The sequence below is a fragment of the Gammaproteobacteria bacterium genome, assembly GCA_015709615.1.
Lineage (GTDB): Bacteria > Pseudomonadota > Gammaproteobacteria > Burkholderiales > Nitrosomonadaceae > Nitrosomonas.
This window is the reverse complement of the sequence record CP054179.1, coordinates 2180742-2296084: the sequence shown is the minus strand read 5'-3', so window position 1 is coordinate 2296084 and position 115343 is coordinate 2180742. Positions and strand designations below refer to the sequence as shown.

The following is a 115343-nucleotide window of genomic DNA, read 5'->3' as shown; positions in this document are numbered from 1 at the left end:
TTTTTGACTGGTGGATGCCCAATCCAGCTTACTAATTGGCAATTGATTTAAACGTTAAACTGTAAGAATCCCTAGCGTTGTTTACAGTATTCAGGAGAATACTGTAAATGAATATACACAAACGTACTCGCTTAACATTATTGGATCGCCAGGAAATTTGGCAGCTATATCAAACCCGGTTGTGGAAGGTAGTTCAGCTGGCAGAACACTTCCACGTCAGCCGTCCAACGATTTATGACGTACTGAAACGAGCCAGGCTACAGGAATTTACTTCGCGTAACAGTACCAACCAACGGTTCAAGACGTTGCAGTACGGCCTTAAACGTCTGGCCAAGGTCGAGCAAACCATCCAGGAACGCCTCAAGCGTGAAGCGAAGCGCTATAACAAATCTTACCCGGGCGAGCTCGTTCATTTCGATACCAAGCGGCTTCCCTTCTTGAAAGGGCAATCCGCCAATGAACCTCGCGAGTATCTATTTGTGGCTATCGATGATTTCTCCAGGGAACTGTATGCCGATATTCTTCCCGATAAAACCCAGCATAGTGCAGCTTGCTTTCTCACAAGCACTGTTGCTCAATGTCCTTACCAGATCGACTATGCTTATTCTGACAACGGCAAAGAATTTAAAGGAACTGACGGCCATGCTTTCATCAAGGCTTGTAGGCAGCACGGTATCGGTCAGAAGTTTACCCGTGTCAATCGTCCGCAAACCAACGGTAAAGCTGAGCGGGTTATCCGCACCCTGATGGACATGTGGCACAGCAAGATTCACTTTAAAGACTGCTCCGATCGACGCATTCAGCCTCTCCGTTTCATTAATTTCTACAATACCGTTAAGCCTCATAAGAGTTTGAATAATGCCACCCCTTATGAAATACTCAACGCTTATTTCAATCAACCTCTCTGTAAACAACACTGAGATTTCTTACAATTAATAGATTTAAAAGGAAAAAATATGAAAGCAAATGCAATAGGTATAAATCATGTGGCATTAGAAGTTGGGGATATAGAGGAAGCCATAAAATTCTATAGCGATTTCTTGAATTTCGAAGTTCATGAAAAAAATGAGATGCAAGCATCTATTTATTTTGGAGATCAATTTATCAATTTCATAAAAAATGATAATAGACAAGCCGATCAAAAGCGTCATGTTGGCATAGCAGTGGACAATAAGGAATTGGTAAAACAAACACTTGAACATATGCGCGTTAAACTTCTAAGTGGCTCTTTTCTAGATTTTCTTGATCCTTGGGGAAATCGTATTGAAATAACGACGTATAGCAAGATTCAATACACTAAAGCTGATCATGTATTACGGGGAATGGGTCTGGGTCATCTTAAAAAAACTGAAGAAGCGCTTGCAGAATTGAATGCAAAAGGTTTAGGGCCTACTCAATGCGATAATAGTTAACTTAGAAACAAACCAATGTTGATAATGACTTCAGAAGGGCTTTATTGTCCACTTAGCGATTTTCACATAGACCCAAAAAGGAAAAGTGAATGATGCGGTCATAACCAAGTACATAGCAACCACGCACGAAAAAAAACAGCTACATATTATTGCAGTGACCCGATTGAGATCGCTGCCCTATAATATACTGCTATTCGAATCTGCAATCGTGGACGTAGCAATGGATAAATCTATTTCTATAATCAGTAGGTCGTATCGTTCCGCAGCAAATTCATGCTATCTCAGAATGGGAGAACAGCTTTAAGCCAGAATGCGGTTCCATCAGCGCGATTCCTGACTGCCCCATCTATTTGGTATTTACCGGTAATGAACCATCCCCGTCCACTATCGTAACGCATTGACGGACCTATCGCATAAGCACGTCCCTTATTGTTTGTAACCGATTCACTATTTTGGGAATCACTGGTTACCTGCCAGTAAGCATAACCACCGATACCTAATACCCAACCTCTTCCCACCCCCCAACCTAGGGTATAGTCAATAATAAGCTCTTGTCCGGATAGGTAGTTTGTATCTTTATTTTGGAGATTATATGTCCACATCGCCTTGATACCCATATTCAAGCCGATTGGATCAATACGAGTAATGCCAAGCACAGGTTGAATTGCCCAGTAATTTCGGCCAATATTTGCAATGTTATCCTTATGATAATTTCCAGTTGGAGCAAACAAATCAAGCGCAGCCACGCTATGTAATTTATTACTAAGCTGCCAGCCTAATACTCCTCCTATCGTCATATCCCCGATACCTGCTTTATTTTGAGAAACTTCCGGAGCAACCTTAACATTGAGGTTCACAATAGGCATAATCGTGTGAAAACCTAATGAGGCTCCCATAATTTTTACTGGTGTGATCCATACAATTCGAGGAACAATAGCGCTGGCAGTCACCTTAAAAGACGGGTGTGATACAACATCTCCCTCATTACCACGAATTTTATCAGCACTGTAATGCCGTCCCCACAGCATCCCGTAAACCCCGGGTTTAGGTAACGCACAACAGATATATTCCTCAGCCCCAAGCGGATAAATACTGCCTCCGCCCTCAGTAGCAAGTGCTGCACCAGTCTTACTTACTATTACCAGTACAAAAAGTGTGTGCCTATAGATCGTCATTAAGATAGATCAAGGTGACATTTCTGCCACTTCCAGATATGAGTCACCATTGAATAATTATTGCTACACAATTTATTACTAGGCGGTTAAGAAAAGTGAGCACAAAAGATCAAATAATAGTGGCTCTTAGTTCAGCTTAAAAAAAACCTATTCCCAGATTGTTAAAGTATTTGCGCTCAAATATAGCTAAAAAAAGATCCTGGTTTTTTGTTACAGAAATGGTAGGAGCCATAATTACCAGATGCCATCATCACCTTCTTCTAGGCATGATCCATTAGCATCCAGGCCGAATGGACACTCTATTTTTTTACCAGCAAGTTTTTTTTCATAATTTTCCCTTTCTCTTTCATTAATCGTCACCGTAGGACGACCACACGCAGCTATCAGCATAACTAACAGAGCAATAGTAACTGCGTTGATAATATGCTTCATAAAATACCTCCATATAAACTTTATAGAAACCTTTCTTTTTACCAGTCAGAGATAAATTTATACCATGGGATTAATAGGTTATAGATTCAAGCATCGAACCTTCTGCTGGATAGGACCGATTTAGCGAAGGATGTGCATTATTTAGTCCGACTTGGTACTGGTGTAATAGAGCAAACTCCAACAAGGTCAACATAAAGCCGATCGGCTCAATGTTCTCTCATTTTTTTAATATTTTCATGCAATTATTCATGATGATTTCACTAAATTTTTCGATGTTGAATTGTCTACTGCTTCTTATATAGAATAAAGACTGATTTTTGGATAATATTGCTCCAATAATGGAGCAATCAATATGGAATTTCTGAATGACATGGCCTTGTTCGTGGAAGTTGTCAAGGCCAGGAGTTTTCGGGGGGCTGCCGATATTATCGGAATGCCGAACTCAACCCTATCGCGTCGGATCAGTGCGCTGGAGAAGACGATCGGATTGCGTCTTTTGCATCGTACAACGCGCAGGATCACATTAACGGAGGCTGGTCAGATTTATTTTGAGCGCTGTAAACGTATCGTTGATGAAGCCAAACTCGCGCACGAGCAACTCGGCGAAATGCTCGAACAGCCCAGTGGCGTGCTACGCGCTTCGTTACCTGTAGATTTTGCCGTGACCTATATGGCACCATTGATCGCCGAATTTGCGAGGCTCTATCCGGGCATCGTCTTCGATTTCGATCTAACATCACGACGGGCCGATCTGGTGAGTGAACCTTTCGATGTAGCAATCCGCATCGGAGAACCGGAGAACTCGCAATTGATCGCACGTCCATTGGGCGTTCTCCCTGTGTACCTATACGCCTCGCCTCGTTATCTTGACCGCTCGGGAGAGCCTGCCGAGCCTGCCGATCTGGCGCACCATGAGTGTCTGGGCATCAAGAAGAGTAATACGTGGACACTACACAATGAGGCACGCACCACCGAAGTTTCTATTGGTAGCCGATTCAAGCTCAACAGTGTCGGGATGATTTGCCGCTTGGCAGCGCTCGATATGGGCATCATCATGATGTGGGAAAAAATTGTCGCTGATGATCTTGCCAGTGGACGATTGTGTCGCGTACTACCTCAATGGCATGGGACTCCGGTATCTGTCTACGCCGTTACGGAAACTCGGTTACTACCCGCAAAAACACAGCACTTCATTAAGTTCCTGCAGAAACATTTAAGTAAGGTTTAACAGGAAGCCAAAATGAAAGCTCCGCTGGCTGCAGATTGCAATGTAAAACATTAGCTTGCGCCCTAGTCAGCGCCGACTGGACAAAATCGTGTGATTATGTAAGAGAGTATTTAATATTAGAAGGGAATTTCTACTGAAGCTCGCCACTAATATAATATCATTGTCGCATATTAGTATAGTTACTACTTTCTTACTTTCGCGTACAGCTTTAAGAAAACTCTAAGAATAAAACGTGACATATCTGACGATTATTGGCGAGTGTTGGCGAGCACTAGCGGGTATATTATTAATAAAAACAGTTAATTAAAATACCCGTTAATCCGCAGGTCCCAGGTTCTAGCCCTGGTCTGGGAGCCGTCCATCGCTTGGATTTTTATCACCGCTGGCAATGTCCGCTTTCAAGCCGGGCCGGGGTGACCACAACAGCGCAGTAAAGATAAAACCTGTATCAGAAGCAACTATCCAGGCACTGATAGTTTGACTGCCGACATGGCCAATCTGAAACACCGCTTCCAGGTTCCAACCCCAATTCTTTGCAGAACCGAAAAGCCGTGTGCCGAAAGAATGCCTGTGTTCCCGTCCCTGCGCCGCTGCAAACCGACCTTGATCTCTTTCATAACCTAGCCAGTAGAGATGCCCCGTGTTGAAAACGGCACTCGGCTTGTCGCACATCGTGCCGCAGGAGATGCGGGAAATCGTGCTGCGCTTGATGGGCAAGCTGGACATGGCACTGGGACTATTCCGAAACACGACGGCTGTTGGTTGAGTTTCTCGCTGAACTGATCAAGCGATTGAATGGTCCATTCGTGATGGCACATTTACAATTAAAACAATTACTGGAAGCATCACAATGGGTCGATGTATATTTTGCCAAAAAACATTTGACTTTAATACTAATGGCTTAACGCATATCGGGATAGTACCGGACATGTTGGACGATTTTCAGTCCATGGATATGACTCCATCAGATTTCGATCCAATTCTTGATTCCGCAACTGCATATGTTCGGCTTTGGAAGTATGCAAAGAAAACTTCAAATAATCAAATCAATAGAGACTCAATGGCTGTCACAGATGGGCGATTAGATGTTGTATCCGGGTGCAATCAGTTGTTGATGGGCACGGGATCGCAGTTAAGGGCTCAAGATGATATCACTGCAGGACGGCAAATTCGACTTTCCCCAAGATTTAAGCATCTTTCTTTGTTAGCCTACCTTTTGTGGTATAGGGCTGAATGGTAAACTATGCCTAAAGTGTTAGCATTCCGTGATTGGCTATTGCTGAGTACCAAACAATCAAAATATAAGCTCATAAAAATTGTCTAAAACTAATTATTTTCTATTGAACTAATAGCTTTTTGGCATTGAAAATATTGTAGGACTTGATGAAGCAAAAGTAACTTCTGAAGTTAAAATGAAATCAATAATATAATTATATTATCTATCTAGTAAGCCATGTATTGTCTTGAACTTAAAATTCCACCGGCTGTGTTGGTTCTCTTGTTTACTGTAGTCATGTGGTCTGTTTCATTGATGAGTCCATGGACGGTGATTCAAATTCCGGACAAGGAATTGGTAGCAGGAGCATTATGGCTAATGGGTTTTGTATTAATCATTGTCGCTGCGGTGGAATTTATTTCAGCAAAAACAACAGTAAACCCATTAACTCCTGGATTAGCCACTTCGATAGTCACCACAGGTGTTTATAGATTGAGCCGAAATCCCATGTATGTCGGATTTTTGTTGATGCTTGCGGCATGGGGTGTATTTTTAGCAAATGTCCTGTCTGTTTTGTTGTTACCGCTGTTTGTTGTGTATTTAAATCGATTTCAGATTATTCCAGAAGAAAATGCCCTGTTGGCTAAATTTGGCGATGGCTATGCCAGATATTTGAAATCGGTTTGTCGATGGGTATAATTTTTCATATGCAACTTATAAAAGGGGTCGACGAGAATCTGGCGGTTTTGATTTATACGCTATTTGGATGAATAGTGTTGATCTGGAAATGAGTCCTACTCCTTGAAGGTAATTTAATATATCAAGACTGTTAACCGAAGTCGTTATATTCACATTGTGCTGAGTCTCAAAATTGCCTCACTATCTCAAATATGTGCCCATTTCTCGGTCGTAATGGAAAAGATCATCCGTGAGATTAATGGCACACCTTGCATTTATGTTTTGTAATAGATTAAATAAAGTTGATAGGTATTTTTAAATACGCAACCCCATTTTCTTCGGCTACCGGTAATTTTCCGGCCCTAATGTTTACCTGTAATGAAGGTAGTAGCAAAGTAGGCATCTCTAGCGTAGCATCGCGTTTGTTGCGCATCATGACAAATTCATTTTCGCTGACGCCGTCACGGATATGAATATTATGCGTGCGTTGTTGTGCAACTGTGCTTTCCCACGCGGGGGAGCGGCTGGCAGGCGGGTAATCATGGCACATCAATAACTTTTTTTCCGGTGAAAAAGCCAGCAATTTTTGGATAGATCTGAATAACTGATGTGCATCTCCTCCCGGAAAGTCGGCACGAGCAGTACCAATATCCGGCATGAAAAGTGTATCACCTACAAAGATGATATTGTCGAATTGATAAGCCATGTCAGCGGGCGCTGTGACCTGATACGGAGATAGCTTTAGCTGTCAATTTGCCAATCTGAAATAATTCGCCATCAGTAAACAAGTGATCAAAATCATGACCATCTGGAATAAATTCTTCATCTAAGTTAAAGATTTCTTTGAAAGTTTTTTGAATGATAGAAATATTATTGCCAATAGCAGTTTTGCCGCCCAGTTTTTTCTTAAGATAATCTGCAGATGATAAGTGATCTGCATGCGCATGTGTTTCAAGCATCCAAGCCACAGACAATTGTTGTTGGTTAACAAATTCAATCAGTTTATCGGCTGAGCGGGTGCTTGTTCTACTTGATTTGGGTTCGTAGTCCAGAACTGGATCGATAATAGCGCAACTTCCTTTTCGCTCATCAAAAACAATGTAGCTTATCGTCCATGTTGCTGAATCAAAGAATGCTTTAATATGGGGTATCATTTTTGATTACCTGCTAGAAAGTGGAGGATGAATGAGATTACTAACTAAAAAATGCATTCCAAACCACTTTTACGATCAAGCCAATTGCAACACTAATTGCCAAAATGGCAAAACTTTGCTGCAATCTATGTTCTGCAAAACGATCAGCGAATAATCTGCCAACCAACATTCCTGCGATAGTTCCACCACAAAAAGGAAAAGCAATCGACCATTTCAGGGTGCCAATGAATATTGCTGAAACAACACCAGCCAGGGAAACCAATGCAATAATGGCGAGTGATGTGGCCAATATGAATGACGTATTAAGATTGGTAACTTTCTTGAGTGTCGGTACGATCACGAATCCACCACCTACACCCAGTAAGCCTGACAGAAAACCTGCCATCGTGCCTGAGAATGCTAATGCTCTAAAGCAAGGGATGTTCCAAACCAAACGTTCGCCGATTTCATCCAACCAGCAAGGTGGATCAGCCATTATTCTTACGTCATTTTCATGCAGGCTTTGGTGAAACATGCGAATAGCAACATAAATTAACACACAAGCAAACAACAAGGTCAGCGGTGCGTTTGGCAATTGCTGTGCAGCCCATATGCCTATTGGAGCGGTCAATGCACCCATCGCCGCGATCAGACTGGCTGCCCGATATCTGACAATTTTTTGTTTGAATGCTAACAATGCCCCGATTGCTGCTGACAAGCCGACCGCAAGCAAACCAACGGGAGCAGCTTCTGCAACTGTAAGATGCAAGCTGAACATGAGCAGCGGCACCGCGATGATGGCTCCACCTGCTCCTGTCAGCGCAAGCACGATACCTATGAATGAGCCCAGCAAGATGCTGATTAGACTTGGCCATGTTACTTAGCTTACACTTGTTGAACGAGTGAACCATTCACGGCCTTTCAACATGCCATTCCAGTATAACCAGGGGAATAATTTCGTTTTGAGAAACCACGCAAATCGGCTTGGCACGGTCGGACTGAGCGAGAAAGTGGGCAACAATTTACCGCCAAAACCAAATTCGGCCAATACCACCTTGCCATTTTCTACCGTGAGAGGACAAGCGCCATAACCATCATAACTATTGCAAAGCTCCCTGCCTTCTTTGGCTGCCAGGAGATTCTCCGCTACTATAACGATTTGCTTTCTGGCCGCGGCGGCCGTTTTGGCATTAGGCGAAGAACAAACATCTCCCAAGGAAAAGATGTTAGCGTAACGCGGGTGCTGCAATGTTTTGGGATTAACCTCACAAAATCCCGAAGCATCGGCCAATGGGCTTTTACTGATGAAGTCTGGTGCAACCTGAGGCGGTACCACGTGCAGCATATCGAACGGTTTTTCTATACGCGTAACATTTCCCTCGCTATCCTCAATGTCGAAGCTGGCTATTTTTTTGGCGCCCTCGACCTTTACCAGATTGGAATTGAACACCACTTTTGCGTGATAACGTTTCACATATTCCATCAATGGTGGAACAAAGTCAGCTACACCAAACAATACTGCACCAGCCGTATTAAATTCGACTTCGATATCCTCCAACATATGATGGCGCAACCAATAATCAGATGAAAGATACATGGCCTTTTGAGGAGCACCAGCACATTTTATCGGCATGGGTGGTTGCGTAAACAAGGCCCTGCCGCTTTTGAGATTTTTCGTGAGATGCCAAGTATAAGGCGCCAAATCAGAATGATAGTTAGATGTGACGCCATTTTTGCCGAGTGTTTCCTCCAACCCCTCGATTTTCTCCCAGGCCAAACGTATACCTGGACAAACAATCAATTGCCTATAGCCAATTGATCGGCCATCTGCCAGATTAACTAGATTGTTGTCCGGTTCAAATCCAATCGCTGCTGCTCGTATCCATTCAACCTTCGGCGGAATGACATCCGCCATGTTTCGCACTGTTCGTGCCATGTCATAAGCGCCACCACCGACTAGTGTCCAGGCAGGTTGATAATAATGTTTATCGCAAAGCTCGACGATCGCGATGCGAAGAGCAGGTCTGCGGCGCAAGAGACTAGCCGTCACTCCGATTCCTGCTGCGCCACCACCTATCACGACGATATCAAACGAATTACCCCAATTACAAGCTGCTGTCACTGAAATTGATTTATCTCGGGATGTGTGTGGAATGCGAATTGTTTCAAGCGCATCACCTGTCCAACTACAGGCTGCTGTGACAGATTCTTCCCCATCTTCGGATATTTTCTTTTGCTTATTCAGTTCATATAGTGCTCTAGCTCGATTGCCGGTATTACAAAATGCAAGGATTGGTCCGGGAAATTCAATCAGTAATTTGTTGAATGATTCAATCTTTCTGGTGGAGATTGGACCAATTTCAATAGGCAAATAAATAAAATTGATTCCAAGTATGCGTGCCGCTTTTTCCAATTCCAAACTTGTGGGTTGAGTTTCCCCTTCTTCATGATCGGGGCGATTGCAGATAATAGATTTATACCCCGCTGATGCTATTTCTGCCAAATCATCAACGCTGATCTGACTGGTAACAAACAGCTTCTCATCCAGTTTTGTCGTAACGATGCTCATTTCTTCCTCCTTCCGTAAGGATCGGTTTTAAGTCGTGTCAGCACCAAACATTGTTCACTAATATTTTAGGAAACGGTATCAAGGGCTTAAAACAATAATTATCTATATATCAAATACTTATTAATTTTATATACTAGATTAAAAGGAATTTGTGAAATCAATCAATCCTTGGTCTGCGATATATCGATAATTGGATTAGTGTTAGATCACCCCAGGCGAATTTAAACAGCAAGTAGAGATATATCCGGACTCATACTAATGATGCTTACATCCACACCCGGCTGCGTGTACGTGATTTACCTGATCAGCTTTTGGTTGCAGCGAGCGCACTGCCAGATCACGGCCACGCGCCATGTTGCCATGCATCGCAGGTGCAGAAAGAATCAATTTCTCTGTCGTACTCCCGCATGCCGAACAATCCGGGTTGGGTGCATTGATTGAATGGTGTACTTCAAATTGTAGTTTGCACTGTGTGCACAAGTAATCATAGACTGGCATTTGGAATCCTTATTCATTACATTAATGGCACTTCTCAAAAACTCTAGAATGTGACCACTTGGCATAACAAGTGGTCACGCTTTTAGGTTTGTTCTCTTGAATTTAGCTCCAACGAGGCGGTTGTTTTTCTTTAACGCCGAATTGAACTGAGGTGACATCAGTCCTGGTCCGTTTTTCGGCATCTCGTGTCGGGGCTCTCAACCGGCGTGTTTCAACTTCCCAAACCCAACCGCTGATAACCACATCCTTGGGAATGAGAGGGTGATTTTTAAATGCTTCTATTGTTCTCATGCAAGTTTTGTCAATGGCGGAGTAAAAGGGTACCAAATAGCGCGCGAAGAGTGTACCAGTTAGGTTAATAAAAAGAGGGATTTAACCTCTGGTTTTGCGCCTCTGATTTTTTATTTCTTGGGTTTCAGTAAAGGCGCAGTGTTTCCCCTAAAATCTTTTATATTGGTCTGGCATCCTCCTTTTCTATAGGCTTGGTTTGTACTGTCTGCTTTTGCCGTTTCTTGCTTGCGGCCAGGCGATACGATTCTCCATTCATTTCCAGAATATGAACATGATGGGTTAAGCGATCCAACAGCGCACCGGTCAATCGTTCTGATCCCAACACACTGGTCCACTCATCAAATGGTAAATTCGATGTGACTAAAGTGGATCCATGTTCATATCGACGGCTGAATACTTCGAATAAGAGCTCTGAACCAATTGCAGTAAATGGCACATAACCCAGTTCGTCGATGATCAGCAATTTGACGTTGGTCAATTGCTTTTGCAAGGTACGTAATCGCTTTTCATCGCGCGCCTCCATTAACTCATGCACCAGCGCTGCAGCTGTCGTGAATAAAACGCTCATGCCTTTTTGGCAGGCAGCCAGCCCTAAAGCCAATGCGATATGAGTCTTGCCAACGCCTGATGGGCCCAACGCAATGATGTTCTCGCGCTTATCGATCCATTCACAGCGCATCAACTCCAGTATCAATGATTTATTCAGTCCAGGTATTGCAGCAAAGTCGAACGTATCCAGGCTTTTAATTACTGGGAATTTCGCCTGACGTATGCGCCGCTCGGTATTCCGCCGTTCACGATCAATGCATTCCAGTTCGCATAGTCGCAATAAATAGCGTGCATAATCAACATCCTCACGTGCGCATTCGAGTCCCACCTTTTCATATTCACGTGCAAAGGTTGGTAACTTTAGGGTCTTGAAGTGATTGATCAGCAAGACTTGCGGCGCGACCGTGGTGGGAATAGAGGTATCAGTCATAACGCACCTCCGTAGATTGGCTTGACTTGAATCCTTGCAGCAAGCTTAAATACGATCGTGGTTCAGTGGATTTCACGCTGGCACGGGGTAAATAGGGATAGAGCATCAAATCGAGCTTGGCAGGTCGTTGCTCTATCGCGCACAGAATCAAATGCTTGATGGCATCAAAACCAATTGTACCGAACCCCATCGCTTGTTTGATTGCCTGCTCAACTTGCGCTAGGCTAAAATTCTCCAGCAACCGCAAAATCTGGATATATTCCTTGCGGCCACGGCGTTCCATGCGGACTTCCAACACGCGACGCAGCCGATCGAATACTTCAGGTAGTACCCAATCTTGCAAGGGTGCCGCTTGATCGAGCGCACGCGGTTTCTGCTCTAACAATGCCAGGTAGTGCAAGGGGTTGTATATGAATTCTTCCCGACCGTAGCTGCGCGCATGACGTGCAATCGTATCTGTGCCCAGGCAAATCTCTACGCGATCCACATAGCCCTTCACCAGTACCTCCCAGTGACCGTATTGAGTAGGCACCGAGTAATCGTTGCTTCGATAACGCACGAGCGATAATGAAGATACACGCGTGGAAATCTTATGGCAGGCATCAAAAGCAACTGCAGGTAAAGCCATCAATGCAGCCGTATCGCGTTTCATGCGCTCAGCGATGGTTTCAGTTTGACCCCGCAACTTGGCCTGTTGGCGCTTGATGCACCCATCCAACAATTTTGCATTCAGGGCATTAAAATCAGCAGCAATGGGTAGCGGCACCATGAAGTGGCGGCGACTGTAACCAACCATGCCCTCAACTTTCCCCTTGTCGTTGCCTTTGGCCGGTCGCCCAAACTTGTCTTCAAACAGATAGTGGCTCTGCAGCTCGCTGAATGCCTTGGTACGCTGGCGTTTGCCATCGCCCAGTATCTTGGCCACCGCAATCTTGGTGTTGTCGTACAGGATCGATTGCGGTATCCCACCCAAAAATGCAAAGGCAGCAACATGCCCATCCAGAAAGGATTCGGTATCTTCAGTTGGATAGGCTTTGACAAAGCAACCATCCGAATGCGGCATATCAAGGCAGAAATAATGGAATCGAACCAGTTTGCCACCAATATAGCCATCGGCTTCACCAAAGTCTACCTGGGCATGGCCAGGCAAGTGCACTAACGGCATGAACATTTCCTTCTGCCGAATTGCAGCCTTGTTAACATAGTTACGTACGATGGTATAACCACCAGTAAAGCCGTGTTCTTCACGCAACCGCTCCAATATCCGTATCGCAGTATGGCGCTGCTTAACATGCACTTGTTTGTCAGCTTCCAAAATAGCATCAATGATGCCAGTGAAAGGAGCAAGCTTGGGAGATACGGGTTCGCGCTTGCGCCGATAACCCGGCGGTGCAGCGTATTGACACATCTTCTTCACAGTCTTGCGGTGAATTCCAAAATAACGCGCAACTTCGCGCTCGCTTCTGCCTTCTACCATCACCGCACGTCGAATCTTTACATATAGTTCCACTGTATACATCCTCATCGCCTTTCACTTGATGCTAATCGCATCAGCTTACAGGCTTCAGACTGGTACACTTTTATTCCGAGATTCCCGCGAAATTCAGTGCGCCTCAGTGGTACATTTTTACTCCGCTATTTACAAACAAAGAAACAACAGCCCCCTGCAATCATAGCAAAATCACCCATGATGCAGAAAATACTGCAATCAATCGAGGTTATTGCACCTACTATGGCAACGGTTCTGATTCAGGGTCAAACAGGTGTAGGTAAGGAGCTGATAGCACGTGCCATCCATGCAATGAGCGATCGCTACCATAAGCCATTCATCGCCATTAACTGTGGCGCGATTCCAGAAAGCTTGATTGAAAGCAGTTTATTCGGGCATGAAAAAGGTGCTTTTACAGGAGCCATCGAAGTACACCATGGTTTTTTTGAGCGAGCCGAAGGTGGCACTTTATTTCTGGATGAAGTCGATTCATTGTCGCCAGCAGCACAAACCAGATTACTTCGCGTGATCCAGGAAGGCGAATTGGAGAGAGTTGGTGGTAAACAAACATTGGCGGTTGATGTAAGAATCATTTCAGCAACAAATCAGAATCTGGAAAGTCTTGTTAAGCAGGATCTGTTCCGTAATGATCTATACTACCGCATCAATGTAGTGCGTTTAAGTATTCCTCCCTTAGTTGAACGACCAGAAGACTTACCTTATCTTGTGCAATTGATCATTCAGCGATTGAACAAGCGATATAACAAGCAGGTTAAATCAGTAAGTCGTGAAGTTATGCAGAAAATCCGCGCTTATCATTGGCCAGGCAATGTTCGTGAATTAGAAAACATTCTTGAACGCAGCATCTTATTTGTTAGTGGCAAAGAAATGACTGAACTGGATCTAGAGCTTTCTACTAAAACAAAAAGCATTGGTGAATGGAAAGACGAGAAAGAATACGCCCTTACCAAAATTGAAAAATCATTTCTAGAAACAGCTCTGAAACAACATCACGGAAATATAAAGAGAGTCTCTGAAAACATGGGAATTACATCACGCGCAGTTTACACCAAACTAAAAAAACATAATATTAACTTGGCAGATTTCCGTGCTCTAGATTAAATGCGATGTATGCAACGCCCGATGGCGTGCATAAATTGATAAAGAAATATTCTATAAAACGCGTTTTACGTACGTAGGACGCGACGTCAGCGCCGAACTAAAAGCACCGCCTCTTCGTTTTTAGCACGTACCGGGATTTTGACAGTGATCGGTCCAATACCGATCTGAATCTCGCGTTCCGGTTGGTAGCCATTACCAACAATGGTCGCTCGCTCATTGTCCAGAACTTGATCAACGCACTGTTTCACAAACTCTGCCAATTCCGCTTCAACGGCTTGCTCGATCAGTTGACGAGCCCCAGTTCTTAATAATTCGGTCAATGAATCTGTAAACGTGTCTGGATCTGATAAATCAATAACGTTACTCTTACTCATAGCGGTGTATTCCTCATCGATTGATTATATTTTGCTTGCCAGCACAACTAATCAATCAGATACGCCGCTATTTTTCAATCCCGAGACACTAAATTCAGTTTAACTCGTCCCTTTGCAGAGTAGTTTTAATGCATGTGCTCTTTAAGCAATACTCAGAGAATTTTGTATTCATCTGGTATGATCGAAGGTACATAACGAATGTAGACCAACTCGCCAACCAGCTCAACTAAAGTTTGAGTAACTATTACTACAGAAGTTAACATCCATTCATTAGGCAGTGCTAAAGCGAGGGGAAGAACAACTAATGAATTACGAGTACCTGCGCTGAATATAAGTGCTCTACTAGCCTGTGCGTCCAAACGAAAGCTGTTTGCCACTAGTTTGGCAATAAAGGGCATTAACGCCATAAAGATGATGAAAATAGGTACTACTAGAATTACAACTGACAAAAATTCATCGATTCTGCCAATTTGGGAGGCCACAACTAAAAATAATGCTAAGGCCATAAATGGCACTGGAAACCATGATGTCATTTGAAGCCATACTGTGCCGCTTTGATGCCGCTTAGCCCAGAATTCCGTTAAGAAAGCCATAAGTAGCGGTAGAGCTATAAGGAATAGAAATGCATCAATGAATGGCTCAGCTTTCATTACCTCAGTTGCTTGTTCTCCCATAAATAACCATAAGTACAGTGGCAAAAAAAGCATTTGCACGAGTAATAGCAGAGGAGTTGAGGTCAATATTAATTTTGCATCACCATGACCTAAATGAGTAAATACCACCACATAGTCAATGCACGGAGTTAGCAAAACCAGATAGAGCCCTAATAATAAGGGAGGGTGTTCAGGTAAAAATAGCGAAAGCAACCAAACAACAGAAGGTACTATTAAGAAATTAACTGTCAATAATGCAATTGAGAAAAATTGCTTATTAGCAAAAGTTTCATATAACTGATGATAAGGAATTTGGGCAAACATACTATAAAGCAATATTCCTAGCACCGGCGATATCAGATACTCAAGATTTATATTAAAAAAACTAATATTCGGACTCCAGAAACCAAAACTGATCCCTAAAATTAACACTACTGCGTAAATCAAAATTTGATTTTCTTCTAATTGTTCTTTTCGCATTTTTACTCCTTAAAACATCCAGCGTAAATTAATATCGTTATTGTGTATGAATTTATAATTTTTTGAGCCTAGATTTTAATTTAGCCTCCCAAAATTACTTTAATTTTTGGACTAAGGAGGAGATTTCAGAATGCGGTTTGATGAATTCTCTGAACACCACATTTGACAATAACTCCCCTAAAGTCAGTAACCGCTTTAGGGGAGTATTCTTATAAATTCTGATTCATCCTTTGCTATTGACAAGCAAATTGGGAGGAGGGCCGATGGGTTCGAAATTTTTCAGTAATGGAATATCATCCTTGTTTATCCATCGTATATCGGTATCGAAAGTATTCTGTGGCCCCCAGCTACCAGTAAATTTCTTGCCATCAGGCGTGAAAGTCCAGCACATTTCTTCATCCGAGGTATTAATGACGTCACCAAGATTGATCGGCTTCTGCCATTCTCCATTTGAATCCTGATGTGAGATCCACATATCGTGCCCACCTCGCGAATCCGGATCAATCCGTGTGCTGGTGATGACCATACTTTTGCCATCTTTTGACACCCCGGTCCAGTGCATGTGGTCGCGTTGAGGAGAATTGATTTTTGCTCCCAGACTCACGGGTTTCTGCCACACTCCATCTTTTTTCTCGACTTTCCAGATATCACTCTCCTGAGTGACACCCGGCTGGCTGTAGTTGAAATAAATCAGGCTGTCAGAAACGATGATCGGACAATGCTCTTCACCGGTCGGGGTATTGATACTGGGAAGTTCCGGAACATCATTCCAATTTTTGGCCGACTGCCATACACCATCCACTTTCTGTACGACATAAAGATCACCCGACAGCAGGTTACCCGGTTCATATCTTGTGAAATAAATGACATTGCCATCATCGGAAAAACTCGGCTCCAAGTCCCAAGCTGATGTATTAATATTCGGCCCAACGGTAGGATCAATATCGGGCCCTAAATGAATAGGCGACTGCCAGATACCATTTACATTGTGAGACATCCATATATCGAAATTGTAAGAGGTGCCGGATGATTCGATACTACCCTTGCGGGTTGACACAAAAATGGCTGTTTTGCCGTCCGCACTGTAGGTGATTTCTATCTCCGAACCAGGTGAGTTGATGGGTGCTCCCATGTCTTTCGATGCAGCTGGCGACTCAGTAACTCCACCGCTTACGGCTCCGTGCATACCCGGCATGGCGTAAGAAACACCATATGCTAATGTACATACCAGCAATATAGAGCAAAGCACCTGAGTAAAAAGCTTGTTTTTCATACTGATCTTCCTCCTTGGATTAAAAACATACAGTTCACTTACCATTATCTTGAAAAGGATAATCTTATTGCTTGATTTATAACTGAGGTTTGTTTTCCTCTGATTTTTCCACTTCAAACAGTATGGCCTGCATTGGAAAACAGGTGGGATTCGATCCATACTCTCTGACAAATGTCTTCGCTAAGACTTCGACGATATTCTCAGGATCAACTTCGCCACGTTCTCTGATCTCATTGATGATCGGGCTGAATATCAACCCACGCGCAAAAGATCTGACATCTGGAATATCGTAAACTCGTCGCTGAACAGAAATGTTTATTCGCTCGAACCCAGCTCGAATCAGCATTTCCTTGATCGGGTCAATTTCGAAGGATGAAACTGTACCCTCAAGAAACCGTGGAGGATCCGATGGAAAAAACTGCTTCATGACTTCGAAAGTCAAACTAGCATATGGATTGTAATGACGAGAATCCCAAACACTGAATAGATACCGTCCTCCTCGCCTCAATACCCTGGACACCTCCCTAAATGCCATATCCTTATCAAAGAACATTATCCCGAACTGACAGATGACTGCATCGAATACTTGATTATCAAAAGGCAATATCGTGGCATTTGCAATCTGAAATGTGACTTGCTCATGGGGAAGAAATTTTGCACGGGCAACATCCATCATGGAATCGCTGATGTCAATTGCTGTAAGTTGTGCATCCTTGGGAAGTACGTTGCGCAATTTCCTAGTGACGATTCCCGTACCTGATGCAACTTCAAGCACGTCGCGAACAGACCTTTCTGCTACGCGTCTTGCAATATCGGATGCATATTGCTCAAACAACACATGCCCCAAATCACGATCGTAAGCGATCGCCACATCACCAACATACCCTGCCATTGAATTCTCCAATAAACGTTAACTTATGAAGATAAAAACTAAGTTTAATTCTCATCTACGTACAATCATCAATATTCAAGTAGTACAGTAAAATTAATCGACTATTCGTCTTAAGTTATAGAAGAAGACTGCAGTTACACCCAGTAAGAGCAAAGGCCAGAACTGGATGAAAGGCTCGTACCATCCAGTACCTACAATAATTGGTATCTCCAGTTCAAAATCAGACGAATTCTCATCTACGCCCGCGAGGCGAAGTACATATTCTCCCGTTTCATCAATGCGAATTTCCTGGGAAATAATGCCTGACTGATAAATCTCAGCAGGAACCGCCAAGAGTGGCTGCCCTGATTTTCCATCGACTACCCTGAATAGAGTGAGTGTTACTGGTTGTTCTCGTACAGATAGGGGATATAACAAATCGATGGTAATACTGAGCAGGCCCGGATTGGGCACCTGACCACACAGAATGGGAGTGGACATTGCACTTAATGCATCTTCCGGCACCTCGTAATTATGGGGAATAAAATAAGCGGAATAGCCGATCATCAATGTATCGGACTCGATCGTACAGGTACCACCACGAAAGCCTTTGGGATAAGTTTCTGACATATCTCCCTGGGAACTTACATGAAACTGCATACCGATCACGCCGATGCTCATCAATATTGCTATAAAAATTAAAAGGCGTCGGGTATGAATCGGTAAATTCTGCCAGATTGCGGTCATTTTTCCTCCTTGGAATTATTCCAGATAATCATAGAATCGATATACCTTATCGATCCTGTCCGTCTTCACTTCTTCTTTGTTATGTAAGTACAAATTCATGTTGTATTACGCAGTAAAATATCCTCGGCAGCCATTCGTCCTAAATGTGCAATTTCACCATTGCCGGTAATCATTGCGGTCACGATAGCCCCGTCAATCAGCAGATTCAATTTCTCAGTTACCGTCTCCGGATCCTTTACACCACTTTCCGCCACCAATGCCAGAAACCTGGCACTGATTTTCTCCCTGTAACTATTGGCAACTTCCTGTATCCAGCCATTACTCTTCTCATGTTCAGCCACGGCATTGATAAAGACGCAGCCATAAAAATCTTCACTCTCGAACCAGGCTCGCATCAAGTCGAACAATGCCAGGACACGATCGACCGGGGAACATTCCATTGCCGGAAGATCGGAATCGAACCAACGAAACCATATATCTGCTTCTGCCTCAAATACGGCCTTGAGTAAGTTTTCCTTCGAACCATAGTGGGTATAGAGGCTGCGCCGGGATACACCAGATTCTTCGATAATCCTAGCAATCCCTGTTGCATGAATACCTACCTGGCAAAATAAGCGGCGGGCTGTTTGCAGTATTTTTCTCTCTACTGATATTTTCCTAGGCATTATTGTTAAGCTAATCCGGCATATCGATATCGATTTTCACACTGGTAGATCCATAATTTCTCAGCTATTGAAGTAAGAGAGTCTTCAAATAATAATCACCTTATTTCATCCTGAGTTGTTCTCTGATTTTTCTGGCGATTTTTCCAGCTTCGACACGAATTTCCCGTAACTGGCCGCTAAGCGGATTGATTTGTCCAATAAAATAAAGGCGAGGCGCTTCTTCCAATTCCTGGTCACCCGAAATTTTCGACCTACCCTTTTCGTCAGTAATATTCGGTATTTGAACAAGCTCAGAAATCCCAGTTGTAAATAGCGGAGTAAAAATGTACCACTGAGGCGCACTGAATTTCGCGGGAATCTCGGAATAAAAGTGTACCAGTCTGAAGCCTGTAAGCTGATGCGATTAGCATCAAGTGAAAGGCGATGAGGATGTATACAGTGGAACTATATGTAAAGATTCGACGTGCGGTGATGGTAGAAGGCAGAAGCGAGCGCGAAGTTGCGCGTTATTTTGGAATTCACCGCAAGACTGTGAAGAAGATGTGTCAATACGCTGCACCGCCGGGTTATCGGCGCAAGCGCGAACCCGTATCTCCCAAGCTTGCTCCTTTCACTGGCATCATTGATGCTATTTTGGAAGCTGACAAACAAGTGCATGTTAAGCAGCGCCATACTGCGATACGGATATTGGAGCGGTTGCGTGAAGAACACGGCTTTACTGGTGGTTATACCATCGTACGTAACTATGTTAACAAGGCTGCAATTCGGCAGAAGGAAATGTTCATGCCGTTAGTGCACTTGCCTGGCCATGCCCAGGTAGACTTTGGTGAAGCCGATGGCTATATTGGTGGCAAACTGGTTCGATTCCATTATTTCTGCCTTGATATGCCGCATTCGGATGGTTGCTTTGTCAAAGCCTATCCAACTGAAGATACCGAATCCTTTCTGGATGGGCATGTTGCTGCCTTTGCATTTTTGGGTGGGATACCGCAATCGATCCTGTACGACAACACCAAGATTGCGGTGGCCAAGATACTGGGCGATGGCAAACGCCAGCGTACCAAGGCATTCAGCGAGCTGCAGAGCCACTATCTGTTTGAAGACAAGTTTGGGCGACCGGCCAAAGGCAACGACAAGGGGAAAGTTGAGGGCATGGTTGGTTACAGTCGCCGCCACTTCATGGTGCCGCTACCCATTGCTGCTGATTTTAATGCCCTGAATGCAAAATTGTTGGATGGGTGCATCAAGCGCCAACAGGCCAAGTTGCGGGGTCAAACTGAAACCATCGCTGAGCGCATGAAACGCGATACGGCTGCATTGATGGCTTTACCTGCAGTTGCTTTTGATGCCTGCCATAAGATTTCCACGCGTGTATCTTCATTATCGCTCGTGCGTTATCGAAGCAACGATTACTCGGTGCCTACTCAATACGGTCACTGGGAGGTACTGGTGAAGGGCTATGTGGATCGCGTAGAGATTTGCCTGGGCACAGATACGATTGCACGTCATGCGCGCAGCTACGGTCGGGAAGAATTCATATACAACCCCTTGCACTACCTGGCATTGTTAGAGCAGAAACCGCGTGCGCTCGATCAAGCGGCACCCTTGCAAGATTGGGTACTACCTGAAGTATTCGATCGGCTGCGTCGCGTGTTGGAAGTCCGCATGGAACGCCGTGGCCGCAAGGAATATATCCAGATTTTGCGGTTGCTGGAGAATTTTAGCCTAGCGCAAGTTGAGCAGGCAATCAAACAAGCGATGGGGTTCGGTACAATTGGTTTTGATGCCATCAAGCATTTGATTCTGTGCGCGATAGAGCAACGACCTGCCAAGCTCGATTTGATGCTCTATCCCTATTTACCCCGTGCCAGCGTGAAATCCACTGAACCACGATCGTATTTAAGCTTGCTGCAAGGATTCAAGTCAAGCCAATCTACGGAGGTGCGTTATGACTGATACCTCTATTCCCACCACGGTCGCGCCGCAAGTCTTGCTGATCAATCACTTCAAGACCCTAAAGTTACCAACCTTTGCACGTGAATATGAAAAGGTGGGACTCGAATGCGCACGTGAGGATGTTGATTATGCACGCTATTTATTGCGACTATGCGAACTGGAATGCATTGATCGTGAACGGCGGAATACCGAGCGGCGCATACGTCAGGCGAAATTCCCAGTAATTAAAAGCCTGGATACGTTCGACTTTGCTGCAATACCTGGACTGAATAAATCATTGATACTGGAGTTGATGCGCTGTGAATGGATCGATAAGCGCGAGAACATCATTGCGTTGGGCCCATCAGGCGTTGGCAAGACTCATATCGCATTGGCTTTAGGGCTGGCTGCCTGCCAAAAAGGCATGAGCGTTTTATTCACGACAGCTGCAGCGCTGGTGCATGAGTTAATGGAGGCGCGCGATGAAAAGCGATTACGTACCTTGCAAAAGCAATTGACCAACGTCAAATTGCTGATCATCGACGAACTGGGTTATGTGCCATTTACTGCAATTGGTTCAGAGCTCTTATTCGAAGTATTCAGCCGTCGATATGAACATGGATCCACTTTAGTCACATCGAATTTACCATTTGATGAGTGGACCAGTGTGTTGGGATCAGAACGATTGACCGGTGCGCTGTTGGATCGCTTAACCCATCATGTTCATATTCTGGAAATGAATGGAGAATCGTATCGCCTGGCCGCAAGCAAGAAACGGCAAAAGCAGACAGTACAAACCAAGCCTATAGAAAAGGAGGATGCCAGACCAATATAAAAGATTTTAGGGGAAACACTGCGCCTTTACTGAAACCCAAGAAATAAAAAATCAGAGGCGCAAAACCAGAGGTTAAATCCCTCTTTTTATTAACCTAACTGGTACACTCTTCGCGCGCTATTTGGTACCCTTTTACTCCGCCATTGACAAACGCGACCTCCAGACATTTCTCCGCACGCATGGTTGCGTCTTCATCATGACCCGCGTTATCTGCCATTACCTGTGCCAAAGTTCGATATCCCGCCGCATCGATGACCTCGTCCTTGGCGCGCGATATCGCCTGGAGCATGTCACTGAGATCGAGTGCCGGATCCCACAGGTTGCGATAGTGACGAAGCGGAAGCCGTGGCATCTCATCTTCGAGCAACCCGATTGCTTCCGACCGATCGACCAGACGTGGATCAGAGGGCAGTCCCAACTTATCATGAAAGCGGCGAACAATATCCAAACCGAACGCATGGAACGTGCCGATCCACATCGCTGCGGCAGCAGTGGGGTTGCTCGCGGCCAGTCGCTCGCTCAGTTCATTGGCTGCTTTGTTGGAGAATGTGAGGACGAGAATAGATACGGGGTCCACACCTTCGGCAAGCAAGCTCTCGATACGACGCACAAGCGTTCGCGTTTTACCAGTGCCAGGTCCGGCTTGCAACTGAAACGCACCATTGCGATGTTCTGCTGCCGCAATCTGAGTTGAGTCGGGGACCAACGCTTCGGCAGGAACGGCGAATGACTCGGTCGAAGAATCCTCTGGCAGCAACAGCGCATCCAGAAGTTGTTGCTGAACCACCTGCAGCGGCACACCGAGGCGTGTGGCAATGTCTGCCGAAGAACATCCATCGCACACATGTAGATGTCGGACCACCGAACGTGGTAGTAGGAGTTCACGGGCAAAGAGATCCATCCGGATTTCCCGCCGCTCCCGCGCGCCATAGTCGAGCACCTTTTCAATGCCGACCGGTGCATCCTCGACAGAGCGTTCTGGTTCGACTTGCTCTGTCACAACGTCTTGCGTGCCGCCCTCCACCACAACATGCCCGAGTTCATGGGCAATGAGAAAAGCACGGTCGAATTCGGATCCCGTGTCTTCGTACAGAATGATTCCCGCCTGACTGTCGAAGGCCGCGCGCCCCCCTTTCAGTTGGGAGTCACCTGACGGTAAGGCATACACATCTAACTCTCTTCGAACCGCTTCCCGTCGGACAAAATCGAGCAATCTCCACGGATCATCACCTGCTGCGACCGCCGCTTGATGAATGCGCTCTGCTTCTCGACGAGCGGCCTCGGTCGCATCCATGACCTAGCCCTGTAGTGCCTTGAGGGCTTCCAGTTGAGCTGGCGTGAGTTGAGACATCTCAATCGCTTCTGTAAAAGAAATCTGTTCAGTGACCGCCGGCTTCACGGCTGATCGAAAGCTATGGCCGGACACTATTGCTGGCGGACTTTGCAGATAGCTCATAACAGATTCTGCGGTCGCGCCCAATTCGGCTGCGAGTCCCTCAACAAAGCATCCCGGTATAGTTGCTGCGACGATCGCCCGATCACGTAGGCGTGCTAGCAGCAGGGGGGTGATATTGAGTTTTTTTGCGAGCGATCTGAAAGCGGTTGGATTTAGCGTGGCAAACGGGTTTGTGACCACCACGTCGTCGGATTGCCCGACGACAGTTTGGAACCGCTGCCAAGCCCGATCTACGGCGCCTCCTGAGACAACTGTGATCTCGTCACTACGAGTTGCATCCACCATCAATTCAATCGAGCAGGCGACGAGTGCTTTCGCATGCTCCGGGTACTCCCTCAGGTATTTCTCCAACGTCTTGTGGTTGTGCGTCGGTTCAACGGCAAAAGCCAGAAGAACCTCTTCCTCACTGGGTTTTGAGTATTGTTCGACAGTCATTGTGCATTTTCCTCTTGAAGAATGGCCTTGAGCGCCTTGCAGGCGCGATCGTGGCGGTTGCGAACCGTCCTTTCGTCGCACTGCAGAATGCGTGCAATGGTCATAATGTCTTTATCCTTGGAATCAATCTGAAAACCTTGTAGTCGTAGCCCGATGACCTGCTTTTGATCATCTGGCAAACGGTCAATCGCGACAGTTAGCTCCAACCGGAAAGCCGGATCGTCAAGTTTTTCAGGATCACCACCTAGAAAGTCAGCAGCAGCGGCCTCCACCTCGGCCGAAATCTCCAAGCCATCCTCTTCATCCGTGCCCAAAGGCACCGTGTCTACTGCCGACGGACCAATCCGGCGCAAAGCGGACGTACGGAAAGCCGCGAATGCTTTGCCGAAGCGGATTTCATAGAAATCCAGCAGACCAGTGCATCCTTTACAGTCTTTGGCGATTTGTTCCGCGAATTGATCCATGATCTCTTCCCGAATGCCTCGGGCACCAGCCATGCATGAATCAGAGACAACTAAGCACAGCGACTGCTCGATCCGTTTCATAAGAATGCGGAATATCTTTTCAAAATCCCCCTGCTTTCCGTCTGTCCAAGCTCTTCGCAGAAAGTGGATCAGTGCCTCCGACGGCACATGCCCGATGCTCTTCCTGGACTGCGTCGCAAATTGTCTGAGTCGCTCTGCGACCTCAATCGTTTCCAGCTTTTTAAGCCACGCTTCAATCTCGGGAGGACGCTCATACGAGGTACCGTCCCTCTTTCTCTGTTTAAGGGGTTCCGGCATTCGTTGTCTCCGTTACAGGTAGCTCAATCGATAATGAAAGGGTCAACATCGTGCCCACCGCTCTACCGGACACGGATCGGCAGCGACACTTGCGGCTGGATTGGCACCAGCGTTTTCGCGTAGGCACGCAAGATTTCGTTATAGAGGTCGGCATGCTTAGGGGCTTCGACGGTGATGATCAGCGCATACCGGATCTTCTCGGCGCCGGTGGCTCGACCGCCTGCTTCACGTGCGTTGTAGTGGATATCAAAGACCGGATTTTTGAGGGTGCTGCCGCGCATATTCTTCGCGCTGTGCAAGACTGTTTCCCACTTGCCCATGTCGGAGCGCCGTTCTTCTTCCGTCGCATACTTCTTCATATCGAAGAAGCTTTTGGTATCGGCGTTGGCCTTACCGTCCTTGATTTTCTCGTCGCTGGGACGGAATACGACCTCCAGGCCCGCACGCGTGTACGCGGCTGCGTCCTGCGGATCGGTCGGTGAGGCATAGCAGAAGGTTGCCTTGAGGCGGATGCTGCCATTTAGGCCACGGACGGGCAACGGCAACGAGGCGCGCAGGTATTTACCCGGCTTCAGTTCTCCCTGGTAGACCACGCGTGCTACGCCCTCTGGACAGGTGATGATGCTCATTAAGTCCTCAGGCACCTTGCCCCAGCCCACTTCAAGCTTGTCGTGCGTCGCGGTGTCTGCCGCGTGGACCAACAGCGCCTTAATCGCCAGCGGCGACAATTCCGCGCCTAGGATGGATCGAATACCGACCGCACTGCGTAGCAGGTACGGGGAAGCAAAGCTGGTACCCAACTGGGGCGAAAGTGCCGCTTTCTTGCCTGGAGAAAGTACGTGGAAGTAGTTATCAGCATTACCACCAAAGGCCATCAGGTCCGGTTTGACGACTCCTGGGCTGCGACCGGGACCTACCGCGCTGTACGGCGCGCGCGCCCAGTCCGCCTCGGTATCGTTGGCAGCACCGACCGCCAGTGCGTTGACACAGTCCGAAGGCACCTGCACGCGTGCATTACCGGAGGCGCGGTCCATCTGGCCATTGTTGCCGATGGACACGGTCATCAAGGTGTCGCCGTCGCTCAGCAGATCGTCAATGACCGACGTCCAAGCGTGTACATCGGTATCCTCGATCGGCAAATTCGGGCCGAGACTAAGATTAATGAACTGGTACTGCCGTGAGAGCAGAACCTGTTCGATGAAGCCCAAGGTCCGGTACAACTCCAGTGGATCTTCCGTGCCGGCGTCCTTGTCGAGCACACGCAAATGATCGACATAAGCAAAGGGACGGGCGGCAGTGCCGTTCGGCTGAATGGGACCGAACAGGAATGCGGAGCTGACGGCAAGGCCATGTTCCAAACCTGCCGGATCGTCCTGCGCGTCTTCGTCCAGGACGCGGTACGAGCGGAGCCACGGGCCAATCGCATGCTGTTTGGGCAAGCCACCATCAAGAATGGCGACCTTGGGCTCGGACGATAGCGGCTGCTCGGCCGGCAGGTTGCAGCTGACCGACACCTCGCCTGTGCGATGTACGGGCCGCATGCCACGCAGCTTGGGCACCGGGCGGATGATGCGCACGAACACGAATTCGGCAAGCCGTTCGATGTCGTCATGCTTACCTTCGACCGGCACGAACCACAGGTTGCCCGCTGTAAAGCTGAGGTTGCTGTGAACCTTAACGCTCACCTCCTTAGCATATTTCACGAAGGCTTGCTGGACGAACATGCGGCTTTCATCAGGCAGCAAATGGATGCCCACCTCGAAGAAGCGATCCCTGGTGCTGCCATAGTCGGCAATGCGGTCATGGGGTGTGAATACGGAGAATTGCTCAATGTGTGTCAGGTCCAGCGCCTCATCAGATTCGAGCTCGATCTGTTGGGTCCAGTCAGTGAGATGGCGAAACACTTGGCGTTTGCCGGCGACGAACAATTCGGTCGTCGTGCATTCCTGCGGCGCTCCCTTCTTGGTCCAGCCGTCGGGCGTCACCTTCACGGTACGACTACCGACCGACTCCAAGCCGACCGTGCGCAACATCGCAACCGGAAAAAACGACCGAGCGATGTAGCTGGGATTTATCATCAGCCGGGCAACGCCGAAGTCACCGGGGCAGGCATGTGCAGGTAAGGCATCGAGCGCGGTCGCAGTCGCCGAGAACTGAGGTGTTAACCGCTGCAAGGCTTGCGCAAGGGTATAGACCACTGCCTTGCCCGGCATGCGTTTTGGTCCCTTGATGTCGTGGGTCAGCAGTTCGCCGCGCCCGATCAGAAAATTGGTTTGACTCATGCGTCAGGCTTTCTTTTTGAGGGTTTCTTGGCGATGGGCGGTTGCTCGCTCGTGTACTTTCGGATGGTGTCGCGGCTCACTCCGGTGATGTCGGAGATCGTGTGCTGCGAAAGACGAGTCTGCTTGGCTAGCAACACCGCCAGATCAATACGCCCCTGACGCTCCAGGACGAGTGCGCGTGATTTGACGAATTCTTCGATCAGGTCGGCGTCCGAGGCAGTACTCAACGCGACGGCACGTCGGAAACGCTGAAGATCCCGTTCAATGTCGCTGAATGACTCACCATTGAAAACGAAGGCCAGAATATCGATCCAGCGCCCGAACAGCGCATAGTCCTGGCCCAGAAAGCGCTTAATCGCCTGTTTGACGGCCGGCATTGCGGGCGCCTTGAAATTGATCACAAGATCGAAGCGTCTCCACAACGCAGGATCGATCAGCTCTGCATGATTGGTAGCAGCCAGCAGCAAGCCCGTGGCAGGCCACTCATCGACCTCCTGCAGGATGACGGTAACCAACCGCTTCAACTCGCCGATATCGGCATCGTCGCTGCGGCGCTTGGCGATGGCGTCGATCTCATCCAGCAGCAATACGCAAGGGTCACGTTTCGAGAAATCAAGTGCGGCACGCAGGTTGCTTCCACTGCGTCCGAGCAGGCTGCTCATGACGGCAGTTAGATCCAGCACATATAGCGGCACACCCAATTGCGAGGCTAACCAACGCGCCGTGAGCGTTTTGCCGACACCTGGCGGCCCCACAAAAATGGCGGATCGTGTTGGGCTTAGGCCCATTGATGCCAGACGCTCCGTTTGACGGCGCTCTTGGATCAGTTGGCTCAAGGTTTCTTCGAGGTCAAGCGAGAGAAGGGGCTGCTCGCGACTGGGTTCGTCCTTGAAAACCTTCAGCAGTGACAATCTCGATTCGTCGTCGACCGGCAAAGTCTGCGTCGGTAACACTGGTTGTGCGGCGGCCTTACGCAAAGGAGTGCTTGAGCGAGGCGCCTTCGCACGTAGATACAGATCCATCTGTTCAGCCAGCTCAGGATCGGTATTGCGATACTTGCGCACGAGCCGGGCGACGAACAGCCGCACGTCCTCGGTCTGCTCCGCGAGTGCAAGCCTGATTAACTGGGCTAAATCAGATTGAATTTCATTAATTTCGTCCAACATTTTTTTAAAAAATTGATATTAATTGAATTTTTATTTTTTAAAGTGGAATAGATTTATTTTCTCACGTTTTTGCTGAGATGTGAAGAACAACGCGTGCGATGTCAAGCGGCGTGCAACAGCTGCAATCAATGCTGATGTTGCATTGCAAACGAATACCGGCCTTGCCCTGGTAATTCGTACATCTTAACGCGCTTATTGTGCGGTCTTTTTCAACTGTGCCAGAAGCCAGTTTGCTCAAACTTCATTGAACTGATGTAATTCAGTGTCGAACTAAGCATCATTTGTTCTTACGTGCTAATCAACGCTCAAAATTTACCACTCTCAGCATGAAGTGGTTTCCATGAACTGGTCAGCAGCGAATAAAGCACCCCGCCGCAAGCAGCGAGGTATTAAAAGCGCTCTTCAGACTGCTGGTTTTCAACCAGCCTTCGCCCCAAGGGGCGAGGAATTAAACCCGGAAGAGATTAAAATCGGTCGGGGGTGCCAGGGTTTCCATTTTCCGCTTTTGATGGAATTCAGTCGTGCCCAACCGCCATTCGGAAATTTGCCGATGACTTCATCCTTGCGTCTACCCCACGTTATCCAGGTAACATTGCCATCTCGTAGCCGCACTGGCAAGTGTGCATCCGATTGCGGGAAATATATCTTTTCGCCCTAATATTCAATACCGCCGCACATAATAACCAGGCCATTAGTTGCTGCGTGAACGTGAAATTGTTTTTGTGGCCATTGAAATTAGCCGTTGACTAGCTTCATGCTCAAAGGATGGCGACATACGTTTGATTTCGTCGCTGCGCAATTGATGACGCTTTGCGGTCAGCTGCCAATCACCCAGACTTTTTCCAATCTTTTGTAATGCCAAGTCGGCTACTGATTGATTTAATGCAAAGTATTCTGCCAGCTCCAGGCAGGTATCTAATGATGGTTTAACGCTTTGGTTAAACGCCAGTTGGTGCACTCGTTGGGTAAAAGGCTGAGGGGTTGGGTTTAAATCATAGGCAGGTGCCAGCCGCCATCCCTGGGAAGCACGCAGAAAACCATGATTGCGTAGATGATCATCAATATTTCCGGTCATGGCGTTAAATGTCATGCGCCGCCATAATTCCAGGCGGTCTTGTGCAGGCTGTGCAGATTCACGATTAATTGCATCCGCTATTTCCAGATAACTCGCACCTTCCTTGGTATCTTCATTGCGTCCTAATAGTGTCATGGCCGACATAAAAGGGGTACGCAGTGTTTTCTCACGATCGAATCGCTTGACTAGCAAAACCGGCGAATCACTCTTTGCATTTAAAACCTTGAATGCTGTTACCTCAATTCCGGCTTGTTGTGCAAGATCCAGCATAACGGCTTCCCATAAACTGATTCGTTCGGTATCGTTCTGTGAAGCAAACTTGGCTATCCAGAGTTCACCGGCATCTTCAATCGCCGCTTTAGGCCGCGCTCCGCCAAGCGATGAGCCAGGCTGCGCAAGGATGGCAAGATCAGCGGCCGTTTCGATACCGCTCTCAAAATGCCTGGCTGCGGTTTCAAGTTGACGCATATGAATCAGCTTTGGGATATTCGTATGTTCTGCAAGAAACACGTCAGGCGCATGATTGTGGCTTAAACGAAGTCCACCCATGCGCATGTAATCACTGACGCCCAACATATAGTCACTGTCACTTAAAAAGATACCGGTTGCGCGTGTCTGAACCAACCTGCCCCAACGATCCGGCGAAATATCCTGGAAGGCACCCCATAAGTGGTTGTTCAAATACGGCATATCAACCAGCAAAGGGAGTTCTGGATCAATGGCAAAGCGATTGGGGTGTTTGATCCAGGAGCGTTCATAGATAAAGCGGTAATTTTCCCTGCCACGGCTTTTATGAATTTCCAGGTGGCCAATGCGATGCAATTGTCCTTGCCAATCTAATGAGATAAGCAGGTGCGTGTCACTCATTTAGAAACTCTGACTCGTTTGGGTAGTTTTTCATCCATCAGATCCAGACCCAGGGAATCATGGGTTCGATCCATGAGCATTTCGAGTTCATCGGCTTTACCGAGGATATATAACGCCATCACGTAATTGCCCATACTGGTATTGGGTTCGCCGCGTTCAATTTTTGCAACTGTTACCCGTGTAACGCCCATGCGCTCCGCCATCAATTGCACAGTAATTCCCCGGCGCTTTCTTGCGTCACGAATATCACCACCAAGTTTCTTCAGGACTTGCTCAACACGAAATGATCTGACAGACATAATGAATACTATAGCACTCATGTAATGATATAAAGATCACTATAGTATACTATATGTAGATTAAATACCGAATAACTGTCAGCGTGTATGACTTCTGCGTTTACCCAATCCGCCATCTTCCTTCACAAAGGTTCTGGGCTTTCTAAAAATGGCGCTTATTTCACCGGACATTGACGCAAACAACCCTTCTTCTCGCAATGAACGATAATCGGAACCCTCTACTGTTAGCACATCTTTTAGTATGCCAACTTCGCAGGCTTTAGATAATACCGGGTGCCTGTAATCATTGGCAGTCGTGATGGCAAAAACGGTATTGACGCCGGAATTGCGTGCAAAATTTTGCAGCCGCGCCAGAAGCAGATTTTGAGGACGATTCAGTACCGATAAGGGTAACTCACTTAATGACAATACAAAGCCTGTTGCGCTGATACCGATCAGATTAAAAAACTGATCCCGCTTTTTTAAAGCATGGCCTATCTTTGCAAGATCCTCCGGTGAAGCTATTTTCTCCAAAAGCAGTTCATGACTTTTATAGTGATTATTCTGATAACCGCCTGCCTGATCACCCATCCAATCCACAAAATCGATATGGCCATTTTTATCAATGACGCTATATTGACTGGTATTGATAACTACATGACCTTTGAAACTCGGAACAGTCGTTGCGATTATTTCTGTGAGCCTGATGTCCTGACTCGACGGCGCAGCATTACCCGATGGGTGGTTGTGTAATAACCAGTAACCATCTGCTTTAACATGTCGTCTAGTTTTTTCTACCAAAACACCCAGATCATGATTGGCATGTCCAATCTTCTCCAGATAAACTGCGCCCGGCAATCTGGAACTCACAGCCGTATGATGAACGATGCGATTCATACGGGTATAGAAGATTCTCAGCGTCTCATAGCGAGGATCTCGTAATATTTGCGCCATTATTGCCAGTTCATGGCCTGACTTGATGGGCTGATTCAGGAAGGTGATTCCTCCTTTTTCTCGGAAGTCTTTCGGGAAATCACAACCCAATAAGGTGCCACCTGCCCATCGAGCATGAGCCTCGAGCAGTTCTGTATAGGCACCTCTTCCTGCTTCCTTTTGCTTGTCTGTAATACCGGGACGAGTTTCAATTTTTTCATAAAGATCACCTTCATCAGAATTGGATGGGGCTCCTGGAATCTTCAGCATATTATCGCGCATCTTGCGGTCTCCTTTATAAGATTACCTGACCAATACCCGTTTTTGCTTGATTTCCTGCCGCTTAGCTTCAATAGGTATTTGTAACCTCAATAAACTGTCCTGTTTAGCCTGCTGCGATACTTTTTCAACAACCGATCCAACTTGTCGTTTGACAGCCTCAATGCCCAGCACGCTTTTATTGGCCAGATCATTAAAATCATTTAATTTCTTTGACATCTGCTCATTAGGTGCAAAAACCGGAAATACCGCAGACCCATATACCAATGCCGCTGCTTCCAGCGCTTTTTCCTTGCCGGGATTTTTGCCAATGGTGGACTCCAGGTGATGATCATCGTCGCCTGTAATAATGATGAGCTTATGCGGATACTTTTCATGCAAATCCTGTGCGACTTTGGATAAATTGCCCGAATCAAATGCGGCGATGACAGGACAATCCAGTGCCTGGGATAGCGTGTCTGCGGTGGCATACCCTTCAGCGATCACAATGGCAGGTGCTGTATTGATGGCTGCATCCAACCCCTGACCATTATTTCCCACGATATGAAAGTTACTCTCCTTTCTGCTACCCGCTGCAAAAAGCTTTGCACCATTGGGTTGTATCGTTTGCACGCTCCAGATTTGTCCATGAATATCTTGTGCGGACAGCAATAAATCACCTGCTGTTAGTACAATGTTATCAGGGTATTCTTCGCGCAGTAGCCTGACTTCCTGCCAGTTCTGACCAATTTTGATGATTGAATCATGGGGTAAATCATCCGCATTCTGCGGCACGATTCTCAGATCTCCTGGCCGGGCATGCTTCTCTTTCAGATAAGGATGTTCGGAATCGGCAGCGGGCGCTATAGCCAACAATTTCTGAAGGGCATCAGCAACTTTAATTTGCTGTGCCTGTTGTTCGGCTTTTCTGTTTTGCTGCTTGATAGCGACCTGGGCGATCAATTCTACTTTTTGCTCATTCGTTAACGAATACCCCTTGGCCTTCCAGCGCGTCTCGATACCGGTTCGATTGTTCTTGAAATATCCGGCAGGATGACCATCCAAATGCGCCACATAAAAACCTGATTTCTCACCCGATTTATCACCTTCGACTTTAATTCTGTGTTTGCTGCCATCCATCACCGGATGATTGCCATCAACCCGGCAACCTTGAGCGCGCAGCAATTCAGCAAATTCCACGTGAGGATCGATAGCTGGTTCCTGCTGACTGGAAACATTTCTCGGCAGCCAACGCTGCAATGTTTGAATATCTGCTTCTGGCCCTACATACCAGGCACGGGCCTTGTTATCCCAGCAAGCTCCGGCAGCTTTTGCCAAGTCTTTTGCCATATAAGGAACAATCAAATATTGACGAGCATTGTCATCGTTTTGCTCGGTCTTGGCTCCTGATATCGATACTTCAGTGCTAATTGGATCATTTCGAATGCGGTTTTCATGGATTTGGGCAAGCTTTATGGTTTTTTCATGTTCATTTTGTTCTGCAGCGACATCAATAAGTGCGAGTAGATTGGTTAAATCTTGCGCTTCCTGTTTAGACTCACAGTCTTTCACCCATTGGAAAGTCTGATCATCACGCTGCATAGTCACACCCCAAAATTGCGGTTCACGATTCAGCGAATGAGCGGATACCACAGACTTAACACCATTTTCATCGGTTTGAATTGCATTACCCTGTACCTGGATTTGTCCATTCCAGTTAGCCGGAATGCTAAAGCCCAGTTTGTCTTGAGCCACCTCTTCAAACTCCAGATTATCAATGCCGCCGTTTCTAACAAACCTGAGTGCATCGGCAATTAAGGTGATGGCATTCTGATCCCTAATAGGCATACCTTGTGTCAACTCATTCAACAGTTTGATATTGCGGGATGCAATGGTAGCTAAATCAGGGGAGATGTTTTGTAAATAAGCGGCGGTGCTTTGCTTGATTTGATCCATTTTATTTGCCTCCTGCGCGTCAATTCCCTGTGCAATTTTCTGCCCAATTTCCTGTTGTTGTGAGAATACCAGTACAAAATCCTGGATTTTTTCAGCATCAGCGGCGGCACGGAATATCTCTGTCGGATCTTCCTGCAGTGCTTTGATCCATGAACTCACATAAGCCACATGCTGCCCCGGATCATGACCGATACCCAATTCACCGCTAAGCAGCATGCTGGCAATCTCGGCGCGTAATTCTTCGCGGCCGTAACCTTCGCTACCGAATGGATGCGATAAGTCACGATTGAGCCGCAATTCATGGCCAGTCCAGTGACCCAGTTCATGCAGTGCGGTTGCGTAGTAGCGATCGGGGGTCGGAAACTGGTGCTTATGGGGTAAGTGGATACTGTCTGTTGATAGTCGATAAAATGCATTGTCGGCTTCGCCATGACGGATCATGGCATTGGATGCCTGCAATATGTGTTCAGCTCGCTCCAGCGGATCCCAGTCAGGAGCTTTAATACTGAGTTCTGGCAGATTATCCACTTGTTCAGCATTAAATACGGCGGCATAGAACACTCTGGGGCGTTCAAGCCTGACCTGTTCTTTAATGGGCTGGCCCTCAGTATTGAGTACAGGATTATTGTTGTCATCGGTTTTGATGCGTTCATCGGTAAATTTCCAGTATTGAACGAGCGTACTTTTTTCACCCTTGCGTACCTGTGCGCCCAGGCTTATCGCTTGCTTGTATGTTAGCCAGCGCGGATCGGCATAATCACGGCTCATCAAGTTCAGGCTATTAATGCCCCGGTAGCGCTTGCCCGTTGTTGGATTGACAGGTAATACAGCCAGCAAATCACCGGGTTCCCACGGCTTTTGCCAGGGCGCGCCCCCTTTTTTAAGTTGCTCAATCAGATTCTCGGCGACTTGTTCATGAAAAGCCTTCTTAGTCTCTTTCATCTTCAACCTCCGCTGTATGATCAATTGTGCTATCCAGCGCATCTTTTTCACTCAAGGCGTCTTCCTTAAATGCGCCCAGCCGCTCAGCCTGGAAGGGATCAAATTCAGCCTGGAAGCCCGGCATTTCTGCATCGAGTAGCTTCTCCTGAATGATTTCAGTTATGTCAGGATTATCGGTTTCAGCATCAATCGGCGGTCTATTCATAACATTGTCTCCATTAAATTTTAATTAATGACTCCAGGTAAAAACTGGACGAACAACCTGTCTAATCTGATCACGCGCAATCAGTCCGAAATAGCGCGCATCAAAGGATCGTGGATTCAAATCGGATAGCAGCAGATATTCATAATCATCCAGCACAGCTTGAAGCCGGTATTGCGGCAATGGTTGGCCATCAGCATCAATCTTTAACTGGGCGCTCTTGGGTAAATGTTCGCCATTCACAAAAATCCCAGCCTGGTCGATGAAAACCGTATCTCCGGATAGAGCAAACACACGTTTCAGCAACAAACCATAACCGCCCGGACAATCCCCTGGATTGAGGTAGTGCCTATTGATAGCCATATCAAAAACCTCATTTTTCGGTGGGCAGAAAGCAACATAAGTGCCGTTTACAATAGGCTGATCCACAACTTGATAAAAACCCACCGGCAAACTCGGCGTGGTATTGAGATGAATCCCACTGACGCGAAAACCAATGCTCAGCACAAACACGATTGCACTGATTATTAGAACAGCTATGGCAAGTATTTTGATTGTTCTCTTCATGCTATTTCCTTTAGCAGAATTTGGCGGCAATTAAAGGCTAGTTAATTTATCGCTGCCGTTTGGGGGATTCACTTGCGCCCGTGCTGCAAAGGTTTCATCCTGAAAATACAAAGGCTGCGTACCATAGATGGCCGGAAAACCGGCCACATAGATGATCATGTCGCCAGGCTTGGTGATTTTGCCCTCAGCATCTTTCATGGGGCCTGGCAGTCGCATACATTCATCCGGTGTTAATAACGCGCGCTGCGTCTCCTGTAGGGTGCGGGTGACATGTCCATGCATCATCGATGAGCGGCGTCCACTGGTGGTAATCTGTTCTTTGATGACCGTGGTTTGCCCGGTCAGTTTGGATAAGTGTTCCGCCGTTTCAAGCCGGTTAGGTGCAAACGCGGTCTGGATATGGCAATTGGAAGTAATCGCTTCATCATGCCCGTAGCCGGTCTCGCGACTTTTGAGCTGATTCAAATCCTGGCAGATCAGATAGGCTTTCATGCCATAGCCTGCGATAAACGCGAGGGATTCCTGAAAGATTTCAAGCTTGCCTAGGCTTGGGAATTCATCGAGCATCAATAGCAGTTTGTGTTTGTAATGCGCGGCTGGTTGACCATCTTTAAATGTGATTCTATCGGCCAGCTTTCTGATGATCATATTGATCAGAATGCGGATTAAAGGACGCTGCCGCGATTTGTCATTGGGGTGCGAAACAATATATAAACTGACAGGATGCTCGTGGTGCATGAGGTCGCGGATTGTAAAATCCGATGTGCTGATGTTGTTGGCCACAATCGGATCGCGGTACAAAGACAAATACGATTTGGCTGTCGATAATACCGAACCTGCTTCTTCCTCCGGGCGATCCAGCATGTCGCGCGCACTGGCTGCAATCACTGGGTGACTTTTGCCATCCAGATAATCCTGCATAGCCATTTCCATCCACAGTTCCCTGATATCGCGATCAGGATCAGAGAGCATTGCATCGACAGTCGATAAAGTGGCCGGAGACCCTTCTCGCTCAGACTTGTACAAAACATGCAAAATGACACCTACCAGCAATGCCTGGCTGGTCTTCTGCCAGTGGGTTTGCAATCCCTTACCATCTGGATCAACTATTAAGGTGGTCAGGTTTTGAACATCGGCCACTTCCATGCCGCTGCCAATCTGGATTTCATCTAACGGATTCCAATGCGCGCTACTGGTTGATGCCGGATCAAAACGCAGCACCTTGTTTTTAGCATGCTGCTTTCTCCAACCGGAAGTGAGTGCCCATAACTCACCTTTGAGATCAGTAATGACCGCGCTCTGAGTCCAGGAAAGCAGGGTCGGTATAACCAGACTCACACCCTTACCTGAGCGAGTTGGAGCGTAGCACAACACGTGTTCCGGGCCACTGTGTTTCAGATAGTGGGTTTTGCCGAAATTATCCCGCCAGCCGCCGACATAAACGGAGTCGCTCTTGTTATTTTTGCTATTCTTGCTGGTTGCCAGTAGTCCTGCGGCTACAATGTCCTGCTTATTTGCCCATCTGGCCGAGCCATGTAACCCCTGATTGGTTCGAGATGAATTAGCCAGCACCATTTTAATAACCAGAACGAGTATTAAACCGATGCTTGAAAATAAAATACCGAAACCTGCCGCCAGATCAAAGATGCCCGAATACTGGTCATACCATTTGCTCGCCCACACCAGAATAGCCCAGGGTTCATAAATATGAAAAAGGTGCGCACCTAACTGCGGCTGATAATTGAATTGTTGCGCAAAATACTGGGTGGCGACTTGGAATCCGCCAACAAGACACACAACAGACAATAGCCTAATGATGAGTGTGTCTTTCTTAGAATTCCTATTGTTTTGAGATAAGAAACTGTTCTTATTCATTAAAGACTCCTTCTGGGAGTTGAGGTTGTGGATCGTATCCTTTCTGCCGATTGCGCTTTGGATACTTTGTACTGTTTCATCAACTGCTGACGGTATTGTTCAAGCCGCTTATCATCAAATGTCACGTGCATTTGGTTTTGTGCGGCCACTTCAGCGATCTCAAGACAAAACGATTTAGTTCCATTGATCGCCAGGTGACTGCCGTACTTCTTCATGGCGACTTGCAAAATATCCCTCAAGGCATCAGACGATGTATCCGGCAGCACGATTAACCGCTTGCCGTCATCGCGGATGGTGGTTGATCCTGCTTGATAAGTGACTGTGCCGATTTTGGTGATCGATTCCACCAAACTATCCTTGAAGTGGCCATCAGTGCTGAAACCAGCATTACTCTGCTTAGTCGTTATCTGGTTGCCTTTAAATTGACCCACTCTTCTGGATCGCAAGACAGCCAATGCTTCAGCATTGCCATTTTTTGCCTCAAATGTGAGCCAATCCAGCCACCCCATCCTGGAATGACTGGTTTTAGAGTGCTGGTAGGCTTTCTGATAATCGCTTTTAATAACCTCGACTGTTGTTTTGAATTGCCGATATGCAGTTGCATACAATGCTTTTTTGGCCAATCTCCCGGCTTTGATACTTTTAATGATGTTGCGCTTGAGTTTCGCTTCTCGTTTGGCGCGGTCAATTAATTGATCTCTGCTTTGTCGCAACATGGCCCATTGAGTAGTTCGCTGTTTGGCGGAATCATTCTGCTCTTGCTGGTATCGAGCATAAAGCTCTGAAGTATCGATTCGATTCTGCAATGGTTTTGGTTGATATTGTTTGGTGTTTGAACGTGAAGGCTGTACAGAATGATCATTCTGTACAAATGCACCCAGTCGTTGAGTTAAATTCCCTTTGGATAAAGAGCGATCAATAGAGCTTGCTTTAACAGCTACACCATTGTTGGCAACCAATACAAACCCGTTGCCACGTTCCTTGATTTCAAGGCCATGTCTAGCTAGAACCTTATGTAAATCCTGCCAGTTGCCCGACTGCTTCATTTCATCCAAGCACTTACGCTTGATCCAGCTAAGCAAGCTCTCCACACCGGTTCTGGCTTCAATTTCCTGCGCTACTCTGGACGCTTTGTCGCTCACAGTTTCATGGTTAACTTTTGTTAAGCCATATTCCTGTTCGATTTGCTCACAAAGCTTCGCTACCTTTTTGTAATCATAATAAGGATTGTGGATTGTTAAGTTTTTAGGATGTATCTTGTTGATGGCGATATGCATGTGCAGGTTATTGGTATCATCGTGGACTACGCTGAACCGTTGATGACCGGTAAAACCCAAAGCATCACAGAATCGCTCTTCAATTTTATTCAGATCAGCATGTGACAGACGCTCTCCTTCCGGGAAGCTCAACACCAAATGACAAGTTTTATCTGATTTGGCGCGCTTATTCATTTCCTGTGTGTTTTGTATTTCTATCAGAGCAGCTGTCTGATCGTCTGAATAACAGTTTGATACCTTGATCTGACTGATACGTTCACTCTTGTCTTGAGGGTTGGTCAGATACTGTATCAGCGCAGAATAATTGCTTTTGCGCACTGACTTGATGGGTATGATTTTAGCGATCATCGTATTTAAGCTGCTTAAGTAAAAAATGACTATTCCGAAAGTTATTTTTAAGTCAGAGCATTACTTTTTAAGCTTGATAATTTGATTGAGCATGGCACTTTGCGCATTTCGAATACTGTCCAAGGTTAAATGCAACTGTGACTTGCCAATTAATTTTGTGCGTTTGTCGTTGACGAGCCAAAGTTTGATCAATCCACCCAATCGACCAAGATCCGCGTTGATTTTTAGCAAAGCATCCACTTGTCGGTTATCTATAACACTGGGCACTTGGTAACCCAGGCCCAGATTGCGCAGGTACTCGGCAACGGTTAATCCCGCATCCGTTGCTTTACTCTTTATTTCAGCTTCCTCGATTGGCAAAACAGGAACCCTGAGCCTTTTATCTCTTCTTTCTTTCCCGATTGTCTTTGAGCTTTTTTTGGCAATCATTTCGGTTTTCCTCGAAGAGCAAGATCGACGTTGAGCACACCGTGCGAATAAGTTGAAGTGAAGATGGCCATCTCCACATATCTTGCCCGGTTCTGTGAATTTCAAGAAATATACTAACACTATAATCGATGTTTGCAAATAGTTTATTTTCGTTATATCATAATTTCAAACAGTATAAAAATACTTGAAAGAAGCTTTATTCAACTAAATAACAGTCACTTGGAAACAATAAGAAAGGATAAGCAATTCAAAGAAACTTAAAACAACAAAAAGAAACAGAAAGGAAAGAAAAAAACAAGAAACTGTTTGTACGCCAAGATAAATATTTTGTGGAAATTGTGTGATGACTAAATCCTTATCAGATCGAATCGCACTTTATGCGGATAAAAACAAAAGTACCGGTAAGCAATTTTTACCGGCGTTCATCGCGTTGAAGCCTGATATTGAACAAGCATTAAAGGATGGATGGACGATTCGGCAGATATGGAACATTTTGCACCAGGAAGGAAAAATCAAATGTTCTTATCAATGGTTTCGAACATTGGTCAATCGTCATATTGGTGAGGACAGAAAGCAGCGTCCACGCATTGATCAAGGAAAGTCAGCTGGGAATGGTCATGAAGGATTTCGTTTTAATTCTGCAACTGAAAAAGAGGAGTTGGTCTGATGGCTAAAATACATATGATTCTGCAAGGAAAGGGCGGCGTGGGGAAGTCGTTCATATCATCCACGCTCGCACAACATAAGTTTGCTAAAGGTGGCAATCCATTATGCATTGATACAGATCCGGTTAATGCTACTTTTTATGGATTTAAAAAACTCAATGTTAAGCAGATTAATGTGATGAACAATGATGAGATTGATCCAAGAAAGTTTGATGATTTAATTGAACTCATCGCCAAAGCAGAAAATGGCGTCATTATTGATAATGGTGCCAGCACCTTTGTACCGATGTCACATTACCTCATCAGCAACCAGATACCCGCCTTGCTTTTAGATATGGGGCATGAATTGGTTGTGCATACTGTCATCACGGGCAGTCAGGCTTTGCTGGATACATTGAATGGTTTTGTGCATTTGATCAAGCAGTTTCCCAAAGAAGCATTATTTGTTGTCTGGTTAAATCCTTATTGGGGTGAGATCACGATGAATGGCAAGCAGTTTGAGGAGATGAAAGCGTATGTGGATAACAAAGCCAGAGTATCCGCCATTATCCGAATTCCACACTATAAGCCTGAAACGTTCGGCAAGGATCTGAGTGAAATCCTGCAATCGAAATTTACCTTCGATGAAGCGCTGAAGAATAGTGCTTTGCCGGTGATGGTACGCCAAAGGTTAACGATTATTCGCAGACAGCTCTTCACCAGCATTGAAAATGTGGCTGCGGTTTTAACATGAGTAATGACAAATTAGATGCACTCATTGAAAGAGTGGCATCAGAACACGGCATTGTTCTGTCACAGGATGATCCGGTACTGATGATGCATACGCTCAACGAAGTATTGCTGGAACAAAATAAAGAAGCCCATGCTGAGCTGCTAAGCAATTACCAGGCGATATTGGAAGAAAACTTTAATCGGTGGTGCGAATATTCGACCAAGAAATCCAATGCCATTATCAGTGCATCCATGAGCAACGCGCAATTAACACGAGACCAATTCCTGGAAAGCTGTATTCAGCTGATTGATGAAAGGATTAAGAGCGGTATGGATCCGGAAACTTATGATCTAGTCAGAATTTCCAGGCAAGCGGCCATTATTAATTTAATGGCATCAACCTTACTTTTGATTTCGGTTGTAACCATATTTTTGATTTTGTTATAGCCAATTTTTTCAACAATGGAATGGCGCATGAGAACATTAAATTTAAGTGAAGCTGCTCAATTCTTGAAGTTGCACCCCGAAGAAGTGCGTCGTCGCGCTAAAGCGGGAATTATTCCGGGTGCAAAATTAGGTAAGCGGTGGGCATTTATTGAAGATGATCTTGCTGACCACATTCGCTCGTTATATGCTTGCACTCGGCAAGCGTTGCAAGTGGGACATGAGGAGAAGCAATTATGTCACTCTGTAAACGTGGTAAGACGTGGTGGATTAGTTTCACCACACCAAGCGGCGAGCGAGTTAGATGCTCTGCTGCAACTGAAGATAAAACCCAGGCGCAAGAATTCCACGATAAGCTGAAAGCGGAATCCTGGCGGGTTGCAAGACTGGGGGATAAGCCAAAGCGGACTTGGGATGAAGCGGCTTATAAATGGCTGATGGAGACACAACATAAGGCTTCCCATAAGCAGGACATGAAGCAAGTTGCGTGGTTTCAACAGTTTTTTAGGGGCCAATTACTTTCTGAATTAACTCGAGAAGTGATTGCTGAAGTAGGTGAAATAAAATGCAAAGAAACATCACCTTCGACGGCTAATCGTTATTTGGCAACTATCAGGGCCATTCTGCGAAGAGCGGCTTTAGATTGGGAATGGATTGAGAAAGCACCCTTTATCCGGCTATATAAGGAACCCAAGCGGCGGATTCGCTGGATAGCTCCTGAGCAAGTACAAATATTATTAAATGAATTACCAGAGCATTTGGTTGACTTGGTAAAGTTTTCACTTTCAACAGGATTGCGCAAACGCAATGTTACTGATTTGGAATGGTCGCAAGTTGATTTGCAGAGAAATGTTGCATGGATTCATGCAGATCAGGCCAAAGCAAGAAAAAGCATTCATATTTCACTGAATGCAACGGCTATGGAAGTCTTGAGAAAGCAGGTTGGCAAGCATCCGTTAAGAGTGTTTACTTACCAAGGAAAACCAATTATTCAGGTCAATACCAGGGCATGGCGAAAGGCATTAAGTAGAGCAGGTATAGAAGACTTCCATTGGCATGATTTGCGCCATACTTGGGCCAGCTGGTTAACTCAGAAGGGTGTGCCGCTAAACGTAATTCAAGAAATGGGGGCTTGGGAATCAACTGAGATGGTGAAACGTTATGCTCATTTGGCACCCGAACAATTCAGAAAACATGCAATGGTTGTAGATGAAATTCTGAATGACACAATTCTGACACAAGTGGAAAATTAGAAGATCATAAAATCAATCTAACTCATTGATTTTATGGTGCCGACACCAAGAATCGAACTCGGGACCTTCTGATTACAAATCAGCTGCTCTACCATCTGAGCTATGCCGGCAATAAATGAGAAAAATTTGAAACGCTTACTTGATGATTCGAAGCTTAGGCTTACTTGAAGCCTTGGTTTGAAGAATCAGTGAATCTTGCGTTGAATTACTTGATTGTTCACTAACTATTTTATCTTGCGCCTCTTCACCGTCAGATGAAAATGCTATTCCCTGATTAACCTCTTTGGCGAATATCCCTTTAACAGCATCTAATGGAATTTCAAGATCACGTGATATTCCATTAAAACGGGCACTAAAGGCAATAGATTCATTATTTATATTTAGCCCTTGAACTGCTTGTGCGCTTATATTAAAAATAATCTCACCATTTCTTACGCATTCCTGTGGTACGTTCAATTCAGGGTCAGCTTTTACTGATACAAAAGGTGTAAAGCCGCTGTCTATACACCAATCATAAATCGAACGAATCAAATATGGTTTTGTTGAATTCATACTCACTTTCGCATTACTTTTTCCGAAGCCGATAATGCATCAATGAATAACGGGCGGCTAAATAATCTTTCAGAATATTTCAATAACGAGGCTGCTTGTTTTGGCAGACGAATTCCGTAATATTCCAAACGCCATAAAAGAGGTGCAATTGCAACATCAAGCATCGAGAATTCGTCTCCTAGCATAAATTTTTGTTTGTCAAAAATCGGCGATATCATCGTCAGATTTTCAGCAATCGCTGCCTGGGCCTTGTCTATCGCTTTTTGATCTGTTCTCTCAAATGCATCGATATGACAGAACAATTCTTGCTCAAAGCGAAATAACAATAAACGTGCGCGTGCGCGCATGACAGGATCGGCAGGCATCAGCTGCGGATGTGGAAAGCGATCATCAATATATTCGTTGATAATATTTGATTCATACAATACCAGATCGCGTTCCACAAGCACCGGCGCTTTACCATACGGACTCATTACTGCCAAGTCTTCTGATTTATTATTAGGATCAACATCTATTACTTGAAAGTCCATATCTTTTTCGTGCAAAACAATCCTGCAACGATGGCTATAAGGACAGGTAATTGTTGAATATAACGTCATCATAACTTCTGATCTTAGACTAAATTATATGTATATTCAGCAATTTAATATCAATGAATATCTTTCCAATATTCTTTCTTCAGCGCATAAGATAAAACCAGCATACCCAGCAGGAAGATCATTACTTCAATCCCCAGCTCTTTTCGAGCATTGGCATGCGGTTCACCTAAATAAACCAAATAGTTAACCAAGTCGCCAACAAATTTATCATATTCGGCCGCACTCAATTGACCGGGTTTTGCTATCGCCAAACCTTTTTGTTCACCTTTATCAGATGCCTTAACAATCAGTTTTTGCTCGCCTTGCAATTGATACAAAACATGCGGCATAGCGACACGATCAAAAACCAAATTATTCCATCCGGTATGCGTTGCATCATCGCGATAAAACGCGCGCAGATAAGTATATAACCAATCCGCACCCCGAGCACGGGCAATCACAGACAAATCCGGCGGAACAACACCAAACCACTCCTCCCCTTCTTTCTTGCGCATGGCTGACTGCATCAGATCACCAACTTTTTGACCTGTAAAAACCAGCTTGTTAAGAATTTCTTCGTTGGTAAATCCGATATCGCGATGACGGTTGTAACGCATGTAGCTTGCACCGTGACAAGTCAGACAGTAATTAACAAAACTTTCCGCACCGCGTTTCAACGAAGCGTTGTCAGTTATATCTACCGGAGCACGGTCTAATGGCATACCGGATTCGCCAGCTGAAACGCCAAATGGAGTCAAGCACAAGATTAATAAAGCAATCGTTATTTTCTTCATTTTTCTACTCTTTTAGTCTTTTTGGTTCAGGCTTTGTTTTATCTATCTTGCTATACCATGGCATTAAAATAAAGAACGCAAAATAAATAACGGTAAAGATCTGCGCCAATAATGTATACAAAGGCGTCGGAGATTTCGTTCCTAACCACCCCAGTACAAAAAAGCTAACCACGAAGAGTGCCAACGCCACTTTGAAATAGGGGCCTTTGTAGCGTATCGACTTGACGGGACTCCGATCCAGCCACGGCAGGAAACAAAAAATCACTACCGAGCCCGCCATCAAAATCACACCCCACAATTTTGCATCAACACCCAGAAAATTAACCGTTACAGCCCGTAACATCGAATAGTACGGCGTGAAATACCAGACGGGTGCAATATGATCCGGTGTTTGCAATGTATTCGCAGGTATAAAATTATTATACTCAAGAAAATATCCTCCCATTTCGGGTGCAAAAAAGATAATTCCACAGAATACAATCAGAAACACCACAACCCCAACGATATCCTTAACAGTGTAGTAAGGATGAAATGGAATACCATCCACAGGAATACCGGTTGCAGGGTTTTTATTTTCTTTTATTTCAATCCCATCCGGATTGTTTGATCCCGTTTCATGCAGTGCCAGGATATGAACAAAAACCAGCACCAGCAACACTAAAGGCAGTGTCACAACATGGTAGGCAAAGAAACGATTGAGCGCTGCATCAGAAAGTGTAAAGTCACCCAATAACCATTGCTGCAGTATTTCTCCTATGCTCGGTATTGCTCCAAACATACTGACAATTACTTGCGCTCCCCAATAAGACATTTGCCCCCAAGGCAAAATGTAACCGGTAAAGGCCAAGCTCATCAGTACGAAAAATATAACCATCCCTATCAACCACAGCAACTCTCTCGGCTTCCGGTATGAACCATACATCATGCCACGAAACATATGGAGATAAACCACCACGAAGAACATCGATGCGCCAGTAGAATGCATGTACCGGATTAACCAACCATAATCCACATCACGCATAATATACTCAACCGACGCGAAAGCCTGACTCGCATCCGGCTTATAATTCATGGTGAGAAAAATCCCTGTCAGCAGTTGATTGACCAAAACCAGCAATGCCAATGAGCCGAAGAAATACCAGAAATTAAAGTTCTTCGGCGCATAATATTCTGACAAATGCGCTTTCCAGTTTGAGGTTAGTGGAAAACGTTTATCGATCCAAGCAATCATCGAATTAAATAAATTACTCATTTACGCAGCCCCCTCGCTTTCAGATCCAATTAAAAGCCGACTGTCGCTCAAATATACATGGGGAGGAACAACCAGATTAGTTGGAGCCGGTACATGCTTATAGACGCGTCCCGCCAAATCAAATTTAGAACCGTGGCAGGGACAGAAAAAACCGCCCAGCCAATCAGGCCCAAGATCCGCTGGCGCAACATCCTTTCTGAATACGGGTGAGCAACCTAAATGCGTACATACCCCCTCGACAACCAGAAATTCCGGTTTTACCGAGCGTGTACGATTTTTCGCATAATCCGGCTGCTGCTTCTTATCTGAATTCGGGTCAGCAAGCTGATCTTCCACTTTAACCAAACTTTCCAACATTTCTGGCGTGCGATTCAAAACCCATACAACTTTTCCACGCCACTCAACCATCAACAACATCCCTGGCTCAAGCTTTGATATGTCGACTTCAACCGGTGCTCCAGCCGCTTTAGCCCGCTCGCTTGGCATCATACTCAATAAAAAAGGCGTTGCAATCGCAGCGCCTGCAATTCCGCCCGCTACTGAGGTCGCGGCAACCAGGAATTTCCTCCTGCCGCTCATCTCATCATCGATACTGAAACTATCCGCCATTTTCAATTATTCCATCAGTAATATTTTTTCGTAAAGTTAAATACAAAAAAGAAAAAGCTTTTTTCAATCCCTATTAATTTCACTCGTTAATTTACATCATACAAACTGGCGCGCAGTATACCACAATCGTTTTAAGGATTATAGAAATCTTGGAAGATTTCCACGAGCAACAGATCAATCAATCAGTATTACGCCATACCATTGTTTACAATAAACTATTTTATCTTTCCATGGCACTGCTTATATTTCTTGCCCGAACCGCATGGACAAGGTTGATTGCGCCCCACTTTCTCGTTTTGGCGCACGAAAGGTTGCGTTTTCTCCTCTTCCACTCCCGCATACTGCGTTGCCTCCGCCTCTGATTCCTGGTATGCCTCATGGTGAAGCTGTATATTTTCCGGCGCCCGCAAAGTATCCGTTACGGCCTCTACTTGTTGCTCACTTTTTATTTGCACAGTCAGCAGTATTTTTGTGGCTTCCCTTTTAACTTCCTCCAACATGGTCGAGAAAAGCTCAAAAGCCTCACGCTTATATTCTTGCTTTGGATTCTTCTGCGCATAGCCACGTAGGTGAATGCCTTGCCGCAAATGGTCCAATGCCGCCAGATGCTCACGCCAATGTGAATCCAGAATCTGCAGCATCACCACCCGTTCATAGTGATGCATAATCTCAGCACCGATCTGCACAACTTTTGCCTGATAATGATCATTTGCAAAATCGATAATGCGCTGGCATAAGCTCTCTTCATGCAATCCTGGGTCATCCTCCAGCCATTTATGTAGCGAAAAATGTAACTGATATTCGGCTGCAAGCGCTTTTTCCAATCCCGCCACATCCCACTGCTCTTCAACACTTTGCGGCGGAATATACGAATTGAATAAATCAGTTAAAACGTTCTCACGAATCGCGGTAATGGTTTCCGAAATATCCTGCTCCGCTTCCAGCAGCTCATTGCGTTGCTGATAAATGACATGCCGCTGATCATTCGCCACATCATCGTATTCCAGCAACTGCTTGCGCATATCGAAGTTTCTTGCCTCCACTTTGCGCTGCGCATTTTCAATGGCACGAGTCACCCATGGATGCTCGATCGCCTCCCCTTCCGGCATTTTTAGGCGTGTCATGATATTGGCTACACGATCCGACGCAAAAATCCGCAGCAAAGGATCTTCTAAGGAAAGGAAGAAACGGCTGGAACCCGGATCTCCCTGCCGCCCCGAACGTCCGCGCAGCTGATTATCCACGCGCCGCGATTCATGCCGTTCCGTGCCGATAATATGCAAACCGCCTTTGTTCAATACTTCTTCATGGATCCGCTTCCATTCTTCGTACACTTCGGCGATACGTTTTTCTTTTGCTTCGTCACTCAATTTTTCATCATGCCGGATTTGCTCGATCTCCGGCTCAGGATTTCCCCCTAGTACAATATCTGTTCCACGGCCCGCCATATTGGTCGCTATCGTAATCATTTTCGGCCGCCCAGCCTGCGCAACGATACTGGCTTCACCAGCATGCTGCTTGGCATTCAGCACTTGATGCTGCAGCTTTTCCCGGTTCAGCAGCTTCGATAATAACTCATTGTTCTCAATGGAAGTCGTACCTACCAGAACCGGCTGGCCGCGTTCATAGCAATCCTTGATTTCATGAACGATCGCTTCATTTTTTTCCTTCATCGTACGAAACACCAGATCCATACGATCTTCACGAATCATCGGTCTATGCGTTGGAATAATGATTGTTTCCAATCCATAGATTTGCTGAAACTCGGCGGCCTCGGTATCCGCAGTGCCCGTCATGCCGGACAGTTTCTGATACATGCGAAAATAATTCTGAAAGGTAATGGAAGCGAGCGTTTGATTTTCTTTCTGAATAACCACGCCTTCCTTGGCCTCTACCGCTTGATGCAAGCCATCCGACCAACGGCGCCCGGCCATCAGACGCCCGGTGAATTCATCGACGATAACCACTTCACCGTTTTGCACCACATAATGCTGATCGAGAAAAAACAAATTATGCGCGCGCAACCCTGCATTCAGATGATGTATTAAATTGATATTGGCGGGATCGTAAAGACTTGATCCCGATTCGAGCAACCCGGCGGATTCCAGCAACTCTTCCGCATGCTCGAAGCCTGCTTCACTCAACGTCACTTGATGGGATTTTTCATCTACGCTGTAATCGCCCGGACTATCTTCTTTCTCCTGCCGTATCAGCTTCGGAACGAGTTTGTTAATACGCACGTAAATCTCGGTATCGCCTTCCGCTTGACCGGAAATAATCAAAGGTGTGCGGGCTTCATCGATCAAAATTGAATCCACTTCATCCACGATTGCGAAATTAAGCGTGCGTTGCGCACGCTCATTCGCGTGTGTCACCATATTGTCGCGCAGATAATCAAAACCGTACTCATTATTGGTGCCGTAGGTAATATCGGCGGCATAAGCGGCCTGCTTCTCGTCGTGCGGCATTTGCGAATAAATAACGCCGACGCTCATGCCGAGAAACCGGTAGATCCGGCCCATCCACTCGGCATCGCGCTTCGCCAGGTAATCATTCACTGTCACAACATGCACACCCTTGCCCGACAATGCATTCAAATAGGCCGGTAAAGTCGCCATGAGCGTTTTACCTTCACCTGTGCGCATCTCGGCAATCTTACCGCCGTGCAACACCATACCGCCGATCAACTGCACATCGAAATGGCGCATCTCCAGCACGCGTTTACCGCTCTCGCGAATGACCGCAAAAGCTTCCGGCAGTAATGCATCAAGCGTTTCGCCATCCTGAATGCGCTGCTTGAATTCATCGGTCTTTGCGCGCAACTCGGCATCCGACAGCGCCGCAATAGCCGGCTCCAATTCATTGATCGTCCGCACAGCCTGAGTATACTGTTTGATCATCCGGTCGTTGCGGCTGCCGAAAATTTTCTTGAGTAGATTACCTAGCATAAGTCTGTAAATATTTCGTATTGAATAGCTTATTAAAAAACAAAAGGGTGAGCTTACTTCTCACCCCGCAAAAAACCAGGAGAAATTAATACCCCGATTTAACCCGGCTTTTTCAAAAATTTGGATGGATTTTGCGGTTTATCTTTGTGCCGGATTTCGAAATGCAAATGCGGTGCCGTAGAACGCCCGGTATTGCCTACTTCAGCTATTTTCTGCCCCTGCAATACAACCGCTCCAAGACTCACTAAACGCTTCGATGCGTGCGCATATCGAGTCACCAAGTCATCGCCATGGTCAATCTCAACCATATTACCATACTCAGGATGATGATCTGAATAGATCACCACCCCGCCCGCAGCGGCTTTTATCGGCGAACCCACCTCCACAGCAAAATCGACCCCCTCATGAAACGCCTTTTTCCCGGTAAATGGGTCGATCCGGTATCCATAACCGGAAGAATACCAATCCGTCTCAACGGGCATTTCGGAAGGCAGCACAAACTTCGTTATCCGGTCATAACGCAATAAGGAATCAAGCGCCCCCAGCTTATCCGTTCTTTCATTCAGCATATTCGACAGTTCCTGAAGTTTATGGCTAAATTCCGAAAAGGATAGCTCTTCGGATGACAAGTCATTCCGAGCGCCACCTTGCCCCGGGGTTCTCTTAAATGAAAAATCCCGCACTTGAATACCGGAAGATTCCGCCAGACGTTCGCCCAATGCATCCAAACGCAATAGTTGCGCCTGCATCTGCCCCAACTTACTCGCCATCAGATTCAGATTATCTTGCAAATGCGTTTGAATTTTTTGATGCCGCTCTTCTTGCGGATTAACCAATACTGCCCTTAAGACAGGCGCATCGATGCGATCAGCGTAGCGTAGTGAAATGAAATTCAAACACAGCGCCGCTACCAGAATAATGAATAAAAAAGCACCCATTGATAATACAATGTGTGCTTTAGTTAAAGTTAGTTTACGCGCTCGGTCCGAATTACTGGAAATAAAAATAATATTCATACTTTTTTATTGGATATTGGTGAGATAACCATGGCCCCTCATAAAGTTGACGCTTATTTCGATTTGCTTGGCAAAACGCCTGAATATACGCATCTGTTCAAATTGGCCCAAAAATTGCGCGAAGACCAATCCACATTTTTTAAGCTTATTCCAGCTCAATTGACACAATATTGCAGCTTAGGCCGGACCAAGGATAGCAGACTTACTGTACTGGTCGGCAATGGCGCCATTGCCGCGAAGCTCAAGCAGATCTCCCCATCATTGCTGCTCAAGCTGCAAAAGCTAGGTTGGGAAATTACTGCAATTCAAATTTTGGTGCAAGCAGATTCCATTTCAAAAAATACAAAAAAACCAACAAATCAAGAACATATCATTAACAAATTAAAACTGAGTCAAACCGGAAAAACATGCCTGAATCAATTAGCCGCAACTTTGGCCGATTCCGAATTGAAAAACGCCATTCAGTCGTTCGTAAAGAAACACCCAAACGATTAAATTGCCCCTTTCTTCCCTACAAAAACAGGGAATCAAATCGGCATTCACAAACGGCCGCGCACCCTAGCAAACAAATTACACTTCATTCCGGCTCACCTACAGTTTTTCATGATGCATCAACAGCTTTTCCGATATCAGCAAGCCTGCCCAGTTTGATAAAAAATACCGGCACTATTCGCAACGCTCGTTGTCTACTGTTTTTTTGTTGAATCGAAGTCTCGTATATAATGCAAAATTGTTGGTCAGTTTTTTCATCGTAACAGAAGTCTCTCCGAATTTTATAAGCTTCTAAATTTTAGATGACAAATCATCTCCTGCCGATGCAGCACCTAAGTTCCAATCACTCAATCGAACCTAGAAAAGCAATCCTATGAATGTTTTTTACGAAGAAGCTGGAACCTTTAAAGTAGGCGCCATTCTGGCTGATAACAACACTTCGCTGCAAATAGAGACTGTTCATGGCAAGCGATCAAAAATCAAGACAACAGCCGTTCTGTTCCGATTCGATACGCCACCGTTAGCCGAATTCATGAGTCATGCGCAAAAAATCGCCGCTGAACTGGATCCGGATTTTCTCTGGGAATGCTGCCCGCAAGAAACCGAGTTTGCCAGCAATACGCTTGCGGCCGATTACTTTGGCCATGCTCCAAGCCCGGTTGAGGCGGCCGCCACGTTGCTGCTGCTGCAAAGCGCACCGATGTATTTCTACAAGAAAGGACAAGGCCGCTATAAAGCCGCACCGCCGGATGCACTGAAAGCCGCGTTGGCCGGTCAGGAAAAAAAACGTCTGCAAGCAGCGCAACAAGCGCGTTATGTCGAGCAATTAAGCCAATTCATTTTGCCCGAGGAATTCAAACCCCTCAGCACCAGCTTACTCTACAAGCCGGAAAAAAATTCCCTGGAATGGAAAGCGCTTGAAACCGTTTGCGCGGAAAAAAAACTCACCGTCACAAAATTGATGGAAAAATGCGGCGCCATTCCATCTTCGCACGATTATCATTTCGATCAGTTTGTGCGGGAATATTTTCCCGAAGGCATCGGCTTTGGTGAATTGGAAACACACCCGATCGGCGATGTTCTGCCCGATTTACGCTGTACCGATGTTGCCGCATTCAGCATCGACGACGCCTCAACAACAGAAATCGACGATGCGTTTTCGGTTACGCCGTTAGCGCTGGGCAGTTTCCGTATCGGCATCCATATCGCAGCGCCGGCTTTGGGCATCCACCTCGAATCGCCGCTTGAGAGCGTTGTTTCCTCAAGACTATCGACTGTTTACCTGCCTGGAAAAAAAATCACCATGCTGCCGGACTCAGTCATCAATCACTTCACTCTGGCTGAAAATAAGTTGTGTCCCGTGCTCTCCCTGTATTTGGATGTCGCGGATGATTTCACTGTCATCGGAGCGGAAAGCAGGCTTGAAAAAATCAAAATTGCCGCCAACCTGCGTCACAATGCGCTGGAGCAGCACTTCAACGAAACCGCCTTAAGCAAGGGCGATTTCACGCATGCGTTCAGCAAGGAATTCAGCTTGTTATGGAAATTCGCCTGCAAGATGGAGACTCAACGGGGCAAAACCAATGACAGTAATAGCGACAAAATCGACTATAGCTTCGAAATCAACGGCGAGCATGTCACGATCAGCGAGCGCCGGCGTGGTTCGCCGATTGACAAGGTGGTGTCGGAATTAATGATTTATGTCAATACGGAATGGGGAAAACAATTGACCGATGCCGGCATCACCGGTATTTTTCGCAGTCAGGCCAACGGCAAAGTAAAAATGAGCATTTCCCCTGCTCCCCATCAAGGTCTGGGTGTTTCTCAATACGCCTGGAGCAGTTCGCCGATGAGACGTTACGTTGATTTGATCAATCAGCGGCAACTCATTGCGATGCTGCGCAATGAACCTCCCCCTTATGACAAAAACAGCAATCAACTGTTAATCGCCATGCGCGACTTTGAAACCGCTTACGGCATTTATGGCGAATTCCAGCGCGCCATGGAACGTTACTGGTGCTTGCGCTGGTTGTTGCAGGAAAAAATTCAAATCATCGATGCGCAAGTGATTAAAGAAAATTTGGTAAAACTGGATCATATTCCATTTGTTACGAGGGTTCCGTCGCTCCCCGAAGTAGCACCGGGCACCTATGTCAAACTTAAATTATCCGAAATCGATTTATTGGATCGCACCCTGCATGCGGAATTTTTGCAAAAACTGGATGCGTGAATGCGCGCTGCAAAAATTTTCAATGAATCATGTGACAAGCGAAAAGTTGTTACCTAAAATAGCGCGGTCTTTCGCCAGTTTATAGACTTAATTCAAGGCTTGACCTTTAGGCTGTGACCATTCAAACACCCGCAACCTCGTCAGTAGCACCGGACGGCTCTCAATACCTGCGAACCAATCGCTTGTCTGTCGCGATGGCCGCTTCCCTGTTATTGCATGCTTTTATATTTTTCGGTGTGACTTTTCAATTTCCCCAGCCGAAGCTGGACAAAATCGCTTCATCGCTGGAAGTCGTGCTGGTCAATAACAAGACGCTGACGAAACCGAAAGAATCTCAATTGCTCGCGCAAGACAATCTGGACGGTGGCGGCAATACGGATGATGACCGCCGGGCAAAAACGCCCTTCCCGGTGCTGCCGAAAAGCAAACCGGTCATCAATGAAAGCGTAGCGCAACGAAAAGTTAAGCAGTTGGAACAAGAGGCTAAAAAGCTGATGGCGGCCGTCAGCGAAACACCACAGATACCGCAACCCGTTGAGCAAAAAAGTGAAGCCGAAAGCCCGCAAGCCGCGATGGATCCCACCGAATTACTGCTACGCAGCCTGGATATTGCCCGCCTGCGTGCACAGGTCGACCAAGACCATGACAACTACCAGAAACGCCCTAAACGTAAATTTGTCGGCGCGCGCACCAAAGAATATCGCTTTGCGCGCTATGTCGAGGACTGGCGTCTCAAAGTCGAACGTATCGGTAATTTGAATTACCCGGAAGCCGCCAGAAAAGAAAAGCTCTACGGTAATCTGCAACTGACCGTCGGCATCCGCGCCGACGGCAGCTTGGAATCCATTGAAATCAACCGTTCCTCTGGAGAAAAAGTCCTTGATGAGGCGGCCGTCAATATCGTAAAACTCGCCGGGCAAAACGGATTCGCACCGTTCCCGCCGGACATCAGTCAGGATACGGATATTCTGCACATCACCCGCACTTGGGTATTTGCATCCTCGGATATGTTATTGAGTCAGTAACCATCAATTCAAATATGACCAGAGGCTGCTCCACTCATGCTTGATTCCTATGCCGTCATCGGCAACCCCATCGCACACAGCAAATCACCGCTGATCCATACCGCGTTCGCGCAGCAAACCGGCCAGGCCATGCGATATACCGCCATTCTGGCGCCGCTGGATGGTTTCCGTGAAACCGTGGAAAGCTTCCGTCAACAAGGTGGCAAGGGCCTGAATGTTACCGTGCCGTTTAAGCTGGAAGCCTATCAACTGGCAACCCGGTTAACCGAACGGGCAAACATCGCACAGGCCGTCAATACGCTTAAATTCGAAAACAGTGAAATTCTCGGTGATAACACCGATGGCGCAGGATTAGTCCGTGACATCGAATGCAACCTGGGAATTTCCATTGCAGACAAACGCATACTGCTGATGGGAGCGGGCGGTGCCGCGCAGGGGGTGATTCTGCCGCTCCTTCAGCGCTACCCCTCGCTACTTGCGATTGCCAATCGCACACCGAAAAAAGCCGAAATACTGCAACAAAAATTTATTATCCACGGCAATATCGTTTCTGGCGATTTTATGCATTTCTCCGGCGAGAATTTCGACCTTATCATCAACGCAACTTCCGCCAGTTTGCACGATGCATTACCCGAATTACCCGCCGGAATTTTTGCACACACCGCGCTCGCCTATGACATGATGTATCGTCCGGAGCCTACGCCTTTTCTCAAATTCGCCTGGCAAAACGGAGCGCAACAAATAGCCGACGGAATCGGCATGCTGGTCGAACAAGCAGCGGAATCTTTCTTTCTATGGCGCGGTATCAGACCTGAAACGAAACCCGTCATTGCGCAGTTGAAATCATTCATCTGATTCAGTCTGTCAGGTGAGTGGATCCAGAATCGAAGAAGCACGGTAATTAGGCACCCGAACAGCCGACTTAATCACCGTGCATTTTTCTAATTGACAATCGACGCTACATTACTGGCAGTCGATATATTGCCCGCCGCATCAAAAGCTTTCACCGTGTAGCTATAAACAGACCCTGTTGCAACTCCTAACGAGTCGGTATAGCCGGTCGAAGTGCTTACTGCGATTTTTGTCCCGTTCCGGTAAATGTTATATCCCGCAACGGCTACATTATCCGACGAAGCATTCCAAGATAGCGTAACCTGCGCAGAGGAGGAAGATTTTGTCTTTCCTTTTCCTTTTGACGTGTTGGTGGTAGTTGTAATCGTTTTCAATGCAGCCAGAAGCGAAGCAGGTACTGTAGGGGCAATGGAATCCGCATCAAAACAAGACACCCCTGCGCCGCAGGGAAAGTCATTCCATATCTCCAATCCCGTCATATGATTATCTACTGATACATTACCACCACTATAAGGGTTGCTGACAAAAATCCGGGTTATGGGAAGATTGTAATCTCCCATATTCGGACCGTGGTGATCGACAATCACTTGACCATCGATCGCTGCCCAATAGCGCCCGTCGCTGCCGCCTGACCGGTGCCAATAAACTTCAAATTTAGACCACTTGTCAACAGGTACTGGGACAGCGTGATTAGTCTCAATCCAGTAATCAGTCGGCGTAAACGGACCATTAGCAACATTATCGCCCTTTGTAGCCCAATAAAGTTTTCCATCAGATCCCTTATAGACATAGATGGTGATACGATAATCGCCAGGCCAGCTATTGTTATAGCCACCCGTTTTGAACTCGAAATGAGTACGCCAATTTCCACCTGGTACTGTACTATCCAACTGTGTTTCAAAATCTGCTTGATACTTAAACTGGTAAGATATGTACAGGTTATCGACATCCCCAATATTCCAAGGCCTGTTGATTACCAGTGGAGCTTGTGTACCACCCGCACCCACTGGCGATTTTATCTTCACTTGCTGGAAAAGCTCATTAACTGGTCTTCCATCCGGTCCGGTAACCGACCTGATCTCATTGGTTATGTAATTTCCAATCGTTGAGGAAGTAATCGGATCAACAGTAATCAATTGAACACCGGAGAAATCTGAACCCAAGGCAGAAACCGGCCAAGTATATCCGGTTTCCTTGTCGGTACCGTTGATAGCTTGCCACGCCCCATAAGTACTGAAGTTATATGGTGATCCAAGTGAAATACCGGAACCAAGGTTCGATCTAAAAAGCAAATTAGCCGCATAGACCGCAGGAGTCGTAAAACTAATGATAGTAAGCAGCAATAACATGATAATTATCATGTCGGCATTTGCCCGGGTAATGCAATTAGTGCCGGATTCTTTTATCTGTAGCAGCTTGCTGCTGAATATCGGCAAACTGACAGTGTGTAATACATGATTATTAATACTCATAATTAGGTTCCTCCTTAGAGTTAAAAGGACGGAACTGCGTGGATATGCATGTCGAAGTTCTTCATCGACACTTGTCGAATCACATCCGTGATTAAGACGAGAGCGCTATCTGGCAGTCCTGCCATCGTGGGGCATTTGCCCGTTAGATCAGTGACTTTGCGTCCCCTGCTTTCGCAGAGTTTGCCTTTTTCATACTGCAATAAGATTTACAAGCACGAACTATGCCAGTCAGAAATTTTTTATTAATTTACAACTAAAGAAAATACATTTAAAAAATACATTAAATGTAATTTTCTTTATAGATGATCGGGAATGAACCAATAGAGAAATGACAGTTCTTGTCATTAACTAACAAGAACCGTCAACACTGCGCGACAAAATGCGCGGAAAACGTAATCCGGCAAGAAGCCGGATATAAAACCCCACCGATCCAAGATTTTATTAGTACCAGTACAGCGCGGGCGGTTATACTTTCCAGTCATCAAATTGCAAACTATTCAGCGTATAAGCACAGGCTGAATTTTCCCGACGATAAAACCGCCTTGCCGGCACAAACCCGTTATGACTGAAACCGATAACAACAGCGATCAAGAAGACGCACCGACGCCGCTGCAACAGGCCACGTTTCTGCTGCGCAAATACAAGCTGGTCGAGGGATTGGTGAATCTGCAGGATGCGCCGGACGAATCGCTGGTTCATTCCGCAGTGCAAAAGCAAAACCTGTCCGAGCTACAGCATTTCCTGGATGAGCTCCATCCCGCCGACATTGCGCTAATCCTCGAAGCGCTGCCGATGGAAGACCGGTTGCTGATCTGGAGCATGGTCAAAACCGACCGCGACGGTGAAGTGTTGCTGGAAACCTCCGATGCCGTGCGCGCCACGCTGATCACCGACATGGGCAACCAGGAACTGGTCGCCGCGGCGGAATATCTCGACGCCGACGAGATCGCTGATCTCGCGCCGGATTTGCCGCAGGAGGTCATGGACGATGTTTTCCGCTCGCTGCCCGTGGAAGAACGCGAACAAGTACGTGCCGCCATGTCGTACCCGGAGGATTCTGTCGGCGCCCTAATGGATTTCGACGTCATCACGATCCGCGAAGACGTGCGGCTGGAAGTGGTATTGCGCTATCTGCGCCGGTTGGAAGAAATGCCGGATCATACCGACCAGCTCTTCGTGGTCGACCGCAATGAACAGTTGAAAGGCGTGTTACTGATCAACCGCCTGCTGGTCAGCGATCCGGACACGCTGGTCGCCGATGTCATGACCGGGGAAATGATCACACTGCACCCGGATGATGTCGCGCAGCAAGCCGCCAATGCGTTCGAGCGTTACGACCTGGTTTCCGCTTCCGTGGTGGATGACGACGGCAAACTGCTGGGCCGCGTCACCGTCGACACCGTGATCGATTTCATCCGCGACAAAGCTGAAAACGAAGCGTTGAACCTGGCCGGTTTGAGCGAAGAAGAGGATCTTTTCGCGCCGGTCTTGAAGAGCGTGCAGAACCGCTGGGTCTGGCTGGCCGTCAATCTGGTCACCGCGTTCGTCGCCTCGCGCGTCATCGGCCTATTTGAAGATTCCATCGAAAAACTGGTCGCACTCGCCGCGCTGATGCCGATCATCGCCGGCATCGGCGGCAACTCCGGCAATCAAACCATCACCATGATCGTGCGCGCGCTGGCGCTGGATCAAATCAACACCAGCAGCGCCTGGAAACTCATCAGCAAGGAAGTCGGCGTCAGCATCGTTAACGGCCTGCTGTGGGGAACCATCGTCGGCCTGTTCACCTTCGCCATCTACCAGAACGCCGAACTCGGGCTGGTCATGACCCTGGCGCTGGTGCTGAACCTGCTGCTCGCCGCGCTACTCGGCGTCTTGATTCCGCTCACCCTGCGCAAATTCGGCCGCGACCCGGCCATCGGCTCCAGCGTCATGATCACTGCCGTGACGGACAGCGGCGGATTCTTTATTTTTCTGGGATTGGCGACTGTCTTTTTGTTGTAAATAAGAAACATGCAATTGCTCGCTAGAACTTCACCACAAAATAAGGAGCACATTTAGTGAAAACAGTCATGTGCTCTGTTGTGAAATTAATGTTTTACATTTTGATCGGATTAAATATCTCAAGTGCCTTCGCCATAGATGAGAAACCGACAGACATCATACAAAAAACTGCCGAGCAGCAACCAGGTTCCGAGACCACGCCTATCTTCATAAAAAAACTAGCTACCAATGAAGAAGAAGCGGCAAGCGAAAAAGAAGAAAAAGAACGCGAGAAGAAATTGGCTATAGACATTGAAACACTCAAAGTGGCAGGAGATGCCAGAGATGCTTCCAAAGATGCCGCTATGTATGCTCTCTATGGGCTTTTTATATCGCTCTCTGCGGTAGTAATAGCTTTTTTTCAATTGTGTATGTTCAGAAACCAATTGAAGCTTATGAAAATCTCCAACGAAACCGCTTCCAAAGCGGCTAACGCCGCACTTGAAACTGTCAATCTCGGAAGAGACCAGTACACTGCAGCCCACCGACCATGGATCAAGGTTCAGCTGAATCACGCGGGAGACTTGAAGCGCGATAGCGATGGTCGTTGGGCTATTAGTCTGGTCTTTAAAATCAAAAATGTCGGTAACATTCCCGCACAAAACGTTTATCCGAATCCCGGGTTTTATGCTGGTGAAGGCTTTGTCGATGAAGTCAAACAAGCCCAATTGAAGTTGGCTACTGAGTACAAACCAATCGCTAATCATATTGGGTTTACGATCTTTCCAGGTGAGTCGATTAAAATCTACGTTACCATTCATGTAACCAAGGAAGTTGCTGAAAACAAAGACCTCATACATTTCAGTGATTGCCTCCCACGATTGTTTATTGTCGGTAGTGTTCACTACAAATCCACCTTTGATGAAAAGCCTCATAGAACCGGCTTCATCAGAGCGTTTGGATATTTTGATGCAACCACGGGAAAAATCACACTCATTCCCAAACAAGATAGCATCAGCCAAAGAGAACTTAGAATCAATCCACATATTTCTGGCGATGGATACACTGATTAAGAATAGCCCAACACTAGGAGATGGTTTACCGCTTAATCATCAATATCGTTAGATCCATATTTAGAAAGAATTTAGAATATCTATGAATTTCCTAACCTTCCTCGGCACAGTCCGCGGCAGCTCCCCGCCCAACCCGCCCCGACTCGGTCTAAGAGTCGCCAGAGCTTGCGTGGCCCAGCTTCATCAAGGCGGCATTTCGGTAGAGCTGATCGATCCGCTGGATTTTGACCTTGGTTCGATATTCAAACCGCACTTTTCTTATGCGCCGGGCAAAGCACCCGCTCAACTCCAATCCTTGGCGGACAAGATTGCCGCCGCGGATGGCTATGTCATGGTGAGTCCGGAATACAATCATTCGCTCAGCCCGGCTTTGGCGCATTTGCTCAATCACTTCGGCAGTTCGCTGTTTTCGTACAAACCCAGCGCGATCGTCACGTATTCGGCGGGACAATGGGGCGGTGTCAGGGCGGCGGTGGGGATGCGGTCTTTTCTGTCGGAATTGGGTTGCTTGCCGGTTTCGGCGATGATTCATGTCCCGAAGGCGCATGAAGTGCTCGCTGAAGACGGCAATTTTCTTGCGTCTATTGATGCGGAAAGATGGTCGAGCTATTTTGCCCGATCCTTTGCGCAGCTCACCTGGTGGGCCGCCGCCGCACAACAGCAGCGGCAGACAGCCGACCCGCAAGCGCTGATTCCTGCTTTTAAGAAAAACCCGGCGCAAAGAAACACGCCCTGAAAACCGGCCACCAGCCACCAGGCACCGCGCCGGATGCAAAAAAGCCAGCGCGGCAGCGGCACATTCAAGTATCCTACGCGGTTATTCCGCACACACCGTGAATCATGACGCAATACCAACTCTTCGCCACCACGCCGAAAGCGATGGAAGGCATACTCGCCAATGAAATCGAGGCGCTCGGCGGCAAAAACGTGCAGCAGAAACTCGCCGGGGTAGCTTTTCAAGGCGATCTGGCGCTGGCGTATCAAGCTTGTTTATGGTTGCGCACCGCGAGCCGCGTGTTGTTGCTGCTCGGCAGTTTCGAAGTGAAATCGCAGCAGGATCTCTACGATGGCGTGCAGCGCATCGACTGGTCTGCACATTTGAACGCCGACGACAGCCTGGCGGTGTCGTTCAGCAGCAAGAACAATGCGGCGATCAACAACACGCATTTCGGCGCGCTCAAAGTAAAAGACGCCATCGTCGACCAAATACGCGCCAAGTTCGGCAGCCGTCCCAATGTCGATACCGAGTACCCCGACATCCGCGTCAACGTCTATCTGCACAACGACACCGCGCAACTGAGCCTGGATTTGTCCGGTGAGAGTTCGCATAAGCGCGGTTACCGCGAAGTCAGCATCGCCGCGCCGATCAAGGAGAATCTGGCGGCGGCGATTCTGCTGCGCGCCGGTTGGCCGGAAATCGCCCAGCAAGGCGGTTCGCTGCTCGATCCGATGTGCGGTTCCGGCACGCTGCTGGTGGAAGGCGCGTTGATCGCCGCGGACATCGCACCGGGATTGCAGCGCGATTATTTCGGTTTTCTCGGCTGGAAGCAGCACGACCCCGCGCTGTGGCGCGGCATCTGGAACGATGCACAGCAGCGCCGCGAGATTGGCTTGAGTAAATTGCCGGTCATCGCCGGATTCGACCAAGACCGGCGCACCGTCGTCGCCGCGTTGCAGCATGTCGAGAACGCCGGATTGGCGGGAAAAATCCACATCGAAAAACGCGATATCGCCGACGCTGCCGCAGCGGAAAGCTGGCCGAAGGGTCTGATCGTCTGCAACCCGCCGTACGGCGAGCGGCTCGGCGATGAGGAACAAGCGGCCGCACTCTACCGCCGCTTCGGCGAAGTTTTGAAACAGCGCTTTACCGGCTGGCAAGCGGCGATGATCATCGGCAACCCGGAATTGGGTTTCAAGCTGGGCATACGCTCGCAAAAACCGATCACGCTGTTCAATGGCGCGCTGGAATGCAAACTGCTGCGTTTTGCCATCGAGGAAAAAGCTTTTTTTGAACCGAAAACGCAATCGCAGCAGGAACGTATCGACGTCATCAGCCGCCGCGCGCAATCCGGGCAAATCGACAGCCAAGCGGAGATGTTCGCCAACCGCTTGCGCAAAAATCTGAAGAAACTGGCCAAGTGGGCGAAACAGAATCACATTCATTGCTACCGGCTGTACGACGCCGACCTGCCGGAATACGCTGTGGCAATCGATGTTTATCAGGGCGAACAGACTTGGGTCAACGTGCAGGAATACGAATCGCCGAAAACGGTCGATCCTATCAAAGCGAATCAGCGGCTAGCCGGAATCATGGCGGAAATACCCCAAGTGCTGGAAATTCCTGCTGAACAAGTATTTTTAAAAATACGCCGTAAGCAGAAAAGCACCGATCAATACGAAAAATTGGGCGACTCGCGCCACTTTCATGTCGTGGAAGAAAGCGGTTGCAAGTTTTGGGTGAATTTCGAGGACTATCTCGACACCGGGCTGTTTCTTGATCACCGCCCGATGCGCTTGCTGATACAGCAACAAGCCAAGGGCAAGCGCTTTTTAAATTTATTCGCCTACACCGGCAGCGCCACAGTGCATGCGGCAATTGGCGGTGCGGTTTCGAGCGTCACGGTGGATATGTCGAACACGTATCTGGATTGGGCCAGACGCAATTTCGTCCTCAACGGCATCGGCGATGATCATCATCAACTGGTGCGCGCCAATTGCCTGGAATGGCTGGCCGCACAAGCCGCTGCAAAACGGAAAAAGCAATTCGACCTAATCTTCCTCGATCCGCCCACCTTTTCCAATTCCAAGAAAATGGACGAAGCCTTCGACATCCAGAAAGATCACGTGCAACTGATCCGCAACGCCGCAGCCCTGCTCGCACCGGGCGGTATTTTGTACTTTTCAACCAACTTCCGCCGCTTCAAGATGGACACGGACGCATTGAGCGGTTTGATCATCGAAGACATCAGCAGCCAAATGATCCCCGAGGATTTCAAGCGCGACGTCAGAATTCATTACTGTTGGCGGATTTCCCGGCGGCACGATCAACCATCATAAAAGAAAGCGCCTGCAAGATACCTCGATCGACAAATCATCGATTATCAGCACGTTTTAAATGCGGCATTATTGATGATGGTACTCCTTTAGGGAATATGAAATTTGTTAGTAATATAGGATTATGAGAAAGAAAAAAAGTACTTCTGAGGGCAATGGTACTAATAAATCGGGCGTATCGTTCTATTCTCCAACATTGTCTTTACCGGTATTGTAATTGCCTGTAGTCAAACTCATCTCATCTGTATTTTTGTCATTTCCAAAAAATAGATGTAAATAGCGGAGTAAAAATGTACCACTGAGGCGCACTGAATTTCGCGGGAATCTCGGAATAAAAGTGTACCAGTCTGAAGCCTGTAAGCTGATGCGATTAGCATCAAGTGAAAGGCGATGAGGATGTATACAGTGGAACTATATGTAAAGATTCGACGTGCGGTGATGGTAGAAGGCAGAAGCGAGCGCGAAGTTGCGCGTTATTTTGGAATTCACCGCAAGACTGTGAAGAAGATGTGTCAATACGCTGCACCGCCGGGTTATCGGCGCAAGCGCGAACCCGTATCTCCCAAGCTTGCTCCTTTCACTGGCATCATTGATGCTATTTTGGAAGCTGACAAACAAGTGCATGTTAAGCAGCGCCATACTGCGATACGGATATTGGAGCGGTTGCGTGAAGAACACGGCTTTACTGGTGGTTATACCATCGTACGTAACTATGTTAACAAGGCTGCAATTCGGCAGAAGGAAATGTTCATGCCGTTAGTGCACTTGCCTGGCCATGCCCAGGTAGACTTTGGTGAAGCCGATGGCTATATTGGTGGCAAACTGGTTCGATTCCATTATTTCTGCCTTGATATGCCGCATTCGGATGGTTGCTTTGTCAAAGCCTATCCAACTGAAGATACCGAATCCTTTCTGGATGGGCATGTTGCTGCCTTTGCATTTTTGGGTGGGATACCGCAATCGATCCTGTACGACAACACCAAGATTGCGGTGGCCAAGATACTGGGCGATGGCAAACGCCAGCGTACCAAGGCATTCAGCGAGCTGCAGAGCCACTATCTGTTTGAAGACAAGTTTGGGCGACCGGCCAAAGGCAACGACAAGGGGAAAGTTGAGGGCATGGTTGGTTACAGTCGCCGCCACTTCATGGTGCCGCTACCCATTGCTGCTGATTTTAATGCCCTGAATGCAAAATTGTTGGATGGGTGCATCAAGCGCCAACAGGCCAAGTTGCGGGGTCAAACTGAAACCATCGCTGAGCGCATGAAACGCGATACGGCTGCATTGATGGCTTTACCTGCAGTTGCTTTTGATGCCTGCCATAAGATTTCCACGCGTGTATCTTCATTATCGCTCGTGCGTTATCGAAGCAACGATTACTCGGTGCCTACTCAATACGGTCACTGGGAGGTACTGGTGAAGGGCTATGTGGATCGCGTAGAGATTTGCCTGGGCACAGATACGATTGCACGTCATGCGCGCAGCTACGGTCGGGAAGAATTCATATACAACCCCTTGCACTACCTGGCATTGTTAGAGCAGAAACCGCGTGCGCTCGATCAAGCGGCACCCTTGCAAGATTGGGTACTACCTGAAGTATTCGATCGGCTGCGTCGCGTGTTGGAAGTCCGCATGGAACGCCGTGGCCGCAAGGAATATATCCAGATTTTGCGGTTGCTGGAGAATTTTAGCCTAGCGCAAGTTGAGCAGGCAATCAAACAAGCGATGGGGTTCGGTACAATTGGTTTTGATGCCATCAAGCATTTGATTCTGTGCGCGATAGAGCAACGACCTGCCAAGCTCGATTTGATGCTCTATCCCTATTTACCCCGTGCCAGCGTGAAATCCACTGAACCACGATCGTATTTAAGCTTGCTGCAAGGATTCAAGTCAAGCCAATCTACGGAGGTGCGTTATGACTGATACCTCTATTCCCACCACGGTCGCGCCGCAAGTCTTGCTGATCAATCACTTCAAGACCCTAAAGTTACCAACCTTTGCACGTGAATATGAAAAGGTGGGACTCGAATGCGCACGTGAGGATGTTGATTATGCACGCTATTTATTGCGACTATGCGAACTGGAATGCATTGATCGTGAACGGCGGAATACCGAGCGGCGCATACGTCAGGCGAAATTCCCAGTAATTAAAAGCCTGGATACGTTCGACTTTGCTGCAATACCTGGACTGAATAAATCATTGATACTGGAGTTGATGCGCTGTGAATGGATCGATAAGCGCGAGAACATCATTGCGTTGGGCCCATCAGGCGTTGGCAAGACTCATATCGCATTGGCTTTAGGGCTGGCTGCCTGCCAAAAAGGCATGAGCGTTTTATTCACGACAGCTGCAGCGCTGGTGCATGAGTTAATGGAGGCGCGCGATGAAAAGCGATTACGTACCTTGCAAAAGCAATTGACCAACGTCAAATTGCTGATCATCGACGAACTGGGTTATGTGCCATTTACTGCAATTGGTTCAGAGCTCTTATTCGAAGTATTCAGCCGTCGATATGAACATGGATCCACTTTAGTCACATCGAATTTACCATTTGATGAGTGGACCAGTGTGTTGGGATCAGAACGATTGACCGGTGCGCTGTTGGATCGCTTAACCCATCATGTTCATATTCTGGAAATGAATGGAGAATCGTATCGCCTGGCCGCAAGCAAGAAACGGCAAAAGCAGACAGTACAAACCAAGCCTATAGAAAAGGAGGATGCCAGACCAATATAAAAGATTTTAGGGGAAACACTGCGCCTTTACTGAAACCCAAGAAATAAAAAATCAGAGGCGCAAAACCAGAGGTTAAATCCCTCTTTTTATTAACCTAACTGGTACACTCTTCGCGCGCTATTTGGTACCCTTTTACTCCGCCATTGACAAATAGAGAAAGTTGAAGCAAACTTAGGAAAAATTGCTTGATGAAACTCAAATAAGCAAAATTGCATCAGCTGAACGGGAAATCAGGCTTATTATTTTGAAATAAAAAATTTTTAGGAGTACTTTAAATGCGTTCATTATCTGTTTTAACGTTTCTTGCTTTAGCAAGCGGACCGGTTGCAGCGGCCCCCGTAGTTTTCGACTTCGCGAACCTTAAGTACAACGGTTCCGTCAACAGCGGATTCTTGCCAACAGATGGTGTTGCTTGCAGCGGCGGTGATCTGTGCAGCTCTAATATTGCATCATCACTCAGCGGCGATCTCACTTTCACCAATGGCGGTCTTACTGTCCATGCGAAAGGCTCATACGATAGCAGCGCTTTCGGTTCAGGCGCTGCGGTTGTTCAAGATCATGAAAATGGTTACAACGGTAAGCTCTCCGGCAAAGATGCCATCGGCGCCGGCTTAGGCGTTTATCACTTAAAAAGTGACACCAGTGACGACAACATTACTTCAAAAGAAAAAATCTGGTTGCATTTCGATCAATCAGTAGCGTTATCTTCGGTCGGTTTTCGCGCAGAAGGACACAATACGACGGGTTGGATTTCTAATGCGACTTTCCAATACAGTTTCGACAATTCCACCTGGACTACCGGTTTGCTGCCAAAGGATGTCGGTCAATTCGCCTTGAGTCACACCGGTCAAGATTTCTACTTTAAATTCGGCGGCAGTCATGCCGATCAATTTTATATCAGCTCTATGACTGTGTCGGCAGTTCCCGAACCGGAAACCTATGCAATGCTGCTCGCAGGTCTGGGTATAGTGGGATTCAGCGTACGCCGCAGAAAATAGCAAGAATTCGTCTGATCTCGCTAAGCGTATCTGCAAGCTTACGCCGGTACAGCAGAGCATCGATAAAGCGTTGGTTTTTTCACTTTTCTCATTGCATAGCACCGCTGTGCAATGAGAAGTCAAACGATATCAATCATTTCTCAATAGAATCAAGCATTCTCTCAGAATCACATCGTCGACCATCCGCGTTTTTCGAGTTCCTGCAAGAACTTAAATCCGCAATATCCAATTACTCTGGAAGAGACATTCGTTCGATCTGGGCGTTATATTATCTTCCAAATGCAAAATCAATCGCCCGCGACCCTAAATCGCAGCGGGGTCAGCATAAATGACTGCATGTCGCATCACCGTGCCGGCATGCAATTTTCTTCACGAATTACTGCATTCTTGTTTTAGCTGAACCGCGAACGAAAGTATCCAGGAGATAACTCAAATACAAGGTAAGAATGATATCGGATAGCACCCAGCCCATCATGGATTCAGGCAACTCAAATGCCACCGCCATGTTATAGAAAACGATCCCCAAAATCATAGTGGAGAAAATTAGAACTTGGTTGTTTCTCATAAAAACTCCCTTTAACAGAAATTATTTGAAATCATTTCAGAGTCTTTTTTGACAGCCGCCATTCAAAACTTCACAAAATGTTCACATATTATTCACAATAAATTTACATTTGTCTATAGATTTATTGGTGAGATAACTTTATTCAAATAATTTAAGGCAATTTCAAAGCGCAATTTGCCAGTGTCAAGGGTAGGTTTAGCTTGATTTCAACACAGCCTGTCCAGCACAGTAGCGCTTCAAAATCTTCTCAAAGACCGCGTCACTTATCTGCCACACTCTTCCGATGCACCAATTGATACAACACCGGCACCACCAGCAATGACAGCAACGACTGCGACAGCGTGCTGCCGATCATCACCGTCGCCAGCGTACGCTGCACCTCGGCACCGGTACTGGTGCTCAGCGCCATCGGTAGGAAGCCCAGCGACTCCACCCAGGTCGTAATCAGCACCGGGCGCAACCGCAACAGCGATCCGGTGCGGATGGCGTCGTCGAGTTTCAATCCCTGCTCGCGCAGATCGCGAATGAACGATAGCAGCACCAAGCCATCTAGTACCGCCACGCCGGACATGGCGATAAAACCGACCCCGGCGGAAATCGACAATGGAATACCGCGCAACCACAGTGCCACGATGCCGCCGGTAATCGCCAACGGTACCGCGCTGAATACCAGTAAGCTATCGCGGAAACTGCCGAGCATGGTGTACAGCAAAAAAAACACCAGCCCGAGCGCCACCGGGATGACAATCTGCAAGCGTTGCGCTGCCATGATCAATTGCTCGAATTGCCCGCCCCACGATAACCAATAACCGGCAGGCATTTTGACTTGCTTGGCGATATGTTCCTCCGCTTCCATGACGAACGACCCGATGTCACGGCCGCGCACGTTCGCGGTGATGACGACACGCCGTTTACCGTTTTCCCGGCTGACTTGATTTGGGCCTTTGGCAATGCGCAGGTCGGCCACTTCACCCAACGCCACATAGACCGGCAAAGGAACCGCCGGCGCATTCGGCGCACCCGCCGGATTAAGGACAGGAAGCTTGACCGGCAAGCGTTTGAGCGTCTCGATGTCGCCGCGCAAGTGTTCCGGCAATCGCACTTGCAGTTCGAAACGACGGTCGCCTTCGAAAATCAAACCAGTGGTTCTACCGCCGATCGCGATATTGATCGCGTCTTGCACATCGCTGCCGTTAAGACCGTAACGCGCCATTTTTTCCCGGTTCATTTGCACCGACAGTACCGGCAGACCGGTGATTTGTTCGATGCGTACATCCGCCGCGCCGGGCACAGCTTTGACGATCTTTTCGATGCGCTCGGCGAGATTGAGCATGACGTCGAGATCGTCGCCGAACACTTTGACCGCGACATCCGCGCGCACGCCAGATAACAGTTCGTTAAATCGCATCTGAATCGGTTGCGTGAATTCGTAATTGTTACCCGGTACTTTGAGCACCGCCTGCTCCATCGCTGCGATCAATTCCTCTTTGTTGCGATACTTCCCCGACCATTCGGATTGCGGTTTGACAATGATGAAAATATCCGCAACGCTCGGTGGCATCGGGTCGGTCGCGATTTCCGCCGTACCGATTTTGGAAAATACCCGGCTCACCTCGGCAAATTTCTTGATCGTCTCTTCCAGCTCATTTTGCATTTCAATGGCCGTGCTGAGACTGGTGCCGGGAATGCGGATGGCGTGCAGCGCGATGTCTTCTTCATCGAGACTAGGAATGAATTCACTGCCCATGCGCGTGGTCAGCAACAGGGAAAGGATCACGATGACGGTGGCGATGGTCACCGTCAGCCCCTTGTTATTCATCGCCGTATCAAGTGCGGGAGCGTAAATATTTTTCGCCCACTGCACTGCGGCGCCTTCTTTTTCCATCATTTTGCCGGACAAGAACATGGCCACCGCCGCCGGAACGAATGTCACCGACAAAAATACCGCCCCCAGCAGCGCCAGCAACACCGTGTACGCCATCGGATGGAACATCTTGCCTTCCACGCCGGACAATGCGAACACCGGCAAATAAACCACCATGATGATGATCTGCCCAAATAGCAGCGCTTGCCGCACCTCCTTGGAGGCATCGAACACGATCGCGAAGCGTTCATCAGCGGACAATAACCGCCCTCGTTTCTCCTGCTCCAAGGAAAGCCGGCGGATGCAATTTTCGACAATGATGACGGCGCCGTCGACGATGATGCCGAAATCGAGTGCACCCAGGCTGAGCAGATTGGCGCTGACATTGCTGGCCACCATACCGCTGATGGTAAACAGCATCGACAGCGGAATAATCAGCGCGGTGATCAGCGCGGCGCGCAGATTGCCGAGCGATACGAACAACACTACGATGACCAGCGCGGCACCTTCCATCAAGTTATTGGAAACGGTGTGGATGGTTTTGTCGACCAGCATGGTGCGGTTATAGACCGCCGTCGCCGTAACACCGGCGGGCAGGCTGCGGTTGATCTCGGCCAGCTTCTCCGCCGCCGCCTGCGAAACGGTGCGGCTGTTCTCCCCGATCAGCATATGCGCCGTGCCCAGTACTACTTCATGGCCGTTCTGGGTCGCGGCGCCGGTGCGCAATTCCTTTCCGATCAGCACATCAGCGACGTTTTTGACGCGTATCGGCACACCCTGGCTACTGCCCAGCAGGATATCGCCGATTTCGACCAGATCGGCCACCTGCCCGGGCACCCTGACCAGGTATTGCTCACCGCTTTTTTCGATATAGCCCGCACCGACGTTCAGATTGTTGCGCTCCAAGGCAACCACCAGATCTTGTAGCGTCAAGCCGAAAGAAAGCAGCTTCTCAGGATACGGCGCGACATGAAATTGCTTGACATAGCCGCCGACCGAGTTGACCTCCGTAACCCCCTTCACCATGCGCATGCGTGGTTTGATGATCCAATCCTGCAATTCGCGCAAATCCATCGACGTGTACGGTGTGCCGTCCGGTTTTCGCGCAGCGGGATCGGCATCGATCGTCCACATGAAAATTTCACCCAAACCGGTGGAAATCGGCCCCATCGTCGGCACAATCCCGACCGGCAACCGGCTTCTGACTTCCTGAATGCGCTGGCTGACCAGTTGCCGCACCAAGTAGATGTCGGTGCCGTCCTTAAAAATCACCGTGACTTGCGACAGACCATAGCGCGACAAGGAGCGGGTATATTCGAGACCGGGCAACCCGGACATCGCTATCTCGATCGGAAACGTGATGCGCTGCTCGGCTTCCAGCGGAGAATAGCCGGGCGCTGTGGTATTGATTTGCACCTGCACGTTGGTAATGTCCGGCACTGCGTCGATCGGCAGTTTCATGTAGTTGTACATGCCGAATGCGGCCATCGCCAGCACCGCCAGCAACACCAGCCCGTGCTGGTATATCGACGTTTTCAAAATGCGTTCAAACATGATTTTTCCTTGGGTAGCGTGTTCTTAGGACTGGCTAATGGTCATGCGACGCCCCGGCTTTATCGATATCGGCCTTGATGGCGAAGCTATTGCCGGAAGCATAATGTTCGCCAGCAGAGAACCCTTTCAATACTTCCACCATTTTGCCGTCGCTGCGGCCCAATTCCAGCGGACGCGCTTCGAAATAACCGCCGTAGCGGCCGAACACCACGGTCGAGTCGCGGAATGTCTGAATGGCTTGCGCTGAAACCGCAACCGGCACTTCGATTTCGTCCGACACCAATTCCACGCTAACGAACATGCCGGGATGCCAGCGGCCATCCTGGTTATCCAGAATGACCCGCGCCGTAGCCGTGCGTGTCTGCCCGCCGATCAAGGTGGTGATATACGTGACGACGCCTTCGCCTTCGACATCGTACGCGGTAGCCTTGACCGCGGCTTTCTGCCCGACCCGGACGATGCTCAAATCCTTCGGATACACCGTAATGGCAGTCCAGACCGTCGACACATCGGCCACGGTAAAAATGGTGACATCGTCTTTTAGCACGGCACCCAGCGCAACCGTCCGGGTAATGATCAGCCCGGAAATCGGTGCGCGCACTTCATAGCGGATCAGTTCTTTTGCCGGTAATCCCGCTTCGGGACGCACGCCGAGCGCTTTGAGTTTTTCCGCCGCCAGATCGGAGCCGATCTTGGCCTCGTTCAACGCCAATTCGGCCGCGAGATAATCCTGCTTGGCCGAAATCTTTTCTTCCCACAACTGCTTTTCCCGTTGATAAACCGTGCGCGCCAGCGCCAGCCGCTTCTGTGCCGCCATGTACTGGCTATTCAAATCCGCCAGCATTTGGCTTTCGATCACCGCCAGCACATCGCCTTTTTTCACCATCTGCCCCGGCTCGAAATTCACTGCCGCCACCACCCCCGGCAAACGCGGCACCACCTGCACGATCCTGTCAGGATTAAACACAATCTCGCCCGGCAATTTGAGTGTGGATTTAATGATCGCCGGTCCGGCCGTTTGTATTTCGACACCGATCGTTTTCAGCATCTCATCGGTCATTTCCAGACGCGCCTCGACTTGACTGAAGCCCCAGCGGTATGTCCGGCCATTGTGTTCGGCAGCGATCGCCAAGTCGAACGAATGCGGCTCTTCGATCACTTGATCGCCCAACAGGTAATCCGCTTCGGGCGCAAATTTAATCAGTTGTATCGGTGCGCCAAGGCGCGACAATGAAATAGAGACTTTGGCCGCAGCTGGCGGAAGCAACTTGCCGTTTTCATACAGATAAACGCGGAATTGCGGCGGCACGCCTTTTTCAAAAATTGTCAACTCCAAGCCGAAGCCATCGCCAGTAAACAGCTTACCCCCCCTCGGCCCGGTATCCGGTTGTCCCTCTCCGGTTTTATTATCGGCACCGCCATTCGCTGTTTCCGCCGTTACCGCGGAAGGCTTTTCCAGCGTCAAAATCAATCCGCCCAGCACCACGCCTATGGCGATCACAATCAGGATGGGCATTAAGCGCGCTTTATTCATCATTTGATCCATTTTTCTCACCGCTGCGGCTAACGTTCGTTGATTTCATGTTGGGTTTGATGCTCTCGATCGGTGCTGCGATCAGGCGTTCGATATCGTTGATCAGCCGTTGATAGTTCGCCAGCGCGCGCACATAGAGCAATTGATTCTGAAACAGCACTCGCTGCGCATCGAGCAATTCCAGCAAACCGAATTTGCCCAATTCGTAACCTCTGCGCATCACATTGAAGGCACTCTTGGCGCCGGGCAAAATTTCATCGCGCAAAATATTGATTTCGTTCCAAGCGGCCGACATGGCCTCGTACGATTGCGCCAATTCGGTTCTGAGCCGCACTTCCGTCGCTTCTTGTTCATCGACGGCTTTATCCACGCGCTGATACGCTTCTTTCAGATTACCTTGGTTGCGATCGAATAACGGCAATGGAATCATCACGCCCGCCACCGCCGTGGTACCGCCTAATTGGGCATGATGCACAGCTCCTGCATTCAGGGTCAGATTTGGGATGCGGCGGGTTTGCTCGACTTCGAGCAGCGCTTTGCGATGCTCGATATTCTTCATTGCCCGCAACGCCATCGGGTTTTCCAGAACACGCGCTTGCAGTATTTGGTAATCAGGCGGCGCAATTGCTGTTTCCAGCGTCCCCAAGGCTTTAGCAAACTGCGGCGTAACGCTATCCCATAACAAGGCCAGTCGTTTTCGCGCCGACGCCAGATCCCGCTGCGCTTGCTCAAATTCGATGCGCGCTGTGGATAATCCGACTTTGGCTCGGGTTTCTTCAATGGGCGGCACCTTGCCTGCCTGCACCCGCAACACCACCGTGTCCACCACATTCTGCGCCAGCTGCCTGGTTTCTTCCGCCAGCTTGAGCCGCTCCTGACCGGCCAGCACTTCGGTGAATACATTCGCCACGCGCGCTATGATCTCGACGCGCCTGGATTCATAATCCCTGGCGGCCAACTCCTCGTTCAGCCGGGCGGCGCCGACCCGGGCGGCACGCTTGCCGCCCAGTTCGATCAACTGGCCGATACGGATGGTGGTCAGCTGCTGCACCACCTCCTGCGATACCGAGTCCTGCGAGTTGATGTCGCCGCTCAGCTTTTGTATGTTGCCGGGATTTTCAACATTCACCGACAGCTCCGGGTTTCTCAATAACCCCGCTTGCAGGGTTGCGCCTTCCAATGCACGCATTTCCTTGGCGAACGACGCCAGTTCGGGATTACGGAGTAAAGTCAGATTGATGGCGTCACGTAATGTGAGATCACCCGTTTCCTGCACGGATGCTTCCGCGCTTTGATTTTGAATGCCGCTCGGCATAGCACCAAAAGAATCGGCGCTAACTTGGGGCTGGTGCGCGAAACCCAGCAAAAATATCAACCCTGGCAATACGCACCGTAATCGGGCCACCACCCGATAGCCGAGTATCATCGGCTGATCGCTCAAACTCATAAAATTCCTCCCCATAGGCCTACACAACCGCGAAACGGATCACCATCGATTTGAATTGATCCGTTCCTTGCGTCATCAGGGATCGCCACAAGCAATCCATAAACAACACAACGATTCAGTTTAATCTACGCAATCAGTGGGTTTCGAGGCGGACGCAGGGGCAAATCCGGAATTGTTTCGGGGATAAAGGAAGAAATAAATACCGCGATGATTTCCGACACGATGACATCGGGAAGCAGCGGCAGAGAATTAAAGAAGAACGGCTGGTATTGTCCCGCAGAGTGCAGGCATAAATGCGTTGCCGCATCCAGATCGACACCGTCCCAAGCTACATTGTTTCGATGCGACTCCAGATGCGTTGCAGGATCAGCGGACAGTGATTGGCGAATATGATCCAACTCATGGGCGAATACTTCACCTCTGAACGATAAGCTCAGTCCATTCGTCAGTATGCTGACAATCAACACAAAGATAACAGCATAAGCCGGATATTTCCGCATAACGAATCAATCTACAAAAAATGAAAACTTCATTCCAGCGCAATGATTCCACATAATGATGCTATTTGCAATCAGGAAGTTCATGAAAAAATGAACTATTAAACAACTTCCACACCCTCCGCCGCCAGCATGTCGATCAGCGCAATCAGCGGTAATCCGATCAAGCCGTTGGGATCATCTCCGGTCATGCGTTCAATCAGCGCGATTCCAAGCCCCTCCGACTTCGCACTGCCGGCACAGTGGTAGGGTTGCTCCTTGCGCAGATAGTTTTCAATCTGCTGGTCACTCAACGGCCGGAATTTCACGCGATAGGGAATTATCCTCATCTGTAACCGGTCAATGGCACTATTGTACAAACATAACGCAGTATGAAAAACAACCTCCTTGCCCCGGACCAATTGCAATTGTTTTATCGCATTTTGATGATTCAATGGTTTGCCGAGCGGGATATGGTCCAATGCCGCCACTTGATCGGAACCGATAATGAGCGCTTGCGGATGTGCTTTGGCCACGGCGCGGGCTTTTGCTTCGGCCAGGCGTTCGGCCATTTCTGCAGGAGATTCATTGGGCAGCGGTGTTTCATCAATTTCGGGGTGACTGGTTTCAAAGGGGATTTGCAGCCGCTGCAACAATTCCTTGCGGTAAATCGAGCTGGATCCCAATACGATCAGCTGGGTATTATTTTGTATTTTCAAAATTTCCTTCTGTATTTTTTGACACTTACGATTAAAAAATATAACATGCGCGCCTTATGTCTGATAGGTTAGTCATAGATTCCCTGGATTTCATACGTAATGCAGGCAGTCGCCAGGGTAAAATTTCGCTCATCGATTTTGTACGCTTGCATGATCTGCTTTTCGACCAGGAAGGGGAGCTAATCTATCAAATCAGCGGTCGATTCGACAAGAATGAAAAGCCGGGGTTAGAGTTAGAAATACAGGGCAAAATTCACCTTAATTGCCAGCGTTGCCTCGACAAATTAGTGCATCATATTGATTTGCAGACATTTCTTATACTAGCCAAAAATGAAGAAGAGTTGGATCTTATTGACGAAGACGATACGATCGATGCTATCTTAGCGGTGCCTGACTTGGATGTTACGCATTTAATCGAAGATGAGATTATTCTCAGTTTATCGATGGCATCATGCCACACGGAGGGTGAATGCAGTACGCTTAAACTACAATCAGCAGAAAGCGATTTGATCGACAAAACACAATCAGCACATCCCTTTGCAGTATTGGCAGCATTAAAAAAGACAAATTGAGTTCAAGGAGTTATTAACATGGCAGTTCAGCAAAATAAAAAATCACCATCAAAACGCGGCATGCATCGCTCGCATGATTTTTTGACCAATCCGCCGCTTGCTGTTGAATCCAGCACTGGGGAAATTCATTTGCGTCACCATATCAGTCCGAATGGATATTATCGTGGCAAAAAAGTGGTTAAAACCAAAAACGACTAAAGATCATCTCTATTGCTACAAATAGTATCAACTATAGCCTCTCCCAGTCGCAAGAGCATTGAAATTGGATATCACGGTAGCAATAGATTGCATGGGGGGTGATCATGGCCCCCATGTAACGGTTCCATCCGCGCTTGACTATTTACATCAGGATCCTGAAGCCAATATTATTCTGGTCGGTATTCCCGATGCCATCGAAGCCGAGTTGCGCGCGGCCAAATCCGAATTCGGTCCGAGAATCCGCCTGCATCCGGCCAGTGAAGTGGTCGGTATGGACGAGTCACCGGCAACCGCTTTGCGTGGCAAAAAAGACTCCTCCATGCGGGTTTCTGTTAACCTCGTCAAAACTGGCGAGGCGCAAGCCTGTATCAGCGCCGGAAATACCGGCGCATTGCTGGCCACCTCCCGGTTTGTCTTAAAAACGATCCCAGGCGTCGATCGCCCGGCACTGGCGGTGATATTACCGACCAGCACCGGCCACACCTATGTATTGGACTTGGGCGCCAACGTCGATTGTACGGCGGAGCATTTGTTCCAATTCGGCATCATGGGTGCATCCTTGGTGTCTTCCGTGGAGAATAAAGCATCCCCCAGCGTCGGCTTGCTCAACGTCGGTGAAGAAGAAATCAAAGGCAATGAAATTGTCAAGCAGGCAGCCGAGTTATTGCGCAATAGCGGGCTAAATTTTTATGGCAACGTGGAAGGCAACGATATTTACAGAGGAACGACGGATGTCGTGGTATGCGACGGCTTTGTCGGCAACATCACGCTCAAAACCTCGGAAGGCTTGGCGCAAATGCTGGCCACTTACTTGCGCGAGGAATTCAAACGCAATCTGTTGACAAAAATGGCCGGTGTGATTGCCATGCCGGTTATCAATTCTTTCAAGCGCCGGGTCGACCATCGGCGTTATAATGGCGCAAGTTTTCTGGGATTACGCGGCATTGTGATTAAAAGCCACGGCTCCGCCGACAAATACGCTTTCGGTTTCGCCATCAAGCGCGCCGCCGATGAGGTACGCGGCGGAATGTTGCGGCGTATTAGCGAGCGGGTCGCCGAATTTTCCCGTCATGCTCAAACTTCTTCTAAAGAAATAACACGATAATGTACTCAAGGATCACTGGAACAGGTAGCTATTTACCGGAGAAGATTCTCACCAACGCAGACCTGGAACGCATGGTGGATACCAGTGATGAATGGATCCGCACGCGCACCGGCATTACGCAGCGGCATATCGCCCGGGAAGATCAAGTGGCCAGCGATCTGGCGTTGCATGCATGCCGGAATGCCATGCAAGCAGCTGGCGTCACCAGCCAAGACATCGACCTGATCATTGTCGCCACCACCACGCCAGACATGATTTTTCCAAGCACGGCCTGTATTTTACAAAACAAACTGGGCATCGAAAATTGTCCGGCCTTTGACGTGCAAGCGGTCTGTAGCGGTTTTGTTTATGCGCTCGCCACCGCTGATATGTTTGTCAGTTCCGGTAAGTGCCGTAATGCGCTGGTGGTGGGCAGCGAAATCTATTCCAAGATACTGGACTGGAACGATCGCAGCACCTGTGTTCTATTCGGTGACGGCGCAGGTGCCGTGGTGCTTTCGCAAAGCGATCGGCCCGGCATTTTATCGAGCCATCTGCACGCCAGCGGCAGCCACAGCAATATTCTCTCCGCACCGGGATTTATCAGCGGCGGGAAAGTGCAAGGCACACCGTACATCAATATGGAAGGCAACGCCGTTTTCAAGTTTGCCGTCAAAGTCCTGGAAGAAGTCGTACAGGAAGCGGTGGCAAAAAACAATCTGCAATCCACCGATATCGACTGGCTGATCCCGCATCAGGCCAATATCCGGATTATCCAATCGACCGCCAAGAAACTTGGATTGCCGATGGACAAAGTGGTCGTGGCCGTGGACAAGCATGGCAACACCTCCGCCGCTTCGATTCCGCTCGCATTGGACATCGCCGTACGCGACGGACGTATTCAGCGCGATCAATTGATTTTATTGGAAGGTGTCGGTGGCGGGTTTACATGGGGAGCAGTCTTACTGCGCTGGTAATTTATGAAATTTGCATTGGTATTTCCCGGTCAAGGGTCACAATCGGTCGGCATGATGAATGGATACGCCGATTTACCCGTCATTCAACAAACCTTCCAAGAAGCATCGGATATTCTGAAGCAGGATCTCTGGGCCATGGTCAGTAACGGGTCCGCGGATGATCTCAATCTCACCATCAATACGCAGCCGCTGATGCTAACCGCGGGAATAGCGGTGTATCGCGCTTGGACTGATCTTGGCGGCGGAAAACCGGCACTGATGGCTGGGCATAGCCTGGGTGAATATACCGCGCTGGTCGCATCCGAAGCACTGAGTTTCGCCGATGCCTTGGCATTGGTGCGTTTTCGCGCACAAGCCATGCAACAAGCCGTTCCGGAAGGTGTCGGCGGGATGGCGGCGATACTGGGATTGAATGATGACATCGTGGCAGCGATCTGCCGCGACATCACCAGTCAGAATACTGAAGAATCGCTCGAACCGGCCAATTACAATTCCCCCGGACAGATCGTCATTGCCGGGCACAAGAATGCCATTTTACGCGGCATCGAAACGGCCAAGGCGCAAGGCGCGAAACGGGCCATCATGTTACCGATGAGCATCCCATCGCATTGCTCGTTGATGCAACCGGCGGCTGACAAGATGAAACAACAACTGCAGCAAGTTGCGCTGCAATCGCCCAAAATTCCGGTTTTGCATAATGCTGACGTGAAAACACATAGCGATGCCGCGGACATCAAAGAAATTCTCGTGCGCCAGCTTACCGCTCCGGTGCGCTGGGTGGATACCATCAAAGCATTCGCCGCTTCCGGTATCACCCATGTTATTGAATGCGGACCGGGAAAAGTATTGGCCGGACTGAACAAACGCATCGATCAAAACCTGCAACAATTGTCGCTGGCCGATAGTGAAGCCATCCGGCAAGCCATTAATAATTCTTGGATATAGCATTACAATGAATACTCGCAGCATACGATCATGGCTCATTTTATGGAGATATGATTTTGGAAAATAGAATAGCTTTAGTCACCGGCGCCAGCCGGGGTATCGGGCAAGCCATCGCACTCAAACTGGGTCAATCGGGTGCCATCGTCATCGGGACAGCAACCACGGAAAACGGCGCCAGCTCGATCAACCAATATCTGGAAAAGGCCGGCATCAAAGGCATGGGTATCGCTTTAAACGTAAACGATACCGAACAGATCAACCACGCCATGCAAACCGTACGGGAAAAATTCGGTGAGGTGGAAATACTGGTTAACAACGCCGGAATCACGCGGGATAACTTATTGGTTCGCATGAAAGACGAGGAATGGGATACCATTCTGGAAACCGATTTAAAATCGGTATTCCGGTTAAGCCGCGCAGTCCTCCGCGCCATGATGAAAGCCCGTTACGGCCGCATCATCAATATATCCTCCGTGGTCGGCGCCATGGGTAATCTCGGGCAAGCCAATTATGCCGCCGCCAAAGCCGGCATGTTCGGCTTTAGTAAATCGTTGGCTCGTGAAGTAGGCAGTCGCAATATAACCGTTAACTGCATTGCGCCCGGTTTCATTGACACCGATATGACCCGGGCTCTGGCCGATGAATTTCAACAAAACTTGATTCAGCATGTCCCCTTGGGAAGGTTGGGACGTCCGGAAGAAGTCGCCTCAGCGGTAGCGTTTCTGGCCTCATCCGTGGCAGGTTATATCACCGGCACAACGCTACACGTGAATGGCGGTATGTATATGGATTAATATCGAGATTCGGCATCGATACCATCGAGATTGCCAAAACTCATTAATCACAAAACAATCACAGAAAGTTTTTTATAATGCGCCACCTAACTAAATGTTTAAAGTCAGTGCGATTTCTATCAGCAGTTATGTTTTGGTTTTGCTGACATGCAAAATTTGTTAGAATGGCACGCATTTTTCTTACCTGAAAAGGAAATACCTAGATGGAAAATATTGAGCAGCGTATTAAAAAAATTGTAGCTGAACAACTTGGTGTCAATGAAGCAGAAGTCAAAAACGAATCATCTTTCGTCAATGATCTGGGAGCGGACTCGCTCGATACGGTTGAATTGGTCATGGCATTGGAAGAAGAATTCGAATGCGAAATCCCCGACGAGCAAGCTGAAAAAATAAATACCGTTCAGGAAGCGATTGATTACGTCACCGCTCACACCAGCGCCAGTTAATACTTTGTTTTTCAAGAATAAGTAAGCGGAGTTATTTTGTCCAAACGCAAGGTAGTCGTTACCGGATTGGGTATCGTGTCGCCTGTCGGCAGCACGGTATCCAGCGCATGGGAAAGCATCGTAGCAGGAAAATCCGGCATTACCCGGATAACCCGTTTTGATGCATCGAGTTTTGCTTCACAAATAGCAGGTGAAGTAAAAGATTTCGATGTACAGCAATATCTATCGGCAAAAGAAGCGCGCCGCATGGACGTTTTTATCCATTACGGCATGGCTGCGGCGATTCAAGCCGTCAAAGACGCCGGTATCGATGATATTTCCCATCTCGATGCGGAAAAAATAGGTGTCAATATCGGCTCGGGCATCGGCGGTTTGCCGATGATCGAGAATACCGATACCGCGTATCACGCAGGCGGGCCGCGCAAAATATCCCCGTTCTTCATCCCTAGCACGATCATCAACATGATCGCGGGTAATTTATCCATCATGTACGGTTACAAAGGCCCCAACATTGCGATTGTGACCGCTTGTACCACAGCCACGCACAGCATTGGCTACTCAGCCCGCATGATCGAATACGGCGACGCCGATGTGATGGTGTGCGGCGGCGCGGAATCCTGCGTAACGCCGCTTGCTATCGGCGGATTCGCCGCTGCCAAGGCTTTATCCGTAAACAACGACAATCCGGAGTCTGCAAGCCGCCCTTGGGATGTGGACCGGGATGGTTTTATTCTGGGCGAAGGCGCCGGTGTTTTGGTGCTGGAAGAACTGGAACATGCCAAGCGCCGTGGCGCAAAAATTTATGCCGAATTGGCCGGTTTCGGCATGAGCGCGGATGCCTTTCATATGACCGCACCGTGCGATGACGGTGAAGGTGCGGCACGCTGCATGAGCAATGCACTCAAAAATGCCGGTATAAACACAACCGAAGTTGATTACGTCAATGCACACGGCACTTCCACCCCATTGGGCGATATCGCCGAAACCATTGCGGTAAAACGTTGCTTCGGCGATCACGCCGGCAAACTTACGGTCAGCTCGACGAAATCGATGACCGGACACTTGCTGGGTGCCGCTGGCGGTGTTGAAGCGATTTTCTCCGTGCTCGCCATCCATCATTGTATTGCCCCGCCAACAATCAATCTCGTCAACCAAGATCCGCAGTGCGATCTGGATTTCATTCCCAATACCGCAAGAGACATGAACATCAAAGTTGCGCTTTCCAACTCCTTCGGTTTTGGAGGGACTAACGGAACACTCGTTTTCCGTAGTGTATAACCCTCCACCGGTGGCGCATGCACACGCTGAAACGCCTCTTATTCTACGCTTTTTTCTCAACCATCCTGGCCATCGGATGGTTTTATCTTCATGTGCATTCCAGTATTACACTGCCAGTCAAACCGTATGAATTTTCCATCCAGCACGGCAGCAACCTGAAGCAAGTCGCGCAGCAACTGGCCGACACCGGTGTAATTCACAGCAAATGGTCATTGATCGTGCTGGCGCGTTATCTGAATCTGGAATCCGCCGTCAAAGCCGGGGATTATTTGCTGACCGAGAACATCACCCAGATCGCGTTGCTGAACTATCTGACCAAAGGGGATGCCAAGCAGAGTGAAATCAGAATTGTTGAAGGTTCGACCTTTGCACAACTAAAAAAAATGCTCGTCGAGCACCCGGCCATACAAAACCGTACCGCCGGGTTGAGCGATCAAGAAATCCTGCATTTGATTGGCGCAACGGAAACCGCTGCCGAAGGATTATTTTTCCCCGATACGTATTTTTTTGTCAGGGACAGCAGCGATATCGAAATCCTGCAACGCGCCTATCGCACCCTGCAAAATCACCTGCAGACGAGCTGGGAGTCGCGTGCGCAATCTTTGCCGCTGGCTTCGCCTTATGAAGCACTCATTTTGGCTTCCATTATCGAGAAAGAAACCGGTGTGGAAAGCGATCGCGCCGAAATAGCCGGGGTATTCATCAACCGGCTACGTAAAGGCATGCGTCTGCAAACGGATCCCACTATCATTTACGGCCTGGGTGAGCAATTTGACGGCAATCTGCGCAAGCAGGATTTGCTTGCCGACCAGGAATACAACACTTATACTCGCGCAGGTTTACCGCCCACCCCGATCGCCTTGCCCAGTTTAGCGTCCATTCGCGCGGCGTTGAATCCGGCTGAAACGGATGCGTTGTATTTTGTGGCAAAAGGCAATGGGGAATCCCAGTTTTCCACGAATCTGACAGATCATAATAAAGCGGTTAATAAATACCAGAAGCAGCAAAAATAAAACCATGCCGCAAACCATCACCTCTCACTGCTAATGCGCGCAACTACATGACCCAATTTTCCATTGTAGTGCCCACATTGAATGAAGCCGGAAATATCGATTCACTGTTAACCCATTTACTCGCCGTCGACTTCGGTGCGGATAGTTTTGAAATTATTTTCGTCGACGACGGCTCGGCAGATGGCACGCCGGATAAAGTGCGCGCCTGGAAGAACCGGGCTAACGTCCATCTGATCGAACGGCGCGAAAAACCGGATCTTACCGCCTCGATTCTGGCCGGTGTAGCAACAGCCCGCAGCGAAGTCATCGTCGTCATGGACGCTGATTTGAGTCACTCGCCGGAACATTTGCCGGCGGTTGTCACTCCGGTATTGCACGGCCATTATGATGTCGCTATCGGCAGCCGCTATGTTCAAGGCGGCGGCACGGAAAACTGGCCGTGGCACCGGCGGCTGCTGTCGCGTGCCGGTGGCTGGATCGCCCGTCCGCTATGCGACGTGAACGATGCCACTTCCGGTTTCTTCGCATTCCGCCGCGAACTGGCGGCGAGCATTTCCAATCAAGCGCATGGCTATAAGATTTTGCTCGAATTGCTGATGGCCAACCAAGGTAAATTGCGTGTCACCGAAGTGCCGATCTGTTTCCGTGATCGCACTCAGGGCGCATCGAAATTATCGCTGTCTCACCAGCAAGCCTATATTCAACGCCTGATCACGTTGGCCGGCGGCACAGCCACGCTGAATACCGCCGGACGTTTTGCTCTGGTCGGGTTATCCGGCGCGTTGATCGACGCTTTTATTTTCCACTGGATGATCAGCCGCGATGCCGGGCTGGCGCTAGCGCACTTCGTCAGTTTTTTTGTCGCCGCGGTCACCAACTACACGTTGAACTCCAAGTGGTCGTTCCGCGAACATCATGCGGGCTATCTCAAATGGCACCAGTTCGGCCGTTTTCTGACGGTCGGCGCGCTGGCGCTGCTATTGCGCGGCGGCGTTTTGGCCTTGCTGGTTTATGTTTGGCATGTGCCACCCATGCTGGCGATTTTTCCCGCCATTGTGGTCACCGCCGCGGTGAATTACCTCGGCTCGGCCTTTTATGTATTTCCTAGCGAAAAGGATCTGCCTTCATTGGAAATACGCTGGCGCACTGCGGCAATCGGCATTGTGCTCTTTGCCATCATGTTGCGTCTGGTATATTCCGGCCTGGCGCAACTCATACCGGACGAAGCGTATTACTGGCAGTATGCCCAGCACATGGATCTCAGTTTCTACGATCACCCGCCCATGGTCGCTTGGTTAGTCTGGTTCGGCACTTCCCTTCTCGGGCACAATGAATTCGGCGTGCGTATCGGCGCACTGCTGTGCGGCCTGATCACGATGGGGTATTTATACGGACTGGCGCAAAACCTGTATGACAAATCCACGGCGATGCGCACCTTGCTGTTACTGGTGATTCTGCCGCTGGGGTTTGGCTCCGGTTTGCTGATGACCCCCGACGCACCATTGATTGCCGCTTGGGCCGCCACACTGTATTACATGGAACGTGCGCTGCTTGCCGGCCGGCGCGCGGCATGGCTAGGCGCGGGAATCGCCTTCGGCGCCGGATTACTATCCGAATATACCATCGGGCTACTGGGTATCGCGGCGTTTATTTTTATCATTTCGGATCCGGCGGCACGGCACTGGATGAAACGCCCGCACCCTTACCTAGCCGTACTATCGGCGCTGGCGCTTTTTTCACCGGTGCTGATCTGGAACTACGAAAATGATTGGGCATCGTTTGTTTTTCAATTCAATCGACTGGTGAACGTCCGCCATCACTTCGCCGTTCATCACTTGATTTTTCATATCCTGGTATTACTGACTCCAATCGGCTTTGCGGCGGCGATACTTGCGCTGCTTCCGGTCAAGCGGTCCGAGAACCGGAAATTTGAACGCAGACGCCAGTTATTTGTGCAGATTTTTACCGCCGTCCCCTTTTTCTTTTTTCTCGCCGTCAGCGCTTTTGACGCACCGCACTTTCATTGGACCATCCCGCTCTGGCTCGCGGTTCTGCCCGCTATCGCCTGGATGATCGGACAAACCGGCCAGGTCAGCACGTTCGCCAAACGTATTCAAGCCAGCTGGCGGCTAACCATCATTACTTGCATCTTTGCTTACGCTTTTGTGCTGCACTATGTGGTGTTGGGAATACCGGGCATTCCCTATCATTTATTCACGGAACATTATTTCTGGCGGGAAACGGCCCATGAAATCAAGCAAATTGCCGCGGAAGTAAAGCGACAGACAGACCAGGATCCCATTATTGTCGGCATGAGCAAATGGGCTGTCGCCAGCGCGCTCTATTTTTATACCCATGGCGATCAATTGGATATCCGCTCACGCAATATGTTTGGCGATAGCGGCGCCATGTACGAATACTGGCTGCCATCGCAAGAACCTTCCGTTCGCCCGATTATCCAGGTCGGCATGAAGCGCCGTCATTTGGAAAAAATCCGCTCAAGAACCACCAACGTCAACCCCATGCTCGACAATCCCGGTTCCATCGAATACCGCGTTATCGAACGCTACGGCACACCGGTGCGGCGCGTCTATTATCGGATTTCGCAGGGATTCAAGGGTGCCAGTTGAGCTTCCCTAGCAGCGCGAGAATTCGGTATTTCACTTGATTTCATAAGCAGCGATCTGCCACGCGTCATCTTGCGCTTTCGTCAGCGTGATCGTCTCCAGTGCCAGACCTTTTTCCGAAAACGTCGTATAAAACTGCAATACGACATAGTCCCCATCGGGTAATCCCGATAACGATTTCGTCGAACCGGCGGTGGCGATATAGCGCGCGCTCATCGCGCCACGCGCTGTCCTGATGGCGGTAATCGATTTGACCCATGCCGCTTCGGATGTTTTTTCCTTGAATAGCGTTGAGGCGTTTTCCCAGCTCTCTTGATAGTTTCCGCTATCGATTAAGCCAAGCCAGGCGCGCGCGCTGCTTTCCACTTTCTCAAGGATATTGCCCTCTTGCGCATGCACGGCGCTGACACAAAAAAGCAGCAATAACAGTACAATCAATCGTTTCATCGTTGCATACCTCGTCAGTAAAGTTTCCGGAACATGCCGTCAGTCATGCGGAAAAAAACTTCCCGTGATCCAAATCGACGCAATGCCCAGTAAAATCAATGTCACCTGCTGAATCGTCGCATGAATTTCCGGGCGTTTGTGCAATCCCGGAATCAAGTCCGACATCGCCACATAGATCATGCTGGCAGAAGCGATCGCCAGTAGCGGCTGCACCAGGAAATTCATGTTATGTAACATGAAATAAGCCAATACTCCGCCCACCAGCGTAGCAAAGCTGGACAGCAGGTTCAGCAGAAACGCCATGCGGCGGGTATAACCCGAGTTCAGCAGAATAATAAAATCCCCCGCTTCCTGCGGGATTTCATGCGCGATAATCGCGATCGATGTCACGATACCCAATTGCACATCCACCATGAAAGCCGCCGCGATCAAGATGCCGTCGACAAAATTATGAAAGGTATCGCCCACTATGATCATAATCCCGCTGCGGCCGTGATCATGGGCATGGTGACTACTTGAAGAAGGAATTGCGGCTGCCGGAGCATCATGCGTGTGCGTCAGATCGTGCGCTTCGCAATCTTCCAAATGACAATGACGCCACAAGACCAGTTTTTCTAGGATAAAAAAAACCAGAATACCGAGCAACACGATGCCGGTGATCTGCGCCGGATTGTCGGAAAGTTCAAGCGCTTCCGGCAACGTATTCAGGAAAGCGGCGCCGAGCAATGCGCCAATGGCGTACGACACCAGCATGGCAAGCCACGACACCCGGGCATTGAGCGCCAGTATTGCGGCAAATAGCAAACTCAGCACCCCTCCCAGCAAGCTGGCGGTTATGATCCAGGTAAGCGTCGACATAGAACCGATGACAAAAGAAAGGCCGGATTATACGCTGTTACAGCGTAATAAATTAATCAGTTAATGAATTTATTCGAGCCAGATTAACGCCGCCATTCGCCCGGTCTCGCCATCGCGGCGGTACGAAAAGAAACGCGCCGGATCGCTATAAGTGCAAACGCCGCCGCCGTAAATTTCCGTTATACCGCAACTGTTCAATCGTTGCCGTGCTAGCAGAAAAATATCCGCCAGCCATTTTTCCCCCCGCCCGCTTTCTCTGGATTTGAAAGCCTGCGAGGCTTGCGCGTCATTCCGCACAAAAGCGTCGTACACATCGCTGCCGACTTCAAAGTGATCCGGCCCGATGGCCGGTCCGAGCCACGCCATCAACCGGCCGCGATCGCCTTGCATCGCGACAACCGACCGCTCAATGATCCCGCCGGCCAGCCCGCGCCATCCGGCATGTACAATGCCCACCGCGGTTCCTGCTTTGTCACACAGAAACACCGGCAAACAATCGGCCACCATAACGGCGCACACCGTGCCTTGGGTGCGGCTCAGCACCGCATCGCCCTGCGGTGTTGTCGCTTCTGTCTCGTCGATCCAGATGGGCAAGGTGCCGTGCACTTGTTTCAACCATTTCGGCTCGTTCGGCAAATGGTAGCGCAATAGCGCGCGATTGCGGGTCACGTGCGCCGGATCATCATTGACATGCGCCCCCAGATTCAATGAAGCGTAAACGCCGTTCATCCCGCTGCTGATACCGCCGCTGCGAGTGGTAAACAATGCCTTGACATTGGCAGGAGCCGGCCAATCGGGAATTATCCAATCATGCATAGGAATCGATCAATCATTTAAAATCGCCGTGAGTGCGCCACTTGCTTCCCCGGCAAACATAAAACGCTTATCTTAACCAACCAATTAGGACGAAGAAAAGATATTTCTGAGTTAAAATATCGGCCATGAAAAGTAACCATCCATCGTCCATGCCAAGTGCATGGATCCGTTTATTCCGTAATTAAATCCCGGAAATCGATTACAACAACACGAGCCCGATATAGGTATCACCGATGAATTATATAAAAAACTTTGTAAATTTTACGCATGCATTCATTATTCTTCCAGCTATAGCCGCCATGCTGATCGTCTCTGCCGCCAGCGCCGCTGCCACTGCCGATGATGAAGCCGAATTCCTTAAAGCGGCATTCTCCGGACAACCGGAAAACCTCAAGCAGTTGCTGGACAAGGGAGTCAACGTCAATTATCAGAATGACAAGGGATTCAGCGCGCTGATCGTCGCCTCGCAATACGGTCACGCCGATAACGTCAATTTGCTGCTGGAAAGAAATGCCGATGTCAATCTGAAAAACGCCGGTGGCGCTACCGCGCTGATCATCGCCGCCAAAAACGGCCATGCCGCTGTGGTCAACGCATTGCTGGCAAAAGGCGCGCAGATTAATGTGCAGACAACGGACGGCATCAGCGCGTTGATGCTGGCGATCCAGAAGGGACATGAAGGCATTGTCGACACGCTGCTGGAAAAAGGCGCGGACATTCATTTACAAACGCAGGACAAGCTCACTGCCCTGATCATCGCCGCGATGGACGGCAGAACCGGTACCGTCGGCAAATTGCTGGAAAAGGGCGCAAAAATCGACGCGCAAGCCGCCGACAATACCACTGCGTTGTACATGGCGGCCAGGAACGGCCATACTGAGATTGTCAAAATGCTGCTGGCACAGAATGCGCCGGTTGACTTGATCGCGATCAACGATACCACACCGCTTTTCATCGCCGCGCAAAACGGCCACATCGAAATTGTCAATGCACTGCTGGAAAAAGGCGCCAAAGTGGATGTACAAGACAAAAATAGCGCAACCCCGCTCACGCTCGCGGCGCTGATCGGTCACACCGATGTGGTCAAGGCGCTGCTCAAGCACGGCGCCAAAGTCGATCACCGCGCGACCAACGGATTCACGCCGCTGATTCTGGCAGCGCAAAACGGCCATACGGCCGTCATTGACGTATTGCTGGAAAACGGCGCAAAAATCGACCTGCAAAACGAAGATGGCATAACCGCTTTGATGTGGGCCGCATTGCACGATCATGCCGATACCGTGAAAACACTGCTGGCCAAAGGCGCCAACCCGAGAATCAAAAGCAAAACCGAGAAAACCGCGGCTGAAATAGCCAAGGATCCGGCCATCATCGAAATATTGCAAGCCGCCGTCAAATAATTCATTCCCGCTGCTGCAATGTCACTGCATAGCCATCAGTCGCGCAACAGACCTCTGGTGTTCGCGCATCGCGGCGCAAACCGGGAAGCCTTTGAAAATACCCGTGGCGCTTTCGATAAAGCGCTGGCGTATGCCATCGACGGCATCGAAACCGACGTGCAATTGAGCCGGGATGAAATTACCGTACTTTGGCACGATCGCTTCCTGAATAAAATCGGCTTAGACGGCAAACACATCGACGATTTCGATTATCATCAGCTTAAAACATTGATCCACCCGGAATCGGACAGTGAAGGCTTGATGACGTTGCAGGATTTTCTCGCCGCTTACCGCGCCCGCTGCCGTTTGCTGATCGAAGTCAAAAATCGCGGCTGGGAAGTGGTTTCCCGTCATCAATTGAAAATCCGCCAGACGCTGGATCTGATCGGTCAGAACCCGGAGCAGCGCATCATGGTCTCGTCTTTCAATTTGGCCAGTCTCGAATACGCGCATCAATACCAGCCCGGATTCCCGCTGATCTACAATTTTGAAACCGACCAAACCTTCGCGGACGCGCAATCACTGTTCAGCACTCATGCGTTCTTGCACGGACTTTGTTTGCCGATTGAAAATTTGGATCACGAGATGGTTGAGCTGTTACGTGAACAAAGCAAGTGTGTCGCGGTTTATACCTGTAACAGCGAAGCGGAAATCACCAAAGCCTTGCAACTGGGCGTCGATATCCTCATCAGCGACTTGCCGCAACTGGCGTTGACGCTGCGCGGCCGATGAAACGGGATTTCGCGGCGTTACAACATCAACCCTTCGATCTTTTGGTATGCGGCGGCGGCATCTACGGCGCCTGGACCGCGTATGACGCCGCGCTGCGCGGTCTGAGCGTCGCCATTGTCGAACAAAACGACTGGGCCGACGCTACTTCATCCGCGTCCAGCAAACTGATTCACGGCGGGCTGCGCTATCTGGAAACGTACGATTTCAAACTGGTCGGCAAATCACTGAAAGAACGCACCCTGCTGCTGCATAACGCGCCGCACCGTGTCTGGCCGCTGCGGTTTGGCGTGCCGGTGTATGCGCAGCAGCGCCTCAACCGTCTGCAACTGAAACTGGGATTGACACTGTACGATTTTCTGGCGCACGCCCCGGAACCCGGCATGCAGCATCGCTATTTCAATGCGGAACAATTCACCGCGCATTTCCCGGTACTCGCCGAAGCATCCTTGAAAGGCGGCTTCACCTACGCCGATGCGCAAACCGACGATGCGCGCCTGGTGCTTGAACTTATCGCCGGTGCGCAGCAAGCCGGAGCGCACTGCGTCAATTACTGCAAGCTGGAGCAGCTATTGGAAACCGGCGGTAAAGCGAGCGGTGCAATCGTGCGCGATCAATTGACGCAAAGCGAACTGGAAATCCACGCCAAGCAGATCGTTTTCACCACCGGCCAGTGGCTGGCAGAAGAACCACCCAGCCGCGACTGGTGCCGTCTGGCCAAAGGCGTTCATCTGCTGATGCCCGCCGTGCTCAATGATGAAGCCTTGCTGCTGACCGCGCAATCGGACGGCCGGGTGTTTTTCATGATCCCCTGGTATGGCTTGACGCTGCTCGGCACCACCGATACCGATTTCACGGGTGATGTTGACACGGTTCGCGCCGATGACAGCGATATCGATTATCTGCTGGCCGCTGCCAACGGTTATCTAAAAACGCCGTGGACCAAAGCCGATATCATCGGCCGTTTTGCCGGTGTACGGGTTTTTAAACAATCATCAAAAACAACCGCTTCCGGTTCACCTTCCGCCGTCAGCCGCGATTGGGAATTGAAAACCGCCGCCAACGGCGCGCACTACGCCATCGGTGGAAAAATCACCTCATCGCGCCAGGATGCCGCCTGCATCGTCGACGCGGTATGCGCTCAGTTAGATGTTTCGCAGCCTTGCGCCACTGAACACAACCGTTTCCCGTGGGCGCCGCAAGAAGCGTTTCCGGCATGGTTTGCAGCGATGCTAAACCGCGCGGGACAACTGAGCATTGATATTGACAGTGCAAAATGGCTGATCCGCCGCCACGGCACGCAAGTGGATGGAATTTTCCGCATCATCGAAGCTGACCGCAGTTTGGCGCAGCGCATCGTTCCAGCACTGCCTTTTATAGCCGCTGATCTGTTGCACTGCGCAACGAACGAAATGGTCGTTCATCTTGACGATCTCTTACGCCGCCGCCTGCCGTTGCTGATTCTCACGCGCTTGACGCAGGAACAGTTACAGCGGATCGCTTTGCAAGTTGCCGCCGCATTGCAGTGGGATGATAGGGGCGTGTTGGATGAAATGGAGCGTTGCGCACCATGGATCATGCACTGATTGCCGCAATTGCGCTCGACTTAGGCAGCACGTCGATCAAAGCCGCGCTGATGGACCGGCAGGGAAATCTTCACGATATCGTCTCCCGGCCTGCGCCCGCAATCGACAGTCATGATGGGCGGTACGAAAGCGATGCCATGGAATACGCGCGCATCGCCGCGCAAGTTTTGCAAACTTGCATGAAAGAAACCGCCGAAAAACCGCCGCTAGGACTGTGCAGTCAGCGTTCGTCTTTTCTGATTTGGGACAAAGCCAGCGGCGAACCGGTTACGCCGTTGATTTCCTGGCAAGATAACCGCGGCGCACGCTGTTACGAACGTTTGCACGGATCAGTGGAAAGCTTGTGCACGCTGACCGGATTGCGGTTGACGCCCTATTATTTCGCCCCCAAGCTCAGCGTATTGTTGCAGGAAAATCCGGCATGGCGCGAAAAACTGATCCAAGGCGAATGGCTGACTGGCACATTGGATACTTTTCTGATCTGGCGCTGGACGAACGGCAAGCATTTCGTCACCGACGCTTCGATGGCCGCGCGCACGCTGCTGATGGATATTCACTGCCAGCAATGGTCGGACACTTTATGTCATCTGTTCGGCATCCCCCAGGAAATTTTGCCGAACATCAAACCTTCCGCCGGATTGAATGTGCTGCTGGAAAATGGTTTGACGCTGCAAGCCAGCGCCGGCGATCAATCGGCTGCGCTGATCGCCAGCTTGGCGGATGACGCTTGTGAAGCTTTGGTCAATCTCGGCACCGGCGGTTTCGTGATCCGTTCACTTGCCGCGGATACACCAGTATCCGGCGGTTACTTGCAAACTTTGGTCTATCAAAACGAAAACCGGCAAACGCGATTCGCCGTCGAAGGCACGATCAATTCCATCGCTACCGCGCTTGCACCACATCCGGTCAAGGATTGCGCTGTTGAAGATCTCGCGCAAAACGATATTTTTTGTCTGGCCGAACCCAGCGGTTTAGGCGCGCCGTATTTCCGCAGCGATTGGGGCATACACTTTTCCGCATCGGCAGCGGAGCTGAGCGAACAACAAATTGCCGCATTGCTGCTGGAAGCGATTATTTTCCGCGTGGCGCGCATCCTGGAAGATTTTCACCAGCACTCGCCGCTAAGCCGGGTTTATCTGTCGGGCGGTTTGTCGAGCCTTCCCTGCTTGCAGCAAGGCATCGCCCAATGTGTACCGTTACCGGTCTTTCACTTGCCGCAAAAGGAAACTAGCCTGCAAGGCGCAGCGCTGCTTGCTTGCGGACTCAAAATATCCGGTCAGCGGGAAACGCAAGCGATAGAAATCAACCTCGCAAATACCGTGCTCGTGAAAAAATATCAGAGGTGGAAAATCTGGCTCGATGCGTTATTGGCAGCATCAAACAATTAACTTTAAAAAGGTTACCCGCGCAAATTATCAATCCTGTAGAATCCGCGTTGCAAATTTTGACTCGATTCGTTTTTCTATACAATTTGATAAGAATTCATTGCATAACCGCATGATATCCCATGCATAACTGGCAACAATCAGTGCCAGTTATGGTAATTGACATCTTTAACACTAAAAAAGGAAATCTTATGGCAACCAATATACCCGGCTATACCTACGGTACCGCTGCCGTTGCGAAATCTCCCGTATCGATGGACGATTTCGCCAAACTGAAACAAGCTTCACTGTTCGGCGATGACGATGTGCGCTATTTGAAAATGTCGCACGATGTGCTGAAAGATCAAGTCGAGCAAATTCTCGACGTGTGGTACGGTTTTGTCGGTTCGACACCGTTCCTGCTGCACTACTTCACTAACGCAGCCGACGGTCAACCCAACATGGACTACCTCGGCGGCGTGCGCAAACGTTTCGGTCAATGGATTCTGGATACCGCCAACGCGGAATACAATCAGGACTGGTTGAACTATCAACACGAAATCGGTTTGCGCCACCACACCACCAAGAAAAATACCACCGACAACGTGAAATGCGTACCGATCATTCATGTGCATTACATTTTCGCTCTGCTGATTCCAATCACGACGACATTACGTCCGTTCCTGGAAAAAGGCGGCCATTCCCGTGACGACGTGGATCGCATGCAAGACGCATGGCGCAAATCCGTGCTGATGCAAGTGATTCTGTGGTCACAGCCTTACATCAAACAAGGCGAGTTCTAATTTCGCAACGGAGAGCGGTTTTCCGCTCTCCTTCTTCATTTGCACCCTTCCGGTAACACCATCGACTCATGCATCTTTCGATCGTCATCCCCGCTTTTAACGAAGAACTGTTGATCCTGGATTGTCTGAATTCCATCCAAGAATCGGTCAGCGCCAACCGGAAACCCGGTTTTACCCATGAAATCATTGTCGTGAATAACAATTCCACCGACAAAACCGCGCAATTGGCCCTACAAGCCGGAGCAAAAGTCGTATTCGAGCCGGTCAACCAGATCGGCCGTGCGCGCAATACCGGTGCGGCAGCCGCCACTGGCGACTGGCTGCTGTTCGTCGATGCCGACAGCTTGTTGAATCCCGGCATGGTCGCCGACATTCTGCAAATGATTGAATCGGGTAAATATGTCGGTTGCGGCAGTGTCATGCATATGCCCGATCTGCCGTGGTGGGGGAACGCTGCCATGCAGCTTTGGACGCTGTTTTCCGTCACATTCCGCTGGGCATCCGGCGCATTGGTGGTATGCCGCAGCGACGCGTTTCGCGATGTCGGCGGATTTAACCAGGAAATGTTCGCCGCCGACGAAATCGACTTGAGCGAACTGCTGAAAAAATGGGGACGCAAACGCGATTTGAAGTTCACCATCCTAACCCGTCATCCGCTGGTCACGTCACCACGAAAAGTCAAACTCTACACCGGCTGGGAAATCGCCGGACAATTCTTCAGCGTCATGTTCAGTCCGCGCAAGACACTGCTGGATAAGAAAAAACTGCCGATTTGGTACGATGGACGGCGATAATCCATTTACCCAAACATAACCATCGCCATCAAACTGATGGATTTGCACTGAATACAATCAATCGCAGCGGTTTCTTTTATCTTTCAAAACCAGGATTAGGAAAACGCTGATTAATTGACTGCACAAACGAATCGCTTCGTTGCGCGGTACTCACGCCTTTGTCTATCTTTTTGATAAATATCAGTTACTGCGTCCCGTGCGTCTATCGCCTCATCTCGTCCGCCGAATTAATCAGCGTTCCCTTAGCAATCGAACCCGTCAGCAATACTTTCGGTGTGACTTTTCTCACAGCCAGCTTATCCTAGCTTATTTAGACTATAACCATTAGTTCAATATGACTATAGGCAGTGTTCATAAATTCAATTAGACTGCGCACCATTTTCAGTAGTTAGAGAACATTACGTTGAGCTAAATTTTAAAAAAATTTAGCTCTTTTTTTATCCACCAAGAGGAGCAAATTGATGCACAACAGAAACATAGCGAGATTAACGATAATCTCCGCATTATTTATCATGCTGGCTGCGCCGGTATTCGCCAAAGACGATCATGATGGTCGTGGCCGCGATCATGATGGCAATCGCTTACCGAATATGTTCAGTTCGGAAAACAGTCATGGTAAAGATGCCACATTCAGCAGCGCGGGCTTTATCGATCTTGACAACCCGTTTTTCAAAAGCATCGGAACGAACGGCCGTAGTTGCGCTTCCTGCCATGCGCCCGACCAAGGCTGGACAATCACACCGAAGGTGGTAAAGAAACTCTTCGATAAAACCAAAGGCCTGGATCCGCTTTTCCGCTTGGTAGACGGTGCCAATTCCCCGCTTGCTGATGTAACGACCGTTGACAAGCGCCGCTCCGCCTACAGCATGTTGCTTAAGAAAGCCAATATCCGCGTGGGAATCGGCATTCCCAGCGGCGCCGAATTTGAATTGATCGAAGTCGATGATCCTTACGGCTTCGCCAGCGAAACCGAGTTGTCGCTATTCCGCCGCCCGATGCCGACGACCAATCTGAAGTTTCTCAGCGCCGTCATGTGGGACGGTCGCGAAACAACACTGCAACCGGGTTCCAGTGATTGTATTTATGGTACGTCCACGTGTTTCTCACCGGTATCGTTTGATTTGGGAACGCAAGCCAATCACGCCACCTTGGGTCACGCGGAAGCACTGCGCGATCTGACCGATGAAGAGCGTGATGCGATCGTCGCATTCGAATCCGGATTATTTACTGCGCAAATTGAAGATAATGAAGCTGGTGAACTCACGGTAGAGAAAGCGTCCGGCGGTCCTAAAGCGCTCACTAAGCAGAAATATTACTTCGGCATCAACGATACATTGGTTGGCGATTATCAAACCCATGAGCCATTCAATCCCAACGTAATGTCGCTCTACGACAGCTGGAACCGGTTCAAAGCGAATAAACCGTCGCACGGCACCAAAAGCGCACGCGCGGCCATCGCCCGCGGTCAAGCATTGTTCAATACCAAGCCGATCGCCATCAAGGGCGTAAAAGGCATTAACGATGATTTGGGTGTCAGCGAATTGGCCGGAACCTGCACGACATGCCATAACGCACCGAACTCGGGCAATCACTCAACACCGATGCCGCTCGACATCGGCGTTGCCGATGCATCGCGCCGCACACCGGATATGCCGCTGTATACTTTGAAAAACAAAACGACCGGCGAAATCGTCAAAACCACCGACCCGGGTCGTGCATTGCTCACCGGTAAATGGAAGGACATCGGTCGCTTCAAAGGACCGATCCTGCGCGCGGTCGCTTCCCGTCCGCCTTACTTCCATGACGGCTCCGCGCCGGATTTACAATCCGTCGTCGAGTTTTACAATACTCGCTTCAATATCGGCCTGACCGAAAGCGAAAAAGCGGATCTCGTCGCTTTCCTGGCGGCGTTGTAAAACACAGTCGCTAACCTAACGGCAAACTGGGGGTCAATTTATTCCTGACTAGATAAATTGACCCCTCATAAATTCTCCACCCCCCTGCAGCGCAGCAAGTATTTCTCGAACTCGATCAACAGAAACAGCAGCAAGCTGACAGCAACAATATGTCCCCACGCTGCGGCATCCAGTGCCGTGGTGCCAAACAGCTCCTGCATGGCAGGCCAATACGTCAACAGTAACTGCAGCAGCAGCAGCAAACCGGCTGCCAGCAACACATAGCGATTCCCCAGCAAACCCTGGCGTGTACACACGGGTGCAATTAGATAGCGGCAATTGAATAAATAAGCGATTTCACATAGCACCAACACATTCACGACCACGGTACGGCCAAATTCAACACTCGATCCTTGCGCCAATTCCCAGAAATACAAAGTAAAACTGCCGCCGATCATGAGCAGCGTGACAAACGCGATACGCCACACCAGCAAGCCTGACAATACCGGCGCATGCGGATCGTGCGGCGGGCGCGTCATCACGCTCATTTCAGGGCGCTCAAACGACAGCGAAATCGCCAATGTCACCGTCGTCACCATATTGATCCATAAAATTTGCAACGGCGTGATCGGCAGCGCCATTCCCAGCATGATCGCCAGAATCAGCAAACCGGCCTCGCCGCCGTTGGTCGGCAGCACATACACCATTGTTTTGCGGATATTATCGTAAACCGTACGGCCCTCTTCCACGGCGTGCGCAATCGACGCAAAGTTGTCGTCCATCAATACCATCTCAGCCGCTTCCTTGGCCACCTCGGTACCTTTCTGTCCCATCGCCACGCCGATATCGGCACGCTTTAACGCCGGCGCGTCATTCACACCATCACCGGTCATGGCGACAATTTCACCACTTGCTTGCAGCGCGGTTACCAGACGCAACTTATGCCCTGGATCAGCTCGGGCGAAAACATCGACATCCGCAACCGCCTGCCGCAGTTGTGCATCATCCAAATTATCCAGTTCGATTCCTGACAGCGCACGCCGCCCATCGCCGATACCGAGACTTGCGCCGATTGCGCAGGCAGTGATGCGATGATCGCCGGTAATCATTTTGACGCCAATGCCCGCGGCATGACATTGCTGGACAGCGGCAATGGCTTCGTCGCGCGGCGGATCCATAATGCCCACCATGCCAAGCAAGGTTAAGCCCATTTCCACATCGGAAAAATCCACTGTCTGCTGCCGGTCCGGTATCACCCGGCTGGCAATCGCCAGCACGCGCCGCCCGGTTTCACTCGCTTCGCGTATTCCGGCATGCCAGAAATCAAGCTGAAGCAAGTGATCTTCACCTTGGCTGCGCTGATAATTGCACATCGTCAGGACCTTCTCCGGCGCACCTTTGACATAAATGACGCTATGCCCGGCCGGACTGTGATGCAGTGTTGCCATAAAGCGATGTTCCGATTCGAAGGGAATGACGTCTATGCGCGGCAGCGTTTCACGCTCCCGGCCGGGATCGAGCGTCGCCTTCATAGCCATTGTAACCAGCGCGGCTTCGGTAGGATCGCCGTGAATTTCCCAGGTATCGCCGCGCTGATGCAATATGGCATCATTGCACAGCAATCCGGCCCGGCAAAGTTCCTGCAAATCGGGGTGATCGGCAACCTGGATACGCTCCTCATCCCGGCTGAAACCGCCTTGCGGCGCGTATCCCACACCACTCACCTGCCATCGATCGTCCGCGGTCATTACGCGCTGCGCGGTCATTTCGTTGCGTGTCAGCGTTCCGGTTTTGTCGGTGCAAATGACCGTCACGGCGCCTAGGGCTTCCACCGCCGGAAGTCTGCGCACAATGGCATTGCGCCGCGCCATATTCTGCACCCCCAGCGCCAATGTGATCGTCATGATGGCGGGTAATTCTTCCGGTATGGCCGCAATCGCCATACTGACCGCGGCCAGGAAAATTTCGTTGAGCGGATAGTCTTGCCACAACCAGCCATAGAAAAAAATACCGGTTGCCAGCGATAACACCACCAGCGTCAGCCAGCGGCCAAAAACCGCCATTTGCCGCAGCAACGGCGAAGCCAATTTGTCGACTTGCGCGATCATCTGACTGATGCGGCCAATCTCGGTCTGCTGACCGGTGGCGACCACCACGCCCGAGCCTTGGCCATACACCACCAGCGTGCCGGAATAAGCCATGCAACGCCGGTCGCCGATGGCCGTCGCGACCTCAACCGCATCAAGGGATTTTTCAACGGCTTCCGATTCTCCGGTCAATGCCGCTTCCTCGATACGCAAGTTCTTGCAGTTGAGTAAGCGCAAATCGGCAGGCACTTTGTCGCCGGATTGCAGCATAACGATATCGCCCGGCACCAATTGCTCCGCGGCAAGTTGTATGCGCTGCCCATCGCGCAACACCATTGCGTTGAGCGATAGCATGCGGCGGATCGCGTTGAGCGCTTTTTCCGCCTTGCCCTCTTGCACGAAACCGATGACGGCGTTGATCACCACCACGCCCAGTATCACGCCACTATCGACCCAATGTCCAAGAAATGCTGTCAGTATGGACGAAACCAGCAGGATATAAATCAGCATATTATGAAATTGCAATAAAAACCGCATCACGGCACTCTTCGATTGCGGTGGTTTTAAGCGATTTGCGCCGCAGCGTGCCAGACGCTCCTCCGCCTCAGTGGTGGATAATCCGGCATCTCCGCTAACCAACACATTTCTCACCTGCTGCGCGGACAAGCTATGCCATGGCGGTGCCGGGTTAGCTGCTAAATCTTGCTCATGCGACATAAGCGTCACCTTTGATAAAAATTATCCGATCGCCTTACGCTCTTCGATAGACCGGGATCGGCGGAAATACTGTGTACTTCATTACCTAGTCCGGCTACAATGAAAAAACAATTTTCATTTAACACAGCATACGGGGCTTTCTATGAAATACTCTATCATTCTGATGGCACTGACGAGCGTATTTTTTACCGGCGTGGCGCAAGCTTCCGGGCGGGTGCCATTCGGGCATCAGGTGGTTGCGGTGCAGAATTACAGCCGCGCCACGGAACAAATCGCCATATCCGGACTGATCAGCGACGGCGGTGTACCGGCATTGGCAGCCACCGGTTTCAAAACCGTGATTGATTTACGCACCAAAAATGAAGGAACCACGGAAGAGAAGGCTTTGGTCGACTTAGCCGGTATGGTCTACATCAACATTCCAACCACTGTCGCCGGCATCACGAAAGAACAAGTCGCCCAATTCACCAAAGTGATTGAGTCGGCACAACCCCCAGTACTGATTCATTGCGGATCGGGTAACCGGGCAAGCGCCATGTGGGCCAGTTACCGCATCAGCAAAGGTATCGACCCCGAAGTCGCAATCGAAGAAGCTCGTAAAACGGGCTTGCGTCCACCGCTGGAAGAAAAATTGCGTGAAATTATGCTGAATTGAGCTTGATCTTTATCCGTCAAGCCACCCAGAATAATCTGACAATCATCCATATGGATACACCCATAGAAACTACAGCAAATCCTTGCTGTAGTTTCGGTCCGGCAAGATAATGGGCGAGCAGACGCCCGGCCAGAGCACCTGCTAGCGCACCGGCGGCAAAAGGCAGCGCAATCGCCCAATTCATGCCGCCCAGCAGAGCGGCCGAAACCACACTCACAGCGGATATAAGCGTGATCACTGCCAATGATGTCGCCAGAATCGATTGTATGGGCAAGTTGGTTGCCTTTTTTAAAGCCGGCACGACAACAAAACCGCCACCGACTCCCAGCAGTCCCGACAAAAACCCGGTTACAATTCCCGCCCATGCCAGTGCCCGGGCACACCGCCAGTTCCATATCAAGCGGCCTTGGTCATAGCCCAGCTGACAAGGAGTTGCAGCGGAATCGGATTGCCCGTCGGTGCAAACCGTCGCGGCGTTCTCTTTATGCATATTCTGCCGCAGCATGCCGGCTGCCACAGAGAGCAAAATCAAGGCGAATAATACCGTCAACGGTGCATTGGGCAAATGTTGCGCCAGCCAGATACCGGCAGGCGCGGTCAGAATGCCGGTAAGCGCAATGAATCCGGCTGCCCGGTAACGCACTTGCTTGCGCCTATGCGCAACCAACGCGGCGAACCCCGACGATAAACAAACTGCGAATAATGCGATGGGAGCGGCTTCGGCAATGGCCAGATTTAATCCAGTCACTAGCAAAGGCACTGCGATAATCGTTCCACCGGCACCGGTCAATGCCAAAATAACGCCGATAATCGCACCCAGTAAAATGCTGATCAGCAAAGCTTCCACTTGCTCAACTCACGCAGCAAAACGCCAGAAGCTTCACCCGGCTGAATGATCACGAATGATCTTTGCAGTACAAACTGAACAAAGTCTCCATAACTTTAGCGGCCTCGAGACTTGCCATACTGTAATAGATATATTTTCCCTTGCGCTCTGTCGCCACCAGATTCTCTTCGCGCAGTACGGTCAGTTGCTGCGATAAAGTGGGTTGATGAATGCCCAGCAGCTCCTCCAACTCCCCCACATTCCGCGTTCCTTTGCTAAGCTCGCACAAAATGAGCAATCGATCTTCATTAGCCAATATTTTTAGCAAAGCACACGCTTCCGACGCAGATGCATGCAACGCTTCAATACCGGGCAGAACTAATTCTGTTTTCATATTTTCTTCTTGCTTAACATTAATATCTTTTAATAAATTCATGGTATAAAACAAAAATTAATAGGATATTAAAATTCTAATTTATTTCCAGTCAATCAACTACGACCCTGCATGACTTGGTAGATCCCCATGCCCGCCAACATGGCGGCAAGAAATACCACTGCATCGCTGTTGCCTGTCCCAATCAACACCAAGGCCGGTCCGGGGCAGATGCCTGCAATCCCCCAACCGATTCCAAACATAAGGCTTCCCAATAACAAACGGCTATCAATTTTGGTAGCGGCGGGTATCTGCATAGGCGCCCCCAGATAGGATTGTTTACGCTTTTTTGCCAGTGCAAAAGCGATTGAACCGACACTCACCGCACCACCCATTACCCACAGCAGTGCGGTATCCCAATCACCAGCGATATCAAGGAACGCCAGGACTATTGCCGGATTAACCATACCCGACCAGATGATCCCCAAACCAAATACTGCTCCCGCAAGTAAAGATATTAAGCTCGTCATTTTTGCTCCCCATCCATCCAATTGCACTGATTAAACAAGCATTACATGCCGTATCAGATACACTGTCGCAAAACCGGTCAGCATGAATACCGCCGTAGCCGCAATCGAACGCGGCGAACGCCGTGATAAACCGCAAACGCCATGGCCGCTGGTGCATCCCGAACCCAGGCGCGTGCCATATCCCACCAAAAAACCTGCCAGCACTAACATCGCATGACTGGTTTCGATTTGTATCGGCGATAAAACAAAAAAGGATTTCCAAATGACAACCGATAACACCAATCCGGAAATAAACGCAACACGCCAGCCGATATCGCCTTTCTGCATCCGGTACAATCCTCCAACGATACCGGATATGCCGGCGACACGGCCGTTAAATAGCAATAGCAAGGCGACCGCTACGCCTATCATTGCCCCCCCGGCAGCCGCATGCCAAGGTATTGATTCGTAATTAATCAACATATCATTGCCCCCCCTTCAACAATCCTTACATTTCGCCTGCAACTTTAACAAAGTATGATATACAATATCACATAATATATAAATCGCACACATAATGTCAGATTTTTCTTAATAATATAACAGTAGGAGAACAAAATGAAACCACGTATTCAAGCATTTTATGATCCAGTAACCTGGACTGTCAGTTATGTTGTTTTTGATGAGTCGGGAGGAAGTTGCGCCATCATTGATCCGGTTCTGGATTACGATCCCAAAACTGGCCGCACTCGTACATTTTCTGCGGATAAGCTGATTGCGTTTATTCGCGAACAGCGATTATCGGTTGAATGGATATTGGAGACTCACGCACATGCGGATCATTTATCCTCTGCCGATTATCTCAAGAATCAACTGGGTGGAAAGACGGGCATCGGAGCTCAAATTCCCGCTGTACAAAAGACATTCAAGAAAATCTTCAATCTCGGCGATGAATTCATTCCCGATGGCGGTCATTTTGATCACTTATTTGCGGACGGTGAAACATTCCAAGTTGGGAAACTGACGGCAAAAGCCATCGCGGTTTCCGGTCACACACCCGCAGATTTAGCTTATCAATTTGATGATGCTATCTTTGTAGGCGATACGCTTTTCATGCCGGATGTCGGTACCGCGCGCACGGATTTCCCGGGTGGAGACGCGCATCTGCTCTTTAAATCCATCCAGAAATTACTCGCTTTCCCGGCAACCACCCGGCTGTACATGTGTCACGACTATCCGCCCGCTACGCGCGCGGCTGAATGGGAGAGTACCGTAGCTCAGCAGCACGCTCAGAATATTCATATTCATGACGGTATCGAGGAAGATGCTTTTGTAACCATGCGTAATCGGCGTGATGCCACATTGGAAATGCCCAATTTACTGCTCCCCTCCTTGCAAGTGAATATTAGGGCGGGAAAATTGCCGCCATCCGAGGCGAATGGTGTTGCTTATTTTAAGATACCCGTCAATTTACTTTAGATTTGAAGAAGCATGCTCATGAAAAAATTGACGCGAGGCAAATGTTTCACCAGTATGATTACACTTGCACGGTGACAAAATTTCCGCATTGTTGATCAAATTTCACGGCAATGAAGCGAGTTCCGACTGAAAATCCTTTATCCTCACAGCGCTGGTGCGTTACTTCGGCAACCGCCTGGAAGCTAGGCGCATCGATTTTTATGATGTCATTGGAATCCAATGCTTCATCCGTCATGAAGCGCAATCCGGTGGGGGAAAGATCCTGGCAAATGCCTTGACAAGGCTTTCCCGGCCAGAATAGATAAAACATAAATCCTCCGCTGACGGAGATCCGTCTCATGGTGCGCTGTGTTGTTGGATTCTCTTGGTGCATTAACAGTAACGGGCTGCCGCATTCGAGACAATTTTCACTTTGATAAAGGTTGGTTTGCGGCACATTGGGTGTTTTGCAAAACGAGCAATAGCGTGTGATGATCGGCCGATAATGCTTGACGGTCATTGTTGCGGAGTGGTCTTGCACGGGAACAATCTCGGTCAGATGGCTATTTTGCCGGGCAGTTTTGTGTGCCGCGCGAAATAAATGGCCGGCGAAAATCGCATCATACTGTTGACGCATCGCGGGATTGGAAAGAGTCCGGTAGGCCTCATCAAGTAATGCAGTATCTTGATTAGCAGCGTTTCTTTTTAAGGCCAGGTAACTCGCCTTGATCGTAGCCACTGGTGCATCCGGCTGAACTTGCAGTATCCGGTAGTAATTCCGTTGATTAAACCCCACCGGTTTCGCACTTCTCTCTCTCTCGATCTCGAAATCTGTATGTGCCCCCAAAGCACCTTGGCTCAAGGCTCGAATATGATAGCGCTTCAATAACTCGCGATCATAGGCGGCACGTTTATGCGGATCGCGCAAGGTGTTATAGGCAATAGTGAGTAAGCTGATATTCCAATCCGGGCCATTCAGATCAACCCGGCTGCTGAGTTTTTGTATCAGCACGCGGTAGCTCTCCGTTATCACCGTCATCGGCGCGTCCGGCTGCACGTGGAGAATTCGATAGAAATTTCGCCGTTCAATCATGATCGTAAAATCAAAGCGCCATAATCAGGAGGAGCAATGTACTGCCTCAAGCTCTTTTTAATTTTAAATCTCAATGGCTTGTAGCTATTTACAAAATATGTTCGCAGTATACACCGATCAATTCACATCACCAACACAGCTTCAAATGTCGAAAAAGGATCTAATTCATCAACAATTAATTGACATTTCTTTCTAAAAGCCACTGAAATAAAATTCATGATTCAATCTTGCATTTCTACAAGAATTAAATATAATGAGAATCATTCTCATTATATTTAATTCTTGACGACAATGAATACTACAAACTTATCACAAACCATCGAAAATAACTCTTATAAATCCGCAGCTTCCGATATCTACGCACGAATAGATACTGATTCTTTATTTAAAACTAGCGATGTCGTGCTAATACTACACAAGGGAGAGCAATATTCACTGCGCCGCACGCGAAACGGCAAGTTAATTCTCAACAAATAGTGGATAAAAGGCGCATATCCTGTATATTTGAGTCTGTAAGTCTTAGCGATCCGGCTATACGTGAACTATCATGAACCGACTGTAGGATGCATAATCAGAGGGGATGCTGGAATACTTTTCTGATCGGAAGCCGGGTTGAACAAACACTGTATGTAAATAATGACAGAACAGCGTCCTCTTACCAATCCGATTACATATAAAGGATATTCATCCAAGGAGCTAAAAATGAAAGGTAATGTCGATATTATTCGCTGGCTGAATCAACAACTGCAGCACGAGCTAACCGCCATTAACCAGTACTTCCTTCATGCGCGCATGTACAAAAACTGGGGGTACAACAGTTTGGGAAAACACGAATTTGAAGAATCTTGCGAGGAAATGAAGCATGCCGATGTCTTGATTGAGCGGATTCTGCTGCTGGAAGGATTGCCCAATTTACAAGATCTCGGCAAGTTAATGATCGGGGAAACAGCCGAAGAGTGCGTCGCTTGCGATTTGAAACTTGAATTCGTTTCGCGAGACACATTGCTCACCGCAATTGCCGCTTGCGAATCCGCGCAAGATTATGTATCGCGGGAAATTTTTGAACGGATTTTGGAAGATACCGAAGAGCATATCGATTGGCTGGAAACCCAGCTCAGTGTCATGCAAAAAATCGGTATTCATAACTGGTTACAAAGTCAGATTTAGTTTTCTCTGCCGCTGAAGTTTACCTCTTCCTTCTTCAGCGGCACATTCAGCCAGCCAGCCTGCCTCCAGGTCAGCCAGCCATTTTTTTAATTGCGGATGATTCTTGGAGACACTATGATGAAATTTCTAAAGAAGCCGGCATTGGTTACTGCCTCCGGCACCATTCCTCGTCATCATTTCACAGATTCTGAATCTACCGATACGTTCTTTTCCTGCTATTTGCGCAATATCACAAAATTGTTGCGCGCTTGGAAGCAAAGACGCGATTGCCCGAATCTGAACCGCGCGATATCGAATAAGAGCATTCCTGTCATTGATTGGGCACCCTTGGTCAAAGCGACATCCTCACCTGAAGTGGACAGCAATAGCAACCGGACGAATCATCAAAACAACACTCACTACCGGTTATCCGGGCGATCTGTTTTATGTGTCGGCGGCCGAATTAAACTTTACCCGGAATACAACCGGTTAATAAAAAACTGCGACGGCTGCTTTATGGCGTTTCATGGCAGCTCACATGATAACTTCGAGGATCTGCTCCGATTCTTGAAGCGGGCAGACATGATCATCTGTCCGGTTGACTGTGTTAATCACGAAGCTTTTTTCACCGTGAAACATTACTGCAAGGATTCCGGCAAACCATGTGTACTGCTCGAGCACTCGGAAATAAAAAATTTTAAAGCGGGAATCCGCATGCTGGCCGGGATGAGTGTATCACAGGATAATCAATATCATACCGAGAAATAATAGTGGTAAACCAGGACAAGAATTTATCGCATGAAAAACCAATCAAAACCGATATTCAGCATGTAATCCAACAACAGAAAGAAACCATAACCAATATCCATTAAAGTTTATTTTTTTTAGGTCGTTGAAACAGCTTCATTGCTGTTAATTTATTGACTAACCCACTAATAAATAAAACTTAACTGGAAGGAAGCTATGAAAATTCTTGTTCATTTCAAGTCTGGATTCAAGCAAACATTTATTGTCCCCAAATGCATGCTGGCTCTTGAGTTCAGGAACATGGCCAAAGAAATCGGCGGCAGTATTGAAAGCATTGAATTTTCATTACCTCCTCGGCGGCAATCCAATATCGCTGCAGCAGAACGACGAATGGGAATAGTCCGTTTGCCTGAAAAACGTTAGCAACCCGTTGTGTTTTTAGCCGGTCAAAATGGAATATCGTCATCCATATCATCAAATCCGGTAGGTGCTTTGGTAGAAGATGACCGGCTAGAAACCGGATTATCTTCTTCATGATCAGGCGGTGATTCAAAACTGCCGCTTCCCGACCGGTTCCCCAGCATTTTCATATCGCTGGCAATAATATCCGTCGTATAACGTTCCACACCGTTCTTATCGGTCCATTTGCGAGTCTCCAGCCTGCCCTCGATATAGACGGAACGGCCTTTTTTCAAATATTCACCGGCAATTTCCGCAAGCTTGCGATAAAAAGTGACGCGATGCCACTCGGTTTTTTCCTGTTTCTCACCATTCTTGTCCTTCCAGGTATCAGTCGTTGCCAACGTAATATTGGTAACCGCTTCACCATTTGACATATAACGGGTTTCCGGGTCTTTGCCCAAATTACCGATAAGTATGACTTTATTGACCGATGCCATTGATGTTTCCCCCTTCAAGCAATTTAATCACTTTTTCTTCATCGAAGCCTTTCATATCCACTTTCAGGTACGCCACGCGTTCATTTACCAGCACCAAAGCTTCATATACACCGGTTATCGCGGCAAGCTGACGGGACAATTCCTCTGACTGATCGGCATCCATTTCCCGCACCGGGTACATCCTGGAGCGTACCGCTGCCGGCGCTTTCATTGTGGCAGCAAATATCAGCCAAACCGCCAATAACAAACCGCAAAATACATAGAGCGCAGTGCTGCCGTAATTCCCAACCAAATGACCGCCCGCCGCCGCACCGGCGAATGTGCCTAAGAACTGCGTGCTGCTGTAAATGCCAATGGCTGTTCCTTTCGCTCCCACCGGTGCGATTTTCGAAATCAAGGACGGCAAGCTGGCTTCGAGCAAATTAAACGCAGTGAAAAAAACCAAAAGTGCCGCGGCCGTCCCCCAGATGGAATCGGAAGTCACCGCCAGCAACACCTGCCCAGCCAACAATAACGCAATCGCCGCAACAAAAATCTGCTTTAACTTGGCCTTTTTTTCCGAATAAATAATAGCCGGAACGATAAGAATGACCGACAAAATCAGAACCGGCAAATAAATCAGCCAATGATTTTCTGCCGCCATGCCTGCCTGACGCAAAGTCAGCGGCACCACCAGCCACAACGCCATCAATGTCGCATGCAAAGCAAAAATACCGTAGTTCAAGCGCAGCAACTGGGGATTGCGCAAAACGCTGAAAAAACTCGCCGGCGATGCTTCGGTGTCGGAATGAAAGCGGCTGATCACCGGATCGGGAATAACTTTCTTTACCACGATCATGGCCAGCACGGCCAAAACACCGGTCATAGCAAAAATCCCCGGCACCCCGATCCACTGATTCAGTACCGGCGCGGCGATCAAGGAAATGGCGAAAACCGTGCCGATGGTCATGCCGATCGTCGCCATCGCCTTAGTGCGATGTTCCTCGCGCGTCAAATCCGCCGCCAATGCCATCACTGCCGCCGAGATCGCGCCCGCACCTTGGATGACCCGGCCTGCTATCACCCAGTAAATATCAGTTGCGGTGGCTGCAATCAGGCTACCAACGGCAAATAAAATCAGCCCCAGGTAGATGACCGGCTTACGCCCGATACGATCGGACAACCAACCGAAAGGAATCTGCAAGACAGCCTGAGTGAGTCCATACGCACCCAACGCAATGCCGACCAGCGTGTAATTGTCTCCACCGGGCAAATCCTCAGCGTAAAAAGCAAATACCGGCAAAATGATAAACAATCCGAACATGCGCAGGCCATACACACCGGCAAGGCCGATGGTTGCGCGCAATTCTGCCGGGGACATTTTTTCAGATGAAGATGAAACAGACATGAATCAGATTGTGATATTCCCAAAAAGTTGGGTATATTAGCAGGTTGACTGATACATAGATAGTTCATGGAATCCATAAGAATACGTGGTGCGCGCACGCACAACCTGAAAAACATCAGCCTCGATCTGCCACGCAACAAGCTGGTTGTCATTACCGGTTTGTCGGGATCGGGCAAATCCTCGCTGGCATTCGATACGCTTTATGCAGAAGGCCAGCGCCGCTATGTGGAATCGCTTTCGGCGTATGCCCGGCAGTTTTTGCAGTTGATGGAAAAACCCGATGTCGACTTGATCGAAGGACTTTCTCCAGCCATCGCCATCGAGCAAAAGGCCACATCGCACAATCCTCGTTCGACCGTCGGCACGGTCACGGAAATTCACGATTACCTGCGCCTACTGTTTGCCCGCGTCGGCGATCCGTACTGCCCCGAGCACAATATCGTGCTGACCGCGCAAAGCGTGTCGCAAATGGTCGATCATGTGTTGCAGCTCCCAGCCGATACGCGCCTGATGATTCTTTCCCCGCTAATCGTGGAGCGCAAAGGCGAGCAAACCGACTTATTCGATGAACTGCGCGCACAAGGGTTTGTGCGCCTGCGCATCGACGGTGAAGTGTATGAAATCGATGCGTTGCCCAAGCTGCAAAAAACCAAAAAGCATACGATCGAAGTTGTGATCGATCGCCTGAAAGTATCCGCAGACGCAAAGCAACGGCTGGCGGAATCATTCGAGGTGGCTTTGCGCCATTCCGAGGGGCGCGCATTGGCGGTCGAGATGGATAGCAGCCACGAACATCTCTTTTCCGCCAAATTCAGCTGTCCGGTATGCAGTTATTCGTTATCCGAATTAGAACCCCGGTTATTTTCGTTCAACAATCCGCTGGGCGCTTGCAGCAAATGCGACGGCCTGGGGCAAATCACGTTTTTCGATCCCGCGCGCGTGGTCGCATTTCCGCATCTCTCACTGGCTGCCGGTGCGGTCAGAAACTGGGACCGGCGCAATCAATTTTACTTTCAACTATTAACCAGCCTGGCACAGCATTATCAATTCGACCTGGAAACACCATTTGAAAATCTGGATGAATCCACTCGCACCATCATTCTGCATGGCTCCGGCAAGGAAAAGATTCACTTTACTTACTTAACCGAAAGCGGACGCAAACAACAGGAAACGCATCCGTTTGAGGGCATCATTCCGAATCTGACACGGCGCTATAAGGAAACCGAGTCGCAAACGGTGCGCGAGGAATTGGCGAAATACCTCAACGCGCAAGTCTGTCCGGAGTGTCAGGGTACGCGCTTATGCCAGTCGGCACGCCACGTACGTGTCGCCGGTCAGGCAATTTTTGAGATCAGCGCCTTTCCGCTAAAAAAAGCCAAGCAATTTTTTGATCAGATCGCGCTATCGGGACACAAGCAATCGATCGCCGAACGCATCGTCAAAGAAATTTCCAGCCGCCTGCAATTCCTCAACAATGTTGGATTGGATTATTTATCCTTGGATCGCTCAGCCGATACGTTATCCGGCGGCGAATCACAGCGTATCCGCCTCGCCAGTCAAATCGGCTCCGGCCTGACCGGTGTCATGTACGTTCTGGATGAACCTTCCATCGGCTTGCACCAACGCGACAACGGCCGCCTGCTGGATACCCTCAAACACCTGCGCGATCTGAGCAACAGCGTCATCGTCGTCGAACACGACCAGGATGCCATACTGCTTGCGGACTATGTCGTCGACATGGGACCGGGCGCCGGCGAACACGGCGGTTTCGTGGTGGCGCAAGGCAGCCCGCAAGCGATCCAGGAAAACGACCGCTCCCTGACCGGTAAATACCTGTCCGGCCAGCTCGCGATCCACATACCGGAGCAGCGCCATGCGCCCAATCCTGAGCGGATGCTGCGCATTGAAGGCGCATCCGGGAATAATCTTAAAAACGTCACACTCAACCTGCCGGTAGGATTGTTTGTTTGTGTCACCGGCGTTTCCGGATCGGGGAAATCCACGCTAATCAACGAGACGCTGCATCGCGCGGTAGCCCGGCACCTTTACGCCAGCAACACCGAACCCGCACCTTACCAAAATATCGACGGGCTCGCTTTTTTCGACAAAGTGATCAATATGGATCAAAGCCCGATCGGACGCACCCCGCGCTCCAATCCGGCCACTTATACCGGTTTGTTCACGCCGATCCGGGATTTATTCGCCGGCGTACCGCAAGCGCGCGAACGCGGTTATGCGCCCGGGCGGTTTTCCTTTAACGTCAAAGGCGGACGATGCGAAGCCTGCCAGGGTGACGGCGTAATTAAGGTGGAAATGCATTTCCTGCCGGACATCTATGTGACTTGCGACGTCTGCCATGGCCGCCGCTATAACCGCGAAACGTTGGAAATCCAGTACAAGGGAAAAAATATCAACGAAGTATTGGAGATGACGGTGGAAAATGCGCACGAATTTTTCTCGTCGGTACCGGTCGTTGCGCGTAAATTGCAAACACTGCTGGAAGTCGGCCTTGGGTATATCACGTTGGGCCAGTCTGCGACCACGCTGTCCGGCGGGGAAGCACAGCGGGTGAAACTATCGCTCGAGTTATCGAAGCGCGATACCGGACGTACTTTATACATACTGGACGAACCCACGACCGGCCTGCATTTTCAGGATATCGATCTGTTGCTGAAAGTACTGCACCGGCTGCGCGATCACGGCAATACCGTGGTTGTGATTGAGCATAACCTGGATGTGATTAAAACCGCTGATTGGATTATCGATCTGGGCCCGGAAGGCGGCGACGGCGGCGGATGCATTATCGCGGAAGGCGCACCGGAAGCGATTGCCGCCAATAGCAACAGTTTTACCGGCCACTACTTGCAATCCATGCTAACCAAATGAATCCACGCAGCGTTTTGCTGGAAAGCTTCTCGGTGTCTGTGAAAGCCGCTGATCCGCTGCATATCGTGCCGCAACATCTCCCCAAACCGCCCAAAGGCCGCACGCTCGTGGCCGGTGCAGGCAAAGCTGCTGCCGCCATGGCACAAGCGGTTGAGCGCAACTGGCCTTCGGATGCACCGCTCGACGGTCTGGTAGTCACGCGCTATGGACATCGTTTGCCTACGAGCAAAATTAAAGTCGTTGAAGCTGGACACCCGTTACCGGACAGTCATGGTGAACAAGCTTCACATGAAATTCTAACCATGGTCAGGACACTCACCCCGGATGATTTATTGCTTTGTCTATTCAGCGGCGGGGGATCCAGCTTACTTGCTTTGCCCGTTGACGGTATCTCATTGCAAGACCTCAAAGAAATCACGCAGCAATTGCTGCGCTGCGGTGCAAACATTCAAGAAATCAACACGGTGCGCAAACATCTGTCGGCCATCCAGGGCGGCTCGCTTGCCGCAGCTTGCCGGGCGCCTGTATTGGCTTTGATCATTTCGGATGTGACCGGCGATGCTGCGACACATATCGCCTCCGGCCCGTGCGCACCCGATCCGACCACCTTTTCCGATGCACTTGCCTTGTTGGATCGCTACAATCTCGACGCGCCTCCCGCAGTCCGGCAGATTTTATGTGCAGGCAGAGATGGTATCGTGCATGAAACTCCCAAACCAAACTCCGCCATTTTTTCCCAAGTCGAAAACCGTATTATCGCCAATGCACATGCTTCATTAGTTGCAGCGGCGCAGTATTTTCAAAGTCACGGCATCACGCCGTTGATTCTCGGCGACACCGTGACCGGAGAGGCACGTGAAATCGCCAAAAGCTACGCGGCATTCGCCAGAGAAATCCGGCGCTATCCGCACGAGTTAAAAGCACCAGTGGCACTACTGTCCGGCGGAGAAACCACCGTCACCATCAAAGGTAATGGACGCGGCGGACGCAACTCTGAATTTTTGCTCTCGCTATTGATTGAACTTGGTGATCTGCAAAAAGTTTATGCACTTGCCTGTGACACGGATGGATTGGACGGCAGCGAAAACAATGCCGGCGCGCTGATCACACCGGATTCATTAGCACGCGCGGAAAAACTGGGATTGAATGCTGCAGCGTTTCTGAACAATAACGATGCCTACACCTTTTTCCAGCAATTAAACGATTTGGTGATCACCGGTGCCACTTATACCAATGTGAATGATTACCGCGCCATCCTTATTCTTTAACCGAACACGCACAATTGATCTTCTCAGTTTTGTGATTGCGGTCGACCTGTATCGACGATAGAAGCAATCCTTGCTGGTACCATCTTGCGATTACATATTCGTAGAATGGTTGATTTCTCGGCGCGTTAATAGCTAAAGCCAATTTCTTACCGCATTCGGTTAACAACACATGCCCCAAATCCAGATAATTATTGGCATCAGCCTGAAAGCCTATTTTCGTCGGCTTACCGCCATAAAATAATCGCGTATGCTTACCGTAGCCTTTTTTTACAAAACCGCTTTCCTCAAACACGATTAAATCGAGTTCTTTAAGCCGTGTGAGGGTCGATCGCGTAATTCCTTGTTTCGTATAAATCTCACTTTGCACATCGAAGATAAGCGGCAATGGATCGCCCTGGATCCATATAAATTGACAGAGCGCTTCAAAAATCACGCGATCATCCGGTTGCAACATGGGCAAATCAAATGCATCTGCATTCGGAGCGTTTTTTCCCGGATGCATCGCTTTAGATGTAAAAAATTGAGCAAATGTCGTTAATAAATTACCCATTCTTATACCCGGACCATAATCCCGATCTTTCTTTCATTAATTTTTGTCTGTAGCTTGCGTTTCTACGGCGGATGATTCTTTTTTGTTATCTTCTTTAATTTCTTCTACTTGCTTACCGTCTTTATCTTTTGATTTTGCAGCGTCTTTCAGTTTGCGCGATTTTATTTCCTTGCGAATCTCATCAAGAAATGCAACATTATCCTTACGTTGCTTTTCACTTCGGTACCACGAGAAGCACGTCACCGTTCCCATAATGATCAGTATAACGCTCATCACATCGATGCCATCAAGAAAGATAAATGCAACCCCGGTTGAAATGGCAAACGCACCCAAGAGTGCCGTCAACAGCCATAATTTCGAGCCCGCCCCCGAATTCTTGCTGCGACTCTCCCATGCCTCAAGATTATCTCGCGTACTAATCAGTTCTTCATCAGTCCATTTCTTCATGCTCATGACTGCAAACTCTCCATAAATATCCACCAAATTTCTTGAATTATAAATTTACCCCAAGAAAAAAGTGAATCAGATTTAATTTCTTTTAACAATAAAAAAGGCACCAATCGGTGCCTTTTTTACGAGATCAAAACTTTCTTAGAAGTTGTGACGCATACCTATATTGTAGGTATTGCTATCTCTGAATACAGCATTTTTATCATCAACCATTGCTCTTTGATAACCACCAAATAAGCTTGAACGCTTGCTTAGATTATGTATGAGACCAACCGTAAAGCTGCTTACTTGGCGACTATTTGCACTGCCAGATACACTGTGCGCATGCGTCATACCGCCTTGAGCGATAAAGCTAGTATTGCCCCAATCATACTGACCGCCCGCAAACCAGATATTACCACTACCACCCAAATTCATTGCAGAATTACATTGCCCATAGCCATCCGCATTACCAGTGGCTGGATTACCTAACATAGCTGCATTAGAGCAGGTAGCTGCACCTATTGCATTCGTGATATTTTCGTACTGACCACTGAGCTTGAAGTTCTGATAACTCCATGAACCACCACCACGCCATACGTGCTCATTCTGCAATCCAAGCAGTTTTTGGTTAGTACCGGCATTATCACGAGAATAACCACCAAAGACGGCTAGATTATGACCTTGATATTGCACTTCATATTTACCGGCAACCTGAAAATCCCACGCTCCATCACGACCGCCAGAATTTGCTAGAGCACCAGCATTAGTGTCTGTAGTAAGATTAAGTGCATTTGTTGGATCTAATCTATTAGCATAACCAGGCATAAATAAAGCCGAAAAACTAAAACCTTCGACTTTTGGCGAATCATAACGCGCAGCACTGTCTACAAAGCTTTGCGCACCAGATCCCAAACCATTAGCTGATGCCGTCATGGTACCACCGCTACCAGAAGCCTGGAGAGTCGTATAAGCAAACGGATCAATGGTCATACCACCGGCAAAATCTTTAAATGGAGATTGTACGCGACCAAACTTCAACTCACCCCAATTATCGTTCGCCAGCGCGATCCAGCGTTCCCGAGCGATACCAATAGCACCGGTACCGGTACTGAAGCCATATTCGATATGCGCCTTAGCTTTTAGGCCTGCTCCGAGATTTTCAGTAATATGCGCCCCCCAACGTGAACGACCGGTATTATCACCGATCATGGCTTGATTTCCCTGACCTTCTTTGTCAACCGTAGCATATTCCGCCTGCACACTACCAAACAGCGTTACATTTGTTCCTTGTGCTGATGCAATCATCGGAACTGCAAGTGCGCTGGCTACTGCCAACGAAATAAGTTTCTTCTTCATACAGAAGTTCTCCTTTAATGTTTAAACGACTGGGGCCGCCCTATTTTGCCTTACTACATACAGTCCGGTGGAATGCACCCCGCTTGATCGGACCTTTCAACTTGGAAAGGTTTGATTTGATTTTGCCTCAATACAGAAACATACCGCAAGAAAAACAAACAAGTCTTGCTAATTAAACAATCAATATGTTGTATTCAAGCAACATGCTTGTTGTTTTTCTGATGATAAGTTTCATTTTATTTTTTGATAAATGCATCCCTGTTTCTCACTTCGACTAAACTAATATTGCAACAAAGCATTCGCTTTATTGCCAGATAGCACACAATCATTCTGTTTTTTCATGTTTTAAATCAGAAAATTTCAGTTATCATTCCTGTTACATTCACTTTTCATGATTTGAGCTTGGCACCTATGTAAGATCTGACTATGCATAAACTTTTTTTATTCTTTTTTGTTGTATTCAGCCTAATTGCCAATTCCTCAATCAGAGCTGAAACATGGGTACTCCCGCCTTCCGATATTGATGTATTCGGTCAAATACGGACTACGAACGCCAGTAGCGCGGAAACATTACTGGATATCGCGCGCCGATACGATATCGGCCAGATCGAGATTTTGTTGGCCAACCCCCATGTCGACCGATGGTTACCTGAAGATGGCGCAAAAGTTATTCTGCCAAGCCGTTATATTATTCCCAATGCCGAACGCAAAGGCTTGCTTCTTAATTTACCCGAGATGAGGATTTATTATTTTCCAGAACCTAAAAAAGGTGAAAAACCAATAATCATTACACATCCAGTAGGTATCGGCAGAATGGATTGGGTAACCCCATTAGGGATTTCGAAAATAGTGGAAAAAAAGAAAGATCCTACCTGGATACCGCCAAAATCTCTTCAGATGGATAGAATAGCCAATGGCGAGCAACCGTACCCCAGTATAGTACCGCCAGGCCCCACCAATCCCTTGGGACGGCATGCCATGCGACTGAGTATCGGAGGCGGGAGTTATCTGATACATGGCACGATTAAACCTTTTGGTGTCGGAATGCGCGTTTCAGCGGGGTGCGTCCGTATGTACCCGGAAGACATCGAGGCACTCTTTGATAAAGTCCCTGTCGGCACACAGGTACAAGTCGTTAACCAGCCTATTAAACTCGGCTGGTTATTGGATTCCCTTTACATTGAGCTTCACCCCCCGCTAGAAGAAGATGAGGAAAAATATTCAAATTATAAACAAATGGTAGTGACTGCCATTAATGACTTTCTTACATTAAAAAGTAGCAAGAGAAACATTCCTGCAGATTTTGAAATAGATCAAGAAGCACTCAAACAAGCAATCATAGAGAAAAGCGGAATACCTATTCTGATCTCTCGTGTACGTGCGCAACAATTACACACGCAAAACAGTCATTAAGTTTGGTTTGATCATCCATAAAAAAACCCCTCTGAGAGGGGTTTTTTTATGGATCCAACAATTTCTTTTCTGGAATTACTTATGCATTGCTTTTTTAAACATACGATCGATTTTGGATTCTGTATCCATTGAGCGTCTGTTTGCTTCATCAGCAATACGCAATGCGTCATTAGCTTTAGCGCTAGCAGCAGCAGCTTCCGATTTAGCTGCAGCCGCATCAGCTTTAGCTGCAGCGATATCAGCATTTACTTTATTTTGCAGTTCTTCAAGCTGTCCTGTGGTCGCACATCCCGTCAGTCCAATAAAAGCACCTGCAATTGCTGCCAGCGTTAACATACGAACTGGATGCTGGATTTTCTCTTTCATTCCGATCTCCTCAGTTGTTTATTTTATTCAATACGCACAAAGATCCACCACTATCAATAGCTCCCGACACTTAAATATCAGCAGCACGGCGGAATCTTATCCGATTTTTCCCGCAAAATAAATGGCTTCTAGGGCAATTTTACAAAAACTTTAGTACTAGAAACCATAAAATATCTATTAAGTAACTAATAAAAAAGCCATTTCACTCAAAAAACACAATTCAAGCAATTAACAACACAACAACACACAGCCTCATTCTGATATCACTCTATTGCCGCTAACGGATATTCACCAATACACCTGGTTTAATCCATTTACCCAGTTGATCAATTTGCTCATTCGTTAGCGCAATGCAGCCATTTGTCCAGTTATATTTATGATGAATCTCTCGATCGCCGCTACCGATCCCGTGAATACCGATATGTCCGCC

103 protein-coding genes, 1 tRNA gene, 4 pseudogenes and 1 riboswitch (1 of these 109 only partly in view) are annotated in these 115343 nt (G+C 48.6%); of the genes and pseudogenes, 48 read left to right on the top strand and 60 right to left on the bottom strand.

All coding sequences use genetic code 11. The features are described 5' to 3' along the window. The first annotated feature begins 107 nt into the window (after positions 1 to 107). Together HRU77_11010 and HRU77_11005 are read left to right on the top strand one after the other, a co-directional pair. Positions 108 to 920, top strand: a complete 813-nt coding sequence (locus HRU77_11010; GenBank protein ID QOJ21171.1) for a transposase family protein — start codon at positions 108 to 110, stop codon at positions 918 to 920. A gap of 36 nt (positions 921 to 956) precedes the next feature. Continuing rightward, a complete protein-coding gene (locus HRU77_11005) occupies positions 957 to 1412 on the top strand; it encodes a VOC family protein (GenBank protein QOJ21170.1) in 456 nt (151 codons plus the stop codon). Positions 1413 to 1693: 281 nt separating this feature from the next. Here HRU77_11005 and HRU77_11000 read toward each other — a convergent pair whose 3' ends face one another. Continuing rightward, a complete protein-coding gene (locus tag HRU77_11000) occupies positions 1694 to 2587 on the bottom strand; it encodes a transporter (GenBank protein ID QOJ21169.1) in 894 nt (297 codons plus the stop codon). A gap of 234 nt (positions 2588 to 2821) precedes the next feature. Next, positions 2822 to 3019 (bottom strand): hypothetical protein, encoded by a 198-nt coding sequence (locus HRU77_10995; GenBank protein QOJ21168.1) that lies wholly within the window; start codon positions 3017 to 3019, stop codon positions 2822 to 2824. A 352-nt stretch (positions 3020 to 3371) separates the two neighbouring features. Between HRU77_10995 and HRU77_10990 the strand changes: the two genes are divergently transcribed. Beyond that, on the top strand, positions 3372 to 4247 hold the full coding sequence (locus HRU77_10990) for a LysR family transcriptional regulator (protein ID QOJ21167.1): 876 nt from the start codon (positions 3372 to 3374) through the stop codon (positions 4245 to 4247). 336 nt (positions 4248 to 4583) lie between these two features. Here the strand turns inward: HRU77_10990 and HRU77_10985 are convergent, their stop codons facing one another. After that, a complete protein-coding gene (locus HRU77_10985; GenBank protein ID QOJ21166.1) occupies positions 4584 to 4973 on the bottom strand; it encodes an alginate export family protein in 390 nt (129 codons plus the stop codon). Between the two features lie 805 nt (positions 4974 to 5778). Here HRU77_10985 and HRU77_10980 point away from each other — a divergent pair. Continuing rightward, a complete protein-coding gene (locus HRU77_10980; GenBank protein QOJ21165.1) occupies positions 5779 to 6162 on the top strand; it encodes an isoprenylcysteine carboxylmethyltransferase family protein in 384 nt (127 codons plus the stop codon). Between the two features lie 271 nt (positions 6163 to 6433). Here HRU77_10980 and HRU77_10975 read toward each other — a convergent pair. From HRU77_10975 to HRU77_10950, 6 genes and pseudogenes are all read right to left on the bottom strand, one after another. Beyond that, positions 6434 to 7295, bottom strand: a pseudogene (locus HRU77_10975) (MBL fold metallo-hydrolase). A gap of 40 nt (positions 7296 to 7335) precedes the next feature. Then, complete coding sequence (locus HRU77_10970) at positions 7336 to 8136, bottom strand: sulfite exporter TauE/SafE family protein (protein QOJ22146.1); 801 nt, start codon at positions 8134 to 8136, stop codon at positions 7336 to 7338. 18 nt (positions 8137 to 8154) lie between these two features. After that, a complete protein-coding gene (locus tag HRU77_10965) occupies positions 8155 to 9843 on the bottom strand; it encodes a TIGR01244 family phosphatase (GenBank protein ID QOJ21164.1) in 1689 nt (562 codons plus the stop codon). Positions 9844 to 10098: 255 nt separating this feature from the next. Then, entirely contained in the window at positions 10099 to 10341 is a 243-nt protein-coding gene (locus tag HRU77_10960) for a zinc ribbon domain-containing protein (GenBank protein ID QOJ21163.1), read from the bottom strand. Positions 10342 to 10789: 448 nt separating this feature from the next. Further along, on the bottom strand, positions 10790 to 11611 hold the full coding sequence (locus tag HRU77_10955) for an ATP-binding protein (GenBank protein ID QOJ21162.1): 822 nt from the start codon (positions 11609 to 11611) through the stop codon (positions 10790 to 10792). Beyond that, positions 11604 to 13130 (bottom strand): IS21 family transposase, encoded by a 1527-nt coding sequence (locus HRU77_10950; GenBank protein ID QOJ21161.1) that lies wholly within the window; start codon positions 13128 to 13130, stop codon positions 11604 to 11606. Before HRU77_10950 ends, HRU77_10955 begins: the two co-directional genes overlap by 8 nt. Positions 13131 to 13259: 129 nt before the next feature. On the opposite strand from HRU77_10950, the pseudogene HRU77_10945 reads away from it, so the two are divergent. Continuing rightward, positions 13260 to 14222, top strand: a pseudogene (locus tag HRU77_10945) (sigma-54-dependent Fis family transcriptional regulator). A gap of 86 nt (positions 14223 to 14308) precedes the next feature. Here HRU77_10945 and HRU77_10940 read toward each other — a convergent pair. From HRU77_10940 to HRU77_10915, 6 genes are all read right to left on the bottom strand, one after another. Beyond that, on the bottom strand, positions 14309 to 14596 hold the full coding sequence (locus HRU77_10940) for a hypothetical protein (GenBank protein ID QOJ21160.1): 288 nt from the start codon (positions 14594 to 14596) through the stop codon (positions 14309 to 14311). A gap of 152 nt (positions 14597 to 14748) precedes the next feature. Beyond that, complete coding sequence (locus HRU77_10935) at positions 14749 to 15729, bottom strand: arsenic resistance protein (GenBank protein ID QOJ21159.1); 981 nt, start codon at positions 15727 to 15729, stop codon at positions 14749 to 14751. Positions 15730 to 15952: 223 nt separating this feature from the next. Continuing rightward, positions 15953 to 17002: a PD40 domain-containing protein gene (locus HRU77_10930; protein ID QOJ21158.1), complete on the bottom strand. Its 1050-nt coding sequence runs from the start codon at positions 17000 to 17002 to the stop codon at positions 15953 to 15955. A 76-nt stretch (positions 17003 to 17078) separates the two neighbouring features. After that, entirely contained in the window at positions 17079 to 17894 is an 816-nt protein-coding gene (locus HRU77_10925; GenBank protein ID QOJ21157.1) for a methyltransferase domain-containing protein, read from the bottom strand. Between the two features lie 93 nt (positions 17895 to 17987). Next, positions 17988 to 18620 carry a hypothetical protein gene (locus HRU77_10920; GenBank protein ID QOJ21156.1) on the bottom strand — a complete coding sequence of 211 codons (633 nt, stop codon included), beginning with the start codon at positions 18618 to 18620 and terminating at the stop codon, positions 17988 to 17990. A 95-nt stretch (positions 18621 to 18715) separates the two neighbouring features. Next, positions 18716 to 19285: a TetR/AcrR family transcriptional regulator gene (locus HRU77_10915; GenBank protein ID QOJ21155.1), complete on the bottom strand. Its 570-nt coding sequence runs from the start codon at positions 19283 to 19285 to the stop codon at positions 18716 to 18718. 429 nt (positions 19286 to 19714) lie between these two features. On the opposite strand from HRU77_10915, the gene HRU77_10910 reads away from it, so the two are divergent. Next, positions 19715 to 21241, top strand: a complete 1527-nt coding sequence (locus HRU77_10910) for an IS21 family transposase (GenBank protein ID QOJ21154.1) — start codon at positions 19715 to 19717, stop codon at positions 21239 to 21241. After that, positions 21234 to 22055, top strand: coding sequence for an ATP-binding protein (locus tag HRU77_10905; protein QOJ21153.1), 822 nt, complete (start codon positions 21234 to 21236; stop codon positions 22053 to 22055). Before HRU77_10910 ends, HRU77_10905 begins: the two co-directional genes overlap by 8 nt. Positions 22056 to 22200: 145 nt before the next feature. On the opposite strand, the pseudogene HRU77_10900 reads toward HRU77_10905, so the two are convergent. The 14 genes and pseudogenes from HRU77_10900 to HRU77_10835 form a co-directional block, all read right to left on the bottom strand. Beyond that, positions 22201 to 23349 (bottom strand): annotated as a pseudogene (locus tag HRU77_10900) (UvrD-helicase domain-containing protein). Positions 23350 to 23352: 3 nt separating this feature from the next. Next, complete coding sequence (locus HRU77_10895; GenBank protein ID QOJ21152.1) at positions 23353 to 23946, bottom strand: hypothetical protein; 594 nt, start codon at positions 23944 to 23946, stop codon at positions 23353 to 23355. Beyond that, entirely contained in the window at positions 23943 to 24728 is a 786-nt protein-coding gene (locus HRU77_10890) for a sigma-70 family RNA polymerase sigma factor (protein QOJ21151.1), read from the bottom strand. Before HRU77_10890 ends, HRU77_10895 begins: the two co-directional genes overlap by 4 nt. Before the next feature lie 62 nt (positions 24729 to 24790). After that, on the bottom strand, positions 24791 to 27010 hold the full coding sequence (locus HRU77_10885; protein ID QOJ21150.1) for a S8 family peptidase: 2220 nt from the start codon (positions 27008 to 27010) through the stop codon (positions 24791 to 24793). Next, the gene (locus HRU77_10880) at positions 27007 to 28176 is read right to left on the bottom strand and encodes an AAA family ATPase (GenBank protein QOJ21149.1); all 1170 of its coding nucleotides are present in this window, start codon (positions 28174 to 28176) and stop codon (positions 27007 to 27009) included. Before HRU77_10880 ends, HRU77_10885 begins: the two co-directional genes overlap by 4 nt. 691 nt (positions 28177 to 28867) lie before the next feature. Then, positions 28868 to 30118 carry a type II toxin-antitoxin system HipA family toxin gene (locus HRU77_10875; GenBank protein ID QOJ21148.1) on the bottom strand — a complete coding sequence of 417 codons (1251 nt, stop codon included), beginning with the start codon at positions 30116 to 30118 and terminating at the stop codon, positions 28868 to 28870. Further along, complete coding sequence (locus HRU77_10870) at positions 30115 to 30417, bottom strand: helix-turn-helix transcriptional regulator (protein QOJ21147.1); 303 nt, start codon at positions 30415 to 30417, stop codon at positions 30115 to 30117. The genes HRU77_10875 and HRU77_10870 overlap by 4 nt, the downstream gene beginning before the upstream one ends. A gap of 78 nt (positions 30418 to 30495) precedes the next feature. Beyond that, complete coding sequence (locus HRU77_10865) at positions 30496 to 31611, bottom strand: DNA repair protein RadC (protein ID QOJ21146.1); 1116 nt, start codon at positions 31609 to 31611, stop codon at positions 30496 to 30498. Positions 31612 to 31632: 21 nt separating this feature from the next. After that, positions 31633 to 34485, bottom strand: a complete 2853-nt coding sequence (locus HRU77_10860; protein QOJ21145.1) for a DUF1738 domain-containing protein — start codon at positions 34483 to 34485, stop codon at positions 31633 to 31635. Beyond that, a complete protein-coding gene (locus HRU77_10855; protein ID QOJ21144.1) occupies positions 34472 to 34690 on the bottom strand; it encodes a conjugal transfer protein TraD in 219 nt (72 codons plus the stop codon). Before HRU77_10855 ends, HRU77_10860 begins: the two co-directional genes overlap by 14 nt. A 24-nt stretch (positions 34691 to 34714) precedes the next feature. Beyond that, positions 34715 to 35254: a conjugative transfer signal peptidase TraF gene (gene traF / locus HRU77_10850; protein QOJ22145.1), complete on the bottom strand. Its 540-nt coding sequence runs from the start codon at positions 35252 to 35254 to the stop codon at positions 34715 to 34717. A 30-nt stretch (positions 35255 to 35284) separates the two neighbouring features. Continuing rightward, positions 35285 to 37129 carry a type IV secretory system conjugative DNA transfer family protein gene (locus HRU77_10845; protein ID QOJ21143.1) on the bottom strand — a complete coding sequence of 615 codons (1845 nt, stop codon included), beginning with the start codon at positions 37127 to 37129 and terminating at the stop codon, positions 35285 to 35287. Continuing rightward, positions 37129 to 38754 carry a relaxase/mobilization nuclease domain-containing protein gene (locus HRU77_10840; protein ID QOJ21142.1) on the bottom strand — a complete coding sequence of 542 codons (1626 nt, stop codon included), beginning with the start codon at positions 38752 to 38754 and terminating at the stop codon, positions 37129 to 37131. The genes HRU77_10845 and HRU77_10840 overlap by 1 nt, the downstream gene beginning before the upstream one ends. Positions 38755 to 38814: 60 nt before the next feature. Further along, positions 38815 to 39183 carry a conjugal transfer protein TraJ gene (locus HRU77_10835; protein ID QOJ21141.1) on the bottom strand — a complete coding sequence of 123 codons (369 nt, stop codon included), beginning with the start codon at positions 39181 to 39183 and terminating at the stop codon, positions 38815 to 38817. 343 nt (positions 39184 to 39526) lie between these two features. Here HRU77_10835 and HRU77_10830 point away from each other — a divergent pair, with 343 nt between their 5' ends. The 4 genes from HRU77_10830 (at position 39527) to HRU77_10815 (ending at position 42256) form a co-directional block, all read left to right on the top strand. Further along, on the top strand, positions 39527 to 39850 hold the full coding sequence (locus tag HRU77_10830) for a TraK family protein (GenBank protein QOJ21140.1): 324 nt from the start codon (positions 39527 to 39529) through the stop codon (positions 39848 to 39850). Beyond that, positions 39850 to 40581: a conjugal transfer protein TraL gene (locus HRU77_10825; GenBank protein ID QOJ21139.1), complete on the top strand. Its 732-nt coding sequence runs from the start codon at positions 39850 to 39852 to the stop codon at positions 40579 to 40581. The genes HRU77_10830 and HRU77_10825 overlap by 1 nt, the downstream gene beginning before the upstream one ends. Beyond that, positions 40578 to 41006, top strand: coding sequence for a conjugal transfer protein TraM (locus tag HRU77_10820; protein QOJ21138.1), 429 nt, complete (start codon positions 40578 to 40580; stop codon positions 41004 to 41006). The genes HRU77_10825 and HRU77_10820 overlap by 4 nt, the downstream gene beginning before the upstream one ends. A gap of 233 nt (positions 41007 to 41239) precedes the next feature. Then, positions 41240 to 42256 carry a site-specific integrase gene (locus HRU77_10815; GenBank protein ID QOJ21137.1) on the top strand — a complete coding sequence of 339 codons (1017 nt, stop codon included), beginning with the start codon at positions 41240 to 41242 and terminating at the stop codon, positions 42254 to 42256. 34 nt (positions 42257 to 42290) lie between these two features. Here HRU77_10815 and HRU77_10810 read toward each other — a convergent pair. The 8 genes from HRU77_10810 to HRU77_10775 form a co-directional block, all read right to left on the bottom strand. Continuing rightward, positions 42291 to 42366 (bottom strand) — tRNA-Thr (locus HRU77_10810). 25 nt (positions 42367 to 42391) lie between these two features. After that, positions 42392 to 42814, bottom strand: a complete 423-nt coding sequence (locus tag HRU77_10805; GenBank protein ID QOJ21136.1) for a ClpXP protease specificity-enhancing factor — start codon at positions 42812 to 42814, stop codon at positions 42392 to 42394. Then, complete coding sequence (locus tag HRU77_10800; GenBank protein QOJ21135.1) at positions 42811 to 43410, bottom strand: glutathione S-transferase N-terminal domain-containing protein; 600 nt, start codon at positions 43408 to 43410, stop codon at positions 42811 to 42813. The genes HRU77_10805 and HRU77_10800 overlap by 4 nt, the downstream gene beginning before the upstream one ends. A gap of 47 nt (positions 43411 to 43457) precedes the next feature. After that, the gene (locus tag HRU77_10795; protein QOJ21134.1) at positions 43458 to 44180 is read right to left on the bottom strand and encodes a cytochrome c1; all 723 of its coding nucleotides are present in this window, start codon (positions 44178 to 44180) and stop codon (positions 43458 to 43460) included. Positions 44181 to 44184: 4 nt separating this feature from the next. After that, entirely contained in the window at positions 44185 to 45432 is a 1248-nt protein-coding gene (locus HRU77_10790; GenBank protein ID QOJ21133.1) for a cytochrome bc complex cytochrome b subunit, read from the bottom strand. Then, a complete protein-coding gene (gene petA, locus HRU77_10785) occupies positions 45433 to 46041 on the bottom strand; it encodes a ubiquinol-cytochrome c reductase iron-sulfur subunit (GenBank protein QOJ21132.1) in 609 nt (202 codons plus the stop codon). A gap of 215 nt (positions 46042 to 46256) precedes the next feature. Next, on the bottom strand, positions 46257 to 48989 hold the full coding sequence (gene secA, locus HRU77_10780; GenBank protein ID QOJ21131.1) for a preprotein translocase subunit SecA: 2733 nt from the start codon (positions 48987 to 48989) through the stop codon (positions 46257 to 46259). Between the two features lie 98 nt (positions 48990 to 49087). Further along, complete coding sequence (locus tag HRU77_10775; GenBank protein ID QOJ21130.1) at positions 49088 to 50005, bottom strand: M23 family metallopeptidase; 918 nt, start codon at positions 50003 to 50005, stop codon at positions 49088 to 49090. Between the two features lie 30 nt (positions 50006 to 50035). Between HRU77_10775 and HRU77_10770 the strand changes: the two genes are divergently transcribed. The 4 genes from HRU77_10770 (at position 50036) to aroE (ending at position 54607) form a co-directional block, all read left to right on the top strand. After that, positions 50036 to 50500, top strand: coding sequence for a DUF721 domain-containing protein (locus tag HRU77_10770; protein ID QOJ22144.1), 465 nt, complete (start codon positions 50036 to 50038; stop codon positions 50498 to 50500). 370 nt (positions 50501 to 50870) lie between these two features. Then, positions 50871 to 52727 (top strand): RNB domain-containing ribonuclease, encoded by a 1857-nt coding sequence (locus HRU77_10765; protein QOJ21129.1) that lies wholly within the window; start codon positions 50871 to 50873, stop codon positions 52725 to 52727. A 194-nt stretch (positions 52728 to 52921) separates the two neighbouring features. Beyond that, positions 52922 to 53752 carry a TonB family protein gene (locus HRU77_10760; protein QOJ22143.1) on the top strand — a complete coding sequence of 277 codons (831 nt, stop codon included), beginning with the start codon at positions 52922 to 52924 and terminating at the stop codon, positions 53750 to 53752. A gap of 36 nt (positions 53753 to 53788) precedes the next feature. Beyond that, on the top strand, positions 53789 to 54607 hold the full coding sequence (gene aroE, locus HRU77_10755) for a shikimate dehydrogenase (GenBank protein QOJ21128.1): 819 nt from the start codon (positions 53789 to 53791) through the stop codon (positions 54605 to 54607). A gap of 86 nt (positions 54608 to 54693) precedes the next feature. On the opposite strand, the gene HRU77_10750 is transcribed toward aroE, so the two are convergent. Further along, positions 54694 to 56076: a hypothetical protein gene (locus HRU77_10750; GenBank protein QOJ21127.1), complete on the bottom strand. Its 1383-nt coding sequence runs from the start codon at positions 56074 to 56076 to the stop codon at positions 54694 to 54696. A 108-nt stretch (positions 56077 to 56184) separates the two neighbouring features. Continuing rightward, positions 56185 to 56271: riboswitch (cyclic di-GMP riboswitch) on the bottom strand. A 366-nt stretch (positions 56272 to 56637) separates the two neighbouring features. On the opposite strand from HRU77_10750, the gene mgtE reads away from it, so the two are divergent. The 7 genes and pseudogenes from mgtE to HRU77_10715 all read left to right on the top strand — a co-directional run bounded on the left by mgtE (position 56638) and on the right by HRU77_10715 (position 65921). Beyond that, complete coding sequence (gene mgtE, locus HRU77_10745; GenBank protein ID QOJ21126.1) at positions 56638 to 58080, top strand: magnesium transporter; 1443 nt, start codon at positions 56638 to 56640, stop codon at positions 58078 to 58080. A 56-nt stretch (positions 58081 to 58136) separates the two neighbouring features. Beyond that, positions 58137 to 59132, top strand: a complete 996-nt coding sequence (locus HRU77_10740) for a hypothetical protein (protein ID QOJ21125.1) — start codon at positions 58137 to 58139, stop codon at positions 59130 to 59132. An 82-nt stretch (positions 59133 to 59214) separates the two neighbouring features. Then, on the top strand, positions 59215 to 59868 hold the full coding sequence (locus HRU77_10735; protein QOJ21124.1) for an NAD(P)H-dependent oxidoreductase: 654 nt from the start codon (positions 59215 to 59217) through the stop codon (positions 59866 to 59868). A gap of 104 nt (positions 59869 to 59972) precedes the next feature. Continuing rightward, positions 59973 to 62189 (top strand): bifunctional 23S rRNA (guanine(2069)-N(7))-methyltransferase RlmK/23S rRNA (guanine(2445)-N(2))-methyltransferase RlmL, encoded by a 2217-nt coding sequence (gene rlmKL, locus HRU77_10730; GenBank protein QOJ21123.1) that lies wholly within the window; start codon positions 59973 to 59975, stop codon positions 62187 to 62189. A 393-nt stretch (positions 62190 to 62582) separates the two neighbouring features. Next, positions 62583 to 64109, top strand: coding sequence for an IS21 family transposase (locus HRU77_10725; GenBank protein QOJ21122.1), 1527 nt, complete (start codon positions 62583 to 62585; stop codon positions 64107 to 64109). Next, positions 64102 to 64923, top strand: a complete 822-nt coding sequence (locus tag HRU77_10720) for an ATP-binding protein (protein ID QOJ21121.1) — start codon at positions 64102 to 64104, stop codon at positions 64921 to 64923. Before HRU77_10725 ends, HRU77_10720 begins: the two co-directional genes overlap by 8 nt. A 902-nt stretch (positions 64924 to 65825) precedes the next feature. Continuing rightward, positions 65826 to 65921, top strand: a pseudogene (locus HRU77_10715) (PEP-CTERM sorting domain-containing protein). Between the two features lie 376 nt (positions 65922 to 66297). On the opposite strand, the gene HRU77_10710 reads toward HRU77_10715, so the two are convergent. From HRU77_10710 to maf, 6 genes are all read right to left on the bottom strand, one after another. Beyond that, positions 66298 to 66486 (bottom strand): C4-dicarboxylate ABC transporter, encoded by a 189-nt coding sequence (locus HRU77_10710; protein ID QOJ21120.1) that lies wholly within the window; start codon positions 66484 to 66486, stop codon positions 66298 to 66300. 259 nt (positions 66487 to 66745) lie between these two features. After that, complete coding sequence (locus HRU77_10705) at positions 66746 to 69904, bottom strand: CusA/CzcA family heavy metal efflux RND transporter (GenBank protein QOJ21119.1); 3159 nt, start codon at positions 69902 to 69904, stop codon at positions 66746 to 66748. Positions 69905 to 69938: 34 nt separating this feature from the next. Then, entirely contained in the window at positions 69939 to 71438 is a 1500-nt protein-coding gene (locus HRU77_10700) for an efflux RND transporter periplasmic adaptor subunit (protein ID QOJ22142.1), read from the bottom strand. Then, positions 71431 to 72885 (bottom strand): TolC family protein, encoded by a 1455-nt coding sequence (locus tag HRU77_10695; GenBank protein ID QOJ21118.1) that lies wholly within the window; start codon positions 72883 to 72885, stop codon positions 71431 to 71433. Before HRU77_10695 ends, HRU77_10700 begins: the two co-directional genes overlap by 8 nt. Before the next feature lie 125 nt (positions 72886 to 73010). Beyond that, positions 73011 to 73385, bottom strand: a complete 375-nt coding sequence (locus HRU77_10690) for a hypothetical protein (GenBank protein ID QOJ21117.1) — start codon at positions 73383 to 73385, stop codon at positions 73011 to 73013. A gap of 98 nt (positions 73386 to 73483) precedes the next feature. Then, positions 73484 to 74080 (bottom strand): septum formation inhibitor Maf, encoded by a 597-nt coding sequence (gene maf / locus HRU77_10685; protein ID QOJ21116.1) that lies wholly within the window; start codon positions 74078 to 74080, stop codon positions 73484 to 73486. A 56-nt stretch (positions 74081 to 74136) separates the two neighbouring features. On the opposite strand from maf, the gene HRU77_10680 reads away from it, so the two are divergent. The 10 genes from HRU77_10680 (at position 74137) to HRU77_10635 (ending at position 84017) form a co-directional block, all read left to right on the top strand. Then, a complete protein-coding gene (locus tag HRU77_10680) occupies positions 74137 to 74652 on the top strand; it encodes a DUF177 domain-containing protein (protein QOJ21115.1) in 516 nt (171 codons plus the stop codon). 18 nt (positions 74653 to 74670) lie between these two features. Continuing rightward, entirely contained in the window at positions 74671 to 74850 is a 180-nt protein-coding gene (gene rpmF / locus HRU77_10675) for a 50S ribosomal protein L32 (GenBank protein ID QOJ21114.1), read from the top strand. Between the two features lie 64 nt (positions 74851 to 74914). Beyond that, entirely contained in the window at positions 74915 to 75955 is a 1041-nt protein-coding gene (plsX, locus tag HRU77_10670; GenBank protein ID QOJ22141.1) for a phosphate acyltransferase PlsX, read from the top strand. Then, positions 75955 to 76911, top strand: coding sequence for a ketoacyl-ACP synthase III (locus HRU77_10665; protein ID QOJ21113.1), 957 nt, complete (start codon positions 75955 to 75957; stop codon positions 76909 to 76911). The genes plsX and HRU77_10665 overlap by 1 nt, the downstream gene beginning before the upstream one ends. A 3-nt stretch (positions 76912 to 76914) precedes the next feature. Beyond that, entirely contained in the window at positions 76915 to 77856 is a 942-nt protein-coding gene (gene fabD / locus HRU77_10660; GenBank protein QOJ21112.1) for an ACP S-malonyltransferase, read from the top strand. A 50-nt stretch (positions 77857 to 77906) separates the two neighbouring features. After that, positions 77907 to 78650, top strand: a complete 744-nt coding sequence (fabG, locus tag HRU77_10655) for a 3-oxoacyl-ACP reductase FabG (protein QOJ21111.1) — start codon at positions 77907 to 77909, stop codon at positions 78648 to 78650. Between the two features lie 203 nt (positions 78651 to 78853). Then, positions 78854 to 79096 (top strand): acyl carrier protein, encoded by a 243-nt coding sequence (acpP, locus tag HRU77_10650; protein ID QOJ21110.1) that lies wholly within the window; start codon positions 78854 to 78856, stop codon positions 79094 to 79096. A 36-nt stretch (positions 79097 to 79132) separates the two neighbouring features. After that, positions 79133 to 80374 (top strand): beta-ketoacyl-ACP synthase II, encoded by a 1242-nt coding sequence (fabF, locus tag HRU77_10645; GenBank protein ID QOJ21109.1) that lies wholly within the window; start codon positions 79133 to 79135, stop codon positions 80372 to 80374. 17 nt (positions 80375 to 80391) lie between these two features. After that, positions 80392 to 81387, top strand: a complete 996-nt coding sequence (mltG, locus tag HRU77_10640; GenBank protein ID QOJ21108.1) for an endolytic transglycosylase MltG — start codon at positions 80392 to 80394, stop codon at positions 81385 to 81387. A 47-nt stretch (positions 81388 to 81434) separates the two neighbouring features. Continuing rightward, the gene (locus HRU77_10635) at positions 81435 to 84017 is read left to right on the top strand and encodes a glycosyltransferase family 39 protein (protein QOJ21107.1); all 2583 of its coding nucleotides are present in this window, start codon (positions 81435 to 81437) and stop codon (positions 84015 to 84017) included. A 30-nt stretch (positions 84018 to 84047) separates the two neighbouring features. Here HRU77_10635 and HRU77_10630 read toward each other — a convergent pair whose 3' ends face one another. The 3 genes from HRU77_10630 to pgeF all read right to left on the bottom strand — a co-directional run bounded on the left by HRU77_10630 (position 84048) and on the right by pgeF (position 86135). Beyond that, the gene (locus HRU77_10630; GenBank protein ID QOJ21106.1) at positions 84048 to 84461 is read right to left on the bottom strand and encodes a DUF4019 domain-containing protein; all 414 of its coding nucleotides are present in this window, start codon (positions 84459 to 84461) and stop codon (positions 84048 to 84050) included. A 39-nt stretch (positions 84462 to 84500) separates the two neighbouring features. After that, positions 84501 to 85319 (bottom strand): ZIP family metal transporter, encoded by an 819-nt coding sequence (locus HRU77_10625; GenBank protein ID QOJ21105.1) that lies wholly within the window; start codon positions 85317 to 85319, stop codon positions 84501 to 84503. A 69-nt stretch (positions 85320 to 85388) separates the two neighbouring features. Further along, positions 85389 to 86135 carry a peptidoglycan editing factor PgeF gene (gene pgeF, locus HRU77_10620; GenBank protein ID QOJ21104.1) on the bottom strand — a complete coding sequence of 249 codons (747 nt, stop codon included), beginning with the start codon at positions 86133 to 86135 and terminating at the stop codon, positions 85389 to 85391. Between the two features lie 233 nt (positions 86136 to 86368). Between pgeF and HRU77_10615 the strand changes: the two genes are divergently transcribed. From HRU77_10615 to HRU77_10585, 7 genes are all read left to right on the top strand, one after another. Beyond that, positions 86369 to 87535, top strand: a complete 1167-nt coding sequence (locus tag HRU77_10615; protein QOJ21103.1) for an ankyrin repeat domain-containing protein — start codon at positions 86369 to 86371, stop codon at positions 87533 to 87535. A gap of 18 nt (positions 87536 to 87553) precedes the next feature. After that, on the top strand, positions 87554 to 88306 hold the full coding sequence (locus HRU77_10610) for a glycerophosphodiester phosphodiesterase (GenBank protein ID QOJ21102.1): 753 nt from the start codon (positions 87554 to 87556) through the stop codon (positions 88304 to 88306). Beyond that, positions 88303 to 89889 (top strand): glycerol-3-phosphate dehydrogenase/oxidase, encoded by a 1587-nt coding sequence (locus HRU77_10605; protein QOJ21101.1) that lies wholly within the window; start codon positions 88303 to 88305, stop codon positions 89887 to 89889. Before HRU77_10610 ends, HRU77_10605 begins: the two co-directional genes overlap by 4 nt. Further along, entirely contained in the window at positions 89874 to 91277 is a 1404-nt protein-coding gene (locus HRU77_10600) for a carbohydrate kinase (protein ID QOJ21100.1), read from the top strand. The genes HRU77_10605 and HRU77_10600 overlap by 16 nt, the downstream gene beginning before the upstream one ends. A gap of 188 nt (positions 91278 to 91465) precedes the next feature. After that, complete coding sequence (locus HRU77_10595; protein ID QOJ21099.1) at positions 91466 to 92056, top strand: protogloblin ApPgb; 591 nt, start codon at positions 91466 to 91468, stop codon at positions 92054 to 92056. 68 nt (positions 92057 to 92124) lie between these two features. Continuing rightward, entirely contained in the window at positions 92125 to 92850 is a 726-nt protein-coding gene (locus HRU77_10590) for a glycosyltransferase (GenBank protein ID QOJ21098.1), read from the top strand. A gap of 461 nt (positions 92851 to 93311) precedes the next feature. Continuing rightward, on the top strand, positions 93312 to 94766 hold the full coding sequence (locus tag HRU77_10585; protein ID QOJ21097.1) for a hypothetical protein: 1455 nt from the start codon (positions 93312 to 93314) through the stop codon (positions 94764 to 94766). Positions 94767 to 94831: 65 nt separating this feature from the next. Here HRU77_10585 and HRU77_10580 read toward each other — a convergent pair whose 3' ends face one another. Beyond that, the gene (locus HRU77_10580; GenBank protein ID QOJ21096.1) at positions 94832 to 97549 is read right to left on the bottom strand and encodes a cation-transporting P-type ATPase; all 2718 of its coding nucleotides are present in this window, start codon (positions 97547 to 97549) and stop codon (positions 94832 to 94834) included. 142 nt (positions 97550 to 97691) lie between these two features. Between HRU77_10580 and HRU77_10575 the strand changes: the two genes are divergently transcribed. Further along, positions 97692 to 98204, top strand: coding sequence for a protein tyrosine phosphatase family protein (locus HRU77_10575; protein QOJ21095.1), 513 nt, complete (start codon positions 97692 to 97694; stop codon positions 98202 to 98204). Positions 98205 to 98220: 16 nt separating this feature from the next. Here HRU77_10575 and HRU77_10570 read toward each other — a convergent pair whose 3' ends face one another. From HRU77_10570 to HRU77_10555, 4 genes are all read right to left on the bottom strand, one after another. Then, positions 98221 to 99051 (bottom strand): sulfite exporter TauE/SafE family protein, encoded by an 831-nt coding sequence (locus tag HRU77_10570; GenBank protein QOJ21094.1) that lies wholly within the window; start codon positions 99049 to 99051, stop codon positions 98221 to 98223. 49 nt (positions 99052 to 99100) lie between these two features. Further along, positions 99101 to 99424: a winged helix-turn-helix transcriptional regulator gene (locus HRU77_10565; GenBank protein ID QOJ21093.1), complete on the bottom strand. Its 324-nt coding sequence runs from the start codon at positions 99422 to 99424 to the stop codon at positions 99101 to 99103. A gap of 95 nt (positions 99425 to 99519) precedes the next feature. After that, a complete protein-coding gene (locus tag HRU77_10560) occupies positions 99520 to 99933 on the bottom strand; it encodes a YeeE/YedE family protein (protein ID QOJ21092.1) in 414 nt (137 codons plus the stop codon). Positions 99934 to 99963: 30 nt separating this feature from the next. Then, on the bottom strand, positions 99964 to 100395 hold the full coding sequence (locus HRU77_10555) for a YeeE/YedE family protein (protein QOJ21091.1): 432 nt from the start codon (positions 100393 to 100395) through the stop codon (positions 99964 to 99966). A gap of 135 nt (positions 100396 to 100530) precedes the next feature. Between HRU77_10555 and HRU77_10550 the strand changes: the two genes are divergently transcribed. Continuing rightward, on the top strand, positions 100531 to 101391 hold the full coding sequence (locus tag HRU77_10550) for an MBL fold metallo-hydrolase (protein QOJ21090.1): 861 nt from the start codon (positions 100531 to 100533) through the stop codon (positions 101389 to 101391). A gap of 58 nt (positions 101392 to 101449) precedes the next feature. On the opposite strand, the gene HRU77_10545 is transcribed toward HRU77_10550, so the two are convergent. Then, positions 101450 to 102463 (bottom strand): molecular chaperone DnaJ, encoded by a 1014-nt coding sequence (locus HRU77_10545; GenBank protein ID QOJ21089.1) that lies wholly within the window; start codon positions 102461 to 102463, stop codon positions 101450 to 101452. 291 nt (positions 102464 to 102754) lie between these two features. Between HRU77_10545 and HRU77_10540 the strand changes: the two genes are divergently transcribed. From HRU77_10540 to HRU77_10525, 4 genes are all read left to right on the top strand, one after another. Beyond that, entirely contained in the window at positions 102755 to 102940 is a 186-nt protein-coding gene (locus HRU77_10540; GenBank protein ID QOJ21088.1) for a hemin uptake protein HemP, read from the top strand. Positions 102941 to 103165: 225 nt separating this feature from the next. Next, positions 103166 to 103630: a bacterioferritin gene (gene bfr, locus HRU77_10535; GenBank protein ID QOJ21087.1), complete on the top strand. Its 465-nt coding sequence runs from the start codon at positions 103166 to 103168 to the stop codon at positions 103628 to 103630. A 114-nt stretch (positions 103631 to 103744) separates the two neighbouring features. Then, positions 103745 to 104377, top strand: coding sequence for a DUF2325 domain-containing protein (locus HRU77_10530; protein ID QOJ21086.1), 633 nt, complete (start codon positions 103745 to 103747; stop codon positions 104375 to 104377). Positions 104378 to 104572: 195 nt separating this feature from the next. Beyond that, positions 104573 to 104779 (top strand): hypothetical protein, encoded by a 207-nt coding sequence (locus HRU77_10525; GenBank protein QOJ21085.1) that lies wholly within the window; start codon positions 104573 to 104575, stop codon positions 104777 to 104779. Between the two features lie 23 nt (positions 104780 to 104802). Here the strand turns inward: HRU77_10525 and ssb are convergent, their stop codons facing one another. Together ssb and HRU77_10515 are read right to left on the bottom strand one after the other, a co-directional pair. Then, positions 104803 to 105255 (bottom strand): single-stranded DNA-binding protein, encoded by a 453-nt coding sequence (gene ssb, locus HRU77_10520; GenBank protein ID QOJ21084.1) that lies wholly within the window; start codon positions 105253 to 105255, stop codon positions 104803 to 104805. Then, entirely contained in the window at positions 105239 to 106615 is a 1377-nt protein-coding gene (locus HRU77_10515; protein QOJ21083.1) for an MFS transporter, read from the bottom strand. The genes ssb and HRU77_10515 overlap by 17 nt, the downstream gene beginning before the upstream one ends. Positions 106616 to 106708: 93 nt before the next feature. Between HRU77_10515 and uvrA the strand changes: the two genes are divergently transcribed. Then, entirely contained in the window at positions 106709 to 109528 is a 2820-nt protein-coding gene (gene uvrA, locus HRU77_10510) for an excinuclease ABC subunit UvrA (GenBank protein ID QOJ21082.1), read from the top strand. Then, positions 109525 to 110796, top strand: a complete 1272-nt coding sequence (locus HRU77_10505) for a glycerate kinase (protein QOJ21081.1) — start codon at positions 109525 to 109527, stop codon at positions 110794 to 110796. Before uvrA ends, HRU77_10505 begins: the two co-directional genes overlap by 4 nt. Here HRU77_10505 and HRU77_10500 read toward each other — a convergent pair. From HRU77_10500 to HRU77_10490, 3 genes are all read right to left on the bottom strand, one after another. Further along, positions 110786 to 111250 carry a hypothetical protein gene (locus tag HRU77_10500; protein QOJ22140.1) on the bottom strand — a complete coding sequence of 155 codons (465 nt, stop codon included), beginning with the start codon at positions 111248 to 111250 and terminating at the stop codon, positions 110786 to 110788. The two genes, HRU77_10505 and HRU77_10500, sit on opposite strands and share 11 nt — an antisense overlap. A 132-nt stretch (positions 111251 to 111382) precedes the next feature. Next, complete coding sequence (locus tag HRU77_10495) at positions 111383 to 111799, bottom strand: hypothetical protein (GenBank protein QOJ21080.1); 417 nt, start codon at positions 111797 to 111799, stop codon at positions 111383 to 111385. Between the two features lie 138 nt (positions 111800 to 111937). Continuing rightward, positions 111938 to 113134 carry a porin gene (locus HRU77_10490; protein ID QOJ21079.1) on the bottom strand — a complete coding sequence of 399 codons (1197 nt, stop codon included), beginning with the start codon at positions 113132 to 113134 and terminating at the stop codon, positions 111938 to 111940. A 426-nt stretch (positions 113135 to 113560) separates the two neighbouring features. Here HRU77_10490 and HRU77_10485 point away from each other — a divergent pair, with 426 nt between their 5' ends. Next, positions 113561 to 114547: a L,D-transpeptidase family protein gene (locus HRU77_10485; GenBank protein QOJ21078.1), complete on the top strand. Its 987-nt coding sequence runs from the start codon at positions 113561 to 113563 to the stop codon at positions 114545 to 114547. A gap of 75 nt (positions 114548 to 114622) precedes the next feature. Here the strand turns inward: HRU77_10485 and HRU77_10480 are convergent, their stop codons facing one another. Further along, the gene (locus tag HRU77_10480; protein ID QOJ21077.1) at positions 114623 to 114913 is read right to left on the bottom strand and encodes a hypothetical protein; all 291 of its coding nucleotides are present in this window, start codon (positions 114911 to 114913) and stop codon (positions 114623 to 114625) included. Between the two features lie 277 nt (positions 114914 to 115190). Then, positions 115191 to 115343, bottom strand: the final stretch of a protein-coding gene (locus HRU77_10475; GenBank protein QOJ22139.1) for a L,D-transpeptidase. The gene runs 381 nt beyond the window's last position; the window shows 153 of its 534 coding nt (coding positions 382–534); its start codon lies beyond the right edge, outside the window; the stop codon is at positions 115191 to 115193.

Bases quoted from the DNA above. Each gene is read 5' to 3' on its own strand.
- HRU77_11010 (QOJ21171.1), top strand. From the start codon at position 108: ATGAATATACACAAACGTACTCGCTTAACATTATTGGATCGCCAGGAA.
- HRU77_11005 (QOJ21170.1), top strand. From the start codon at position 957: ATGAAAGCAAATGCAATAGGTATAAATCATGTGGCATTAGAAGTTGGG.
- HRU77_11000 (QOJ21169.1), bottom strand. From the start codon at position 2,587: ATGACGATCTATAGGCACACACTTTTTGTACTGGTAATAGTAAGTAAG.
- HRU77_10995 (QOJ21168.1), bottom strand. From the start codon at position 3,019: ATGAAGCATATTATCAACGCAGTTACTATTGCTCTGTTAGTTATGCTG.
- HRU77_10990 (QOJ21167.1), top strand. From the start codon at position 3,372: ATGGAATTTCTGAATGACATGGCCTTGTTCGTGGAAGTTGTCAAGGCC.
- HRU77_10985 (QOJ21166.1), bottom strand. From the start codon at position 4,973: ATGTCCAGCTTGCCCATCAAGCGCAGCACGATTTCCCGCATCTCCTGC.
- HRU77_10980 (QOJ21165.1), top strand. From the start codon at position 5,779: ATGAGTCCATGGACGGTGATTCAAATTCCGGACAAGGAATTGGTAGCA.
- HRU77_10965 (QOJ21164.1), bottom strand. From the start codon at position 9,843: ATGAGCATCGTTACGACAAAACTGGATGAGAAGCTGTTTGTTACCAGT.
- HRU77_10960 (QOJ21163.1), bottom strand. From the start codon at position 10,341: ATGCCAGTCTATGATTACTTGTGCACACAGTGCAAACTACAATTTGAA.
- HRU77_10955 (QOJ21162.1), bottom strand. From the start codon at position 11,611: ATGACTGATACCTCTATTCCCACCACGGTCGCGCCGCAAGTCTTGCTG.
- HRU77_10950 (QOJ21161.1), bottom strand. From the start codon at position 13,130: ATGTATACAGTGGAACTATATGTAAAGATTCGACGTGCGGTGATGGTA.
- HRU77_10940 (QOJ21160.1), bottom strand. From the start codon at position 14,596: ATGAGTAAGAGTAACGTTATTGATTTATCAGATCCAGACACGTTTACA.
- HRU77_10935 (QOJ21159.1), bottom strand. From the start codon at position 15,729: ATGCGAAAAGAACAATTAGAAGAAAATCAAATTTTGATTTACGCAGTA.
- HRU77_10930 (QOJ21158.1), bottom strand. From the start codon at position 17,002: ATGAAAAACAAGCTTTTTACTCAGGTGCTTTGCTCTATATTGCTGGTA.
- HRU77_10925 (QOJ21157.1), bottom strand. From the start codon at position 17,894: ATGGCAGGGTATGTTGGTGATGTGGCGATCGCTTACGATCGTGATTTG.
- HRU77_10920 (QOJ21156.1), bottom strand. From the start codon at position 18,620: ATGACCGCAATCTGGCAGAATTTACCGATTCATACCCGACGCCTTTTA.
- HRU77_10915 (QOJ21155.1), bottom strand. From the start codon at position 19,285: ATGCCTAGGAAAATATCAGTAGAGAGAAAAATACTGCAAACAGCCCGC.
- HRU77_10910 (QOJ21154.1), top strand. From the start codon at position 19,715: ATGTATACAGTGGAACTATATGTAAAGATTCGACGTGCGGTGATGGTA.
- HRU77_10905 (QOJ21153.1), top strand. From the start codon at position 21,234: ATGACTGATACCTCTATTCCCACCACGGTCGCGCCGCAAGTCTTGCTG.
- HRU77_10895 (QOJ21152.1), bottom strand. From the start codon at position 23,946: ATGACTGTCGAACAATACTCAAAACCCAGTGAGGAAGAGGTTCTTCTG.
- HRU77_10890 (QOJ21151.1), bottom strand. From the start codon at position 24,728: ATGCCGGAACCCCTTAAACAGAGAAAGAGGGACGGTACCTCGTATGAG.
- HRU77_10885 (QOJ21150.1), bottom strand. From the start codon at position 27,010: ATGAGTCAAACCAATTTTCTGATCGGGCGCGGCGAACTGCTGACCCAC.
- HRU77_10880 (QOJ21149.1), bottom strand. From the start codon at position 28,176: ATGTTGGACGAAATTAATGAAATTCAATCTGATTTAGCCCAGTTAATC.
- HRU77_10875 (QOJ21148.1), bottom strand. From the start codon at position 30,118: ATGAGTGACACGCACCTGCTTATCTCATTAGATTGGCAAGGACAATTG.
- HRU77_10870 (QOJ21147.1), bottom strand. From the start codon at position 30,417: ATGTCTGTCAGATCATTTCGTGTTGAGCAAGTCCTGAAGAAACTTGGT.
- HRU77_10865 (QOJ21146.1), bottom strand. From the start codon at position 31,611: ATGCGCGATAATATGCTGAAGATTCCAGGAGCCCCATCCAATTCTGAT.
- HRU77_10860 (QOJ21145.1), bottom strand. From the start codon at position 34,485: ATGAAAGAGACTAAGAAGGCTTTTCATGAACAAGTCGCCGAGAATCTG.
- HRU77_10855 (QOJ21144.1), bottom strand. From the start codon at position 34,690: ATGAATAGACCGCCGATTGATGCTGAAACCGATAATCCTGACATAACT.
- traF (QOJ22145.1), bottom strand. From the start codon at position 35,254: ATGAAGAGAACAATCAAAATACTTGCCATAGCTGTTCTAATAATCAGT.
- HRU77_10845 (QOJ21143.1), bottom strand. From the start codon at position 37,129: ATGAATAAGAACAGTTTCTTATCTCAAAACAATAGGAATTCTAAGAAA.
- HRU77_10840 (QOJ21142.1), bottom strand. From the start codon at position 38,754: ATGATCGCTAAAATCATACCCATCAAGTCAGTGCGCAAAAGCAATTAT.
- HRU77_10835 (QOJ21141.1), bottom strand. From the start codon at position 39,183: ATGATTGCCAAAAAAAGCTCAAAGACAATCGGGAAAGAAAGAAGAGAT.
- HRU77_10830 (QOJ21140.1), top strand. From the start codon at position 39,527: ATGACTAAATCCTTATCAGATCGAATCGCACTTTATGCGGATAAAAAC.
- HRU77_10825 (QOJ21139.1), top strand. From the start codon at position 39,850: ATGGCTAAAATACATATGATTCTGCAAGGAAAGGGCGGCGTGGGGAAG.
- HRU77_10820 (QOJ21138.1), top strand. From the start codon at position 40,578: ATGAGTAATGACAAATTAGATGCACTCATTGAAAGAGTGGCATCAGAA.
- HRU77_10815 (QOJ21137.1), top strand. From the start codon at position 41,240: ATGTCACTCTGTAAACGTGGTAAGACGTGGTGGATTAGTTTCACCACA.
- HRU77_10800 (QOJ21135.1), bottom strand. From the start codon at position 43,410: ATGATGACGTTATATTCAACAATTACCTGTCCTTATAGCCATCGTTGC.
- HRU77_10795 (QOJ21134.1), bottom strand. From the start codon at position 44,180: ATGAAGAAAATAACGATTGCTTTATTAATCTTGTGCTTGACTCCATTT.
- HRU77_10790 (QOJ21133.1), bottom strand. From the start codon at position 45,432: ATGAGTAATTTATTTAATTCGATGATTGCTTGGATCGATAAACGTTTT.
- petA (QOJ21132.1), bottom strand. From the start codon at position 46,041: ATGGCGGATAGTTTCAGTATCGATGATGAGATGAGCGGCAGGAGGAAA.
- secA (QOJ21131.1), bottom strand. From the start codon at position 48,989: ATGCTAGGTAATCTACTCAAGAAAATTTTCGGCAGCCGCAACGACCGG.
- HRU77_10775 (QOJ21130.1), bottom strand. From the start codon at position 50,005: ATGAATATTATTTTTATTTCCAGTAATTCGGACCGAGCGCGTAAACTA.
- HRU77_10770 (QOJ22144.1), top strand. From the start codon at position 50,036: ATGGCCCCTCATAAAGTTGACGCTTATTTCGATTTGCTTGGCAAAACG.
- HRU77_10765 (QOJ21129.1), top strand. From the start codon at position 50,871: ATGAATGTTTTTTACGAAGAAGCTGGAACCTTTAAAGTAGGCGCCATT.
- HRU77_10760 (QOJ22143.1), top strand. From the start codon at position 52,922: ATGGCCGCTTCCCTGTTATTGCATGCTTTTATATTTTTCGGTGTGACT.
- aroE (QOJ21128.1), top strand. From the start codon at position 53,789: ATGCTTGATTCCTATGCCGTCATCGGCAACCCCATCGCACACAGCAAA.
- HRU77_10750 (QOJ21127.1), bottom strand. From the start codon at position 56,076: ATGAGTATTAATAATCATGTATTACACACTGTCAGTTTGCCGATATTC.
- mgtE (QOJ21126.1), top strand. From the start codon at position 56,638: ATGACTGAAACCGATAACAACAGCGATCAAGAAGACGCACCGACGCCG.
- HRU77_10735 (QOJ21124.1), top strand. From the start codon at position 59,215: ATGAATTTCCTAACCTTCCTCGGCACAGTCCGCGGCAGCTCCCCGCCC.
- rlmKL (QOJ21123.1), top strand. From the start codon at position 59,973: ATGACGCAATACCAACTCTTCGCCACCACGCCGAAAGCGATGGAAGGC.
- HRU77_10725 (QOJ21122.1), top strand. From the start codon at position 62,583: ATGTATACAGTGGAACTATATGTAAAGATTCGACGTGCGGTGATGGTA.
- HRU77_10720 (QOJ21121.1), top strand. From the start codon at position 64,102: ATGACTGATACCTCTATTCCCACCACGGTCGCGCCGCAAGTCTTGCTG.
- HRU77_10710 (QOJ21120.1), bottom strand. From the start codon at position 66,486: ATGAGAAACAACCAAGTTCTAATTTTCTCCACTATGATTTTGGGGATC.
- HRU77_10705 (QOJ21119.1), bottom strand. From the start codon at position 69,904: ATGTTTGAACGCATTTTGAAAACGTCGATATACCAGCACGGGCTGGTG.
- HRU77_10700 (QOJ22142.1), bottom strand. From the start codon at position 71,438: ATGAATAAAGCGCGCTTAATGCCCATCCTGATTGTGATCGCCATAGGC.
- HRU77_10695 (QOJ21118.1), bottom strand. From the start codon at position 72,885: ATGAGTTTGAGCGATCAGCCGATGATACTCGGCTATCGGGTGGTGGCC.
- HRU77_10690 (QOJ21117.1), bottom strand. From the start codon at position 73,385: ATGCGGAAATATCCGGCTTATGCTGTTATCTTTGTGTTGATTGTCAGC.
- HRU77_10680 (QOJ21115.1), top strand. From the start codon at position 74,137: ATGTCTGATAGGTTAGTCATAGATTCCCTGGATTTCATACGTAATGCA.
- rpmF (QOJ21114.1), top strand. From the start codon at position 74,671: ATGGCAGTTCAGCAAAATAAAAAATCACCATCAAAACGCGGCATGCAT.
- HRU77_10665 (QOJ21113.1), top strand. From the start codon at position 75,955: ATGTACTCAAGGATCACTGGAACAGGTAGCTATTTACCGGAGAAGATT.
- fabD (QOJ21112.1), top strand. From the start codon at position 76,915: ATGAAATTTGCATTGGTATTTCCCGGTCAAGGGTCACAATCGGTCGGC.
- fabG (QOJ21111.1), top strand. From the start codon at position 77,907: ATGATTTTGGAAAATAGAATAGCTTTAGTCACCGGCGCCAGCCGGGGT.
- acpP (QOJ21110.1), top strand. From the start codon at position 78,854: ATGGAAAATATTGAGCAGCGTATTAAAAAAATTGTAGCTGAACAACTT.
- mltG (QOJ21108.1), top strand. From the start codon at position 80,392: ATGCACACGCTGAAACGCCTCTTATTCTACGCTTTTTTCTCAACCATC.
- HRU77_10635 (QOJ21107.1), top strand. From the start codon at position 81,435: ATGACCCAATTTTCCATTGTAGTGCCCACATTGAATGAAGCCGGAAAT.
- HRU77_10630 (QOJ21106.1), bottom strand. From the start codon at position 84,461: ATGAAACGATTGATTGTACTGTTATTGCTGCTTTTTTGTGTCAGCGCC.
- HRU77_10625 (QOJ21105.1), bottom strand. From the start codon at position 85,319: ATGTCGACGCTTACCTGGATCATAACCGCCAGCTTGCTGGGAGGGGTG.
- pgeF (QOJ21104.1), bottom strand. From the start codon at position 86,135: ATGCATGATTGGATAATTCCCGATTGGCCGGCTCCTGCCAATGTCAAG.
- HRU77_10615 (QOJ21103.1), top strand. From the start codon at position 86,369: ATGAATTATATAAAAAACTTTGTAAATTTTACGCATGCATTCATTATT.
- HRU77_10610 (QOJ21102.1), top strand. From the start codon at position 87,554: ATGTCACTGCATAGCCATCAGTCGCGCAACAGACCTCTGGTGTTCGCG.
- HRU77_10605 (QOJ21101.1), top strand. From the start codon at position 88,303: ATGAAACGGGATTTCGCGGCGTTACAACATCAACCCTTCGATCTTTTG.
- HRU77_10600 (QOJ21100.1), top strand. From the start codon at position 89,874: ATGGATCATGCACTGATTGCCGCAATTGCGCTCGACTTAGGCAGCACG.
- HRU77_10595 (QOJ21099.1), top strand. From the start codon at position 91,466: ATGGCAACCAATATACCCGGCTATACCTACGGTACCGCTGCCGTTGCG.
- HRU77_10590 (QOJ21098.1), top strand. From the start codon at position 92,125: ATGCATCTTTCGATCGTCATCCCCGCTTTTAACGAAGAACTGTTGATC.
- HRU77_10585 (QOJ21097.1), top strand. From the start codon at position 93,312: ATGCACAACAGAAACATAGCGAGATTAACGATAATCTCCGCATTATTT.
- HRU77_10580 (QOJ21096.1), bottom strand. From the start codon at position 97,549: ATGTCGCATGAGCAAGATTTAGCAGCTAACCCGGCACCGCCATGGCAT.
- HRU77_10575 (QOJ21095.1), top strand. From the start codon at position 97,692: ATGAAATACTCTATCATTCTGATGGCACTGACGAGCGTATTTTTTACC.
- HRU77_10565 (QOJ21093.1), bottom strand. From the start codon at position 99,424: ATGAAAACAGAATTAGTTCTGCCCGGTATTGAAGCGTTGCATGCATCT.
- HRU77_10560 (QOJ21092.1), bottom strand. From the start codon at position 99,933: ATGACGAGCTTAATATCTTTACTTGCGGGAGCAGTATTTGGTTTGGGG.
- HRU77_10555 (QOJ21091.1), bottom strand. From the start codon at position 100,395: ATGTTGATTAATTACGAATCAATACCTTGGCATGCGGCTGCCGGGGGG.
- HRU77_10550 (QOJ21090.1), top strand. From the start codon at position 100,531: ATGAAACCACGTATTCAAGCATTTTATGATCCAGTAACCTGGACTGTC.
- HRU77_10545 (QOJ21089.1), bottom strand. From the start codon at position 102,463: ATGATTGAACGGCGAAATTTCTATCGAATTCTCCACGTGCAGCCGGAC.
- HRU77_10540 (QOJ21088.1), top strand. From the start codon at position 102,755: ATGAATACTACAAACTTATCACAAACCATCGAAAATAACTCTTATAAA.
- bfr (QOJ21087.1), top strand. From the start codon at position 103,166: ATGAAAGGTAATGTCGATATTATTCGCTGGCTGAATCAACAACTGCAG.
- HRU77_10530 (QOJ21086.1), top strand. From the start codon at position 103,745: ATGATGAAATTTCTAAAGAAGCCGGCATTGGTTACTGCCTCCGGCACC.
- HRU77_10525 (QOJ21085.1), top strand. From the start codon at position 104,573: ATGAAAATTCTTGTTCATTTCAAGTCTGGATTCAAGCAAACATTTATT.
- ssb (QOJ21084.1), bottom strand. From the start codon at position 105,255: ATGGCATCGGTCAATAAAGTCATACTTATCGGTAATTTGGGCAAAGAC.
- HRU77_10515 (QOJ21083.1), bottom strand. From the start codon at position 106,615: ATGTCCCCGGCAGAATTGCGCGCAACCATCGGCCTTGCCGGTGTGTAT.
- uvrA (QOJ21082.1), top strand. From the start codon at position 106,709: ATGGAATCCATAAGAATACGTGGTGCGCGCACGCACAACCTGAAAAAC.
- HRU77_10505 (QOJ21081.1), top strand. From the start codon at position 109,525: ATGAATCCACGCAGCGTTTTGCTGGAAAGCTTCTCGGTGTCTGTGAAA.
- HRU77_10500 (QOJ22140.1), bottom strand. From the start codon at position 111,250: ATGTTGCAACCGGATGATCGCGTGATTTTTGAAGCGCTCTGTCAATTT.
- HRU77_10495 (QOJ21080.1), bottom strand. From the start codon at position 111,799: ATGAGCATGAAGAAATGGACTGATGAAGAACTGATTAGTACGCGAGAT.
- HRU77_10490 (QOJ21079.1), bottom strand. From the start codon at position 113,134: ATGAAGAAGAAACTTATTTCGTTGGCAGTAGCCAGCGCACTTGCAGTT.
- HRU77_10485 (QOJ21078.1), top strand. From the start codon at position 113,561: ATGCATAAACTTTTTTTATTCTTTTTTGTTGTATTCAGCCTAATTGCC.
- HRU77_10480 (QOJ21077.1), bottom strand. From the start codon at position 114,913: ATGAAAGAGAAAATCCAGCATCCAGTTCGTATGTTAACGCTGGCAGCA.